Raw genomic sequence first — 115343 nt, forward strand, 5'->3', positions numbered from 1 at the left:
ACAACGGAGTCTTCGTACTAGTCTGAGATAGGGAAAACCTATCACGCTAACATCAGATAACGCATGTTAGGTCATAGCTGTGAAGCTAGGATGGCGAAGGAAGACAGTTAACCGAATCCAATATTATAAGAAGAAGGAGCGAGAGGCTCTGTGAGAAATCCTCAAGTGGTATTGGACAATCTAATGAGTAAGTCCAATGATGAAAGCTATAAGTATCAAAAGGTTTACAGAAACCTATATAATCCTGAGTTTTATCTTATGGCATACGGTGAAATCTACCCTAATCCTGGTAACATGACTAAAGGTTCAGATAAAAAAACAATCGATGGTATGAGTATGAAAAGAATCACTAATATTATTGATTCACTCAGGGATGAAACGTATCAACCGACTCCAGTAAGAAGAACCTATATTGACAAAAAGCGTGGTAATGGCAAAAGACCACTTGGTATTCCATCATTTGATGACAAATTGCTACAAACTATAGTTAAATACATTCTTGATAGTATTTACGAAAATTCGTTTAGCACCAGATCTCATGGCTATCGCCCAAATAAAAGCTGTCACACCGCCATCAAGCAAATCGCTGACACATTCAATGGAGTTAAATGGTTTATAGAAGGAGATATTCGTGGCTTCTTTGATAACATTGACCACCACATTTTAATAAATTTACTTCGTAAAAGAATTGAGGATGAGAAATTCTTAAGACTTATTTGGAAATTTCTTAAAGCAGGATATATAGAGGATTGGAAATACCACAATACATACAGCGGCACACCTCAAGGAGGTATCATCAGTCCTATTTTATCTAACATTTATCTAAATGAATTAGATAAATTCATCACAGAGCTCCAACATAAATTTAATAAGGGCAAGAAAAGAGCAGAAAACCCTGAATACAGTAGACTGCATCAAAAAAGCATGCGTCTTAAAAAGAAATTAAAAGATAAAAATGCTAAAGGAACTCTCAAAGAGAACGAACGTGAAGAAATTATTGGTCACATTAAAGAAGTTATCAATGGAAAAATGAAATTACCTTCAAAAGCCCCTATGGATCAGAACTACAGAAGATTGCAATATGTCAGATATGCAGATGACTTTTTAATAGGTATTATTGGCAGCAAAGAAGATGCTGTTATGATAAAAAAAGAACTAACTGATTTCATCAGTCATAAATTAAAACTAGAACTCTCACAGGAAAAAACACTTATCACAAATAGTAGTCGATTCGCTAGATTCCTTGGCTACGACATCGCTATTAATAGAAATCAACAACCTAAACCAACATCAATGCCAGCAGAACATCAACGGAAGGTTCTTTCACGTTCTCACTCAGGAAGAGTCTCTATCTATATGCCAAAAGAGGCGTGGGTCAATAAACTTATAGAATATAAAGCTATAAAAATGGATGGCTGTGACTGGAAGCCGATGCACCGTAGAGCACTAAGCAACAATGATGATTTGGAAATTATCACTCGTTATAACGCTGAAATAAGAGGTATGTATAACTACTACAGACTAGCCTCAAACGTAAGTGGACTTAATAAATTCAAATACTTTATGGAATACAGTCTATACAAAACTTTTGCCAATAAATACAAAACATCCATAAGAAAAATTAAAAACAAATACTGCATCAACGGAGTCTTTGCGGTTAGATACAAAACTAAGAAAGGTAACAAAACTCGATACTTTTATAATGATGGATTTAAAAGAAATAGCTCTATAAAAGCAGACCACACCAACATAGACCAACCTGTTAGTAAGTTTGATTTTGGGAAATCAAGTCTGATCTCAAGATTAGAGGCAGAACGCTGTGAATGGTGCAATACAGAAAACGTGGAATTAGAAATTCATCATATAAGAAAACTAAAGGACTTAAAAGGTAAAAAGCTTTGGGAGCAAGCAATGATAGCCAGAAACCGTAAGACAATGGCACTCTGTGCTCGTGGCGTCGGTAATGACTGTCATCGTAAACTCCATGCTGGATTGTTAGATTGAAGTAGGTTAATGGCGAGCCGTATACATGGAGACATGTACGTACGGTTCTGGGGGGGGATGCTTGGGAACCTACCATAGAAATATGGCAAGGCACCGGGTATCTACCCTACCATCTATATAATATCGTTCATGATATCCAGGATTGCTCACGAAACGAAACATATCATAACAAACATTTCAAAAACCGCGCTATAAAGAGCGGTTTTGAATACGAAGAAGACAAACCAGATCCTAAATATGGCTGGTCCTTCGCAAAACTTTCCCAACAAACAAAAGACATAATCTCTCAAATGGATATTGACCAATCTGCTTTTTCGATTGCTAGACGTCTCCCTAGATACCTGCAGCCGCTCGAAAGCAACAATAATCTGGCCAGTTTTAATCTCGGAATTGATTCTGGTACAAATACTGAATTTGATATGCCAGACTTACCAGCTGTAGCAAAGAAAACCACATGGAAATGGACTTGTCCTAAATGTAATGTCATCGTACGATCTACAAAACCACACGTTCATATTAAGTGCGGAGAGTGTAACCTGACATTGATCGGTGAAGATGAATAATTCTCTCCAAACCATAAAAGACTTTTTATTTAGGTAATTTTAACGTTACACTGTACAGACGTGAGATTCATAACACCCATCAAAAATTAATTAGTTCACAATCACAAATAAGATGGAGGGATAGAAAATGTCTGAGTATACAAGTATTTCTCGGATTGATTTAATAGAACGATTTGATTTTATTACAATTGATTTGGAAAATGAAATTTTTGTCATCCAAGTCGTAGATGTAAAAAACAATAATGTACTATTGAGAATAAATATAGATTTAAAGAACGGTACAACAAAGGTGGCTGGGAATGGACGTGTAAGAAAGTATACTACTGAAGAAATAGAACATCTACTAATAGGGTTAAAAATAACAGCACACGCTTGTATAGATAATAACTTGTATAATCCTTACAAACTAAAAAAATATATTGAAAGTTAAAGATAGTTTTAGAATAAATAACCCACTCAACGAAAATTGAATGGGTTATTTATTCTATTTAATTAAGTGATATTGAGATTATTTTAAAATTTCTAGGTTTAACATTTGTTACCGTATAAGTACCGCTGCAAGCTTTTAATACCCGTATACTGACTTTTTGGATATAGCACGTGAAATAGAAAAAATAATAGCTTCTCGATTGGTCACACTATGTTCCATAACTGTTTCACAATGTATTTCTATGGTATTTTTTTGTTTACGAAGAAACCCTGCATCCACCTTATCATCTATACAATCAGGAAGAGAAAACCAATCCCCGAAAAAATAAAATTTATCACAGAAGGGAAGATATTCTTTCCATTTCTTATCGCTTTGAAAATCTTGTTCAGATGCTTTGACCTCTACAAATACAATTTCATTCTTATCATTAAAGGCTGCGACATCCACTCGTTTCCCATTGAATAAGATTACTTCAAAAGCAACTACATAGCCTTTTGAATACAACCATTTCCCAACCTTATCTTGTAATTCACCATGCTTTTGAATTTCTTTAACTGATAACATATTAGAAATATTTACAGCTTCAAAGAATGAATTGACATTTGTTTTTCTTAGATCCTGAATTTCTTTTTCAATATCTTGCATTTGGTTTTCTGCTCTTTTTAACTCTGCTTTGGTTTGCTCAATTGTCTCAAGAAGGGGGTTATCAATTAATCGAATACCATTTTTATAATACGGTGTAAGTGATGAAAAATATCCCTTGTTTATTTCTCTTTTTTCCTCTTTTTCATACTCCCAAATAATTCCCCCACGATTCTTTTTTCGCTCTAAATACGCACTCACAAATTTGTCTAAATCATTAATTTCATGTACATATTTCAATTCGTTATATGTGATAATTCCCATAGTCTTTAATTTTTTTTGAAATAGCGAATCCAGTCGCTTTATTAGAATCCAATTATTTGTTTTCTGTATATTCTCTTCGCATATATGCCGATAGGTCCCAACATGTTCAAGTAAAAATCCCCTGGTCTCTTCATCATATTTTTGAAAGTCTACTGTTAATGCTGCAATTTCATCTTGAATAGATTTCAGTTTTTCTAAATTCACTTTGATTTCTTTTTTACTTTCATCTAAGCGCTTAATCTTAAAATTTATTTTTTTTGAACTTCCTGTAACCTATTTCTCTTTTCTTCTAACGCTAGGACCATTTGCTTTAGATGATCTCTAGTAGTATTCTCTGTCACAAGAGATAAAATTTCTTCAAGACCTTCCCAATCCTCATTTTTAAACAAGTCATTGATTGCGAGCACTTTTAATCCTAGCAATTGAATTTTCATGTTCGCTAATTCACTTAAATATTTATTGGCACTCAATGTGATTTTTAAATAACGGGATAATCGTTTAGCTTGATCCAATGAAACATCATATTTTTGAGGAATATCCTTAACTCTAATTTTTTTATCATTTAGTTTTTTTATAATCTCTAGACTTAATTCATCACGACCAGTAATCATCACTATACCCCCTTGCTTAAAAGTGTACCGCACACTTTTTAGTTTAACTAGCATTCCTAGCAAAATCTAGAAAATCAGCTTATAAAAAGTGGGATTCCCATCCCCACTGATTATCAGTTGAACCAATCGGATCTTTACGGGCAGCTGATCTCCCACCTAACTTCTTTGCTTTCGCTGAATTTTGAGGTGGGGGTCTTACTGCCCGTTAATGCGGGATAAAATCTAAAACACGAATAATGTTTCTTGGCCAAAATTCCGGAATGTATTAAATTACGAACTTTAACCTCCCCTGGTATCCAACTAAATGGGTGTTAAACCCGTACAATAAACTTGAATACTAGTTTTTAAGTCTTCATTTCAAAAAAACATTTTTAAATTCTCCTTATCCTATAATCGGCATGACTGTATGAAGGATGCTGTACTTTCTAGTATTTTCATACACTTTGATATTTCCAAAAGAAATCAGATTGAATTTTCAGTTTGATTTAATTATAATGAAAACGGGTTGAATTTTTAGTCTGTCATCTAATTCCTTACATACAAAAAGATTGGGATAACCCAATCTTTTTGTATGTAAACGAAGCCTTATACAATTAAACTCATTATTTAAAATCACATTCGTGTTATCCTTGCAATTCGATTTAAAACTATAATATTATAAAGAAGATTGAGTCTAGACCACTCAATTTCTGATAGTAATAGCTCATTTGCCGTCAGAATACCCTAGTGAAAGAATCCTGCTTTTTGTAGGGTTCTTTTATTGTTCCTTCAATATAAAATGTAATATAGTATAAGCCATTCTGCGTGATGAACATCCTCTTTTAAGCGCTAAACGGTGTAAGCGTTTCTCTTGGAATTTTGACAATTTAATTTCTACAAAGTGCTGAAAAGCCTGGTACTGGCGTACCGGAATGTCTTCCATGTAAATGTAATCCAACCCCTCTATCACCAACTCCGATGCGATATGATCCATTTTTTCATCGTAAAGAACCAATCCCTGTAGCTTTTCATACAAATCTGGCTCTAAGGAAATTAGTAACTTATTAGTATTCTTTCGGAGTACCTTTTTTTGCGCTTTCCAATAGGCTTGTTCTTGTAAATGTGCATGTATCATGTTAAATCCCTCACTTTATCAATTTATTTAACAATCTACTTCTCCCCTAGATTACCGATCTAATTTATCCTTTACTTCTCACTGTATCAATGGCCGCTAGACAGGCTGCAATACCAAGCCGGGCTTCACTATATATCTTTTTATTGACCGTTAAATACCAACATCCATTTTCTTTTATTGTAAACAAGTCATCATACTGTCTTCCTAACTTCTCCAAAATGGCCGTTGATTCTTCAACTGGATTGAAATATTTAATCGACATTCTTATAAACGGTGTATTATTCTTCCCCCAATATCCACCACATTTTTCTAAACCTAAAAACTCCCTTGCAATTACATGATCTAACTTTTCTGTTACGATTGATAAATCATGATATGGGATCCACCAATTAGACGAACTCATTGCTACAAACTCTTTTGTAATCCCGTTATATAAAATTTGGCATATACTAATCCCTTCGAAATCGTTTTGTGTTACAACAAAATCAGATTGTTTTAATGGATTTCCATGTTTATCTGTTGTTCCTATTTCAAACTCTTCACCTTTTAATAATTGAACCGACTTCATCATTTTGAATTCCCCTTTTTATAATTTTTATTTTTTAAAAACCGTACATAATTCCTGATAAAACATATGTGAAAAGGATCATAGAAATAGATACTCCAAAGAATCCATAGAACCAAATTTGATCCGAGAGATTTTCTTCAATACCAAAATAGATATTTAACTTTTTGTAATTTTCCAATAATAAAGAACGGATTTTTTTAAAGGATTTAGTTTTTTGGTGCGGTTGTGTTAAAATAGACTCACCAGACGTGATTTTAATAAAGGGTTGTTTCATGACAACCATCCTTTCTAAAATTATGTTTGCATACAAGAGGAAGGTGTTTTTCCAGGCTGCCAGGCGCGGAAACATCTTTCTCTTTTATTTTTACTTCTTATTTTTCGGTTCACCAAACCATTCATGCATTGCATCCATTGATACAAGCCATGTTTTCTGATCTCGTTTATATGTACGGTTTGGATCACGAGGTGGTTCAAAATACTTAATTAAACCACGCTTAATCATACTGTTAATCTGTTCTTCCTTTACTAAAGATGGTTTCACCTTATTCTTCACTGTTTCATAGGGGATTCCCCACCGTATAGCTGCTTCCTGAAGAAACATGTATTTATCAATTTCCTTCATGAACAATTCCCTTTCTAATGATGTAAATAATTTTTTCGTTGATGTTTAAGAATAAAAAAGTCTCTTACTTTATAGAATGTGCATTACTTTGTATTTTTCCCATGCTCGTGAGCTGCACTTACGATGCTCATGATATTGTTAATAGAGCTTTTCTCGAACCCTGACAACCATAAAGCTGTTCGCAATTCATTTTTCGTCAACTGACGACCAATGTGTTCTTGTAAGAATTCCACAAACGGCCTATATTGATTCAGTTGCCATTCTTCCATTACTTCCCCTAAATCCGATTCAACCCATTCGGCACGACCTTGGTTATTAATACCTTTATAGTTCAAATTCATTAACAAAACCTCCTTTCAATATAAATTTAACCTATATAGGTTAAAAATACAAGTGTTTCCCTTAATTTTATTTCGGATTTTTTCGACAAATCAAAAATTAACCTTCAATATCATTACTGCAGATAACCAAAATTTAATTATTAAGGATAATCCTTCAGTCGGACTAAGACCACTCACTATTATAATAACTAGCGTTGTTTTCCCAGCACCAATCGCACCAGCTATCCCCGTTCCAACAACAATCACTTACAATATTTTTTGAATTTCTTCCCATGCCCGGCCATACATTTTGGCATGTTTTACTGTTAATAGCGAATTATCAAAACGTTCTTTTCTTGGCGGTAACATATGGACCATAAATGCATGTAAAGGCTCCTTAGTATTTAGGATTGCAATCGAATAATGTTTAGGTGTCCGCAAAGCATCCTCTACTGTAAACGTGGGATGTAACCTCTCTTTTGCAAGATCAAAAGTTCCTTTATGATCGTTGGCGAATAAGAATTGATTCACACCACCAGCAATAAGATTATCACGTAAATAATCGGGCAATTTCCCCCAATGATGAAAAGCGAAAATTGAACCTAGACGCTCTTTCCTCCCTTCAGTAGCTATTCTACCCATTAATTTAGCAAGACCCTTAGATTCTACTTGCTCAGGTTCATTAAAAATCAGGAAACATCCATGTCTCTCTTTATCTTCTTCGCTCATTAGCATTCTAGTCATCAATACTTTTAAAGTAACCCAATGAGCCAATATATTACTAGCAGCCCCTAACCTACGCTTAGGCATTCGAATGATAATCACTTTTCCTTCTTTCATCCATTTCTCAAAATTCACCTCTTCTTTTGGTTGTTGCGCAAAGATGTCATGCAGCGTATCATCTCCAAAAAACATATTTAACCTGCTAAGTATAGCGTCACACTTGTTGCTTAATGCTTCATTGTCGCCCCACTGTAATAACTCTTTCACTAATCTTTCATATCCTTCTTCAAGTAATTCACTTATTCTATCAACCCGATAATCTTCATCTTCAATAATCTTTTTAATATTATAAAGTGAACCTTTACTTGCTTTTGCAGCTTCCATTAAATACTTTTCCGATCGCGCTAAACCTTCTAGATTCATAAAATCAATCATTTCCAAAGCAAACCTAGATCCACCTTTCCTACCCAACTTCCCGATAACTTCAGTTAAATCTAAAGGAATAATATACTCTTCATTTGCTAAATCTAAATCAATAATTTTTTCTGGTGGTAAAAGATCACGTATCCCATCAGCCATTCCTTTATGCCCTGGTTGACATATCCAATCCGGAATAACAAATGAAATATTATGTTTCATTGCACCTTCATAAACAAAATTTTGAATACTATTATCTTTACCGCTCCCCTGTTTTCCAATAAAAGTATAGCCGGTATAAAACTCCTCCTTTTGATCCGCTTGCAATCCTACTTTAATTTTCTTATCTTTATGCTCTGCGTATCCAATCAACAAGTTCTTTTCACTTTGCAGCACACTTGGAATATCCGTTTCTGCTCTTTTCTTTACATTCAATGCATCCTCATATCGTCTTTGAAGTTCCGCAGTGGGCATTTGCATTGCCAGTTTAGCCATTTCATCAGTTGAGACCAGATTCACATTACCGTTCATTTTCGTACGTTTAGATAAGCGTAGGGAATTTAATTCGTTAATAACTTCTTGCTTTCTTCCCTTAATATTGATTTTCACACCATGCAGTTCATTATTATCAGCTATTTCGCTAAAAGAGAGAGCTAAAGTTTCACTTATCGTTTCTCTTGTCAAACGATCTTGCGAGTGTGCCACAATACGGATGTGGCTTTTGAATACCGGATTATTTAACTTTTCCCGACTTGCTGTACTGACATACCGTGCATTTATTTCATCTTCTAAACTAAAAGGCTTAGTGATTATCTTTTCTTTGCTATATGATTTATAACTTTTAAAAAACGTGTTAGATAGAGCATTAAATAGATCTATTATCAGGAAATTCACTTCATTCACAAACCCACCAAGAGCCTTTTTAGAAGCCCCTAAAATCACTTTAGAGTTCATAACGGCTCTTTGTGGGACTTTCCCTTTAGACAATTTCTCATAAGCCCACTGAGCATTTTTAATCCATTTGCAGCGATTTTCCGCTTCATTACAAATACTTAATCTGGCAAAATCCCCATTATACTGTAATTCATCCAAAGTGTTCATAATCGCTGCAATTGGTGTTTTCTGTTCACTTATATTTGTATTCATGCTAAATATATCGTGTTTTAAATATTTTAACTCCTGAACAATCGTATTCCCTTCCGGAATTCTTATTTGTTCAATCGATGCCTCCTTAATCGTAACATTCATTTTATTTTCTAATTTCCGTTTTAATTTAACCGCTTGATATTCAGAAGTAGAAACATAAAATTCAATATTTTTCTGACCGTTTTTTTGCTTAAATATCACATCGAACCAAAATAAATCCTTTTCCCTATACACAAACCGTAAGCCATCGCGCTCTAATCGTGTACCTGGTGCTTCATACATTTCATACATCTTATAGATCGCTTTCCACAAACGCCTGGTGTTATTTGAAACATCGCTATGTGGAATGATACGATACACAACCATTTTGTTTTGCTCCGTTCTAAAAAAATCTGACCAGGATATCGTTTCCGCCCACTTCCACCACTTCTGTTTCTTCTTAGGTATTTCTGCTGGTACCCCACCGAGATAAAGCGCAGGATAGTAAAATTTTTGTTCTTGATCTGGCACTCTCTTTTCATCCACTTCAAACACCTCCAAGTATTGTAAGCGCAAGGATTAAAAGTGCTGTATACCAACTAATCGTTTTCATCATACTTCCCTTTCCTAGCATAGAAGAGATAATTATAAATGCACCTGCAGCTAACGTGGCATACCCCATCAAATCAGGAAGATTGATAACAAACCAATCCCATAGCAACACACCACATTCTTTAAAAAAGTGACCAATCGGTTTTAATATAAATTCAATTTCTGTGTGAACAATGCTATCGCTGAAGTGATTCAGAGTATCCATAAATGAGCCCTCTTTCGCTTTTTCACCGATGTAACCACCTGCATTAGCTAAAACCATTTTTCCACCATCTAAGATGAATTTCATAATTGTATCCTCCTTATATTCCTTTTAAGAAGTCCCGAATATCTATTGCGTGTCTCGCTAACACATAGCCGCAACAAACTCCGATAAGGATTTCTAAACTTTTAGTTCTGTGACCCAAAGCCCAACTTGCTCCACTAAAAATAATAACGAGTACTACTCCTGAATCGAAGGCGTTCATAATTGCTCCGTGAACATTTCCAAATGTGGTATTAACAGTAGCTGCAATTGCCACTTTTGGCAGAATCATAATGAGCGAACCGGAAGTAGCAGTAATAATTTTTTTAAACACGTTACTATTATCTTTCCCCTTATTTTTGTAGCTCTGATCCATGAAATCACGAAACGGTATTACTTCTGTTTTCGCCATGTTGTACACCTCTCACATATTATTTTTTTAAGTGGGCATGCTAAAGGTTAATTATCAATTAAAAATGGAGGGTTCTCTTATGCATGTAGCTATTGCCGTAACAGTTGGAGCAATCATTGGAGCACTTGTTAATGTTTTTGTGGGATAGAGGGAATGAATGGCAGTGAGCTTGGTGAAGCTTGCTGTTTTTTCGTTTTTTCTTGTAGTTCCTTGATTCGTTCGGACGCGGTTGGTTTATGTGATATTGGATTACTTTTGCTTCTTGGCTCTTGGATTACACCTTTCTTCATTATTTGATGTTGTTCAGATGAATCTACTTGGATCTTCCCTTCTTTTTTCATATCTTCCCAAATTAATTTCTTCGCATATCCACTAAAATTACGACGCTTGACATGCTTTAACATTAATCTATCCTTCTCATTTTTCTCGTTAAACGCGACCGGTTTACTAAATTTAGCCATTTAAAACACCCCTTTTAGTAGTAGCGGTAATATCGGTTATGATAGAAGATATTCTGTATGGATTGTCTACAATTCCTATTTTTCGGAAGTTTAAAAAATGAAACTATTGGCTAACCTTTTACTAAAGAGTTTTATAGGAGGGTTAAAGGTGAGATGGTTCAATTTAGGGAAAAGAAATCGTTCCAAATTAGCTGAATTTCTAGACCGTAACGATCTAACGCAACAAGATCTTGCGGATGAAAGTGGAGTAAGCAAGTCCACGATAAGCCGTGTATGCCAAGGAGACAAATTTTCACCTACAATGAGAAATGCACAAAAAATCATAAAAGCGTTAAAAAAACTAACAGGTAAAAAAGTCGATTACGATGACTTTTGGACTATGTAAAACGATGGTACCGATATTATCAAAATAGGCATAAAAAATAGCCCTACTTTGGCAGTGGACTTGTTGTTTAGCTATAAGCGCGCTATACGCTATTAGCTATATGCTGAAAATCTAGAATCGTTGCATGTACATAAAGATTTTTTTGAAATGTACCTGGTATTAACTACCTAGTTACGTTTTTCATCAACTAAACATCCACAACAAACGAATACATCATCATATATAATTCAGAAACAAAAAACAACCTAAGAATGGATACTTCCTTCCATCTCAGGTTGTTTTTTGATAAGCACTTTAAAATTATTACCCCTTCCCTACAAAATTTAGCAACCTCCATCACAGTAAACGAAAGGTCTTTCACACTTATTACAGATATAACTATACCTTAATGTTCCTACAATTTTATTTATAACTGTTTTATCAAACGCGTACCCCACAGATTCATAATCCCATTCCTGATAATATTCTTCGATACGTATGATATGACTGGCCACTTTTGTTAACACCACATCAATAAAGGTTGCAATAGGTGTTTTATCATGGTGCCTTCTGTCTGGATAATCTCTTACACAGGTAATAAAACTCCACTCTTCGCCCTGCAAATCTGTAAAATAACTTTTATCCTCTGCCCAACAACCTGGATCTACTTCTAAATATAATTCTCCATACATACTTGGACTAAGATTTGGATCAGTCAAAACAGTAATAGTATTTTTACTGAATGGTATAGTAGTACTCCCTTCAATTTTGTAAAATTCTTTTAAGAAAGGATATTTTGTAATCGCTTCTTCCCATTGCCCATTATTAATTAATTCCACTAGCTCTGTGTATTCTTTTTTAATGATTACCTTCCCACGAAAAGCAGTATACTTAATTGACATTTTTCTCTCTCCCTTATACACAAATCTTATATTTTATTAGTCACAGACTCCTTCATTAATAAAAGACCAATTCCACATCGCGTATTTAAAGAGATTTAACGATGGGTTATCCATAAAAGAAAAGATAATCGTCTTAAAATCATAATCTCGGAGACTTCATTTTATAAAATCTATATACTTTTCATCATCTAATGTCTTTCTTCAAAAGATAATACAATTCATTGCAACCAAGTCCTTATAAAAAAAATCACCTCGATTGAAGTGATTTTTTATGACTTAACAAAGTTTCGTCTTCTTTGCTGCATGTACTTTTTCTTTTCTCGTTCCAATTTCCAAAATCGTAATAACACAATCACAAATCCTATCGGGCCAAATATTGGTGTCATTACAAAGAACCACCCCAATACTGAAGCTTTCAAGAACAAGTAAATAAGCCATGCCTTATCCGTCATCATGAATACTGTATCCGAAAAGAAAAAACTTTTTATTTCATGTACAAATATCCTGGTGAAAGGAAAGAAAATCAAGTTAACCGTCATTAAAGTTATCATACCTGTTTCATAAGAAGGGATTACCCACCTAAAAAACAAATAAATCAAAATCCCCCACATATATGTCTTAACAAGATAACGCGTATTAATAGCCTGACACGCTCTAAACATCATAAACATATTCCCACCACCTCCTTTAATACAAATTACCTTTCACCTATCCTTGTACTCACATCTTTATCAAAACTTTTTCAGTTTCATACCCTAACTCTAATTGATAAAATTCTTCTAATGATTCTACAGCTCCTGCAAATTCTAAAATCTTAGGAATTTCTTTTCTTGATTGATAATAAATAGTTTTTGCCTGAGGTATTTTATGATCGGTTTGTACGCTCTTCATTCCAACATTTAACTCATTATGTAGCACACGAACAATATTATTTAATACATCAACAGAACCATGTATACGCAAACGAGGTCGGATATAAATTCCTTTTTTATATTTCCCTTTCATAGTGCTGACTTCATGTAATAAGCGAATATACACGCTAACAAATACCTTTTCACTAAATGCTCCTCTTGGAAACACTCGATTTCCTTTTGAAATCGGTGTCCATCCCATTTCTTTAATTATTTGTAAAAATGGATGATTAATGTTTATACCTACCTCCCAAAAACCACTTTTTTCTTCAGGTAATCTCTCATTATACCTTACTGTGTTACTTCTAATAATCAATTGGCGGAAGCGTTCAGGAATCCATTGTTGTTTATTTCTTATAGTAAAGCTATCCTTTCGTTTTGATCCGAATCTCCAAGCAATCGCTAATGCTTCTGCAAATCCATCTGTTTCAAGAAATTGATTAAATTGTTTTTCCTCTTCCTCAGTTAAACTGAATTTTTTACTCATAACAAATTCCCCTAGCATCAATTGAATTGTTGTTTTCCAGCACACATTATTTCAATTTATTCCTTAGAACTTCTTTTCTGAATCTTCCCTAAGCCAATAATCCCTATACGTATTGTCCCTACTATTACTAGTACAAAACCAATCCACCACAATAACATTTCCAATCCACTTATAACTTCTTCCCCTGATCTTCCAGATGCCCAAAAACTATACATAATTGAAAAAATAAATCCCATTAACAATATTAATGTATCAAAATTTATTTTCTTCATTTATTTTCCTTCCCTCATCATTTCCCTTTTCCTTTTTGTCTTTTAGCCCGTTGCAAGGTACTCACACTAATCCCTGTCATTTCTTCCACTTGCCTATAAGATTGCGTTTTCAATAAATCAAGTGCATGGTCGATTTGTTTCTTCGCAAACTTCTTTGGTCGTCCTTCTTTAAAATCTGGATTCAACTTTGCAATCGCCTTTCCTTCTTGTGTACGTTCTACAATCATGTCTCTTTCGAATTCGGCAAATGAACTCATAATATTAAACATCAACCTTCCGGTAGGTGTATCTTCCACTATCCCCATATTTAATATATGGACCTTAACTCCTTTTTCAAATAACAATCTAATCGTTTGAATAGCATTTTCAGCCGAACGTGCAAAACGATCTAATTTTGTTACAACAAGTGTATCGCCAGTTTCTAGCACTGAAAGCAGTTCTTGAAATTTTGGCCGATCAAATTTTGTACCTGTAAACTTTTCAGAGTAAACTTTCTCGCAACCTTCTTTTTTCAACATTTGAATTTGAGACTCCAAATCTTGGTTCAAGGTACTCACCCTAGCATATCCATATTTCACCAAAATCTCACCTTTTCCACAATTACTTTTGACTATAAGTTATGATTAAAGTCTATGCACTGATTTTACCATATCACACCTAATCGGTCAAAACTTTTAAGTTATGAACATGTTGGTGTGAAAATTATAAATCTTTTCAATAGACCAACGGATGGAATTTATTTTTCGAGAAAACAACTATAAAAAGAGGTTTTTTAATATTTTAATTGTATGATAATAAATATAAATATTTAGGAGGCAAAAATATGAAACAACCTTTCCTCATTGGAATAAGTTTTAGTGACTATAAATCAGGGATGAAATTATGCTTGCACGAAGACTATGAGTCTATTAAAAAAGATGCCATAGTTACGATTGAAGAAATGAGCGGATTTAATAAAGAAAGCAACGCATTTAAATATCCTTTTGGCTTGAAAGAATTGTTTTTTATTACTACAGATGGTGTGAAAATTATTTGGAATGAGGTTTCACTTTCATGTTATATCGAAAGGGACGAAACTATTTCATTCTTAGAAAAAATGTTTAATCATTACAAAGCAATGGCTGCTCTCAATTTACAAGATCCATCTTATGAGTGGAATCAAGAAGATTATAATCAATATTTAGAAAGGAAACATGAAACTTTAATTGAAACCACATTAGAATATGAATATGAGCGAATTAACAAGAAAAAGGTTACTTCATAATACTTCTATAATAGGGTATTAATTAAAGGTGCATGCTTTATTCCATAATAGGGCGCTTTAATGGAGCAATGAAAAAAGCCTAACTTCTCAAATTTAATGAGAAATTAGGCTTTTTTATATTTACTTATAGTGCAAAACAACTCTTAAATTGACAAGTTAATCCTGACTCCTTTTCAAATTCCTTCAAATAAAAAATCCTTTTGTCAGAATATTAATAGTGATACAATTTTTATAATCAAATATAGATAGGAGACACCCCCATGAACTCATACTTAATCACTTACGATTTAATCGGTCCAAACAGAGACTACGATAAAGTTTCCAAAAAAATCGAAACCTATCCAAACCACTCTCGTATATTAGAGTCCGTTTGGATTGTAAAAAGCGACACCAGTTCAAAAGAAATTAGAAACGACATCAAAACAGCCCTAGATGATAACGACAAATTATTCGTATCAGAATTAACTGGAGAATGCGCATGGCGTAAACTTGATGAAACAGCATCTCAATGGATACTGGACCATGCATAATATACATCGTGGTATTTAGTTTTGAATTTTCTTTCATTTAAAGTTATACTAAAACAAAGAGACAAGTCTCCTTCAGGCTATGTTCGTTACAAAAGCCCAATTCTCGTATATTAGAATTGGGCTTTTGTAATTAATTCACTATAACCATGCAACACGTTTGCGGTTTACTATCCCTAATCAAAATCTTTTTATGTTATACTTTTTACAGTGACAAGTCTCTTCTATGTATAAACACCTTGTCACTAATCTTCTATCGTTATCTTTTTCGCATCTTAAAAGAGCCATCCTCCCTAATGTTTGGGATGATGACTCTTTTTTTCTTTACTACCATAGATAAACTGCAGTTATCATTTAATATATCCCTCACTTCTCCCGAACACCCTTTATTCTCAAAACTAAATTCACATAAGATCATTGGCGGATACCCCCGCTGAAAAAACTCAATGGATACGAAATCATTTATAATAAAAATAACAAAAAGCACACGAGAAAAGATCAGCTAAGATACGTGCGCAAATGATCGTAACTTGTATTGATATTAGATCAAGAATACTACAAATGAATAATCCGTTATTTTTTTGCGCACTCTAATCCATATTATGCAATAGGTTTGGAGTCGATTTTATGTTTAAACAGAAACTGTTAATGACATTTTGTGGATTTATAATACTGGTTTTACTTACATCTCCAATAGAAGGAAAGGCAGAAAATATATCTAATAAAGATTTTTATGATTCTTATAATACTTTATTAGCTCCTTATGCAAGTAAAACTATCCGAAATGAACTTGGACCAAATCATCAGTATAGTTTAACAGATACAAAAATCTTAAAAATTGAGCGCCCTCAAAAATATACTTTCACCTTTACTGTAGTAGCTAAATATAAAACGTATACCAACGCTCATAATCCACCTAATCACGTTGTAACAATAACTTATAATGTTAGCCCAAGCGGGGTGAAAGTTATTGATTTCAAACAAGTAAAAGAAAGAAAGTGAGTTCACACCTCACTTTCTTTCTAAATCAATAAATAGAGTAGCTGATTGGTTGTTTACCGAAATTGACTGCATTATTATAATTACTAGTATTATCTACTCCAAAATAAATATCAAACCAATTGTATGTTACATTCCTTTTACAATTTACATCTCCCATATCTTCTACTACAAATGTGTTCTTTGCAGTACCATTAGGCATACCAAGGCTTTTATTTGTATTGATAATAGTCCCTTTTGGAAATCTAGTCCCAGAGTAAACATTGCCACATGTATATGGATGCACTGCAGCGGTAATATATTGTCTTGGTGTTGTACCATGATAAGTTTTATTACCTGAAGCAGCCACATATGCTGTTACAACCTCATTCGAATAATTAGCAAGTAGCTCCTTTCCTTCTATAGTTACGGTTTCATTACTTTCATTTAGATTAGTTTCTGCCAAGGAGCTAACTGGCAAGGCAAAGAGTGTTACAAGTGAAAAAAAGTAATAATAGATTTTTTCAATTTAATATCCCCCTTAAAAAAATTAATAAAACAACGTAATTTGTCACCTCCTTTAATTTGTCAATTAACCTGCGACCTCCCTAGGTAGTTACCTGTCACTCCATCTAAAAATACCTCTGCTTCTTTTTGATTTTTACTGCCTATAATTGATAAAAATATATTATTATCCTCTTTAAAAAGTCTAAAATGATATCCTTTAGAAATCACATTTTGTCCAGGTAGTAATGCGAAATCTTGTATTGCCTTCTCTACCGCCGTGTTACTGTCAATTTTAATTTCATCATTTTTAATAGTTGGTTCATTTAATTCTTCTATTACAGATGCCTTTTTTAATTTACTTTTCTCTATTGAGACAATTAATCGTTTTTTTTGATTTAATAAACCAAGAATCATGTTCCAATTTTCCTTCTTTCCATTTTGACCACTATTTTCCCCATCATCAACACTTCCGATATATATCAATTCACATGCATCATCTATTTTCTGAGCTTCCTTTATCCCTAATTGATAAGCTTGAAACATTGTAATTCCACCTTGTTTTTCTTGTTTTCCGTTATTATTTTTTGTTACTTTTGCAACGAACGGAATATCAGTATATTTATTATTAAAAAAAGAAAGAACAATAATAGAGGAGCCAATAGCAATAAATAGTAATAAAAACATTATTTTTTTCAAAGAATCACTTCCGTTTTTACAAATTTATTTCTACCAAAATTACCCATAATCCTTCTGTTTATCTCAAAAAAATACAAATAATTTTATATTAGTTTCCTAAAAGATACCGCACCTTTAAAAAACTCCCCTTAGAATAGAAAAAGCAGCTGATTTCACATCCAATTCACCTATCACATAACCTCATCAAAATACAGCCCCCCCTTTAAACATAGTGAACAAATAACCAAACATTTCTTGCAAAAAAAACAAATCAGCGTGTACACAGACCAGGAAGTAAAAAGAAACTGGAAACAACTATCTAACTGTAACCAATCATAAACTGCTAAATTGCAAAACATTTCCACACGGATGCTATCAAACTTCATTCACCTGTGTTTGCATATTCACCTCAAAACCACTTAATCATACACCAGAACAGAAAAACACTGATTGCTAACTGTGCGGTACATACCTATAAACTATCCGAAATTTCAGAAACAGACCAAAAACCATTCAAGACCGTTCGAAAACTATTAAAGACTGACTCACTAATATCTAACTGATTTACTAGATTGATTGCTGTTAGTAATCAATCTAAAACTGAAAGGAAAAGCAAACAAATGAAAACAAATACTTATTCAAACGAAACGAAGAACTCAAACATGCACTTGGTTAGCAAATACGCACACATACTCTTTGAAATAAAATGTGAAACAGATATCAACGATGAATTCTGTCACGAAATGGAGAATATTTTAGACGATAGCGACACTGTTTTTGCAGAAATTAAACGATTAACTTTAACCGTATTTGCAATGGAATACATACAAATTTCTAGAAGATTAAACCAAAATCCCAACAAACAACAACCTATCATTTTAAATGAGAATATTTATAGTAGGATTTTAGTAAACGATACCGATTTAAGGAAGTGTGAACACAAAATCAAGATAAGACGCAAAGAATTGGAGCGTTTCATTTTAGATTTTGGAAACATCTTAAAAAAACTAGCGTTATAATATATAAAAAGAATCCCTACATTTTATTGTAGGGATTCTTTTTATATCAGGTTCATAACCGTTACATAATTCACTAAAACATGAGTCATAATTGGAACAATAATTCGGTCCGTCTTGTAATACAAATAGGAAGTGACCAGCCCCATAATTATATAAATAGGTATATGGGTAAGTTCACCATGTACAATGGCAAAACACAAAGAACTTATAATAGAAGAAAACCAAAAACTAAATTCTCGAATAAGTGTACCAAACATAATTTTCCTAAATACAACTTCCTCTATGATCGGCCCAATTAAAACCGTAGCAACCAGAAAAAGCGGAACAGCATGTATCATATCCATAATAGCGTTTGTATTTTGTGAAACTGGATCAAATACAACAAATCTTGAAATAACCCATTCTACTGTGAATTCTCCTATCAGTACGACAACCAAACCACAAAAGGACCAGATAAACCATGAACAAAATGTATCGAACTGTTTACTTGTAATTTTCAAACGGTTTTTCCATTCATCCCTAGTTAGGAAGATAATAATACCTATTACAAAGAAATCTATAATTAAATTCACATACCCCCTCACCAATAACTTACCGTTTGTCATTGTTTCAAACATGTCTATTCTCATTAACCCTTTAACTATAAAAGCGCTACCCATCCATAAACTGAACCAGGCTAAACCAATCATCAAATACTCTCTTTTTATTGTCTTCACCACTGTGACCACCTTATCAATTTTCGTGCTCATCTACAAAATATTTAAAAATAAACGAAGAAAAGCGACTTTGATATAAGCCACTTCCCTTTACTTACTTCTTAATTTCCGCCCATTTAAAATTAAATTCCCCACCAAATTCAGTAGTCACAATACCCTTAACAGAAGAACGTTGTAAGTATGAGCGCCCCATTTGATAAAAAGGAGCCACAGCTGCATCTTGAAGCAAGATCTTCTCCGCTTGTTTCATTGCTTCCCAACGTTCTTTTTCATCACCGGCCAACTCATTTTTTGCTTTATGTATTAAATCGTCATATTCTTTATTTGAATATTTATCAAAATTATATGCGCTATCTGTCGTGAACAAATCTAAAAATGTAATTGGATCTGCAATGTCTGGCCCCCATGCATCTACACCCATATCATACTCACTATTTAACAGTAATTTTATTTGTTGCTTACGTGGCTGCGCTTTTACATTCACGGTTAACCCTTGCAAATTCTGTTCTAATTCACCTTTTAAGTATTCAGCATTCTTTTTCGCTACCGCATTGTCACTCGTTAGTAATTCCAGTGTTACTTGCTCTTTTCCAAGCTCTTGCTTTGCCTTCATCCAATTTTCTTTTGCTGTTTTCACATCATCTTTTATCAGACTTCCATTTTCTTTCCGGAAGTCCTTCCCATCTGGTCCCACTGCAAACTTATCAGGAATTAATCCTTCAGCTGAACGAGAACCATTATTCAATACAGTCTTTACAAACAATTCTTTATTCATCGCTTCACTAATCGCCAATCGCGCATGTTTGTTTCTTAACACTTCATTCTTTTGATTTAATCGTAAAAATTGAACCGTTACTTCTTCTCTTTCTTTAAAATCCGGATTCTTTTTATATTTATCGATAAATTCACCTGTCAATCCAACACGATCAATCTGGCCAGATTCATATAAATTTACTTCTGTAGCTTTATCTTTTACAACATCAAAATTGATTTCTTCTATTTTTACTGTCTTAGCATCCCAATAACTCGGATTCTTTTTTAGTTGAAAACTTTGCTCATGTTTCCAATTATTCAATGTAAATGCACCATTATAAATTAAGTGGTCCGTTTCAAGACCATATTGTTTCCCCTGCTCTTCAAAATACGTTTGATTAATTGGTAAATAGGTTGGAAATGCTGTTAAACTAACGAAATAAGGAACTGGATGTTCCAACTCAACTTCCAATGTTTTATCGTCAACTGTTCTTACTCCCAATTGATCTGCCGATAACTCTTTACCATTTATCTTTTTCGCATTTTTAATATCAAAGAATAAAAACGCATATTCCGCCGCTGTATCTGGATTAACAGCACGTTTCCAAGCAAACACAAAATCATCAGCTGTAACAGGTGTTCCATTTGACCATTTCGCGTCATCCCGAAGGTGGAATACATATTTCTTTTTATCTTCACTAACATCATAAGATTCTGCTACACCCGGAATTAGTTTATTTTTTTCACCAAGCGTATATAGCCCTTCAAATACGTTACGCATAACATTCATAGATTCACCATCAGTAGCTTTCGTAACATCCATTGTTGGAATTTCCGCAATATAAGGCAAGTTAATAGATTGTTTTTCCGAACCTTTCTCATTTGCCTTTGCTGAGTTTACTTTCTTTTCTTCTCCATTACAGGCCGTAAGTAATAAACTGACCCCTAAAACAGAAACCATAAGCGGTTTGGTTTTTTTCTGCATTTTTCTTTCCTCCTAAATTGTACATCAAACAATATTTGATTATCCAAATTTTAGATTGTATAGTCTATAGAAGTAGAGGAAATCTACTTTTCTACGTGTACCCAAACACTTCCGCTCTCATATACACCATATTCCAATTGATTTTGGATGATTTAACCAACTAAACGTTACCATTGTATAGAATATAGTGTCAATAACAAAAAGAGATAGCCCTATTTTATTAGGTCTATCTCCCCTACTTGAATCTTCATCCTATTCATTCACAATATAAAAGATTCATTGCTTGCTCATTCCTCTTCTATTCCAAAATATATCAGCTATTACCCACATAATCTTTGGCAGTAATGCTAGTCTGCTCCGATACGATTCCCACACTTGCTCTATATCCACAAAAGTATTAAATTCCACAAGCTTTGGACCATCATCTATATTAAATATCTCTCTAATTCGGTATTTATGATTCACTACAAAACGGTAACAATACGTATATGCATCCTGTTCTGTCCAATGAAGTTTTTTCAAACTTTCGTTATCAAGCAAATATTCTCCATAACCAGCATCATAGTCACTCATTACTATATCCCATCTTTCTCTAAAATAACACGCCTGTTCACAATGCCGTAATTCATGGATAAGTAAGTAAACAAACATCCAATAAAACTGCCCCTCGAAACATCTTTCTAAAATCCGATCTTCATAAACTACTACTAGCCCTGCATAATAAGCAGCGTCACACTGATTATTTAACATCTTTTCAAATTCAGATTTAACTTTCGGTGATAGATTGGGATTCCTGTCCAAAAACTCATACGATTTAGTTATACAGACATCTACCGGTAACTTTCGCATTTGTAACGGCATTAGCTCATAAAGTTGTAAAAGTTGCGTATTAGAGACATATTCCCCTTGATTATAGAACTCCAATTCCTCACACTTCCCCTATAATAGTGTTTGTACTCTTTTATTCTACAACAATTTTAAACTTTGCACCGTCAGGCAATTTCCCCGTCTTACTTCCTACATAAGAACCTGCACCACGGTTATCCGAAGGCTTTATATACCGAACACTCGCACCATTTCCGCCTTCAGCACACATCGCCATTGGATATTCATCGCGATCATATCCTTTTTTCGTTGGGACATTTGCTAAAGATTGTTTTCTTCTTTCTGAAGCTCCGTTACGATCTATAGTGCAAATATCTGTTTTCCCTTTTGCAATCGCATCTTTTATATGTGCTGCTGTTTCCGGAAATCTGTCGGAAGGAAGATATAAAACCTCTGCTACTTCACTTGTTCCCTTTCCATTTCCACTTGTACTTACACTATTTAAATCAAATACATCTAGTGAATACCCCACAATCACTGCTATAACAACTAACACACTACTAAGGATACTCTTTAACTTCATATCATCCCACCTATTCCCTGAATAAAATGTAATGTTTCGTTAATACTGTAAACGGAGGAATTTTTATATACCCATTAATTCCTTCCTTTCTTAAAAGACTGAGCAGTTAGCTTTTGCTGGCTGCTCTTTTCTTTGAATAATTACCATAATCTTGTACATATTAACTATAAGCAGCTTTTTAACAGTGATTGCTGCTCGGAACCTTTTAGTGGCTAGTTTTTCTAGCCACTTATATCTAAAAGGAGCATTCATGAAAATTTTAAGATACATAGCCCTTACAATTGGATGGATTACATTGCTATCACTTTGGTATGTAGTATTCTTCCATTAATTCCTATTAGATTTGTAATTTTTCTTTTCCTGGCCTGTTCACTTGCAACATACATATATTTATACAGACTATAAAAAATTCAAAATATAGTTTTTGGTCCAAGAGCACCGTTAGGGAAAATGGTGCTTTTTTCAATCCAAGTAACAAAGCCACTCCTTAACCCTTTTAAACATTTTAACCCCTCCGTTTTTGTACAAAATTCAAATTTAAAGAAATTCTACTATTTTAATTGATTATTTAGCATATGCCACATTTTTTGATATTCTTTATCTTTAGATAAGGCTTCTTCGTGTATTTTGTTACGCTCATTCATTTTGATGAAATTCTTTTCTAAATCACCAAGAATCTCCTTTTCTTCTTTTGGAGTTAACCCCTTTCTTTCACTTCTTTTATTACTGATTCAGGAATATTTTTCATTTTTATACACCTTTCATTTCTATAAAATTCAAATTCTATTACAATAATGCTTTTGTTAAGCCTTTATTCAACAACTGACTTTCCATCACGTTTCCTTTGAACTGTTACAAACTTTCCATTGTACCACCTGAAAATATAATCAAATTTTAATCTTCCTTGTTACCGTCCACTTCATATTCTATAAAAGGATCAATCGTAAAACTGTCATTAGGATCCACTTTATATTCTACAGAATCCCCTTCTTTCCCACTAATATATCCTGGTGTTTTTTCAACTGTATAATCCGCATACGGCTTATACTCGCTATCTTTATATAACCTTAAATAATCAATATAATTCTCAACCGTTCCTTTAGACCAATACGGAACACCTGAGATAATAACATCTTCCTCAACAAACTTTCCTCTTTTTCTATATGTCGCTACTTTAGATTGGGTATAATCCAACCCCGCATTGATTAATTCTCTTGCAAATTCACTTTGACTGAAATATTCCGTACTAGACAAAATCAACTTATGACTTGACCCATGAAGTAAATACGTATCATTCCGAAAGTAATGAGCTATTAAATCTAATGCGAACGCCAATTTTTCTCCAATTAAATGTTGATACAACAAATTTATATCAAAACTATTTTCTTTTGGACTTTTAAAGAACCAAAGCAACCTTAAAAACGTCCTCTCTTCTTCTGTTTCTAAAGCGCGAAGCGCTTCATCGTGCATAAACACATTTTCATAAGCATTCATTTTATCCTCTAAATAAGGATAGGTATTAAGAAGTAGCTCTATTGTCTTTGACATGGAAAATTCCTCCTTTGTGATAAGTTATAACAAAGATACCACACTTTGTTATACATTACGACAATATATGTTGTAATGTATAACAATAATTCTTTTTTTACAACCGTGGCAACGAAAAGAATCCCGCGAGGGATTCCGTTGACACTTCTTTTCAAAGGTGCGTAAGCCCTTTGAAAAGAACAATAAAAAGCCTGTGAGTACATTACATTTCGTAAGAGAAATGTAATGACGCTACAGGCGTATTGTTTGTATACGAAGTATATAAACAATCAATTTCCAAAGGGCTCGATGCCCTTGGAAATTGCATTCTTTAAAAAAGGAAAAGCGAAATGCTTTTCCTTTTTCATTCTATCGCTTGCGATAGAATGAACTCATTTAACAGGCTCGATGTCTGTTAAATGAGTATTCCAAAGAAAAAAGAGAAAGAGGAGATTAACTCCTCTTTCTCTTTCTATCGTAAGTACCCCTTCTCTCTCAAAGAATAGAATCGACCTGCATCGTTGACAATAAGACTGTCTAACACCTCAATCCCTATCAACTTACCTGCATCATACAAGCGTTTTGATACATCCTTGTCTGCATCAGAGGGAAGAACCATCCCTGAAGGATGCTAGTGGGCTACCACGATTGAAAAACTATTATTTAAGATAGCACTTTTAAACACATCGCGTGGGTGCACAACACTAGAATTTAATGAACCCACGTGACAACGATGTACTGCAACTACTTCATTTTGTGTGTTCAAACACATTACAAGGAAAATTTCACGGTCATCATCACCAATAAAATGTGTAGCAATTTCTGCCGCATCAGATGGACCAGTGATTTTCTTTTTCGGAACATTTACCTCTTCTCTTACTTGTCTAATTTTCACAATTTCATATGTAGTTTCCATAGCTTAACAGCTCCTTTCATCGTTCGGAACAGGAACAATTTTTGTGAAAAGAGTTGTAACTATGGCGCGAACAAAGTGAAGCGTACAACGTATCAAAAAAAGATTAGGGAATCTTATAAAGCTCAATGATTTAGGTGTTGTTGCGAATGTATTTTATGAGCTTACAACACTTTAACCTACTTAGCTTTATTAGTTTCCCTTTTCTTTTTGCAGACCATTTACCAACTCTCATGAACAAAAATTATAATGAGGAGAACAAAGGAAGGACGGATTCCACTATCCCATTACTTAATGCTTACCGTTCAAAAATTCCAACGGAATTAGGTAAGCTATTTAGAAAAGTGCGCAAGCCTTTTCTAAATAAAGAAAAGAGCTTGTATGCGTAGCATAGAAACAATCGGTTTATAGGTGGCTCGATGCCTCTTATAAACCGACTTCTCTTATTTGAAGCAGCAGCAGGAGAAACCCCTTTACATCATGGAAAGCGCATTTCTGATTCCTATTTCAACTTGCTCTTTACTCATATCAGACGAGAAGACCACTTTAACAAGACATTCATTATACTTATCCCGATTTGCTTCTACAGAGAACATGGGTGTTTTTGCCCATCCCCTCGAAAGGGGGGAATAAGAAAAAAGTAACCACCTTTCTATAAAGAGTAGCATTTTGAAAATGCTGATTTACAACAATAAGGATTTTGGGACAAATCATACGAGACACACGCAATCCTTATTGAAAACAAAATCAGTTAAATACCACTAGGGTTAATCCTGTACATAAATAGATATATTAGAAGTCTCGTCAATAAAACACGAAATGTTGATGCTACCTCTATAGGGTTTTTACCACATCAAAAAAACTGCATAAAAAAAGAGCCTGAATCCAGACTCCTTTTGTTTATTAATTTGGTCTAAATGAAGTTTCTACTCCTGGCATTACTTTATAATATTTCCAATCCATTGAATATGCTGTTCCTGTAAGAGTTGCATAACCACCATTATTTTTATTCATTGATACACTACCACTAAGTGTAGAACCTAACGCTCCCATACCACCTACAGTTGCATTTCTTTTATAACCAGAATGGTATTTTAATGCTACATTACCATTAAATTGATATGGCCATTTTGTAGCTGGCTTAACAGACCAATAAACAGATCTTCCACTATTACTTGCAACAATACTTGAACGCCCTCCAGGACCATTAACCGATGAATACATTATAGGATTATTTTTATCTATTATAGGGTTACTTCCGTCCATACTAACACTATCAGGATGATTCAAAATAGCATTAGAAATTTCTGTATCATTACCAAAACTTCTAACTGTAATTTCTTCATCTTGATAAATAATTTCTCCAGTTGCATTTAACATTTCCAACTTTTGATCGTCCAGTTCACTTGCAAATACTGGAGTAACTAATACCAAGGAAAATATAGCAAAAAATGTTGATAAAAAAACCTTTTTCATAAAAACATCCTCCATTTCTATAATTTGTATATCAATCTATGATATTATGGTAACATAAATTGATAATAAGAGGTGAGATTTTTTGAAAGAAAAAGATTTTTTAAGTGAAAAAGATTATTATAAAATTCTTTTAAAAGGGACATGTAAAATTAATAATATCCATCCTCAAAAACCAAGATTTGAATATTTTAGCGATATAGAAGAGCTTGTGCTTATTCATATAAAAAATCATTTGGAAGATGGAGTAGATATAGAATGTTTTAAAATTTTATATTATATTCATCAAACAGTGATACCTTTAGGGATCAAATATACTCAACAATTATATTTCTACCCAAATGGAAATAGATTAGACCGCATAACAGTTCAATTTAAAAAAGAAGACTATATATTATTAAACCAAAAAATAAAAACAGGGGATATAAGTAATTAACAACACTTAAAAGTGTTGTTTTTATTTTCCCTCCCCCTTATTTTGGGGTGTTAGCCCCTGAAATATGCGTAAATGCATATTGTAAATCCCCTTAATAATTCCTTAGCGTACGAAATTCGCGGAATCCCCATACAGGCTGTTTTTGCCCATCTCCTGAAAAAGGGGTGGACAAAAAGCGATATTCTTTTTCAAGAACGATTGCTTTTTTGTAAGTTACATTCGTATTCTTTGACTCTTCTATAAAATGTATTACTCTTCATCCCTACCTTTTGCATTGCTTCTACTGCAGTAATTTTATGATTTTTCCACGCTTGATAAGTTTCTATAAAATTATCATCGATTTCAATTTTTTTACGGCCAAATTTAATTCCCTTTTGAAGTGCAATTGCAATCCCCTCTTTTTGTCGTTCACGGATTCTTTTTCTTTCATCTTCAGCCATATAACTTAATAACTGCAAAATTAAATCTGAGATAAGGGTTTCAATTCCATTTAAATCTTTATATTTCATTGTATTAAGAAGCGGCATATCTAACACAACAATATCAACTTCTTTATCTTTAATTAATTCTTGCCATTCATCTAAAATCATTTGTTTATTTCTTCCCAAACGATCTAATGATTGGATGTATAAAACATCTCCATTTCTCAACATACGCTTCATAAGTTGATATTCAGGACGTTTGAAATCTTTTCCGCTCGCTCTTTCTATAAAGATATATTCTTCAGGAATACCTATTTCGGATGCAGTCACGAGTTGTCTTTCAATAGATTGATCTTTACTACTCACTCTAATATAAAAAAATTTCCTCATTATATATTCCTCTCTCATTTCAACATTTTTATACAAGCTATAATTATATTTTAGTGTCAAATTATATACAATTCAAATGACATATTTCAAAAATAATTATGTTATAATTATGAAACATTAAAACTTAATCAAACTCCCCATGTCAAAAAGTATACTTTTTGACATGGGGTAATCTATTATAACTATAATTTATAAGGAGATGTAGAAAACGATTGAACATGAATATTCAAAAAAGATTAACTATTTTAACTACAGATGAAATAAATCAACTTTATAGTAGACCTCTTTTTACAACTAAAGAGCGAGCACAGTATTTTTCTCTTTCTCAAATGGAAACTGAATTGTTATATACTTTACGTTCAATAAAATCTAAGATTTATTTTATTCTTCAACTTGGATACTTTAAGTCAAAGCATTTATTTTTTCAATTTAACCTATGTGAAGTGAAAGAAGATATTCAATATATTCTTAAAGTCCATTTCAATAATGCTGACTTCTCAGATTTTGGATCTATTGATAAAAAAACTAGGCTAAATCAACAACAACTTATTCTCAAACGATTTAACTATTGTCTTTGTGATTCACAATCTCGACTAGATTTAAAAGAACAAGCTCGTAGAGCTGCAGCTATAAGTGGGAAACCGATTTTTATTTTTCGAGAACTTATAAATTATTTAACTACTAAACGGATTATTATTCCTGGTTATAGCTTTATACAAGAGGTTATAGGAAATGCTATTACATATGAACAAAAACGCCTTATAAGGATTATACAAAAACAGCTATCCGAGGCGGATAAACAGCATTTAAAAGAATTATTATACAATCCTTCTGGTTTATATAAGATTACTCGAATCAAACATGAACCTAAAGACTTTAGTATGAATGAAATTAAACGGGAAATTGAATATGGGAAAGAAATGTATCCTCTTTTTCAACTGGCCAATTCAATTTTGCCACAACTAAAAATTTCTAATGAAAGTATTAAATATTACGCTTCTTTAGTAGAATATTATTCCGTATATAAATTAAAAAGGTTTAATGAATCCCTTATAAATCTTTATTTATTATGCTTTATTTTTCATCGATACCAAAGAATGAATGATAATTTGATCAATAGTTTTATTTATAAAATGAGAAAATACAACGATGATATCTTATCCTTTGCGAAAGACCAAGTATATAACTATTACACAGAAAACCAGGAGGATTTCAAGAAAGTTGGAGATGTTTTACAAGTTATAATAGATGAAAACATTTCCGAACATACAGTATTTAAAGACATACAAAGACGTGTATTTTCTATCCTAGACCGTCCTAAATTAGCTGAGCTAGCAAATCAAATCTTGAATACTTCGAAGATAGATGAAAAAGCGTTCCGTTGGGAACGTATTGATGCATTAGCTTTACAATTCAAAAGACAAATTCGTCCTATTTTTATGGCAATTGATTTTGTTACAACAGATATTGAAGATTCTCTTATGGATGCAATACATTTTTTAAAAGAAGTTTTGATGAAACGAAAAACTTTACTTAAATATGATATCGAAGATATTCCACAAACCTTTATACAAAATGGGACCAAACGTTATCTTTACACGAAAGATGATGCGCATTCAAAACGTTTACTAATAGATCGATATGAATTTTTAATTTATCATTCTTTATAGCATCGCTTACAATCAGGGGATATTTTTTGTAGAAATAGCATACAGTATAGAAGTTTTGAAGATGATTTAGTCGATGAAGATACCTGGGTACATAAAGAAAGTATGATTCAAGATTTCAATTTAACTAAGCTACAACAGCCCATCGAACAGCATTTAAAAGAACTTGAAACCAAATTGGAAGCTCGTATCATCTCTATTAATAAAAGGATTACCTCTGGAAAAAACAAACATGTTCAAGTGAAAAAACATAAAAATAATCATTCTTGGACACTTCCATATACTCGAGCTTCATCTCTTATTAATCATTCTTTTTTCGATGTATTACCACAAGTTGATATGAGAAGTATCCTGTATTTTGTAAATCAGCAATGCAATTTTCTAAATAACTTTGAACATATTTTGGGACGCTATGCTAATCAAAAAGCAAATGATTATACTCTCATTCCATGTTTAATAGCTTGGGGAACCAATATGGGGTTATATCGAATGGGAGAAGTCTCTGATATAGATTTTTCAAAATTAGCTACTACATCAGCTAATTTTATTCGATTAGAAACATTAAAAGATGCAAATGATTGTATCAGTAATGCCACAAGTCAGCTTCCTATTTTTCCGTATTTTAACATTGATGATTTCATCCATTCAAGTAGTGATGGCCAAAAATACGAAACACAGATTCATACACTACAGTCCCGTCACTCTTCTAAATATTTTGGAATGAATAAAGGAATCACTTCTTATACAATGGTGGCTAACCACATTCCAATTCAAGCAAGAATTATTGGTGCAAATGAGCATGAAAGCCATTATGTATTTGATATTTTATACAATAATACAACCAATATAAAACCTACTATCCATTCTACAGATACACATGGAACGAATGAAGTTAATTTTGCTATTTTAGATTTGTTTGGTTACCAATTTGCACCAAGGTATAAGGACATTCATGCAACTATATCTCGCAACTTATACGGTTTTCAACATCCAAATCAATATGAAGGATTACTTATCAAACCCTTACGGAAAATCAATACAGAACTAATTATGAAGGAATGGGACAATATTAAACGTATTATGGTATCTCTTGCTTTAAAGACTACAACTCAAAATGTTATTGTTCGAAAATTAAGTTCTTATGCACGAAAAAATCAAACCAAGCGAGCATTATGGGAGTATGATAACATCATTAAAAGCCTATATTTTTTAGATTATATTGATTCATTATCGTTACGTCAAAATGTTCAAAAATCACTAAATCGTGGAGAAAGTTATCATAAATTACGTCGATCAGTATCATATGCAAACTTTGGGAAACTCCGTTTCAAAACTGAACAAGATCAACACATTTGGAATGAATGTAGTAGGCTACTCAGCAACTGTATTGTTTATTACAATGCGAGTATATTATCTAATTTATTAATAAAATCCAAAGATACAGGGATTGAGATGAAAATATTACAGTATATTTCACCAATTGCATGGCAACATATCAATTTTTATGGTCGTTATGAATTTAGTAAATCCCCAACGGTAGTAAATATAGAGGAAATTCTTGAGAGTATCAATAAAGATGATATTCTAACCAGCTTAACACGAGAAGACTCCTTGGAAGAATAAAGTATTGCTGTCCTTATTCCCCCTTTTCGGGGGGATGGGCAAAAACACCCAATTTTAAAAACTCAGAAGGCTGAATTTGCCCAATTCCAGGGGAAATAAACCATCTTTTTGCTCCCAATCTTTCAGGGGTAAAGTTAGAAACTGGTAATCTATTTAATAATATTAGAGAAACAAAACCAATAATATAAAGTGGCCAAGATAACTTTTGTAATTGATCCACATCTAGGTATGCAACCAGTAATAATAGTGCAAAACCTATTATATAGTTCAAACCTTGTTTCATAGCAAAGTTAGACTCACCATATTGTCCAGTTTGCTGACTACTATATATAGCTGTTATGCTCGTGATACATAATATGCATAATATTAAAATCAATGTTACATCTAAACTCTTTAGAAAATCCAAACATCTCTTCATGATTTCCTTCCGTGATATTATTGGCAAAACAAAAGAGGATACAACTCTATCCTCTTTTGTTTATATTTTTTTGTATACAAGCTTTTTATCCGTTCCTTTCTTCATATGTTAGGGAAGCCTATTTTACTTATACTATCTTTTCATTAATCCGTTTATAAAGGTAATTATTTTGAATAAAACAAAATAAACATTTAACTGTTATTTACTAGATATAACTAGAAATTTTATTGTTTTTTAGGAAGTACAACTTCTTTATACAATTGAACTGTAATAAGATAATAGATTGTATAGATACTTATAAAAATAGAAATTGGTATCCACATGTGAAAATAAGGGTTAACAACAAAAGCAGAAAAAATATTCATCCCAACAAATACATGTATAATACCGACAATTGCAGGGAATACAAAAATAAAGAATAATTCTTTGTAGATTGAATTTGTTAATAATTCACGGCGGACTCCAATTTTACGAAGCATTTGATAACGTGCCACATCACTCGAAGCACCTGATAATACTTTAAACATGAGACAACTCGCCATCATTGTAAGGAAAGCAATCCCTAGGAAAAACGCCATAAACAATATTCCGTTTACAAAACCTGAATATATTGTGTAATAATGGTATTTTGTTGATCCTAATAATACTGATTTTACATTCTTTACTTCCTTTTCTAGCTCAGTAATTAAATCTTTATACTTCACTAGTTGTAAATGATTAATTTCTTTCCATTCCTTCACATATTTCATGTAATCATCTGATTTTCCAACAAATGTTATATTCTCTGATTTTGCTATGTTCTCATACATTTTTTTGCTAACAATTTTAATAGGATGCTTCAAATGAATAGCAACATAATCCGGCACGATTACCCCAAAGGCCATTTTCCATTTTTGAGACATTTCTATCATAGCGTCTCCATATTTTATATCCTCCCCTAATACAGAGTTTAAAGGTAGTTCTTCTGTATTACGTATTAGCTTTTTTTGTCCATTTGTATCATTTTCTACTAATAAAGGATCCTTTTCTAAATCTTCCTTAATGAAATAAACAAACTTCTCATCCACTTTATAGCGATATTCTTTTGTTTCTGTAAATTTAATATCACTTAAAATTTTCTTCTCCTCAACTGTTGGATTATGAATATTGACATCATAATAGGTAAACTTATCTAATTGAAATGGAATATTATTTTTAAAAGCCATCCCTCCAGATATTGCTCCAGCACCTAATGCTACTAGCATTGTAATCGTAGCTAAAACTTTTGTTAGATTACTAATTCGATAATTTAATTGAGCAAATGTAAAAGCATTAATTCCCTTTTCATTAAACTTCTTATTAGATTTAATCATTTTTACGATAAGCGGTAATACAGCTCCAAATAACATATACGTTCCTGATGTTACAGTGATTAAAGATACGACTATCCCGCTAACCTGTAACTTCCACATATTAATCATTGCAAAATACCCAACTGCTAATAAAATCAAGGCAAATACTGCAAGTACTGCCTTTTTTATTCCTCCTACCTTGACTTGATCCATTTTTGCATTTCCATGCACTAGTTGTAATACCGAAGTATTTAATAATTTAAAGCTATTGATAACTGCATTGATAAAAAAGATGGTTAAGAAAAATCTACAAGTTGCTTTTAATGCTGGTAGATGCAACGCATTATATCCAACTGCATCAAATGCGAGTTGTGTCATTAGCAACTTACCTGTCGTATGTGAGAGAACGATTCCAACTAACCCTCCAATTACAAGAGATACAACTCCTAATGCCATCGTCTCCATAAACATAAGGGTTACAACTTTATCTCGTTTCGCCCCTAACATCATGTACATTCCAAATTCCCTTTGACGTAGAGAAAATAGAAATGAATTAGCATATAGAATATAGAAAAATGTCACAGTCCCAACTAAAAATGAGCCTGCTTTAAATATAAATAAAATCGCACCGATTGAATTATTTTCTTTCAAAAACACTTCATTAGTTCCTAATGTTTGGAACATATAAAAAATAGAAATGGCTATAATTAATCCCGTCAGCAAGATGCCATAATCTTTCTTCTTGCTTTGGATAGCCCCAATAGCTAATTTGAATAACATCATTGAACTTCCTCTCTTATATTTGTTTCGTATCCATGTTTGCCATAACATTTAAAATTTCTTTATAAAATGTTTCACGATCACTCGTACAATGTAATTCTTTATATAACCCTCCGTCTTTAATAAATAAAATCCGTTCACAATAGCTCGCACTATAAGGATCATGAGTAACCATCATAATAGATACATTTTGCTTTCTATTTAGGTTTTTCATCGCCTTAAGTAAACTTTTCGCATTTTTGGAATCGAGTGCTCCTGTTGGCTCATCCCCTAAAATAATTGCTGGCTCGTGTACAAGCGCACGTGCTGCAGCAGTACGCTGTTTTTGTCCTCCTGAAACTTCCGCAGGATATTTTGGAAGAATTGATGAAATATCTAACATTTCCGCTACTTTCTCTACCTTTGGTTTGATATTTCGTGATGGAACACCTTGAAGTGATAAGGGAAGAGCAATATTCTCATACACAGATAAGTTCTCCAACAGATTAAAATCTTGGAATATAAATCCTAATTTTTGAGAACGAAAATCAGAAAGCTCATCCTGCTTCATTTTTGTAATATCCGTACCTGCAATTTCAATTACACCATCTGTCGCCTTATCTAATGTCGAAATTACATTTAGCAAAGTTGTTTTCCCCGAACCAGACGGACCCATAATTCCAATAAACTCACCTTCTCTTACCGAGAATGAAACATTCTTTAAAGCATGGGATTGATTTTCATCTTTTTTTCCATACGTTTTTTTCACATTTTCAACTTTTACAACTGTTCTATTCACTTAAACCCCTCCAGGTATTTAATTTCATCAAAATACTCTACTAATTTTAAAATGATTATGCTTTTCTCTTTCCATATGTCATAGTTCGCCACATTTTCTCTAGTGGACCCATTTTAAAGAATTTAAACCAAATCGAAGTATATATAATTTGGATCGTAAAAATAAGTAACGCTATCCAAACTGTTTGTGTAGGTGTTACAAATTCAATATTTGCAAATGAAAATATTACTTTGGCAATGATGCTTTGTGCTACATAATTTGTAAGGGCCATTCTTCCTACAGAAGCAACCGGTGTAAACAACGTAGCAACTGTTTTATTTTCTAATAATAAAAACATCGTACTTAAATATAAAACAACCGTTGGGATACTACTTAGTTTAATAATCAGGGATAATTGATCACTGTTTGCACTAGATGCTAGCCAAATCCAGACAGCACCACCAATGACTAACGGTAACATCGCCAATTGAATTCTCATAATTTGTTTTTTAAATTCCCAAATTCTTCGTATCCACCCTGCTTTAGATACCCCAAAGCCAGCTAAGAACATCAAGAAAATTAAAGTCGAATCTGTTGTCATAGATGTTGCGATTGAAGTAACCATTTCATTTTTAATATTTACAAGTTGTATCACGATACAAAATAAATAAGCACTAGCAATCCCGCCTAGCCACTTAGCTATCGTAGATAAACTCGCATGATAAAATGGAATTAATAATAAACCGATACATGCATATGCAGATAAAATACTCCCAAAAAATATAAACATATGGACAAGACTTATAATGAAAAGTGATCCTAAACGTCTAGCAAATCTCCGTTTAGGATTATCTCCACGCTTCTCAACATTTGAAGCAAAAATATAAAATCCTACTCCAAATAAAAATGAGAAAATTGAAAAGAACTTCTTCGTAATTATTACATCAATTAATATACGGATTGTTTCATCTATACCACCATAATTCGTGGGTGCCGAAGATCCCTCGATTACTATTTGAAATGCTGGTATGTTAATAAATAAAATACCTAACAATGCAAACCCACGAATAATATCAAGTGATACGATTCTATTTTTTGAATATATTATTGAATTCATGTTTTCCTCCTCCAATCAACTATATGGGTGACCTAACCGGACGGTTCGGTCTGTTTTTGTTAAAATTTTTATAACATCTTCTCACTAGCTTATAACATTTTATACTCTTTACTACATACTATAAAACAGCATTCAATTTTTCTAAGATCGCTTTATCAATCTTGGTTTTATCAACTTTTTCTTTCTTAGAAATAATACCTCTCCTATCTTCCCAATGTATAATGTAATATTGATTTTTTTCAAAAACATCATTTGACACAATTCGAAGCTTTCTTTCTTTTCCTTCTTTATCGTACCCTGTCACGTTATAGACATTGTTTTTGCTCATTTCACCATTATTTAACCTTTTGCTTTCAACTGTAGGGTTAGCTATCATTTTCACGTAATATTCTTTCGTTGAATAATATCCATTGCTAGAGGTAAGATAATAAAAAGCACCCCCACAAATTACTACTAAAACCATAAAAGCTCTAAAAAACCATTTCATAAAAACACTTCTCCTTTTGTATTGATTAAACATCCATCATTAAGCTAGCTTCTTAAGTATGACTTAAAACTATATAGCTTACCATCCAACTTTCTTACATTAACATTACAAACCTGTAATGTTCCGCTCAATCTTTTTTCGAAATATATGCTGTGAATTTTAATCTACGTATTATCAGTAAACCCAATATAATGAACAATGCAACAATATATGTTAGCGAACATGAAAGACCCATTTCGGGTATTATGATGTCCGTTAATGCTTGTTGCGTCATCCTATTCCATTGCTACACAAAATCCGAATGTATATAGATTTTATAAAAGGAAGTCTCCGAGATTACGATTTTAAGACGATTATCTTTTTTTATGGATCCCCCTATCGTTAAATCTCTTTAAATACGCGATGTGGATATTCAGTTCGTAAGAAATGTAATTTATGTACATGCAATGATTCTAGATTCTTAGCATACTAATAGCGTATAGCGCGCTTATAGCTAACCAACAAGTCCACTGCGAAAGTAGGGCTGTTTTTTATGCCTATTTTGATAATACCGGTACCATCGTTTTACATAGTCCAAAAGTCATCATAATCGACTTTTTTACCTGTTAGTTTTTTTAACGCTTTTATGATTTTTTGTGCATTCCTCATTGTAGGTGAAAATTTGTCGCCTTGGCATACACGACTTATTGTGGACTTGCTCACTCCACTTTCATTGGCAAGATCATGTTGAGTTAGATCATTACGGTCTAGAAACTCAGCTAATTTGGAACGATTTCTTTTTCCTAAATTGAACCATTTCACTTTTAACCCTCCTATAAAATTCTTTAGTAAAAGGTTAGCCAACAATTTTATTTTTAAACTTCCGAAAAATAGGTTCAATTAGATCTATCTGAACAACATCAAATAATGAAGAAAGATGTACACCAAGAGCCAAGAGAAAAAAGTAATCCAATACAACAAAAACCAACCGCATCTGAACGAATCAAGAAACTTAAAGAGAAAACAAAAAACAGCAAGCTTCACCAAGCTCGCTGCCCTTTATTCCTTCTGTCCAACAAAAACATCAACAAGTGATTCAATGATTGCCCCAACTGCTACAGCAATAGCTACATAGGGTAGCACCACACTTCCATCAACATAAGGATTTAGACTATTCTTGAAGTTGAAAACACGTTACTATTCTCTTATGTTAATAAGAAAGGGTGTCGTGCTTTTTATAAATGTGTATCAAAAACAAGAGTTGTCTTTATTTGCTGAAGAGTTATATCATAAAATTCTAAAAAACAACAGACCGGACCGTCCGGTCTGTTGTTTAGTTTATTAACCAAAGACAACATTAATTTCTAAGTTAATACGAGTAATTCATATCTACACATTACTTAAATCCACTTTATCTAATACTACTAGATTGAACTTTGGTTTCGCACTTAAAAAATTTAATAAATAGATATTGAACAAAAGGTCCCATAATTAATAGTTGGACTGGGAAAGCAAAAATAAAGTTTTTGAAAACTATTGAGTAGTAAAGCTCAATTAATGACTTTTCACCTAAACCATTAGAAAAATGAGCATTTGCTACCCCATAAATAGACATAAAGAGAACCATTCCAACTACCATAAAGAATGAAATAGATAAATTTACTAATTTCTCCTTAGATTTATCGTAAGGTAACAAAAATGCAAATTTCTTTGCGATTGGACCAACTATAAATAAATCTAATAACAAAGAAATTATAAAACCTAATGTTAGTTGAATAAGTACTCCTTTAAAGGATACTATTCCAATTAAACCATTTATAAATAAATTATAAAAAGTCATAACTATGCCCATCCAAAAGCATGTTAGCATCTCAAAGTAAAAATTTTCTTTTTTAGTTATTGGCAACTTATCATCCCTTCTTTACTTATAAGCAGTATAATTTTATAGTGATATCATGAAATTTCACACCACAATAAAGAAATGTAATATGCTATCTCCTATAGAAAAAACAATAGTTCTTTATTAACAGCTTGGCGTAAAGTTAGACATAATTGTAAATCACCAGAAATTAATCTTATTCTTAATTAAAGTCTTCACTTTCTCTTAACAAGCTTATAAGTTTGGGTTTTGTTTTTCCATTTCTTTTAGTTCCATGCTTAATTGTTCTAATAAATGGGCTGGTGCTTTTTTCGGCGAACCAGCATCAAATGGTGGTTGTGGATCATATTCTAAAACTAATTGTGCAGCTTTGGCAGTATCTTCTCCATATTCCCAAGCAACTAACTGTAAAGCCATATCAATACCAGCTGAGACTCCTGCTGCCGTTATAATGCTTCCCTTATGAACAACCCTTTCTTCAGTTGGTATGGCACCGAGAGAACGTAAGATATCATAAGAGCCCCAATGACTGGTTGCTTCAATCCCGTTCAATAAACCTGTAGCACCTAAAATTAATGAACCATTACAAACTGTTGTAGTGTACTTAGTAGTTTTATGAATCCTACGTATCCAATCCAATGTTTCTTTATCATTCATAGGAACCTTAAAGTTTGGTGGACGACTTCCAGGAATTACAAGGATATCAGCTGAAGTAATTTCGGAAAAACTATAGTCAGCATGTAAAAATCCCATTTTTGTATCTAGCTGGATTAATCCTTTATTTTTAGCAACAAACTTTAATTTACTATTTGTTCCGGCAGCGAATACTTCATAAGGTCCAATCGCATCTAATGCTGTGATTCCATTGTAAAGCATAATAACAATTTCCATTATAATCTCTCCTTAATACAGAATAGTATATTTGTTATTCATTAAATTAAATACTGTTTTAAAGCCTTAACACTTATACAAATTATGTATACACACTAAAACCTCCTTGTATTTTGATTCGATAATAGACCGAACCGTCCGGTCTATTATCTTAATAATACTACATCGCTATTAATATTGCAAATTTCATTCTTAAATTAAACAACGTTAATGATTAATTGAGAGTTGAAAATTTATTTACTGCCAATATCCCTCTTAAAAATAATATATTTGACTACCTAAAACGATTATTTTTAATCTAAAGAAAAAGAACCAAATAGATTAAAATGCTTAAATTTGGTTCTTTTCTAAATGATTTTGTAATAATATTTTTACTTGTTCGATACTATAAATTATATGTTCATTATTTAAAGACAAACGACTCGCCATAATTGCACCTTCTATAGTCGAAAGTAAAAATGATGCTAAGCCATAAGAATCTAAACCTTGTTTAAATTCTTTAGACTTAATCCCTTCTTCAATAATAGCTTGTATAAAAAACAAAGTCCGATTATATTCTTCAACAACCTTTTCACGAAGCGCTGGAAGTCCATAATCAGCTTCTATTGCTGTATTAAGTAAAGGACATCCTCCATCCACAGGTGGGTTATGAGCCGCATCTTGATAAACTTCAAACATTGCTATTAATTTATCGAGTGCTGTATTTTTAGATTTTGTTGATTCGGAAAAATGTTTCCAAATAATATCCCCAGAATATGCAAACGCAGCAATAGCAATTTCATTCTTATTTTCAAACCGTCTATATATCGCACCTTTAGGAAGTCCTGTAGCTTCCATAATATCCTGGATAGAAGTTTGACCGTATCCCTTTTTATTAAATAATATTAAAGCATTTTGAATAATAACATCACGTATGGTATCTACCTGATTCATTTATACCTGCCTCCACCTAAATACTATATCCTGTTTTTTAACCTATCCTACCATATTTAATGTAGTATATTATTCCCCCTTTATCAACCAAAACACACAAGTACATAAAATAAATTTCATTCCCGCATCTTTCTTCATTACCTTCGCTGTAAAGGTTACTTTTGCTTCTCCTACACCATTGATTTTTGGTACCACTACTTTCAAGTAGTTGCCTTTTACTTCGGCTTCTACCTTTTTACCATCCAACAGGATACTAGCTGCGTCTAGCTCAAGTCCTCCTGGTAATGTATCTTCAATTACCACATCTTTTACTGTTGTTTTATCTAATACGTTTTTCGCAACAATTGAATATGTTACGGTATCTCCCGCTTTTACTACTTTCTTATCCGCTAATTTCTCAGCTTCTATTTTACCAGGTATACATTTTATTGCATTTGAATTAGCTAGTGCTTTTGAAGTTGGAATTTCAAACTTTGTATCACTTGACATGAAAAATCAACTAGCAACATCAAACCCATTTACATCGGGTTTTGTTTCTGTCACCTTATAAAAAAGGTTATACTCGCCTTCGGGTACACGCATATCCCGAGCTTCTAAATCATTATAAAATCTAAAACCATTTTATCTTTTTCATTTTTAGTAACCTTTGAAACTGTTTCAATTAAACGTTTAGAAAAATTATTAATATCATTTGAAAGAACAAACCATTCTGGTTTAGTCGCCATACTTTCAAGTGATTTTCGAGATTCTGGTCCAACTTCATTTTCATACTTATCATAATAATTATTCGGAGCTGATAGCGCCTGTTTATTTTCCAAAAAGGCAGTTACTAATTTATAATTTTTACTTTTTATTAGATTTTCTATATTAGTAACTTTCTACCATTATCCACTATGGCGTAAAAATTTCAAGTCAATTGCAGTGAATCAATAAATCTAAGACATACTTATACTCTAAAAAGGACATGTTCAGTGCGGGAAAGCTCCTCTTCAAAAAGCTTTGCGTTCTCTTTTCATGTTTCAAAACCTAATGTTATAACATTCCATAAGAATCAATTCTACCCTAGATCATTGATGAGTTAAAGAAAGAGAAAAAGATGCCTGTAGGCATCCAAAGAAGGCTGATGCAATATCCAAATAACATTGCAGAACTAAATCGCCGTTATGTTAAAAAGAGGTTTCGTTCAATGTTTGGATTAAAATTTTTTCGCACATCTAAATTTATTCATTAATCCTTTGGAATAAGGACATAAAAACAGATTCCAATAATAATGTATATACCTTTTTTAAATAAATTGAATTTTTGTGTCAGAATCGGATTTAGTGTTAAAGATAGTATTGTTTTATGTTTTGAATCATTGATATAAATTATCAACAAAATCTTTAAGGTCATCCCAGCTATCTTTAACTGTATCTAGTCTTGCTTTTATATAGTGTGTCTCAAAATCGATGTTTTCAATATTTTGTAATACTTCCTCATATTGTGAAATTATTTTATGCCATTGGTTAATTATATCCTGGATAGAATCAATAGTGATATCAATTTTCGACAACATATTAGTAGCATTATCTTGTGTGTCAGTTAAAATATCCACACCCCTTACAATAGGGCGACTTCTTTTCTCTATTTCTCTTATCTCTTGATTCCGATCGTTAATGTTTTCATTTAGCTTTTTAATTTCTTGTTCTGCAATAGTAATCTTTTTTTGATTTTCCGAAAATATAATACTACAACCGATTGCAGCAGATGGTTGATGACAAGGTACCTTTTTAAGACTCTCAATATTATCGTTCCACGTCTTTATTGAATTGTTATAGCTATTAATTTTTTGTTGAAGAACAGAAATATATTGAGTCTCACTATCTAAGATAGATTTTAATTTTTTTGTGTCTTTTTCTATGTTTCTTCTATCGCCCAACATATCATCACGGAATGATGTTAATTCGTCCAACAATAATTGTGTTTTGTCTTTATTCTCTATTATATTTAATTGCATTGTTCTAAGCCCTATTTTTAACCTTTTTTTATCTTTTTGTTTTACAGCAATTAATAAACCCTCATAATCTTTTTGAAATGTATCATTATAATCCATAATAGTTTGTTTTGTTTTGTTAATATCATTTTTAAGACTATTCAACCAATGCGAAGCATTTTTTTTCCTTATTTGCTGATTATTTAGTAGAATTCTTTTAAATCCATTCTTTATTAAGCTTATGTTGTGAAAATTAATTTCACTTTGATTAAGTATTGCTTCGGCATAATAATCTACATCTGCTATATCAGATGCAACCGTTAAAGTTACATTTTGAAAATGTTGAGATGAGTCATTATGGATTCCTTTTTGGGATATAGTCGTATTTCCTTTTTTCTCTATTGCAAAAGTATGAAGTGGTACAATATTAATGGCAATTATTCCAGCAGTCATCATTAAAAAATTTTTTTGTACAATTTAGTATTCATATTATCCACCTTTTCATAACTCTTATCCAATAGATCTACTTCTAAAATTAAACAAGATATCTATTGGATAAGAAAACTGTTTAATTTATAAATAGAAAGCCTTTCTATTTATAAATTATATCTAACTGGAATTATAATAATATACTAGTTTTCAAGTCTACTGCTTTACTACTTTAATCTCAGACTTATACATCTCTTCAGCAGATTTTCTAACATCAGCCCAGCTATCTTTAGCAGTATTTAGCTTCGGTTTAATGAAATGAACATTTTCGGCGGTCATCTTTTCAACATTTTCACATACGGATTTATATTCAGCATCTATTATCTGCCACTTTGTTGAAATTTTTTCGAGTGAATCAATGGCCATATCAATTGTTTTTGCTAATTCACTGGTTTGCTTTACCATAATTTTTAAATTAGCTGAACTCATTTTAGCTTGAGAAATTTCCAATGTTAGATTCTTTATTTCATTTTCAGAATTGTCCATCTCTTTCTTCGCATTACCAAGTGCAATTCCACCTCCAATTGTTGTTCCTGCACCAGTAGCAACTATCGTTGTCCCAATTACACTTCCGGCGCCAGTAGCAATTAAAACTATGCCACCTGTCAAAATAATTGGACCTACAGCTGTTGCAACAGCTGTGCCAATCACAATATCGTTATATTTTTTTACAGCTTCCATATAGCTGTCTAATTCTTCTTGTAAGACAGTTATACCAGCGTCTTTACTCTCTAAAATACTTTGTATATGATTCGCATCTTTTTTGAAATTATTTGTATCTTCTGATACTTTATCCCGAAAGCTAGATAGTGATTTTACCAAGTTGTCTACTTTCTCTTTGTTACTAGTAATTTCTTTTGATAATTCATTGATTCCCTCTGCAAAAGTTTTTTTATCTTTTTGGTCCAAAACTTCAATCAACTCATCATAATAATTTTGGAAGGTCCTATCGTAATTAATAATGCCTTCATTCACAGAAATAAGTTCTGGTTTAAGTTGATCCAACCATTTTTTTGCATTTTCTTTTGCTACTTTTTGATGTCCCATAACATCATTTTCTAAATTGTCTTTGATGCCTGTTATACCACTAAAATCAGCATTAGCTTGTTTTAAAATTGTTAAAGCATATAAATCCATTACTAGAGCATTTGAACCTGTTTTTTTCAGTGCCTCTTCAAGTCCTTTTGGACCTAAATCATAATCAGGATAATTAGGATACTTATTAGTAGAAACTGCAGCAGCATACATCAGATTTGAAGATGAATTATTTTCTGCTGCAAAAGTATCTGTTGGCACTGTAGTGCTTACTGCCAATGTGATTGCCAATGCAGTTAATCCAATTATTTTATTTGTCATTTTTAATCTCCCCTTATTTCATTAAATATGTATTTAGTTTATTATCAAAATGATTTTATTTGTACATTTGTAATGATGTCTTTAAACTGATCTGTTTGTTTATAAATCTCATCGCTTGTTTTTTTTACTTCAATTAATTTCTTTTGTATTGTTTCACCATTCGTCATTCCTTTATTTATATCGTTTTTTAGTTGAACCATGCTATCATTCAACATTTTCCAATCACTTAATACATATTCTAAAGCCGTGATTTGCTTCTCTATCTGCTGAGTGAAGCCTTTCACTTGGTTTTCAATAAGATTAATCTCCGTTACTTGGATTTGCGCCTCTGATAAACCCTTAACTAAAGTTATCAATTCTTTTTGTTTCTGCTGAATGTTATGAGAGGCTACTGTTACTTGACTGTCAGAAAGATTTATAAGCTCATCATTAATCGATTGAATAGCTGAAATATTAAACTGTTTTTTTTGGCCTGCTGTATCCACAATTGTAGCAACTTGTTTTCCAATATTAATAGATCCTTTCATAATTTCATTTGGTCTATTTAAAATTTTTGCAAGTTCTGTTTGTATTGCTTGCTGAATATTATTAACCTCATTTTTTATTTTTAGAATATTACCCTCTGAACCCTCAAGTGCTTTATATGCTACTTTGGCATCCTCTGATAAATTTTTACTATCTTTATTTAATAAAGTATTAAATCGGTTTATTTCTAATCGGTTTTTTTCTATGCTATTTTGGGTAGTTTGTATTTGATCTTGTACTTCATTGATACCATATATAACTTCTTCTTTCGTCTCCTGATTTCCATCCATATCTTTTGCTAAATCATATAAATCAGTGTAATAATTGTTAAAAATAATACTGAATTGTCTCATATCTTGGTTTAAATCAATTAACTTAGGTTTATATTCATCTAACCAATTACGAGCTTTTTCCTTTACAGATTGTTGATGTAATGTTAAATTATTCGTTTGCAATTGAATATCTGGCTGTTTTAAAATCAACAATCCATACGTTTGTATAAGCGGAGTTTGTACCCCTAATACTCTAATAGAATTATTGAACATATTTCCAACGGTTATACTTTGTGAAGAAGTGATCATTAACTTAGATTTTCCGCCTTCTGCATAAGCACTTACACTGCCTAACGAGCTCATTGATACAGATGTTAATAATAAGCTCGCAATTATAGTTTTTTTCATACTAATTCCTCCTACGTATTATAATTTTAAAGTGAAAAATAACTTGTTACGTTTTTCACAATGTTAATTGTAACACTTGATGAAAGTGTTACAATTTCCTATTTTTACTTTCTCGTGAATTTTTTTGAATAAGTGATGAAAATGTAATATTTACCTTTTTAATTTTTTTAAAAGGTAAACATCAGGATATATTAACGTCACCTTATAGAATTTAGTAAGGTATTCTCCGCCATTTGCATGTGCTTTACATTAAAATGAGTAAGAGGGAGGGGATAATGATTTTAATGGGCTTAAAAATATTGAAGTTGCGTTAGGGGATCCACCAAAGTAGAAGTTGCTATTTTATATAACGTAAATCCAAACATAGAACGCATGCGTTTCTTGATAAAACGATGATCTTGTCCCATTTGATTATTAAGATGTCTAACTTTTCACAGTTGCATGTTTTCGGGCATATGGATCCAATCCTTGTATCAAATACAGGATAGACAGAGGGCCTATCTACTGTTATCACACGGGGGTTAGAAATCGAAGAAAAAGTCAAGGTATTATGAAAAGAGAGCTTAGCTACCTGCAGTGACCCATATCGAGTAATCATCATGCTTTTCAGAAAATGAAATCGTTAATCGTTTATCTTTGGTACCGTTAACAAATTAATATCAGACTGATAAATACCTTTTCCATACCAATCACAAAACCTTTCTAGAGCAATAGTATCAGTATTTCCAAGATTTATAGATTCATTGTAATTATCTTGAAGTTTTTAGGACAAAACGGTTAAAAATATATTTCGTAAAAATACTAATTAGTAACATTAGATGTATAATTTAAATTATATTTAAAATACCCTTTACTTAAGTATATAGGGTAAAGGGTATTTTAATATTAACTTTATACAGTCTCCATTCAATCTAAGTTGAAATCTCTATAGATTCCAATTTCATGTGACATTGAAGATAAATCAGGGGTTCTAAATTCGATAACTTCCTCTTCTTCTAATACTACAATTGTATCAGAGTTAATAAAAGACGTAAGTTGATTTGAAATTACAATCCGATTATATTTTAGGATAGGGAGCTTATAAACTCTGTGGGGGAAACCTTCCATTTACTTATTTATTTGGTCTTGGATAATCACCCTTATCCAATTTGCAATTTATCACCTATTTGATCTTCAATCATTCATAAAAATATAAAGCCCCCTTTTCAAAATGCTTTTTTAACTAAATTAATTGCCACTCAATATACTGTCCCTTAGCTGATTCCATCAAATTAAACTCTTGGATTATTTACCATCCGTCTTTCTGGAGGTATAAGTGATTGTAAAAACAACATATCCCTGTTATTTAATGAGTTTTAGCACTCTTCGGTCACTGATTCTTCTTTCTACAATCTTCGTTAATTTTTATGATTAATATTGTTAAAGTATCTTTGTATGTCTACATCTACAATCCAGTGAGCCATTCGGCTCCCTCTCCCTACCTTCGATATCGCTTTGTGCGCATTCTGTTTTACCCTTCCCCATCTCCATGCTTCGTCCAGAATGCCTGGACGATAAATCTTATCATACAATGCATAAACCTTCCGCTTGAATTTTCATTGGAACAAAAATATAAATTTTTCCAAGTTTCTCGAGCTTTTACATCGGTTTAGTCAACTAGTTTTCCAACATCTCGCATATGTTTATGAGTTGCCCCTCTCCTTTCCGAAATAAAGTGCAAAGAAGGATTTCATAGCTCCAGACACTACTTTCTGAACATACCTGTGATTCTTTGATGTCGTATCTCCGAGCCCTTTATCCCTTCCATATTCTCCAGGCTCAACTTCCCTTTGTCCTATTACTAGGTTGTTTTTAACGAGGCGGGAGGTTCACTTTATGTTACAATCTGCTAATTCGCTCGTATTTCTATTAGAAGTTACTTTTTCATCTTAGGATTTCTCCACTAATTCCTTGTCAGCTACTAGGCGACTTGGCTCTTATCTAGATAAAGTTTTTCACCAATACAATACCCCGATTAGCTAGGGACACACAATAAAAAGCTGATTTCCTTTACAGTAAAGAAATCAGCTTTTTATTGTTTATCGATATAAAATCCATTTCATTTATTAATCTTGTATAATATACAAGACTTACTCACAATTTACGCTATTCTCCCCCTCCTAAAATTTATTATTAAGAGTATTCTGTTAGAAAGAGATGATACATTATCAATATATGTTATCTTTCCTGTTCATTGTAATTACTGTTCACTATATTGGAACAATTTTTTTATATAGAATGAACGAATTAATAAGAAAAACAAACACTCAATACCACCAAATATCATAAGAACTACTGTAACCTCAGAAAGCAATGACAATTTAATAATTCCCTGTAACATTTTCGCACCCATTATTGTATTGATTGAAGCCAAGATATAAGGAGAAAAGAATAAAATTACAAGTTGAATGGTAGCCGATTTTTTCATTTCTATCTCACTTAAACCGATTTTTTTATTATTATATATTTTTCTTGTTCACTAGTTAAATCTGTATACATACGAAAGTACAAGACACTCCCAGCACCAATAAAAAAAATTCCGCCAAGGAATATACCGATAAGAAGGATAGTAGTATGATTCAAGGTTGATTGATAAAGGGATTGACTGGCTACAAAACTAACGAATACTTCATTTTTAGATTGAATGCTCTCGCGATCATTCTGTAGCTTGTTCTCGAATTCTGATGCGATAAGATAAGTATTTTCCCAATTTTGAACTTGAAAATTATAAAGCGTTACATGTTTTAGTTTTTCATTTAAACTTTGCATCGTACTATCAGATACAACCAATACTTTAGAAGCAATCCCAGTTGGTACAACATTTACCTCTTCAAACCCTAACACTTGTAATTTTTTATTCGCCTCAGAAATTGTAACAGTTTTTCGTTTAACATCCCTGAATTCACCAAAAATATTTTGAAATCCATTTCCGGGAAGTATGTAAACTTCATTCTCTGTAACAGATAACGGTTTAATATTTAGAGCAGAGGAAAGTTTACTATAATCGCTCTCTTTTAATATATACGTATCACTTCTGTTTTCAACATCCTCCCTTCTCAAAGTTGCTTCATATAAATCAACCTCAATCTTTTTATACGAAAATTTCTTATTTTTCAATTGTTCTTCCAACCAATTTATATGTTGTAATGCGTATGGATTATTATCATGTGAAAAATAAGAAAACGAGAATGGTTGAAGTCTGTTAACTTCCGATTTTGCAAATTTCCCGAAGCCACATATTATTGTAATCATTGAAAATGTAAGAGTCGAGATTATAGTTACAAGAAAAAGCATATTCCTATTTTTCCGAATACGATTTGCTAAATCAGAAATCCAAAGTATATTAATCCGTTTCATATAAAAATGTCTTCTCGTTTTTAAAATCTGTATAATCCAAGAATAAAATTCAGAAAAAAAGTAATAAGTTCCACAAATCAGCAGTATAGGAATTGCGAAAATACTAAAGAAAACGTATTGAACGCCTATATTGGCCCCTTGTTCAAAAAAACAATTTTGGGTAGCTGCAAGGAGATAACCAAATAATAAACATCCAATTCCAAATAAAGATTTGAATGTTGAAATTTTCCCTTCCTCTTGATACGTAGAAACTACATTAAAAAAATGCATAGCTTTTTTAGTAGATATTAACGGCGACGTACAAATTACGACTAAACTAAAAAAACTAAAAAAATACCAATTGTTAATAATATGGCATAATTTGGCCAATACAAATCCAATACTGAGGAATGTGTTACTTTTGCTATAATTAACAAGAAAAATTGCGAAAATACAAGTCCAAGTTGAATGCCCGCAATAATAGAAATTGTGCCAATTGACATATTTTCTATAAAAATAAGACTTTTCATTTGTCTTTTTGATATACCTAAAATATCTAAAATCTCAAACTGTTTTATTCGTACCCTCAAAAAAGTACTAATTGAATAAAATGACAAACAGAATGAGAATAGTAAAATAATAACTTTAGAAATGACCATTAGCACCACAATTAATAAATTTGAACTAACATTTAATTTAGGATGAAATAAATACACAGCAAATGAAAAGAAAATAGCAATAGAAAGTGTGCTACTTGCAAAGTAAGCAAAATAAGCTTTTGAGTTACGAATAACATTTTTAAATGCAAACTGCCACAAAGTCATATTCTATATCTCCAAATAAAAAATATAGGGTTTGGCTTATTACTAGTAGTATAGAAGGATAAAATTGTAGGTATTTTGTCGAAATACTTTATGTTCATTTGTCTTTTCCCTTTCTAAATTTATTTAATTAATCTATATTTAGATTTACTTTTATAAAAGAACTCCCCCACTCCCCTTTACTATTTATGTTTCTTACGGGGACTAAACGGTATGTGCTGATGTAAGACCGAAATTGAAATAACCAGAAAATCACCAATTGATTCACTACACACTAAGCTAACAAAGGCTGACCAACATACCCTTTAAATTGTCTGTATTAAGGTACTAAGATATTGCATCACAACTTGTAAAAATATAGGTAGTAGTGCTTTATTTGATTTTTAAATTAAATGAAGCACTGCTTTTTTACTACTATTATTTAATAGTGTTTCGTATATTACATAGTATTAAGAAATTCAATTTATCCATACTTGTTCACACGTAATTCTATGTTTTTTATTCGTTCGTTAATGATACTAAAGTCCTCTAAAATGGTTTTTCTGTTTTCTCAAAACCCCTTAACACTAAAAAGAAATATTTTATTACGCTTTGCTGCTCTTGTAGAGGCTTATCAGCCACTTTCATTTTGCATTTTATAATTGTAACTCTTTCTTCAAAAAGAAAAAATCTCATAAAGTGACATCAATATTACAATTTTGTAAGAAAGCATATACCTTAAGATGAAAAGGAATCCACATTTCTCATATAATAATTTGCCAGATACTAAAAAAGTTTAGCTCGTATGTATCATGAATCAGGTAATTTTATACACACAGCGCGTATAAAATTTCAATTAGAATATGGTTTATATGGTGTTCAGTTTTTTAATATTCCAATTGAACCATGATACAAAAATTATGATAACATCGCTTTCTTATTTTAATTTAGTATTTTGATTAATTATGCTTACATTTGAAAGAAGATAAAAAAGAAGGACACTGTATTCACAAATATAATGTAAAAAAAAGAAATTAAATCATATTTAATACTTGGGAATTTATGTGTAACGGGACTAGTCTGTCCAAAACCAGAAAAAATTTATCCACCAATTGTTCGGACTTGTAGTATAAAATATGATTCCATTAGGAATATATGGGTTCTATCCTCTTTTGTTATATTTTTTGCACCAAAAGCATTTATTTTAATAAACGTTTTTTAGTTTGATAGCTCCACATCACCTTCAAACTAAAAAAATACGTTATCTCCAAACAAGAAAAATACACATTTTTTTCGTCCTGGGTGTATTATAAGATCTTAAGCTGATAGGAATAGCCTGTATGACAAACCATCAAACCACTTATACCTGTAATCTCATCTACTTTTGTATTAATATTTACAACAATTCCATCAACCGGGCTAGTTACAGATAAAGCATTCTCTTATTCTTTACTTGATTTTATCATTACATCGCTTTTTCTACTTCAAATTTCTTCATTTCAATCTGAGATCCTATCTGTTGAATCTCAATTTCTGATGCTCTCAATTCTTCCTTAGAAAAACCTGTATTTTTCTCTTTTTGTAATTTTTGTTTGGCTACACCAATTTGCTTTTGTAGTAAATTTAGTTCCTTTTCAGCTAGTTTCTTTTGTAACTCCACTCCCCTTACGGCTAATTTTGTAGAAGCGTCACTATATTTAAAGAGAAGTTGCCCTTTTTCACAGCTAATTCATATGTACTCTTTGTAAGATCAAAAGAAATCATTTCCATACCACTTGGGATAACTTTCCCACTATATTTCTGTGTATTTTCACTTTGTTTTTCTGTTACCTTATATCCACTATATTCCATTTCAAATCGGACTGACCACTAAAAGAAAAATAATTCCCAGCTACAACTCCAATTGTTATTACACTTGCAATCAACACTTTATTTTTCATTTAAGTATCCTCCAGTTCATTTTCTTACAATAAGCATAAAGAAAAGTATAGAGAGAAAACATCGTTCTACCTTATATGCAGATTACATTTATGTAATCTGTGTATTATGTTAGATGAATGCATTACAATAATCGCATAAGCGGTAAATCATTATAAAGAAAATTGCAAGCTAATTTACATTACAAAATTGTAATTCTAATGTCATCTATTTCGATCGTCCCAAAATTAGTTTTGTAATATACTAATAAAACTAATTTTTATATAGCCTAACTAACTTTTTTAGAAAACACATACAAAGGAGCGGTTCATAATGACAAAAGATTTCCATTTCCCAAAGGATAGTATAAAAATTTGCAAAATGTTAAGTAATCCAAATCGTTTCCGCATCATAATATTGTTGTATCCGGATAATAAGTTAAACGTGACAGAGATAATAAACACATTAAATCTACCACCTTCTTATGTATCACAACAATTAAGCAAAATGAGAGGGAATATGCTGGAATTTGAACGAAAAGGCCACGAAATTTATTACTATATAGAAAAGCTAAAAGTCAAAGCGGTGATAGAAATACTATTAAACTGATAAATATAAAGTGTTAATAAAGTTCTTATATTTTATTGTAGTAAGGCTCTTTAAAGTTGTTTCTGAAGTGCTTAAAGAAATGACTGTACCATTGCTATTAGTGTTTAGATCTTTAATTTATAACTGTAAAATAAATAATACTGAATAAGGAGCACTAATTTACCTCTTAATTAAACGTGAGTTCTTTGTAGAAACTTTGAAAGTTGTTTTGGGACATTGGTTTATAAGTCTTTTCAAATACGATAAACAAAACAAACCTATAGTGGCGTCCGTGGTGCACGTAAAGTACTTTATCAGCTGTCTATGATGTTAGAGGGAACCAACTGTCTTCAAAGCATATTTTGATTGTAAAGTTGATGAAGGCATGATAAAGAAAAAGGCAATTTGCCACCTTTGCGATAAAATCAAAAAATAATCTATACCTTTTCGAAAAACAACCAAGAATACAATCCTAAAATACATGCGGCATCTTGTAGAATAGAGTGGAATGAAGTATATAAATTAGAAGAAAAACAAGACCCCTTATTATTTCGTCAACTAAACTATATAGTTTAGTTGACGAAATAGGATTGATAAAATGTTTGAAGACTAATACTTAATAAATTTATAATTCATAATATAATGATTTTTAAATAGAGAGAAGTTGACCTAAATAATTTTGAACAATTTATTAGGTTAATTAATTCAATTCAAAAAACAATCGATCTTGTTAATTGGAATAGGTGGTTGTGTGAGTACAGGAAAAAATACATTCACAAATAAATTAAAGGATGATTGTTCTAATATAACTGTTTTACATATGTATGATTTTTATTTACTCTCCTCACAACTTATAACAAAACATCCAAGGAAAAAGACTATTGGTTCTCATTTTGATTGGAGGTCTGTCTTAATTCAAGTTCTTGAACCTATCAGTCAAAACAAAGAGGGACGTTATCAGCGATATGATTGAGAGACAGATGGTTCAGCAGAATAGCATACTGTTCCAGTTGGGGGAATTGTCATCATAGAAGGTGTCTATTCTATTCGTGAGGGATTATCAAATAAATACGATTTTACAATATGAGATTATTGTCCACGAGAAACCAAATTTTTACCAGGGCTTGAAAGGGCCGAAGAAAAGACTCATGGCAAGACCTTCTTGAAAAAGCGCATTGCAGCCTTTTGATTTCTTGTTTTGCTTAGGCGAAAATCAATTGTATTTCCTTTCGGATCAACAGCACGATATAGGTGCATCCATTGCCCTTTTGTTTCGGTATATGTTTCATCGACTTTCGAAGAGTCATTTGTTTGTCCAATACAGGGGCATACTGATGAGCACAACGCATATTGAGAAATAGATAAGCCTCTTTCCTTCATCATTTCCATCAAATCACGAAAACTAAGGTTGTACCGTTAATAAAATAATATCAGGCTGATAATACTTTCATTTTAATACATTCTCCTTATCCATTTCAATCACACATCCTTTCTAGAGTAATAGTATCAGTATGTCCAAGATTTATAGATTCATTGTAATTGTCCTAAAGTTTTTGCACCAGAACCATATTTTATATCATTTAACAACAGGATCTAAACGTATAGGTGATTTGAAACGTTTAGTAACTGGCATTACTTATCCAAAAAATACCTACAGCACAATTGAGGGAACAAAAAAACGGACTATTTCTTCTAATAATCCGTTCAAATAATCAAATCATTCTAATTATGTCTTCTTTTGTTTATTATCCGTATCAATAAACAAAAGACAAGCAATATTCCCCCTGTATATGGTGCATATGACATATACCCACCCGTTCGTGGTAACTTTTTCTTCACCACTTCTGGTTTCGGTTGTTCTTCTATCTCTTCAGTTGTTTCCCACTTCTCTTGTGTTTCTTTTTCTTCACCTTTTCCTTCTACCTTCGGTTTCTCTTCTGTTTTTGGCTCTTTTAAGTGATTCTCTTCTTCTGTTACCTTTGGTTTTTCTGGTTTCGGTTGTTCTTCTATCTCTTCAGTTGTTTCCCACTTCTCTTGTGTTTCTTTTTCCTCACCTTTTCCTTCTACCTTCGGTTTCTCTTCTGTTTTTGGCTCTTTTAAGTGATTCTCTTCTTCTGTTACCTTTGGTTTTTCTGGTTTCGGTTGTTCTTCTATCTCTTCAGTTGTTTCCCACTTCTCTTGTGTTTCTTTTTCTTCACCTTTTCCTTCTACCTTCGGTTTCTCTTCTGTTTTTGGCTCTTTTAAGTGATTCTCTTCTTCTGTTACCTTTGGTTTTTCTGGTTTCGGTTGTTCTTCTATCTCTTCAGTTGTTTCCCACTTCTCTTGTGTTTCTTTTTCTTCACCTTTTCCTTCTACCTTCGGTTTCTCTTCTGTTTTTGGCTCTTTTAAGTGATTCTCTTCTTCTGTTACCTTTGGTTTTTCTGGTTTCGGTTGTTCTTCTATCTCTTCAGTTGTTTCCCACTTCTCTTGTGTTTCTTTTTCCTCACCTTTTCCTTCTACCTTCGGTTTCTCTTCTGTTTTTGGCTCTTTTAAGTGATTCTCTTCTTCTGTTACCTTTGGTTTTTCTGGTTTCGGTTGTTCTTCTATCTCTTCAGTTGTTTCCCACTTCTCTTGTGTTTCTTTTTCCTCACCTTTTCCTTCTACCTTCGGTTTCTCTTCTGTTTTTGGCTCTTTTAAGTGATTCTCTTCTTCTGTTACCTTTGGTTTTTCTGGTTTCGGTTGTTCTTCTATCTCTTCAGTTGTTTCCCACTTCTCTTGTGTTTCTTTTTCCTCACCTTTTCCTTCTACCTTCGGTTTCTCTTCTGTTTTTGGCTCTTTTAAGTGATTCTCTTCTTCTGTTACCTTTGGTTTTTCTGGTTTCGGTTGTTCTTCTATCTCTTCAGTTGTTTCCCACTTCTCTTGTGTTTCTTTTTCCTCACCTTTTTCATGGCGATCCCCTTCAGCACCACCATCTGTTGTAATATTTTCGACTTGTGCAACCTGTGAATCCAATATAGGTTTACCATTTCCTACCTGATACTCAATAATATATTCATTTTTTAGATACTGAAATTTCTTACCATCTTCTTTTATATTAGCCGTATAAGTTATAGTAAATCTATTACCACTAGCCCTCTCTTTATTCAATATAACTTTAAAGGTAGCTTCATTAATAAATTGTATTGTCCCATATCCCTTATTTTCAAATTCTGACAAAGTAAGATACGGACGATTCCCATCAGTATCGACCATTATATAAAAACTATCTATATTAAAGCTTTGACCTCCTTGTAAACTATCAGACAACTTTATATCTTTATTTAAAATTTCTTTATTATAATTGACAGTTAGGTACCAACGTACTTCATCTGTTTTATCTGGTTGAATTTCACCAATTTTATAGGAAAATGGTCCTTTCGGTTCTGTACCCTTTCTTTCAGCACTACTTGGCCCAGTAATAGTAACAGTTTGCATTTCTAGATTTGTTCCTAAATTTGTGCGAATTCTTTTCTTTTGATTAGTTTCTGCATTTGTGGCTTGAACATTAATCGTAAAATATCCTCTAATATTCTTATGAGTACTTACATTCTCATTAAATGTACATTTCGCAGTACCTAATGATACCTCACAAACACCATAACCATCTAATGGAATGGTTCCATTAAAACTTTTTAATTCTGGGGGTAGTGTTATCGTTAACACATCTCCTGGTTGTAACTTATAAGTCTCTTTCTCACTAAAATTAACGATAATTTTAGTTCTTTCTCCATAATATAAATCTTGTTTCTCAATTTTAAAACTATCTACAAATCCCATTGGGTTCAACTCTTTTGCCTTTACAATTACAGGTATTAAACTTTGCGTCATAATAACAGCAAAAATCAAAAAAAGTGAAAGCCATTTCCTCGAAGTAATATTCATGTTTCCTCCTATTATTATTTATAAATTTCTATTCTTTGTTACAACATTCTAACAACCCCACTCTTACCTCCTTTAAATGCCGTAACAAGAATTTTGAGATGAATTTCTTTTAGACATAAAGATATGGAAGATTCCAACATCATACATATATACATCTTGTTGTATATACATCTTGTTGTATATATGTATTTGAAAAAGTGATAACAAATTCCATATAATCACTAACGTAAAAAATTATTATAACAAGATAAAGCCCCTCCAATATTTTTAAGATTTAACTTACTGTTAGCAAAATCAGAAATTTATCAAATATGACTAATTTCATCTACAAAGTAAAATAACATAGATATTCATATATTAATACACTTGAATTGACAATATAATTCTGCTACACGCAATTATAAAGTTATAAAATTCTTATCCTTCCAATCGATAATACTGATTATTATTTCACCTAATGCTGAACAAAAAAAGACGATGGTGCTTTAACAACTAAATAACATTACACTTAATGAGATATTATTTGTGGGTACTGTAAGAAAATTCATGCAATTAACTTCGCACGCTAAATCCCTTCAAATTTTCCTTTTACTTTGGCGGAAAGTTTATCTTTCTTCAACTCTTCCCACTCTTTTACGCCTTTTTCCTTGGAATAGTATAGACATAAAAATGCGACTTTACGAAGATTTTTTAAAGCTGTAACCTCCATTTCTTTCTCATTACCCTCTTTATCAAATCCAAGGATTTTGTATTGGTAGGTCGTATCACCATTAACATTTTTCTCTTTTAATTGTTTACCATCCGTAGTAATTTGCACATAATATACATCTGTACCAAACCGGTTCAAGTTACAACCTGTTAAAAATGCCATAAAGAAAAGAAAACAAAAACACTACACATAATCATAATTCGTTTCATATATTCACCTCATATTTCTTTTCACAAAATTATATCCTAATTTTCTCAATACCAAAATTCATTAACATGACACTAAAATTACATTTTCGTAAGATAACAAATATAATTTAATTGAACTCTAATGCGGTTCATAACAACTTGGACTTAAATTCACCCAAAAAGAGCTAGTAAACATGCAAGCCTTTTAAAAGTTATGATCATCTTAAATAAAACAATAAGATGAATAGAAAAGGAGGGACTTGTGAAAAAATTGAGGAATTTCCGGCTCTGTCGCAAAGTTTCTTAACATCAAATAAGATGAGGAATTTTGCCCCTAACTATTATTCAACGATAAATAAATTTTGTAATTCACTGCTCTTTTTACGGAGGTTAGGGACTATCCAGCGAGAAAGTTTCGAGGCGTTACCCCTTCATTCCTTTCTTCATCAATAAAGTTCTCCTATATCTTTGGTTTGCACCTTTCGATTAGTGCGTCTCTTCCCGCTAGCTTATTAGGCTAACTTTTGAGACGAACGTCTCGCACTTTTAAATTCATCTGCATAGCGGACAATATACATTTCTTTCAGCACTGTTGTTCTCCTGAGTTTTTTATATCGATTATATTTGTCTACATGCCCTTCTTTTTTGACGATGACCTTTAGTTCTTAATAGAAACGCCCTTCCCATTTATTGGTTATACACCAATAAAATTCATTTAGATTGATGTTAGCAAGTAGAGGACTTAATTTGGCCAATACAATTTCAATAATGAAGAATGTGTTATTTTGGCTATGACTAATAAGAAAAATTGTAAAAATACAAGTCCAAATTGAATACCAAAAATGATAGAAATTATACCAATTGACATATTTTCAATTAAAATAAGCTTTTTATTTGCCTTTCTGATATACTTAAAATATCCACGACCTCAAAATGTTTTATTCTTTCTTTTAAAAAAGTACCAATAGAATAAAATGATAAAAAGAATGAAAATACCAAAATGATTATTTTTGAAATGATCATTAGTGCTACGAATAATAGATTTGAGGAAGCATCTAATTCAAGATGAAATAAATATATAGCAAATAAAAAAATATAGATATAGAAACCGTGTTATTTACAAAATAAGGTTTTAAATTACGATTAACATTTTTAAATGCAGACTGCCAAAAGTCATACTATTTGCCTCCAAACACAAGCTATGGACTCTGTCTTAACGATAGTAGAGTAGTCCATAAAGGTAATTTTCGAAACACTTTATGCTCACTTTGCTTCTCCTTTCTAAATTTATTTAATTTATTAAACCATCAACACTCCCTCCTCTATTGTTCACATTCCTAACACAAATTGAAACCAAACGGTGTGTTGAATACCAAACCATATCCTTATGATAACCAAGAAGCAAACAACTGTAATATTGATTGGCTTATGTGCTATACATGAAGATAAGCATGCTTGAATTACTTATCATTTAGATTACTGGTAGTAAGGTACTAAATTATTATTACATCTTGTTAAAACGAACATAGTAGTTCTTCGTTTGAGTTTTTGAAACCCATGAAGAACTACTATTTTATCATTGTTATCTATTTTTGTATTTTTCAATATACACTTTAAAGTATTAAGAAATTTCCTTTATCCATATTTGTTTATCTCAAATATATCTAGACTACGATCCGTCAAATATTATTTTAACTAAAACTTATCATAATGTGAATTTGCTTTTATTATTCCTTCATTCTCCAATATTATTTCTTTAAAAGCTTGCTGTTTATATTGAATACGTTCTGAAACTTTCATAATTATAGGCATAATCTTTTCTATTACTTCTTGTTTTTTCTCTTCCTCCAAAGATATAAGCCAGTGATTGAATTTATCTTGTTTCTTTTGAAACATTTCTTCTGATAATTTTAAGTCACCAAGTTCATAAATAGAACTTACAAACTCTTCATAGACTTTCTCATTCATTTTTAATCACTCCCTCATAACAAAACCTAATATTATTATATATTTATATAATAGTTAAAATTATAAATTAGATAAATTCTCTTCTTTATCTAATCATTGATCTCATCATATTCATCTGATTATTAAGCAATAAAGATGCAGTTTCTAATCTTTGATATTTATCAACATTTTCATCCTGTTTTTCTTTATTATAAAAATCAATATAGCTAATTTTTTTATCTAAATCATTTACGCGAGAATTTATATTTTTGATTCGATTACTAATAATACTATCATCACCAAATATTTCCTCAAATGACTTTCCTATCGTTTTACCTAATCCCTCGGAACTAAAGAAGAATTGTTTTGCAGCCCCTGAATGCTCTTCCAAAGCCTTTGTTAGTTTCGTATCATTTACTCTCATTATTCCATCATCTGTAAGTTGAATACCAAATGTAGATAAGTAATTACCACCTTGTGAAAATCTAACTATATTATTCATCTCACGATAGATATCTGCCATTATTGCGTTACCTTGTAAACTTACCATCGGCCTAACAAACTCCTCATAGGACGAAGCAATATTATTATAATCTGCAACCATCTTTTTTATTAGTTTAGTTGCATCTGACACACCAGAATTACTTACTGTAAATTTTATTTCTTTCCCTTTCGCGTTTATATTTTCTGTATTTATTTCTGTCTCTTTTAGTAATTCAATCTCTACACCAGGGAGTGGTTTTACTGTGTTACTTGTACTTGATCCTTCAATATCATTAAGGATATATTTTGCATCTTTCGCTGTGTTAATGGTATTAAGTACAAAATTTGGTGCGTTCTTATCAGATTCATCTATATGACTACGTTTCACTGGGATATAAAACATCTTTTTAAACAAATCTGATGTACCGTCTTTTAATTCAATTTTATTTGATTCACCAACTTTTTTAGCATGCATAAAAATTTTCTCGCCCTGTGTGTAAGCAGATACTCCATAATCCCCATCATTAATTAGATTAATTAAATCCTTATACGTCATATCACTGGTTACTTTTAATTCTTTATCCCCAATTTTCAATACATCATTTATATTCAATTTTTCATCAACATTAATGGTATTTGAAACAATTTGATGATGCTCTGCAAGTTGTGTAACCATCATATTGAATGTTCCCTCAATTGCATCACGGTTTGCTTTCACTTTAATATATCCATCCTGTGATGTTGTTACTTTTTTCTCTTCTCCTTTAAAAGAGGCCATTTCATTAAGGGTTTGTGAAAAAGAGTTGAATTCTGATTTTAAATTTATATATACTTGTCTATCTTTTAAAAGTTCATCTTTTTCATTTGTGTAAGTTTTATTTTTGATTTCAAACTCGCCTTTTTCTGTACTCCCCATTTTAGAGGCTCCCATTACATCACTAGAGACATTCCAAACACGTGGTCTACCCATAAAACTTGTAAATTTTGTTCCTAACATTTTCAATTCATTCCTTTTTTATGTTTTTTTAGAAATATCTTTACTCGGGGAAATTTCCAATGTCACTAAATATCATATATGAAAAGCCTGTGTATTTAAATAGATTATATATTTGTCGGTAGTTGTTTTTTGATATGCAAACCCACAAACCGGACAGTTCTTTCTAATTCGACTAAATATTATTTAACATTAAAATATTATTATATTACGTATTATATAGTTTATCAATATCAAAGGGTGTATTGAAGTTTTCTTAAATTTAAAAAGAATATTCTGGCATAAATGGATGATATTGTTGATAATGTCATCCATTTATGTTCTTTAAGAGCATTAGAGAAGATGAAAAGAGTTTGTGATTTGTGAAAGGCGGAGCTATTTAAATAGATATATATAATTATTAATTATTTCTAGAAGATGTTCTGTTACATTATTTGAAGGAGGGTAAGCTATGAGAAAACGTTTAACAATTTTTATGATATTGTGCTTATTAATCCAGTTGGTATCCCCAGGGATGACTACATTTGCTGAAACAGTAAAGGCTATAGATCATACACTAGTAACAAATGAAACAGACAATATGTGTTATAGAGAGCATGAAGGGAAATTGAAGTTTCAATGGCCATTACATAAAAAGAAAATAGATTTTGTAATTATACAGGATGTAAGTGTTAGTTTTAAAGACTCTATAGGTAGTGTTAAAAAGGCATTAAAATAAACTGTGGGGCAGTTGGATCCTAAAAACAGACAGAGTAATGATTACTAGCTATCAAGATTATAAAGGATATAAAGCAATGGATGGTCGTATCCTAGATAATAGAGGATCTGGTGTAAAAACGAATTTACACTCTGGTTTAAATAGTGGTTTAGAATCAGCAAAACAAGGAATTGATAAAATTAATCCAAATAGTGGTACGCCGACGGCAAGTGGTCTTCAATTTGCGTTGCAACAATATGAGCAACAAAAAGTTACAATCATCGTGGAAATTAGATGAAACTTATATAAAAGTGAAAGGAAAATGGTGTTATTTATATCGTGTGATCGATAAGGATGGATATATATTGGATATTCAACTTCCAAAAACAAGAGATCATCAGGCGGCATATGCCTTCATGAAAAGATTGGTGAAGGCTTTTGGAGAACCAACAGTTCTCATGACAGACAAGGCCCAGCGCTACTTTGTGCATTTAACAAATTAAAAGAGCACGGCTTTTATAAACGTACAACTCATTGTACCATCAAACATTTGAACAATCTTATAGAACAAGACCATAAGTATGTCAAACGACGTTTTTCCAAATCCGCATGATTTCAAAATCTTCGTCATGCTTCACGTACCTTGAAGGGAATTGAAACTATTCATGCTTTATATAAAAGAAACCACAGTTTACATCCAAACTGCGGTTTTTCAACGTACAAAGAATTACATAAATTATTAGTCACAGCCTAAATTGTGTTCCTCATTTATCAGTATCTGTTTCTATTTTTAAACTTTGCAGCGGAACCCTTAATAGTTTTCGGTTCAAAACAACTGCTATTTATCATAAATGTCATTTCGATTCATGGTAGGTATAAGCCCGTTTACAGAGCTATATTTTTTAGATACCTTATCTGGAGTAACAGTAAACGTTACGATTTTATTGCTTTGTTGCTTAAAATAGCGCATCCACTTTTGACTCCATTCATCTTTCACAATAACTTGCTTATTAAAGTCTTCCCACAATACGCCATGTATAAAATTCAAAGATGTACTTTTGATTGTTTCAAATCCCCAATTTTGTATAAGGAACAGGTTTGAATCAAGACTTTTAATTTCTTTTAATAAATTTACATATGCTAGCTGAATTTGCTCCTGTATTGCTGGCTGATCATAAAAATAATCGTCAATATCACCAACTGTATCTAAAAACACTCCATCTATAACCTTTCCGAGGATTTGCTGTTTTACTTTATTTACAACAATACCCTGGTAATGTTCGTCAGCTAAATTCATAATATATGTATCCCACTGCTCAATCTTCATTTTCTTACCATCTCTATAATAATAGTCTTTTTCAACTATTTGCGGTTTATGCCACGCTTCTAATTCTAAAACACTTACATATCCAAGAACCACCGTTCCTGATTTTTTCAACTGCTGAATTTGCTCCTTCGTAAATGCATATGGCTCTATAATAACCATGTCATACTTTGAGAGTCTCTCAATTACTTGCTCGTTTGCTTCACCATAGTAAATTTTATAGCTTTGTACATTCTTTAAAACCGGATTCACCACATTTGCTTGTGCGGATGTGCTTGAGGCAAAAATAAAAGAAAATATAGCCAAAAAGCACATGGGACGTTTCAAAATCATTATAATATTACCTCCTATACAGCCATAACTTTCCACTAATTTTAACACCTTCAAATTTCAATAAAAATATAGTAACCATCTAATATTTTACAGTTTTGCGAACTTAATAAATATATAATAACAATAGAAATACGTTACATTTACAAAAATCAGAATTTATTTTCCTTGAATTTACTATATTTCTATTGATAAAATAATTTGGACCTTACGTATTATATATATCAAAATAGTTCTTTTAAATTATGCATTTTACTTCAATGTAATGTTCCTCAAAATTAAATTTACAAATGAAAGAAGGAATTTATTTATGTACTATAAGCAATACAGTTTATTTCCAAAAATGATTGAACCTACAATTCTCTTTATTGCACTTTTTTTACTCTCAATGCTAACTGATTTTCTAACACCTATGTATGAATATTTCATAATCCTATTTATTACATTAATCATTTCTAGCCGTTATGGTATATCTATTGCACTTTTCGTCTTCCTCGAAGCATTGGTTTATATTTTTATAAATGGTATATATAAAGGGCATGATATATTATTGTATTTCTATTCATCAGATTATTGGATGAGTTGGATTTTTTTACTCATTATTAGTTTATATTGTGGACTTATGAGTACTTCACAAAAGGAACGTTATGAAGATATACATATGATAAATAATGAGCTGAAAGCTGAAAATAAAGAATTAAAGTATGTTATGAAACAATTGGATGAAACACGTATTACATTACGTTCTCGTGTACTTGAATCAAATAATCACTTATCTAAAATGTATCACATGTTTAAAGCCTTAAATCATACACATCCTGAAATTGTATTGGATGAGGGAATGAATGTATTAAAAATGTATTTCGGTGCAGAAAAAATTGGTATTTACCATGTTGATAATAATAAACAATCACTGCGTATTAAATTAAGATCAGAAACTGGTAAAAATACATTACCTCAATCTATTTTTGTTAAAGATGCTTCTTTAGTCATCAAAAATGCTATAACGCATAATCGACCTTTTTTCCGTACAGATGAGGATTCTCAGGATGCCCCACTTCTAGTCGGTCCTGTCCTATTCCAAGATAATGCACAATATATCATTATCTTAGATGAAATTGAGTTTTCAAAAGTAACTTCTGAGCAGTTCGAACTTTTCACATGGTATTTACGCTGGATGAGTGATCGCTTACAAAACGCCTCGAATCTTTGGTTATCAAGTCAAGAAGATCGTACATTCCCTAAAACAAGTATTTACTACGAAAATGAATTTGAACATTTACTAAAAATTGAAAAGAAACGTTACAAAACATTATCTCAACCATACTCCTATTTTGAGGTCAATGCTCCACAAGATTCTTTAGAAATAATAAATTCTATTTTACAAGAAAATTTACGTGACATTGATTTATTAGGTTATAATGTTTCTGAGCAAAAGATTATGATTTTATTACCTGGCACAGAAGAAAAGTTTTTACAACAAGTTCAAACTCGTATACAAAATGCTCTTTCTTCTAAAGGAGTGATGGCCTAATGATTTTACTCCTTTTTTATGTTATTTATGCTATTTTAGTTTTTCTCTTGTTTCGATTTACAAAGGGGTTCATTACAGAAGATAAAAAAGGGGTTATTGAATTTTGTTTGGTCCTTTCTCTTTTTTTACCGCTCATCGGACTTATCGTATCGGCAATCATGTTGTTACTTAATATGAGAAAGTCCAAAACAGAGTGGTTACAGCAATACTCTGATTATATTTCTTTTCAAGTTGATAATTATGAGGATATTTTAGAATCAGCTAAACAAGATATGGATTTAATTTCGTTTTCATCTGGACTAGAACTAGATAAACCTGAACTTCATAAACAACTTATTGTTCAGTTAAGCTCCTCCTCTATTTCTAACGAAGGGGGCTTGTTGAAAGAGGCAATCCACCATAAAGATCCTGAAACTGTACATTATGCCGCAACTACTATTAATTTGCTGAATGAACGGTACGAAAAACAGATTGAATACTTACATAAGCAATTTTTACAAAGTCCAGAAAATGATGTTGCAAAAGAACTAGTTTCTAATTATTTAAGATATATAGATAGTGGCCTCCTTTCTAACCAACAAAAAGAAAAAACAGTCGATAAATTTATGTATTTTATTACACTAGGTGTAGAAATGTTCCCTAACGAATCTCTTTACTCTTTCCAACTAGGAAACCTATTTCTGCACAAAAAACAATATGCAAAATCTGAAGAGCGATTTTTAAATCTTATTCATTTCCATCCTGAATCGTTTTATGGTTATGTTGGATTGCTTGAAATATATTATGAACAAAAATTATGGGACAAACTTTATGAATTAATCAATAATCTAGCAGATACAGAGAGAATTCATATACTACCGTGCAAATATCAATTATTCGTAAGGCAGTTTGGAGGCGTACACATTGAAAAAGGGAATTAACATATATATTGGGATTATTAGTATCATTTTATTTCTCTTAATTATATCCATTCTCATATATCGAACAGAGAATTTCCATCAAAAATTCTCTGTTCCTAAACCTAAAGAAACAAATACTGTTAAGGCACTCACAGCAAAAAACACACCACAAAATGGACAGAAAATGCAATTATATGTTTTAAAAACAGATGATAAATTAGGTCAACAAATTGAATTTAATACAAAGAAAGCAATGGATTATGCCCATCTACATTATAAGGATATTGCAGTTAATGAAATTAAGGATCTTGTCCCTTCCCCCTATACAGGGATTATTATTATGGGGGAAGTAATGAATCAGCTTCCACAAGCCGACCTTCAAAACTTTGCACAAATGGGCGGAAGAATTATTATTACAAACCGACTTGATTCAAATCCTTCCTGGAACGCTCTATTTGGTATTACTACAAAGGTGGGCTTCAAAGATGTAAAGGGATTAACTTTTGAAGAAGTTTTATTCCCTGGTTATCCGGATTTACCAAGTTCTTCTCCATTGTTTAGTCATAGCTCAATGAATATTACGTTAGATGAAAACACAACCACTCCCTGGATTACAGCAGAAGATACACCTATCCTCTGGACCAATGACTACGGTGAGGGAAAAGTCTTATATTGGAATACAACCGCATTGAACGATAAATTAGGTAGAGGAATGTTCGTTCAATCACTGGGGACTATTTTCCCTATCTTTGCTACAGCACAGCTTGGTGCAGAGATCATGTACATCGATGACTTCCCCTCTCCGATTCCAAGCGGGAAATTAAAAAGCTTAACGACAGAAAAAATCTCTGTTGAGGACTTTTACAAAAAACATTGGTGGAAAAATATGAAAGATATCTCTAATGAATTGCATATTAAATATACGGGTGTTGCAATTGGTACATACCAAAATGAGGTAAATCCACCTTTTGAAGACTTTGCAGATAAAAATAGAAATAATTATTTATTATTCGGTAGGGAATTATTAGCTCATGGTGGGGAAATCGGAATTCACGGCTATAACCATCAACCTTTATTATTACCACCAGATCCAGTAGACAAATCACTCGAATATGTCCCTTGGAATTCAAAAGAAGATATGGAGGGTTCATTAGATACTCTACAAAAACTTGTATATAACTTCTTTCCAAATGAAAAATTAAAGACCTATGTACCGCCATCCAATATTATAAATACAACCGGATTAAGTGCATTAAATGACGCTGTTCCAACTCTAGAAACAGTTTCCTCCCTATATGTAGGAAGTAACAGTAACGGTAGTTTAATCCAAGAGTTCGGGCCAGATATACAGAACCAAAACATTTATCACTTCCCACGTATTACAAGTGGCTATGCTGTCATGGATGAGGAACAATTTATCTTAACTGATGTTACCGCGAATTTAGGCGTTATCTCACATTTCGTCCATCCTGATGATATCCTTGATGAAAAACGCTCCGGTAACTTAACATGGGAAGAGTTATTTAAATCCTATAAAAACACAATTAAAGAAATACGAAAAAGATACCCTTATATAAAAAGTATGACCCAAAGTGAAGCAACTGCTTCTATGAAAATATATCAAACTGGTGACTTAAATGTTTCTTATGAGGATAAAGCTGTTCATATTGCATATAAGGGGTTACCAAGCCATACCTCAACAATTATACGTGTACAGGAAGGAAAGAAGCTACAAACTGGTACTTTCTCTTACGGTACAGTTAAAAAGCTCGATTCCCAAATTTATAGTGTTACGTTAACGAAACCTAGCGCTACAATCCCAATTAAAGGAGCATAACAGATGAGAATAGGTTTGGTCGTTGAAGGCAGCTATCCCTTTGTAAGTGGAGGGGTGGCAAGCTGGGTACAAATGATTATCCAGCAGTTTAAAGAACATGAATTTACGATTTTCGCGATAGTCCCTCAAGTAAAAACCGAAGATGAATATCAATACGAAATTCCAAACAACGTAAAAGATATCATTATGATTCCTTTACAATCAGAAAATGAAACAAAACATATAAAAACTAATTTAACTGAACAAGAAGTACAGACGCTTCAAAAGTGGTTTACATTTCAAGCTAACGATACGGCTGCATTACAAATATTAGGGAACAAACAAAAACTAGGAACATTATACTCCTTCTTTGAAAGTCGGGAGTTTTATGAAATTGTAAAAGAAAGTTATTTGTATGAAGAAAGTAGTGGATCCTTCTTAAATTACTTTTGGATGTGGAGATCTATGTTCACACCAATCATTCAGATTTTACAAATTGATTTTCCTGAATTAGATCTTATTCATTCTGTATCTACAGGATATGGTGGGCTGCTTGGTGCTGCAATTAGTGCCAAGTCTGACATACCATTTATTCTAACTGAGCATGGTATTTATTCTCGAGAACGTGAGGAAGAAATACTTCAATCAACTTGGATACCAATTGAATACAAAAAAAGATGGGTTTCTTTCTTCCACCATTTGTCCCATCAAGCATATGAACAAGCGCATGACGTAATTACTTTATTCGGCCGAAATAGTGCCTATCAAAAAGAATTAGGTGCTCCATCCCATAAACTAAAAATAATTCCAAATGGAGTTACTCTATCTGATTATAAAGGGCTTCGTAAATTAAATTACAACTCGGAGAAACTTATTATTTCTGCCATTATACGTGTTGTGCCCATTAAAGATGTAAAAACGATGATTTATGCAGCTAAGCTATTATTAGAGAAAGACGTTCCTTTTATATTTTACTTGCTAGGACCTGATACCGAAGAGCCGGAATATGCTCAAGAATGTCGAGATCTAATTCAGCAATTAGGATTAAAAAATTATGTCATAATGACTGGCAGAGTGAATATTAAAGATTACTTAAAGCAAACAGATATCCTTGTATTAACAAGTATATCTGAAGGACAGCCCCTAGCTATGTTAGAGGGTATGGCAGCCGGATTACCGTGGGTTGTTACGGATGTTGGCTCTTGTAAAGAATTAATTTATGGGCAAGATGGTGATTTATATGGACAATGTGGATTTGTTGTACCACCTGTATCTCCTGAACAAGTTGCTACTTATTTAGAATGGTATTACCGTCACCCTGAATGCATTCAGCAGTTTGGAGACAATGGACGCAATCGTATTGAAGCGTACTATCAACTGTCAGGTGTAGTTGATAGTTATCGTAAACTTTACTTAGAAAGAAGTGAAAAAGTGTGGCAGGCATAGGATTTCGATTACAAAAATTATTTCAAGAAGACTACTATTCTTCAAGGGTAAAAGCTTATGGATTTTCGTTATTTGTTACAGCTGGTCCTTGGTTAGTCGTTATTTTATCAGTAACAGTTATTCGATATATTTTAAGTTTGTTCCATTCGATTTCAATCGAAGAACAGCGCCTTTTCACTATTTCAATTTCATATTGCTTTATCTTTTCTCAAATTATATACGGAGCATTGCAGCTCATCGTAACTAGATATGTAGCTGACCTTTTATACGAACAAAAGGCTGACAAAGTATTTTCGTCATTTCTAGGAATGACGAAAATCACATCTTTTTTAGCTATTATTTTATGGCTTTTGTTTGCATTTTTCACACCATTAGCCTTGTATTATAAAATCGTGATGTTATTTTTATTTTTAGCTTTAAATATTATTTGGATTCAGTCTATTTATCTAACAGCGGCTAAAGATTATCAATCAATCGCTCTTGCATTTTTAATTGGTTCCATTTTTTCCTTATCTGGAATTGCACTTATAGCTTACTGGCATCCTACACTTGGATTAGAACATGGCTCTGCCCTATTGCTATTAATTGCTTTTACACTCGGTACTTTCATTACATTAGTATGGCTAAGTATCGTTATTGTACGAATGTTTCCAAATAGTGATGCCACTGAACAATTTACCTTTCTTTCTTATTTAGATAAATATCCAGAACTATTTTGGTCGAGCCTATTTTACAACATTGGTATTTGGGTATGTAACTTTGTTATTTGGTTTGGAGAAGGACGAGGAAATATTGAAGATACATTTATTTATCATCAAATTTATGATACTTCTGTTTTCTGGGCGTATTTAAGTATTATTCCGACCTATATTTTCTTTGTAGTATCCATTGAAACAAGGTTTTATGAAAGATATAAAAAGTTCTTTGGTTCTGTAAACAATGGCGGAACATTAAATACGCTTTTACAATTAAAAGATTCCATGAACTTTGTCTTAAAACAAGAAATAGAACGCATACTTCGTAATCAAGGTATTTTTTCTTTACTCATTATTTTTATAATATGGATGTTTAGTTCACAATCTGGAAATGGAACACTTAACTACTCTATCCTGCAACTAACTATAGTTGGTGCTTATGCAAATGGCATGGTGCTTGTTACTACGTTATTACTCTTATACTTCGAGGATCGTAAAGGGGCCTTTCGAACATCAGCCGTTTTCTTTTTTGCAAACCTGTCATTAAGTCTCCTGTTGCTTCCGTTTGGATTTAATGGTTATGGCATTAGTTTTGCAATTGGATCCTCCATTGCATTCCTATATGCTATTTCTAGGCTTTTTACTTATGTGAAAGATATTGATTACTATACGTTTTGCCAGTCAAATGTTCCTATAAAACAGCGAACATTCTTTTCTAAATTAGCTAATAAACTTAATGGAAAATGAATAAAAAAAATGACCTATCGCTTTTATGCAAAGGTCATTTTTTTATTCATCATTAAACTTCTAAATAGCCATTTTTATTATTTGATTGCCATTTCCAAGAATCTGCACACATTTCTTCTAATCCACGTGTTGCCTCCCAGCCTAATTCACGCTTTGCTTTCGATGCATCAGCAAAACATACTGCCACATCACCTGGGCGACGCCCTGTGATTTTATAAGGGACTTTCTTGCCCGAAACTTTTTCAAATGCTTCAACCATCTCTAGTACACTATAACCCATGCCTGTGCCCAGGTTATAAGCATCTACTCCTGTTGTACTCAGCACTTTCTCAAGCGCCTTTACGTGACCATTTGCTAAGTCCACAACATGAATGTAATCACGGACTCCCGTTCCATCTTTCGTTGGATAGTCATTTCCGAATACACTTAATTCTTTTAACTTACCTACTGCTACTTGCGTTACATATGGCATTAAGTTATTTGGAATTCCATTTGGATCTTCTCCGATACGCCCACTCTCGTGTGCACCAAATGGATTGAAATAGCGAAGTAATGCAATACTCCATTCTGCAGCTGCAAATGCGACATCACGCATAATTTGCTCAATCATTAATTTCGTTTGACCGTATGGATTTGTTGCACTGAGTGGAAACTCTTCCGTAATCGGTGATGTTTCCGGAATACCATATACCGTAGCAGATGAACTGAAGATCATCTTTTTCACATTATGCTTCTGCATGACTTCACATAGCACTAATGTACTTGTAATGTTGTTATGATAGTACGTTAATGGAATCGCTACTGACTCCCCTACAGCCTTGAAGCCTGCGAAGTGAATAACAGCTTCAATTGTATTTTCTGTAAAAATCATATCAAGTGCTTCTTGATTTAAAACGTCTTCTTTATAAAATTTAAATGGTTTTCCTGTTATCTCTTTCACTCGATTTATAGATTCTACCGAGCTATTTGAAAGATTATCCACTACTATAATTTCATAACCGTTATTTAGTAATTCTACACATGTATGACTACCAATATATCCTGCTCCACCTGTTACAAGTATTGCCATAATTATAGTCCTCCATATTTCATTCATTATAAACTTCTCAAAGTATATCACATATTTCTTATCCTATGTTTAATATACGAACACAGAAACTTACCTTTTATCCCATGATGATTTTATACCATATATGATCCCAATCAAATAATAAAAAAACGCCACATAACAAAAATTCTAAATTTAATATATATTTTCTATGTTTGCTCGTCATTATGATTAATAGGGGTTACATTACATCACTATCAAGCTAAGCTTATACAACAACAAGTATAGTAAAGATTTTTTCTTTTTTTAAAAGCCAGACTTAGAGAATTTAAAGGTTTGCATGCGAAATAAACCCTATCTGGTTTCATTTTTTGAATTAGGCCGCTTGATTATCAGAAATAGTATAATTGTAAACGACACCCAATATATCAAAGACTGTTTTTTTCTCGTATAGATGAGATTTTCGCCCATTTTGCTGTAGGGGATTGAACAGGCGGAGTAACACCTTTGATAGCTCTTGGGTGTTTTTTTGAATAGTTTGGAATAGAAGAAGAAAATAGTCTTTAATCATATATATGGTTTTATACTCACTAAGTTCTCGTTTTTTCTTCATGAGGAGCAATTGTCGCATTTGAAACATGATAGGGGAACAGAGTAGAATGGCAATCAATTGACCATATAAATGGCACTCCAATCCCTAGCGGATGCCCTTTGCTCAATACTGCCGTTGAAAGTAGAGGTCTATTCCCAAAGTTACAAAGCGCTGCTAAAACAGGATTTGATGATACGGTAATATTGCTGGAATCTGTTTTAAAAGAAGGAATTGAAAAACAAGAATTCACAGACGAAATGGACACTTTATCACTTGCTTCTTTTCTTTCATCGTCAATGGAGGGAGCCATTATGGCTAATCAAGTATGTAATGATAATATTCATCACCATTATTTTCTGCTTACTTCTTATTCTAAATAATGCTTTTACCTCATCCTAAACATTGCTCAAAAAAGTCGCCAATCTTCGAAGAAAGACAAAATTTCGCCTTTCCAACTAAAAAAATTACCCCGCCCATTTGGAGGCCAATCTTTTTTTATCATTCATTTCGAACTGGTTTTGGCGTTACACCTAAATGCTGATTCAATTTATTTGAAATCTCTTTCACATTTTCTTCATTTGGAATGTAATAATAAATACCATCAATACGTTTATCCGTACCTTCTACTTGCATTTTTTCCATTTCCAAATTAGATCTTGCCATATTTTTCGTAATAGCAAGCATATCGCCAAATGTTAAGTTCGTTTTCATATTTTTATCAACTGCATCAAGTAAAGATCCCATTTTGCTAATTGATTGAACAGACATTGCTTTTTTCGCAATTGCTTCAATTACAAGTTGTTGTCTTTGACCGCGCATTGCATCACTGTCAATTTTACGCGTTCTTGCAAGTGCAAGTGCTTGTTCTCCATTTAAATGTTGGTAACCTTTTTCTAAATGAATCATACCTGCTTGGTCTTTACTATCTTGCTCTGTGAAAGCAACTGGAACATCAACATCAATACCACCAAGTGAATCGACAATTTGAACAAATGATTCAAAGTTAAACTTCACATAATAATCAACTGGAACATTTAAAAATCTTTCCACTGTATCTCTTGTACTTTCAACACCACCGAATACGTGCGCATGGGTAATTTTATCTAATTTATTTCTAGATGGGATATAAACACGTGAATCACGCGGAATACTTACTAACTTAACAGACTTATCATCTTTATTAATTGTCGCTAATAAAAGTGCATCTGTTCTGACCGCATCACCGTATTGACTCTCTCTCATTTCACTTCCGTCTACACCCATAATTAAAATTGAGATGTTATCTTTTAAGGGGTCAACTTCTTTATCACGTATTGATGATTTATCAATTTCTGCATATGCATCACTTATTACTGCTTTTGCTTTGTTATATATTAACGCTCCATATCCTACTCCTCCAAAAATAAATAGGAAAAATGGAATTATAATGAACCATTTTATTGATTTTCTTCTAGAACGCTTTTTATTACTTATCGTATTTTGTTCTAATTCAGAGTTCATACCCATTCACCTCTCTTTCTCTTTTCCTAGTATAATGTAAGTCTATAAATCTTCATATGGAAATTTCTTTCAATTATCTTACGATTTTGTAAGGTTACTTTATGGGTCTAATATGGGTGTTTTTGGGGTTCTGGTGCAAAAATAAAAGGGAATAAAGAGCATATACCCCTAACGGAATCTTATCTTATGCTGCAAGTCCAAACAATTGATGGATGAATTTTTTCTGATTTTGGACAGACTGGTCCCGTAAATCAAGCTGTTCTTTTTTTATCATATGCATAGCTTCTACTCCAGAAAGAATGGATGTAGCTGTGTCAACACATTTGAACCCTAGCATAGAACGGATTCGCTTCTTTATAAAGCGGATGATCTTGTTCTACTATGTTATTCAAGTACTTTTGTTGTCTAAGTTGCATACCATCAGGTATGCTTTTTTCTTTTTTCAACTGTTCAATTGCTATAGGATAAGCTGAGTTCTTATCGACAGTTATAACACGTGGCTTTGAAACATGAAAAGACCACAAAGCTTTCTTGAAAGAGCGCTTTGCAGCCTTCGGGTCTCTTGTTTTGTTTAGGAAAAAATCAATTGTGTTTCCTTTCGAATCAACAGCACGATCCAAATACATCCATTGACTTTTTACTTTGATATATGTTTCATCGACTCTCCAAGAGTCATTTGTTTGTTTGAGGTGACGACGGATTCGTTTGTCCAATTCAGGACCATACTGATGAACCCAACGCATAATCGTTGTATGAGAAATGGATAAACCCCGTTCTTCTAGTATTTCCACCAAATCACGAAAACTGAGGTTGTACCGTAGGTACCATCTTACTTACCTTTAACAAAATAATATCAGACTGATAATGCTTCCATTTGAATACATTTTCCTTTTCTATGCCAATCACGCACCCTTTCTACAGTAATAGTATGTCCAAGTTTTATTGATTCATTGCAATTGTCCTTAAGTTTTTGCACCAGAACCAATATTATTAAAACACAAAATAACGATTTGGATTTGTTGTTTAAAAAAGTGCAAAAAAAATATAGTAATTCTTTATTCCTCGAATTACTATATTTTCTTTTACTTATTACAACCTATATTCAGACACATTATTTCCTTTCCATTCATAATAATCTAAAATCCCTTCATAAATAGCTTCTGCTGCAATCTCTCTGCCGTTTTCCGTAGATAGTTTGCTGTAATCGATACCATTATCTATAAAAGCCAGCTCTGTTAACACAGCTGGCATATCATTTTCTCTTATAACGTGAAGATCTCCATGTTTAACGCCCCTATCACGTGTTTGAAGAGCATCCACTAAACGTTTTTGAATTTTTTCCGCTAAAACATGACTTTCTTCCACATGAGGATTTGTTTTTTCGGATTCAGAAGATTCATAGTAGTATGTTTCTGTTCCTTTTGCATTACCTAAAAGCATTTGCATGAATGCTGATAAAGATATCACCCTGATTTTGCTTAGCAAATTTAACACGTTCCTGTAAAGAGCTTTTTTGGTCATGTCCAGGTCTAGTATCAGATTGACGAGTTAGTAAAACTGTAAATGGTGTATGCTTTTCAAGTAATTGTTGTAGACGTAAAGAAGTGTCTAATACAATCTTACTTTCAGGTAATCCCTTTGTAGCTTTCCCAGGATCTTCGCCACCATGTCCAGGATCAATAATGATTGTTTTATTTTCTAAAGGGTTATTTGGACTATATTGAAGCATGTCTGTTTTTGCGGTTAGTTGTGCAGCTTCAGCTCGTGTTATGAATCTATTTGGTTGCCAACCGTTATCTGTACCAACGGAAATTTTTAAATTAATTAAAGTATTTGCGAACTTTTCACCCCAATGTCCTTTTAAATCTTCAAATTTACTTTGTCCATTGCTAGTGTTTTTATTTTGTAGTTTATATGCATTCACTAGCATGGTAGCCATAGCAGCACGAGTAACTTTTCCAGAAGGATTAAATATTCCATTTCCTTCACCTTTAATGATTCCTGCTTTTTCAGCTGCGGCAATATATGGCGTTCCCCAGTGGTTTTGTGAATCTGTAAAAGATGGTTTTGCATTAAAGTCAATGTGTATACCAAGGGCTTTTGTCATAATTGTTGCTGCAGAAGCTCTATCTAATGTATCGCTTGAACCAAAAGTTCCATCTGGATAACCATTCAATACTTTTTTATCAACTAAATAATTAACGGATTTATCAGCCCATGCAGGAACATCTGGGAATTTATGAGTATCTGCAAGTATACTAGATGAGTAGGATAGTAGACTTCCAGTAAGAATTCCTGTAGCAATTAATTTGTATTTCAAAATGTAACACCTCTAAAAAATTATTACAAATTAGTAAATATATCATTTATAGTTAAGCTTATAAGTAATACGAGTTAGTTTAAAGAATAGATTAAGTTGTTATTATCACTATATTACAGATAAATATTTTTTAATTACATTAAACTATTATTTCGAAAAAAATCCACAGACATATACTTTTTGTAAGGAACCATTCGAGATATATTCACAAACGTTGCGTAACTAGTATAGTTACTTATATGTACGAGTGTCAATTAAAAGAATCTTACACTTTTATAAGATAACCTTGTTAATAATACAGTAAGTAATTATTAAATAAAGTAAATAATTATTTACCATAATAAATACAAGAGTTGATTAAAATGTTTCTAAGCCCGTGAAGTGGAAGGGTTCTTTAGGTTAATTAAAAGAATATTTCTGTTTTATGTTAAGCTATTTTAATACCAGACCTTATTTTTCGCACTAGCTACAATTGGTAACATTAGCAAAAGTTAAACGAATAAATATACAATAAAAAAGTAATTCCTTCTTTAGGTTCATCATGTTCCATCCTAAAATAAAAAAGACACACCTTCCCTTTAGATAGGTACAGGTGTGTCCTTTATATAATATACTTGAGTTATATTTTGATTTTATAGTAAACCTTATATTATAAAACAATAACAATTACTTCAATAAATTCTTCAATATTCTGGCTCAATATTTGTCCAAGCATTGTATATTCATCTTTGTAGTAGATTATTATTTTCTTATCAAATATTTTTCTCTTTTTTCTATGGATAAGATTTTCCTATATTTGAATTCTTCAATTAATTAATTTTTGAAATGCATGAATGCTTGCAACTAATAAAAGATAATTCTTTTATTAGTTGCAAGCATTCTCCCTGGACGTGGAGTATTATTCGTAACAATGTAACCAGTTACTGAACATGTTAAAGTAGCTAAAATACTCTCCTGATCATCTAATAATTTTTTCGCTTCTTCTAGAGTTTTGTTCATATTACATTATCCTTTTTATTTTTCATTAAAAATATCTCTATATTTTCTTTCAATATGTTTAAATGATGGTTTAATTCATTATTAATGTTTTTATCTTCAATTGCGGAAAATAAACGAAAAGCTTTTTGATAATTATCTATTTGGAAATATATCATCCCTAATATTCGATATACATAATCCCCCTTAGCATTAATCGTGGAATATGGAAATTCTATAGATTTTATATAATTCAAACAATCTTCTACAAAATAATATCTTTGTGATAAGTTGCTACTCTTCTCATTTAATAACCTATAATACCAACCATCTAGACAATATGGATATAAAGAGATTAGTTTATTTATCATTTTAGCCAAGAAAATTCCTTCCTCAAGGAACGTGGAGGGCCACAGCCCAGTGAGTAGGTGGGAGGTGAATTGGCTTTGAACAAGGGATGGCATGAAGCCATCTTAATTGTTCGACATATGTAAAGTGTTACTGGACAATTTGTTATGATCACTTCACTATCTATCGAATGTATGTTCGGTATATAATAGTTTTATACCGAAATGGAGGTGAATGAAATGATGATCAATAAAGCATATAAATTTCGTATATATCCAAATCAAGCACAAGTAACTCTAATCAATAAAACGATTGGTTGTTCTCGTTTTGTATTCAATCATTTCCTATCTCTATGGGATAACGCATACAAAGAAACAGGTAAAGGTTTAACATATGGTACATGCTCTGCCAAACTTCCCGCCATGAAGAAAAAGTTAGTTTGGTTAAAAGAAGTAGATAGTATTGCTATTCAGTCGTCTGTTCGCAACCTTGCGGATGCTTATACACGTTTTTTTAAAAAGCAAAACAGTGCCCCGCGTTTTAAATCTAAGAAGAACATTGTACAATCTTACACCACAAAACAAACAAATGAAAACATTGCCGTTGTAGGAAACAAAATGAAATTGCCGAAACTAGGTCTTGTTCGATTTGCCAAAAGTCGAGAAGTAAAGGGACGTATTTTAAATGCTACAGTTAGACGGAACCCTTCTGGTAGATACTTTGTTTCGTTATTAGTTGAAACAGAAGTGCAAGAACTTCCGAAAACACAAACTTACATTGGAATGGATGTAGGACTAAAAGATTTCGCCATTTTGTCAGATGGAACAACCTATAAAAATCCGAAGTTTTTTCGATCATTAGAAGAGAAATTGGCGAAAGCACAGCGTGTTCTTTCTAGAAGAATGAAAGGATCTTCTCGCTGGAATAAACAACGAGTAAAGGTAGCTAGAATTCATGAATACATGACAAATTCTAGAAAAGACTACTTGGACAAAATCTCGACTGAAATCATCAAAAACCACGATGTTATCGGTATAGAGGATTTGCAAGTATCGAATATGTTAAAGAATCATAAGTTAGCAAAAGCAATTAGTGAGGTATCATGGTCACAGTTTCGAACCATGTTGGAATATAAAGCAAAATGGTACGGCAAACAAGTCATTGTCGTATCGAAAACATTTGCTTCCAGCCAATTATGTTCTTGTTGTGGATATCAAAACAAAGACGTTAAAAACCTAAACCTACGTAAATGGGACTGCCCTTCTTGTCGTACACATCATGATAGGGATATTAACGCAAGTATCAATCTAAAGAATGAAGCGATAAGGCTTCTAACCGCAGGGACTGTGGAGCTAGCCTAATAAATTAGAGTTCGATAGAACTCTTTACTTAGGAATCCCCCACTTCTAAACGAAGTGAAAGTGGGGGTAGTTCAACGAAATTGTTATTTTCACTATACATTTGGGCAAGTGAAAGTAAGGAATATAAATGGTATTGCTCTGGATTGTTACCATAATTATGATACTTCATTCCATTATTAATTATATCAATAACTTCTTTATCTCCGTAACCACCAAATTTTTTCACGTGCTAAAAAATAAGGCTCTGGTGCAAAAACTTAAGGACAATTGCAATGAATCAATAAAACTTGGCCATACTGTTACTATTACTTTAGAAAGGGTGCGTGATTGGCATAAAAAAGGAAAATGTATTCAAATGGAAGCATTATCAATCTGATATTATTTTGTTAACGGTAAGATAGTACCTACGGTACAACCACAGTTTTCGTGATTTGGTGGAAATGCTAGAAGAACGGGGTTTATCCATTTCTCATACAACAATTATTCGTTGGGTTCATCAGTATGGTCCTGAATCGGACAAACGAATCCGTCGTTACCTCAAACAAACAAATGACTCTTGGAAAGTCAATGAAACATATATCAAAGTAAAAGGTCAATGGATGTATTTGTATCGTGCTGTTGATTCGAAAGGAAACACAATTGATTTTTTCCTAAACAAAACAAGAGACCCGAAGGCTGCAAAGCGCTTTTTCAAGAAAGATTTGCGGTCTTTTCATGTTTCAAAGCCACGTGTTATAACTGTCGATAAGAACTCAGCTTATCCTATAGCAATTGAACAGTTGAAAAAAGAAAAAATCACCCGTTTTGGATGCTCAAAGTATACTAATATTAATATTGAATAGATTTATTAATAATCTTTCTAGAACAATAAATATACTAGCTGAAACCGATCTATATCCGATATTCTTTCCTGTAACATTAATAGTAATCTCCACTAAATGAGTTTTCATATCATCTTTTTCAAAAAATTTATCTTCAACCTTTTCAATTATTGCTTCACTATCCACTTCTTTAAAAGTTTTCAGCAATTTTGTTTCTAATAAAGTAAAATCAAAATTTTCATCTTTAACTACATCAAATTTAATCTTCATTTTTCTTTCCCCATTTTTAACTAGTTATTATATTGACATTAATATAAATGCATATATTTTTATTAAGTAATTCAAAAGTTATGTTTTACAAAACTCCCCATAGTTCACATATCTAATGGAGAGAAATAAAAAAACAAATCGTAAAAGTTCCTCTTCCAAGGTCAAGGGTAATTGTGCAGCTACTACTGTGCATTTACCGTGAAGCTCTTTCACTGTCCATTGAGTTTTTTCTAAAATATTATTAATATCTTCTTGCGTTACTGTATTCTTCATTATTCAACAACCTCCCAATTTTCAGCGAATAACTCAATATTCGTTTCTTTCCATAGAATTCTTCCAAATCGACTCTCAGCATATAAGTAAGGAGCAGTCATTTTACTATGTTCATCAGGGAATTGATCACGAATTACTACGTCAGGACTCCATTATGGTAATCTCATATCTTTATCCTTTTTCACTTCTTGAACAGCTTACAAATTCTCCTTCCATTGTTTCAACAAATCCTTTTCACGTCGCATCGAATTTATACCTCTTAGAGTAAAATGTGAACACAATAATTAGATTTTCTTATTTATATATTCATTTAAATTATATAAACTCTACTTAATAAGTTAACATTTTTTATAATTAAGTTCAGGTTGTATTTTTTCCTTTGATAAAGGTATTTTTAATTGTTTGTTTGATAAACATTTGTTAAAAACCCTATGGAACTTACAATAAATGTCCATTCTGTTCAAATTCACGTTTAATGTGTAATTTCTATATAACAAAAAAAGCACCCGTTATGGATGCTATTGACCATTATAGATACGTTTCAAAATGATATTTAGTTCTTTTTCTGGTTCTTCGTTTTTTGGATGTCGATAATACTCCACTTTATACTTCTTTACATCATAATTAAAGAGACCTATTTTAATACTTTTAGTTTCTCTCAAGACAGCCATTAAACTAGCAACATCCTCATTTTTCGAATCAAGAATCAGTTCTCCAGATTCACTCCTAAAAACACTCTCATACACTCATCCCCTTTCCCACTATCTATTCGGCAGAACAGAATAAAATCCTACAAAACAAAAAGCCATCACCGAAGTGACAGCTCTAAAGGGGATGTGAGAAACGTTCACGAAAGGGGAATTTCGCAATCATTTCAAGGCTGAGTACTCTCAACCTTCTCCAACCCACCGCATCATGTAATTTTCAGCTCTTATTAGCTACGCGCTTTACGTTCGGTGACTAGGAGAAGACTAAGAATCTTCCCGTTTATACACCGCAGAGTCGGCCAATACTTCAGCTTTCCCGTGCCTTTACTGACCAATTTCGTTTGAATAACATAATTATATCCAGAGGGATTATGTTTCTTCCGTCCCCCTGTTTGAACCAATATACAAGGAGGACAGAGGGGCTCTGCCTATATTGACTCAAACAAAGAGCGGAAGCTCTCTGCTCGTTTTGTTATTTAAAGAAGAACAACCTGACTTATACTAGTGATCGTTGAGAGTAATTACTTTATAATTAAGATTTTTTCTTCTTTACAGGAGACGCGGTTCATTCAATCGAACAAACCCCATCTCCCATTTGGAAAACGATCTAGTTTTAACATAGGAATCAAGAATCCACATGACAGATGTGTTTTTACTACCTGTGAGCCCACAAACGAAAGGCGGAACGCTTATACACTCATTGAGAAGTAAAACAGCATGACGAATGCGAGTTATCTCACATCCGCCACACTGGAATATGTCATTGTAAGTAATTTCATTGGTCTTTTCGTCTTAATGCGGGTCTTACCGTCTTGCCCGCCCTACTTGCGGTATACGTTATCGTGACATTCTCGCATCAGAACGTTTCACTTATAGGTGTACTAATCCTCTTCGATATGCGATTGTCAAAGGGCTGTTCAAAGCTCGTTAATGAGCTTGTCAGATAATGATAATTTGAGGTACGCATTTGCTTATCCGCTCCTTTATCGTTAATTTATCCGTGTTTTTTATTACAAATTCTTATAAATTAAGAACACTACAATCTGCAGAATGTGTATTGACTGATCTATTAACAATCCTGATTCTAATGAATCTAATTTCTTATAGAACCCTACAGGTTTTGCCTTCATGTAATCCGCTATAGCATGGACAACAAACATCCAAGCTACATCGAAATAAGTAATGTTATAACCTAAGAAATGTGCTGCTATTAAAACTACGCCTGTCCAAATCCCAGCGTGTGTAGATAGTACGATATGATTCTTACCCTTCATATTTGCTAAGAAGTCTCCTTGTAACGGGTAATCCGCTAATAAGTGTGCAAATAACAATACTAGAAAATCCATATATCATTCTCCTTTTTATATAATTCGCAGTACTGTAGCAATTTCCATAATCGCATTTTTCTTCTGAGCATAGTACCAATTGTTTTCTAAAAACATTTGTGCTTTTACATTCTTGTCGCTCACCATTCCGTTTTTTAAATACTTACGCTCAATGATTTCTCTTTGCTCTAGATCTAACGCATGCTCTATCGCTCGTTTAATTTGAGTGTATTTGTAATCATTGATTTTCTTAGTATCACGTAATTCAGGAAACAAAGAGATATTTTGATTTGTACATTCACCCTGATTTTGCATACGAACCTTTAAAACTCTGTAACTAAATAACTCTTTTGCTACTTCTTTTTGTATCTGTTTGTACTCCTCATTTGTGATTTCTGAAAAGATTGCTAATTGCGCCATCTGTAATCCCCTAATTCGAATTTATGTTTTTAACATCATATTAGGTACGTGAAATTTTACTATCTCATTGTTGAATAAGGGAAACATGCATAGCGAGTAGCCCCCACCATCCACTCTGCATGGTTCCGTTATCCATTAAACCTTTAATAACTTACATGTCTTGTTGGCCATCTTCTCTTTTTCTGCTTCAATGTTATTCGCTATCTTTTTATGGTCCTGATAAAATTGAATCACACCATCAAACATAACTGGAGCTACTGCCTCATCAACGTATTGTAAGTAATCCACTGGCGCTCGTTCCGTCTGATCTACTAAGTACCCATAAATATCAAAGTCTGCTCTTGGTATCGACTTCTTACCCTTTGGTTGCTGCGACATCCTTACGTAAGATTGAATGACTGATAGTGGTACCGCAAATACTAACTTGTCCCTGCTAAGCTCAATAAGGAAGAAACAAATCGCTCCCATCTTCTCTGCTTTCTCTAAGTAATCTAATTGATGCTGCGCGATATTCTTTAAATCAAATCGATTTATCTCATTTGTGGACTTCGCTTCAAACGCTATAGCTCGTCCTTTATATACACCGTCATAATCTACTGTATTTTTAGGTTCGTAATAACCATCTTTCACACGGCCATAAACCATTTTTAATACCTTCACAGGAGTCGGACGCTTGTTTATAAGTGCCACTCCCTCTCTTTGACACATTTCATTCGATAAATTGATAAGTTTTTCAAATGCCATTCCACGGTCTCCTTGTTCCATTGTTATTCCTCACTCTCTATTAGTTGCGATAGGTAAGACTTTGAAGTTATCTCCATCTTTTCCCCCGCTTAGCACTGTACGTGCGACTTTCATCGCATACAGCGCCCCATCTTATCCTTTTATACTAAAGTAACTAGATTACAAGCTTTACGGAGTTTGTTTATTTTCTTCAATTGTTTATCGTTCAATTGAAGAATTCTCATATATGTTCTAATCGTCTCGTCATTTGTAGCGTGAATCAATCTGTGGACAAATTCATGTACAATAATCAGGTTATTAAACTCGTCAGTTCCTCCCATACCTTTCGGTATTTTATGGTGACAGTGCACATCTTCAGCTATTAAGAAGATTCCGATGACAGCGCATTTACCATTTTGCATGGAATACCTGGATATTCTGTTATCTGTATACTCCATGCTTTGTCCTTTATTGGAGGATAGCAACATCTTTTGCATTTCATTGGCAATGTTACCTTTTAGGATTTTGATGAGTTTTTGTCTTCCTTGCTTAGTATAATTGCATATGTCTTGACTAAAACTTTGAGGGAATCGTGTTTGTATGTCCGCTAGTGGATATACATGATTGCCTGCTATTTCAAAGGTTCTATAATTGTTCCTATGAGTTCTTTTGTATAATGCATTCGCATTGGTAGGAATCTTATATTTCCCTATTGATTTTAGACGATTAAACAAAGTTTTCGAGAGACGAAAGGCTATTTCAGCAAAGTCTATAGTTACATGTGTTGCAATTTTGTAATAATTTTTTATACCAAGCACATAAGAGTTATAGTCCTGTACTGTTTTCCCTGATGGGCTTTTTTGAATTGCTTTAATCCTTGTCTTTGCTTTTTCAAGGATATCCTTTTTCTTTTTCTCGCTTACATGTGTGTTTGCCACATATCTTTCGCGCTTTTTAACAGATTTGATAGAGAACCCCAGAAAATCGGAAGATTTTCTTTTTAGGTTAGTTATAGTCGATTTTTCATTAGATATATTAAGGTTTAATTGATTTTTAAGATACCCTTCTACTGCATGGAATATTTTGATTGCAGATTGATGATTGTTAGTAAATATTTTAAAATCATCTGCGTATCTAACGATATGCATTTTCTTCAATTTTGTTTTTATCAGCAATGGATTTTTGGTTGCTGTTGTGTATGGTCTTCTTGTTTTAATATTCTCCCATTGCCTAGATATCCACCAATCCAAATCGTTTAATACAACATTACTAAGTAATGGGCTTAGGATTCCTCCTTGCGGAGTTCCTTTTGTAGGAATACCTTTTCCTTTGATTGGCGCTTTTAACATTTTAGAGATAATTGTTAGCACCCTTTTATCAGTTATGCCTATGTTGTATAGTTGTTTTAATAACTTGGAATGGTTCACGTTGTCAAAGAAACCTTGTATATCAATGTCTACTACGTGACTAAATCTTCCTCTGTTTATCAGATATTGACACCTAGCCATTGCATGGTGTGTTGACCTGTTAGGTCTGAATCCATATGAATGCTTGTGGAATTTTGCCTCGCATATTGGTTCTAGAACCTGTTTGAACATTTGTTGAATCAATCTATCTCTCATTGTAGGGATTCCTAATGGGCGTTTCTTCCCATTAGGTTTAGGTATTTCTACCCTACGTACCGTATTTGGTTTGTAATTTGTGAGAGTTTTTCTAATATCGTCAACGAAGGAATTTACATCTTCCATTTTATAATGGTCGATTGTGATACCATCTGTTCCTTCAGTTTTAGAACCACTGTTAGCCTTTATACTTCTATATGCCAATAGAATATTTTCTTTTGATATGATGTATTTATATAGATTTACACCTTTAGTAGCGTTATTTTCACTACGTTGGTATAAATCATCGAACACTTTTTGTATATCGTAATATTCTGCATGTCGTAATGTTGTACTCACCGATGTATTATTTCCCCTTTCTTACGAAAAGTCCCATCATCTTACTCGATCCTGTGAGTTACATCTAGTTAATTTAGTTTTCAAATAACAAGACTAGGGACTATCCCTCCACATTCGTTACATGCTTCGTCGGTACTTTGTCCCCACCTTCACAAGAATCAAGCAATTTCGGTTCGTTAGAACCTTATATGCATCTGTCCGCTAGTAGGCGTTGGTGACAGTTTCTTGCTTACCACGTTCCGATTGACTTAGCTATACATATATCCTTAGGTGCTTGCTTTAAGCCTGTTATCTTTACACCCTCATCGTTAGATGTTCCGAATTTCGTATCCTTTACTCTTACTTTTCGGTAGATAACGTCATCATTGACGACATACAAATTTCTATTGTATTAATAATTTAGACCCGTACATTCGCAAGTTCGCCAGTCCGTTATTTTAGACATTCTCACCATAGATATTTTGTAGCATCCCGACCTATCCATTACCATATGATTTCTCACTTAGGTTTTGTTCAGCCGACTTCACCTAGCTTCATACAATTTGTGACTACTATCACGCCTTGCATGTAGGAGTATTAGATAAGTAGTTTCAGCTCAACCTGACGGCTTTCATTCCTACTTTCAGTCAAACAGTTGTTGTTATCAAATTAATAACCCTCCTACTTCGTGTTTGCACACTTATGAGGAAACGTGTCGCACAAAGGATTATTTTGTTTAAAAATTGATATATAATAACATTTATCACGCATTAGGAGTGTCACAGATGTTATATATAATACAACTGGTCTTTTTAATATTTATTGCAAGTTATTTAATCTTTTTCTTAGTGATGGAGCTTAAAAAACCACATAAAATCAACATATTCTGGATTTCAATTGATGTCTTATCTCTCACGGCAATACTATTATTCATACGAAGAATTTTAATAAAAATTATATAACTCGAATTTCTCCCTCCCCGGATAAAACTCAATATTCCGTCAATAATATAGACAACCCATTTTTGAACCACATTCCATGATTGGGGCAGTTAGCTTTTGCTAGCTGCTCTTATTGTAGTACAGGTACATATTTATTAGCAGGTGAATAAACTATGTTGAACCTTACTTGTCGTATCATTCACTTGTTCATGACTCACAAACATAACAGTAATGAATGACATAAGTTTTTAAAAGCGAGCATTCTGGCACAAGTGCTCGTTTTATTTTGGCGTTCTTCTACAAAATGAATTTTTTATTAAGTTGTTCCCACATAGCATTTTAAGTTTTGTGCATACTGTAACTGTAACTTACAGTTACATATCCGAGCTTGTAGGGCCTAATTTCTTTTGTACAACAAGTAGTTAGTTTATTGAGCTAGCTGCTTTGTTGTGCCAAACGTATTATTTATTAAATATTTGCACTTCCATAATTAATCCCCATATATTATCATGTGTGCCACACTACTCCCCGAGGGACCTTGTCTAATAAGACCACTGCTTAAAGGTGCTCTTTTTAATTTTTTCTGAATAAATCTTCAAATTATGTCCATACTTTAAATACGCCAATTTGTAACAATTGATTTCTCCTTTAAAACGGAGCAGTTAGCTTTTGCTAGCTGCTCTTTTTATAAATATTAATTAATTAATTAATTTACCCAAGCACATTTCAAAAAAGCTGCGTATGATATGGTGTATTCCTTTCTTTGAGAAAACGAAACTCATCATGAGAGCACTTTTACGAAGTGCTCTTTTGGTGTTTTAAATTTATACAAAATGAAATTTTTGTTACATATATCTACAGAAAATAACACTAATACTACATTGGATAACTTTACTCTTTACTTTGTAATAAGATATTAAAATATTGACGATTATATAGCACTGCCGGATGATCAGATATATAGTTTGCTGCCAATTCATTATAATGATATGCTTTTTCATAGTCCCCTAAATGACTATAGCACAAGGATAATTGGAAATATGGAATCCAAGTATAGCTTGCGGGATTACAAAGTAACGACTCAGTAGGACAATTGATTCTTGTAGCCCCTAAATACCAACGAATTGCTTCCTTATATTTTTGTTGCGCCATCATGGCATACCCTATACCTACGCACATTTCTCCTCTTGGAGTTCCACATTGAAATGTTCTCATGTATGCCTCTATTGCTTTATCCCATTTTTGAAGTTCTGCATGACAACACCCTAAATTTCCATATACATAAATATACTCCTCCCCCCCACCCCAACTCATAAACCCTACGATATAAAGTTTGATAATTAATTCCGTTTTCCTTAGCAATTGCGCGCTCTTCATCAGTTAACCAACGATTCGCAGCCATTTTCTCCCTCCTAAATTACTTTTAAATTTTTAAAAGCTTCTTCCATAGCGAAAAATTATCGAGGTTTGTATGTCCGTTTGTTTTAAGATTCTCTTATTTCACGTACTTTCTTTAAACATTGTTTTATTTCTTTAGCTATATTTGGATACTTAGAACTTAAAGTTTTTACTGGTTGAGTTAATTCCATATAATCCTTCGCAAAACTTCTTTGTTTACGAATCGCAACCAAATCATTCATTCACTTCATTAAATCTGTTTCTTTTCCATCGAAGAATTCTAAAGCATGCAATATGTCTTCTTGCATACCCTGCATCTTTTTTAGATTATCATTAGCAATGTCGTATAATTTGGGATGATTACAAAAGAATTTCATTGTGTTAACAACGCCTCTTTCAGTGTATTTTGCTGAATATGATTGCGATAAACCCATTTCGACCGCTTTATCTCTATCTTCGTTTCTTTTTAGTACCTCATTCATCATATTTATTACTGATTGAATATCTTCTTTTGCTTTTACAGACATTCTTCCTGATTCCAAAACGCCTTGTAATGTATTTCTAGCATTTTTAAGATCCATTCCCTCTCCCCCTCCTAATCTAGTACTAAAAATTCAGCCCTTGTACGATTCGAATATTTTATCTCAATCTTCTGAATACCATTGCCATGTTCTTCTATCGCTGCAATCCAAACTTTGCTTTCAGTGTCAGTATCAAAACAATCCATCTTTTTCCTTTTGTCTTGATCGTAGAAGTGAACCTCGTATGACGTTATGACGCTAGGTTTTGCTAGGAATTGCTCGGCCGTGCTCTTTGCTTTGTAATCGAAAGTTCCTACTAAATGGGGTAGCACCACATTGCTATCAAGCTAAGATTTTAAAGTACCCTCTAAACGATAATTTTGTTTTTTTTACAGCACCGAAGTTCATTTTTATCGTTTTCGGGCAACCTTTTCTGTTAGATTGATAAACATGGGGTGGGCCCCCTAGAAAGAAGTAGGGACTAAGAAGTTTAGATGTCAAATGGCTATTAAATATTACATTATAAATTAATAGATATTCTTTTTCATAATTAAAAAATTTATAAAGGAGAATTTTTTTGTTTACAATTTGTGACAGTTAAGGTGCAAATTGTTGTTTCATCTTTTGTAAAAGCAATGGTACAGTGGAGGTAATTATTAGATAAAGGAGTAAAGTGTAGAATGGATTTTCAGACTATCAAAAAGTATTTTTCCGTAGAAAGTATGGATCATATTGTTGAGATTTATAAAGAGTTCGGACCGCTTCTCGGTATTGGTTTACCAATGATAGAGGCGTTTATCCCGCCATTACCAATCCTTGTGTTTGTGTTTGCGAATGCTATTGCATTTGGCTTTTGGTTCGGTTTTCTTTATTCATGGATTGGAGTGGTAATTGGTGCAATGCTTGTATTTCTCATTATTCGTAGCTTTGGAAGAAGTCGTTTCTTTTCTTTTGTAAATAAGCATGAGCGAGTGCGAAAAACGATGGGATGGATTGAAAGAAAAGGGTTCGTACCACTGTTTGTAATATTTTGTTTTCCAGTTGGGCCGTCTGCACTTATAAACGTTGTAGCTGGTTTATCTCGCATTAGCGTAAAACAGTTTGGACTAGCATTAGCATTCGGAAAATTTGTTAAGCTCTTTATTTTAACTTATATCGGTTATGATTTAATGTCGTTAATTCATAAGCCAGTGAAATGGGTTATTGTTGGTGCTATTATTTCTGCTTTGTGGTATATCGGTAAAAAAATTGAAGTGAAGTTAGAACTACATTAGAGGTACCGCTACACATCCATCAACTTAAGAAATTAATTATTCTCCAAAACGAAGAAAACGAGCCGAAACCTCATAAATAACTGTGAAGAAGTAAACTTTTCGGTTTTGGAGGTATTTGTATTTCTTAGCTTAATGGGCATGGGGTAGCACCACATCGCTATCAAGCTAATAAAAAGAAATGCCCCCTAAAATGAAAAAATACGCTATTCTTTCTGTAGAATCATAGGAAAGGATGGCGTTTTTTATGTCTGTTTCTGTGTCTAACGAATTACAACTATTTGCTCAAGAGATTCAAAGTGCCCTATCTCCAAATGCCTTACGAGATCTTGCTAGAGATGTTGGCTTTGTACAACGAACCAGTAAGTACCAAGCAAAAGATTTAGTAGCTTTATGTGTATGGGTGAGCCAAAGTGTAGCTATGACTTCTTTAACTCAGTTATCTAGCTGTTTAGAAGCATCAACAGAAGTACTCATCAGTCCTGAGGGACTGAATCAACGGTTTAATAAGGCGGCCGTCCAACTTTTACAACACCTACTAGCCGAACTACTAAGCAAAAAATTGGCCGCATCTATGCCGATTTCTTCTCCATACACTTCTGTTTTCAAGCGTATTCGTATTTTAGATTCAACTGCATTTCAACTCCCGGATATATTTTCATCGGTTTATCCTGGTGCGGGAGGATGCAGCCATACAGCGGGAGTAAAGATACAGCTTGAGTATGATTTATTAAGTGGACAATTCCTTCATATTCATACAGGTCCAGGTAAACAACATGATCGAACCTACGGTTCCCTGTGTGCCCCAACTGTAACAGCGAATGATTTATGTATCCGAGATTTAGGTTATTTTCATTTGAAAGATCTTCAACATATACAAGATAAAAAGGCTTATTATATCTCACGTATTAAATCGAATACACGTATTTATCAAAAAAATCCAAACCCTGATTATTTTCAAGATGGCAGAATTAAGAAGGGTACAGAGTATATCCAAATAGATATGGAGGTTTTAATGAACTCTCTTCAGCCAGGACAAACATATGAAATATCCAACGCTTATGTAGGAATGACTGATAAAGTACCAACTCGTGTGATTGTTCATCGACTAACAAAAGAACAACAACAAAAACGATTACACGATCAAACGGTAAGAGAAAAAAAGAAAGGAATGAAGTATTCTGCTCGTAGTAAACGACTTAGCGGTATCAATGTATATATGACAAATACCCCTATAGATATTGTCCCAATGGGACAAGTACATGATTGGTATTCTTTACGTTGGCAAATCGAAATTTTATTTAAAACATGGAAATCATTCTTTCATATTCATCATTGTAAAAAGATAAAACGAGAACGATTGGAATGCCATTTGTATGGGCAACTGATTGCCATTCTACTTTGTTCTTCTACCATGTTTCAAATGCGGCAATTACTTCTTATGAAAAAGAAACGAGAACTGAGTGAATATAAGGCCATATATATGATTAAAGACTATTTCCTTCTTCTATTCCAAACTATACAAAAAAACACCCAAGAGCTATCAAAGGTATTACTTCGCCTGTTCAATCTCCTACAGCAAAACGGGCGAAAATTCCATAGGTATGAGAAGAAAACAGTTTTTGATATATTAGGTGTCGTTTATAATTGTACTATGTCGGACAATCAAGCCGCTTAATTCAAAAAAGTGAAACCCGTTAGGGTTTATTTCGTATGCAAATCTTTCAATCACCTACACTTGCCCTTTAGAAAAAGGAACAATCTCGCCTAAAATTGACTTTGTATAAGCTTAGCTTGATAGCGATGGGGTATCGCCACACATCCATCAACTTAAGGATTTAGGCTATTCTTATAATTATAAGCAAGTTAATATTCTCTTATATTAATGAGAATATTAACTTGCTTTTTGAATATGCATCAAAAACAATAATTGTTTTTATTTGCAAAAGAGTTATATCGATATATGTTTTTCGTTATACATAATCAATTACCTATAGAAGTAGATAGTTGGAAATAATTCCAAAAACAAACGAAATTATGTATAATTAATATATTTAAATGTCATTAAAAGGAGATGGGTTTTTGGAATTAGATAAATCAAGAGATAATATAGCTATAAGAGGTAAACGGGGATTACATTTTATTCTTGCTTCAATAATTATTTGGAGTTCTATTTTAACGAATTCCTCGAAAGAATTTTCCTTCCTCAAGCGCGTGAAGGGCTTAGCCCAGCGGTAGGTTGGAGATGAATTTCGGTTTGGCGTAGCCAAAAGGCTTTGCTTTTTATTTCGCCTCTGATATAATCAGTCTTATAAAGTACAAAGGTTGGTATATCAATGAAATTAGACAGCAATAATCATTCAGTGTTCTTGTTGTATTATCATCTTGTGTTGGTCGTAAAATACAGAAGAAATGTGTTTGATGATGATATGTCAGATTATGCAAAAGACATGTTTGTCAGGTTATCTGAGAATTACAACATAACACTGGTAGAGTGGAATCATGATGTAGACCATGTTCAAATTTTGTTCAAGGCACATCCGAATACAGAAATGACAAAATTCATCAATGCTTATAAGAGTGCAAGTTCTCGACTAATCAAGAGAGACTTTCCACAAGTGAAAAAGAAACTTTGGAAAGAGATGTTTTGGTCAAGAAGTTTTTGCTTACTAACTACTGGTGGTTCTCCAATAGATGTAGTAAAGAAATATATTGAAAACCAAGGTGAAAAGTGAGGTGAAATGATATGACAAAGCATAATAAAGCATATAAATTCCGTTTGTATCCAACAGAAGAACAAGCATATCTTATGCGTAAAACCTTCGGTTGTGTACGTTTCGTGTATAACAGAATGTTAGCTGAACGGAAAGAAGCGTACGAAAAATACAAAGATGATAAGGAACAACTAAAGAAACAAAAGCTTCCAACTCCTGCGAAATATAAAGCAGAATTTGAGTGGTTAAAAGAAGTGGATTCATTAGCTTTGGCAAATGCTCAACTAAACTTGCAAACTGCCTATAAGAATTTCTTTAGTGGTCAAAATGACTTCCCAACATTCAAAAGTAAAAAAGACAGAAAGTCTTATACAACGAATGTAGTAAACGAAAATATTATGTTGCTTAATGGTCATATCAAATTGCCAAAACTGAAAATGGTACGTATCAAACAGCATAGAGAGATACCACAAGATTATATGATCAAGTCATGTACGATTTCTATGACACCTACTGGTAAATACTATGTGTCCATCTTGACTGAATACGAAAAAGAGATTGTACAAAAAGAAGTGGAAACAGTTGTTGGATTAGACTTTGTGATGGATGGATTATACGTTAGTTCTGAGGATGAGAAAGCCAATTATCCTAAGTTCTATCGTAACATGTTAGACCAATTAGCAAAGGCACAACGAGTATTATCAAGACGAAATAAAGGTTCTGAGCGTTGGAAAAGAGACTCCGCCTTTGTTTATATAGGGCATGAATGGTCTCGATACCTTTTATCGTACGTGAAGCATGACGAAGATGTTGAAATCCTGCGGATTTGGCAAAACGTCTCTTTACATGCCTATGATCCTGTTCAATAAGATTGTTTAAATGTTTGATTGTACAATGGATTGTAGTTTGATAAAATCTTTATTTTCTTAATTTGTTAAATGCGCAAAGTAATGCTGGCGCTTTGTCTGTAGTGAGAACCGTTGGTTCTCCAAAATGCTTTACTAATCTTTTCATGAAGGCATAGGCAGCCTGATGATTCTATTTTTTACGAAGATGAATATCCAATGTATATCCATCTTTATCAATTGCACGATAGAGATAACACCATTCTCCCTTAACTTTGATATAAGTCTCATCCAAATGCCAAGATAAGTGTGCAGATTTATTTTTCACTTTCCAAATTTGATAGATGAGGCTTCCATATTCATGAACCAATCGCATGATGGTTGTTGGGTGAACTGAAATACCACGTTCTTTCAGGATTTCAGATACATCGCGATAACTTAAAGAAAAACGGCAGTAGTAGCCGACAGCTACTAAAATAATATCTTTCTTGAATTGTTTTCCTTTAAAATATCTCATGTCTGATTCTCCTAGATCCTGTATTCTAGAGTGTAGCTTTATATAGAAAACTTTGCAACAGAACCCCATTTCAAAAGATATAGAAATACATTTTAGAAACAATTTATAAATAAGCCAGCCTTTTGATTCACTTTTTGTTACACAATAAGGTTTATCAAACGTGAACTACTCGCCACTTAGCAAAGCTTGAAGTGGGAGCTTCTCAGTTCCACGACGAAAGTAACCTTTCGTCTCCCTGAGCGTTACTTCGGGGTGTTCCACCCCTAGATGTCCAACGCTTGGACGCTCTCTGGGTACGGTTGATATTTTACGCAGGAACCGAATGGTTTGGTTTTCGCACTCTATTTTCTTCCTGCAACCTCATATATCAAGTTATCAAAGAACTTCATATAGCTAGTTTATCAAAAGTTTTTGACTATGCCAAACCGAAATTCATCTCCCACCTACCGTTGGGCTATCGCCCTTCACACGCTTGAGGAAGGAGGATTCTTTCGGTAAATTCGTTAAAAATTCATCTTCATTTACAGGTTTACTGTAGTAATAGCCCTGAATTAGATAGCATGTATTATGTTGTAATACCGTTAATTGTTCCTTCGTTTCTACCCCTTCTGCTATCACTTTCATGTTTAAAGTATGAGCCAGTGAAATAATGGTATGAATAATTTCATTACCATCAGTAGAATTTCCAAGTCTATTAACAAATTCTCTTGGAATTTTCAAGGTATCAATTGGATACAAAGGAAGATATGCTAATGAAGAATATCCTGTACCAAAATCATCAATTGATAAATGTACACCATATGATTTTAATACTTTTAACTTCGATAACGTTTCTTTTTCAACTACCATTGCTATCCTCTCCGTTAATTCTAAATCAATAGAACTTGCAGGTACTCCTACTTCTTCTATCGTATTTATAATCGTTTGAACAAATTCTTTCTGTTCAAACTCTATAGCTGATAAATTTATCCCCATTTTTAAATTTGAATATCCCTCAGAATGCCACTTTTTCAATTGTCGACACGCTTCCTGTAACGTCCATTTTCCAATTGGAATAATTTGCGAAGTTTCTTCCGCAATGGGTATGAACTCAAAAGGTGAAATAAGCCCCAGCTCTGGATGTTGCCAACGTATTAAAGCTTCTGCACCAATAACCTTATCTGCTTTACTATCAATTTGTGGTTGATACAATAAAAACAACTCATTATTTTCAATTGCATTTGGTAAGTCCTGTTCTAATCGTAATCGTCTTGTCATTTTTTGAGATAATGTCTCGTCATACAAACAAACAGCATTATTACCTTTTTCCTTTGCGCTATACATAGCAATATCAGCATGTTGTAAAAGTGTAGTGACTTTTGTTCCTCCAAATGGATAAACTGCTATTCCTATACTCAGAGATAAGTAAAAACTGTGTTGATTTACTACAAATGGTTCTTCAGTTATACGAAATAGAGTTTCGCTCAAATCCAATAGCTGTTGCTCTGTGTGGCTATGGACTATGATTGCAAACTCATCTCCCCCTATTCTCGCTAGGGGAATAGCCGGTGACAGACATGCCCTAAAACGTTTGGCAACTTCTTTTAATACACTGTCACCAATTGAATGTCCAAGTGTATCATTAATCGTCTTAAAACGATTTAAGTCTATATACAAGAGTCCAAATTCATCCTGATTTTTATGTGCACGCTCAATGGATTTTTCTAATTCTTGTTGGAAGAATATTCGATTTCCAATCTCCGTCACTGTATCATGAAATGCTAGATAGTTTATCTCATCCTGTTGTTGCTTCATCCTCGTTATGTCTTTTACCATTACATAACTCCCGAAAGCTTTTCCTTCTATCATAATAGGAACAATGGTAACATGCCAAAAATGTATGTCTTTCTCATTATTATTTTTCACACGTAACTGTAGCGAAGCCGAACTACATCGTTTACCTTGCTTTAGAGCTTCTTCCAATTCTGATCTATCTTCCTCTATAAAAAGAGAGAAGCACTCTTTCCCTATTAATGCAGCACTGTCTTTTCCTAATAGCATACTTCCAGCCTGGTTTATATTTAATAAAGTACCATTTGAATCAATTGTTAAAATAGGATCTGGATGATACTCATATAAAGACTTAAATCTCTCTTGATTTTTTACCAAATCATTAGATTTGTTTATCAAATCCGCTGTTCTTTGAGACACTTTTTGTTCTAATTGATTATTTAACACTTTTAATGTTTCGGTTAAATCTTTGTTTTGCATTCGTCCAATTGTATGACGAATAAGTACAAATACAAATGCGATACAATTTCCAGTAATCAGTGTAGATGAAGAGGTTTGCTCTTTAAAAGTAAAACCAATTAAGACTGCAACTGCAAGATAAGGAAATAGTACAAGAAGTTTCTTTCCGAATGTGGGATTGATAATGAAATAATTCCTTCTAGAAGATGCATTCTTTGGTATAGTAGCAGCGATGGCGATTAATAGAAGGAAAACTCTATACAAACACCTTAATAATATGACTGAACGATCTGACAAATCATCTTGCAAGTAAAAATACAAATAATCCGTAATAGACAATCCAGTTAATACCAAGATGAAAATAAATAATTTACTTTTCGCATTAAAAATTGCTGGTCGAAAGATTAGGCTAACTCCTAGCAAAAGAAGCAATAAATCTATAATCGGAAAAATAAATGAAAGAAAAACATCTCCAATTGATAAGAATAAGATATTTGCAGAAGGTTTATTAAATAGGTACCACTCTAATGTAAAAATAGCAGTAACAACAATACATAAATCACAAAGTAAATACGCTTTTTCCCACTTGTTACATTCCATAATGATTTTATAAAAGAATGCAAAAAGAAAGAAGAATAAGAAAAATAACAAAAATACATCAGAGATATTAAAATTTTGTATTGGTAACTCTACATTAAGTACTTGAAAAGCGGATATAAAATTCCCTATCAAGAAACAACCTATAGCAATAGTAATGCAAACCCAGAATACCCCTAACTTAATTTTTCTGGATAATATAGAATAAAGTAATGAGATAAATACAGTAGTTTCAACAACTAAGGATGATAGTCGGATATTAAAATCTGATACAAAATAATGATTCGGAAAAACAAATAAAAATATAAAGCAAAAGCTTGTATAAGCTATTAAAGCCAATATCAATACATAAAATTGCACATATACATGTTTACGCAATGGACTCACCTTCTTGAGTTTTTTCGGTTCTGGTGCAAAATAAAAGAGAATAAAGCGCATATATCCCTAACGGAATCTTATCTTATGCTGCAAGTCCAAACAATTGATGGATGAATTTTTTCTGATTTTGGACAGACTGACCCCGTAAATCAAGCTATTCTTTTTTAATCATATGCATAGCTTCTACTCCAGAAAGAATGGATGTAGCTGTGTCAAAACATTTGAACCCTAGCATAGAACGGATTCGCTTCTTTATAAAGCGGATGATCTTGTTCTACTATGTTATTCAAGTACTTTTGTTGACTAAGTTGCATACCATCAGGTATGCTTTTTTCTTTTTTCAACTGTTCAATTGCTATAGGATAAGCTGAGTTCTTATCGACAGTTATAACACGTGGCTTTGAAACCTGAAAAGACCGCAAAGCTTTCTTGAAAGAGCGCTTTGCAGCCTTCGGGTCTCTTGTTTTGTTTAGGAAAAAATCAACTGTGCTTCCTTTCGAATCAACAGCACGATACAAATACATCTATTGACCTTTTACTTTGATATATGTTTCATCGACTCTCCATGAGTCATTTGTTTGTTTGAGGTGACGACAGATTCGTTTGTCCAATTCAGGACCATACTGATGAACCCAACGCATAATCGTTGTATGAGAAATGGATAAACCCCGTTCTTCTAGCATTTCCACCAAATCACGAAAACTGATGTTGTACCGTAGGTACCATCTTACTTACCTTTAACAAAATAATATCAGACTGATAATGATTCCATTTGAATACATTTTCCTTTTCCATGCCAATCATGCACCCTTTCTAAAGTAATAGTAACAGTATGTCCAAGTTTTATTGATTCATTGTAATTGTCCTTAAGTTTTTGCACCAGAACCTGTCTGCTCTACTCTCATGTAACAATTCTTTCGCTCTTTCCTTTCATAAATAAATCAATAGAATTTTCAATCTCTAAAAGGTCTTTATTTGAAATTTTATTCCAAATTAAAATAATTGGGATCTTTTTTATAGGAAATGATAAATGTGTATCTGTTATAATTAAATCAATATTTTTGAACAGTGGATCTGTTTTAGATAGTTCTCCAATGCATTTCTTTTTAAAATTGGCTTTCCCATCGAAATGTCTCTTCAAGTAATTCAAAGTATAATCACCGATAATTTGAGATCGAGATGTAATAAATAAAACATTCGGTTGCTGTTTTTTATCTGCAGTAATATAATCCAACATCAATAAACTAAAAGACATAATACTACCTTTATTGAAAATAAAATCATTTTCCCCTTCCCAAATTTTACAAATCCGATTTATTTCTTTATAAAACACTGGATATTGATGAGCCCATTTATTTAATATGGATTCTTTTGATAAATATTGAATCATTGAGAGAACACTTCTTAATTTTACAACACAATACAGACTAAAAGCTTTAAGGATAAAAGGTTTATCATTAAAGAAATCATAGTCTAAATGTGCTTTAAGAAAATGTATAAATTTAAGAAACTCTATATACTCATTTCCAGGAACATATAGATGTTTTAAAGTCTTATCTGTAGTAACCATTTCTAACGCCTTTACAATGTCCATTCTTGAATACTTTGTAAGAGCTACTTCGAGGGATGGTATATAATCAAATTCCGAATATGTTAGTGCTAAATAAATATACGGTCTCTCTTCAACTTCTATTTTATATTCTGAAAGTTCTTCTAATAATATGAAAAAACCATTAAATTCTTTGAAATACCCTTGGTCTATTAGTCTTTCGCTAATATCAAAAGGTAACTTCTCTGCACTATATCCCTTCTTGGTTCGTGAAATACAGATATTTAAAAACTCAATAAATGTATGCATTCCAAAATGGGTAAGAGTTATTCCATGTGCTTCCTCTAAATACCTTTTAACCTTCATACATTTTTTTTGATGTTTTTTTACTGATTGAAAATAAGAATAGCCTTTTTGTAAATACAAAATTTCAAACAATAAGAAGCGAATGCCCCCTTCGTTACCCTCAATACGATAAGGTCGACTTTTTAAAGTTAAAAAAATGGTTTGATTATATGTCGCACTTGTTTGAGTAGTTGAACAGTCGTGTTACGGTTTATGTATAACAACTCTCCAATTTCTTCTATAGCATAGCCATCTTTATTTACTAATAAATTTATAAGTTGAAAAATTAACTCCTTACTGTCATGAACAAATATGTTAGCAACGGTTTCATCCGAGGGGTGAAGCAACCGTACTCCATATCCTTTTTTCGAAAGTAATGTCCAATTTTCAGGAAGTAAATTTTTGATAGTTCTAATCTCATTTTGAATGGTTTTATAAGAGCATCCGATATATGTTCCTATCTCCTCAGAGCTAATCCATCCAGCTGTTTCATCCAAATGCATCAATATATTAAACTGTCTATGTGTTATAATTTCTTTCTTCATTCCATTTCACACCTCAATACATTATAATAAACGTTTACTCATTAATATGAAACATTCCACATTCCGTTCTCATTCTAAGCCGTTTCACATCTTCATGGACAATTGAAATGATTCAGTTATCCTCCAATTTAAGACAGACTAGCTATACAACAATTTAATGTAAAATACAGTCTTATTATATTTATTTTCATCTACTATATACAGATAAAAAAGAAGCAAATAATAATTTATTGCTTCTTTTTCTTTTATACAGCTATGCCACTACCTTCAATCATTCATCGGTATATCTTGAAGTGTCCAATGAATAGATCCCTCATACGCGTCACTTTTCGCAGTTCCTGCTTTCACTTCTAGATATAGCCCGTCGCCATCTTTACTCCATGTATCTGAGATATTAAATACTTCACTATTCTCTGTTTTCTTTGTAAATACTTCTACTGAAGCACCTTCCGAAAGGATAGAATCATTATCTCCATAACGATAATGTAAACCGTGTAAAATAGATCCTGTTTTCTTTCCTTTTAATGGTTGATCTAGTTTTGCTGTCATCACCCAAGAAGAATTTTCAGATAACGCTCGTCTATCCTGCACCGCTAAAGGTTGATCTAACTGAACTGGATGATATGTTTGATGTTGTGGTGAAATTTTTAATTTGCTACCAAAATCAATTACACTAGGCGCAGATACAAATTTTAGTTCCCCCGTTACGACTTGCTTCGCTGGATCACTTTCCTTGTCTATTCCCTGTTTCTTCGCTGTAGCTGTGATCTCATCTCCTGTGTTTAACTTTGTTCCTTCTGGTACTTCTACTTTCCAATTTCCTTCTTTATCTACCGTTGTTTTTCCAATCTCTTTTCCTTTTGGATCTCGAACAATAATTTCATCTCCAGGTGTTCCTTTACCTATTATTTCTTTATCCGCTTCTTTAATCGGATTTATTTCTGGTTTCTCAGCAGGTAAATCATCAACAATTTTAATTTGTAATTTACCACCTTGTTTTTCTCCCCATTTTTCAGCTGAAATATCGACTTCAAATTCATCTGAAGTTACATTAACAACCTTTTTCGAATCAGGAATATTCGTGATTTCTGTTAGTACTGGGTTATTGTTATTGTTATTATCTACGCTTGCATCCTTCAATAATTTATCAATCTCCTTATTATACATATCCACAATTTGTTTTCTATTTTTTCCGTTTACATCAGAAAGTTTGACTTCTAGGATTGAATCATTGACAGCAATCTTAGGAGTATTAGGAATTAATTTCACATAAATTAGTCGTGCAAATAGATCTTTCTTATCCTCCCTATAATCTGCATATGTATAAAATGTAACATTTTTCTCTTGTGGAGAAATCTGATAATCTTTTACTTTATTCGTAGATGTAAACGTCATCGTTTTCTTCACATAGAAATCTTCACGAACTCTATCCTGTTTTTCTCCACCTTGAACTGCATTACCTTTTATTCCATACCTAGAAGGCTCTACATTACTATGTTCACTAGCATTACCATTTCTTTGAAAGGACTCTACAGTATAATTGGTATTACTATATACTGGGGCGCTAAGTTCTATTCCACTGTAGCTCGCACCACCATATGCTTTAAATAACTGCATAGCTTTACCACTAGGAGCATTTGTGTCAGCTAGCAAAGTCAGTTGAGCACCACCATATACGTCATGAGTATAGCTTGAATCTACCTGTTTTCCATAAAATATTCCGCCAGTATCATTCTTCACAAGATTGATTACTGGTAAAACATCAGGATTGTTAGGAGTCTCAGCTGCGTACACATTAATATTACTAAAATTAGAAAACGCCATTAAAAACATTACTAATACTAATGTAACTATCTTTACTACTTTCTTCATATTTCCACCGACTTTCCTACGTATAAAATAGTGTCATTTCGTTATTTTCCATAAAAACACAGAAAATACAATACAAAGTAAAACATAAACACCCAAGATTATCGTATACCAACACCTTTGCGATCTCTCTCGTTTGTTTACATCCTCTTTCTCTTTTTCATATTTTTTCACAATGGATCCATGTTGATCTTTTATTGACTCACTTTGTTCCAAAAATCCTGTCGCAATAAAACGCTTGTCTGTCAGCGTCGCTTTATCACAAGTAATCAACGTTAACCGATGATCCCCTTTGTCCTCCATCACAGAAACTTGGGATTGATGCACAATCTCGGTCTTGTCTATTCGATACTTATATACTTTATTTTCGTCCCTTAAATAGACAATATCATCCTTTTTCAGCTTCATAATCGGTGAGAAGAGGAGAGATTCATCTTTCATATGATGGCCTAATAAAACGTAATTTCCTTGTCCTATTTTCTGATTAGGCGAAATCGTCGTCGCACCAGAAAGTAAATTGGACTGATTTGCTCCAGGGAAAACCGGTACATGTAGGCCAATTCGACTGGAAATAATTTCACCCACAGCTCCTTGAGTAGGACCAGATGCCGAAAGAACATCTGTTAAACTTGGCGGTTGAATCGTATCATACTGAAAATCACTTTTATGTCCTTTTGATGCTTGAAAATTTGATTGTATATTTTCTTGTTGGTGAAAGAGTTTATACTGAATCAATGTATTTTTCAAAAATGGATAGGTGAGAAAGAAGTAACCGATAAAAAAACAAGAGATAATCCCAAGTTTCCAATATAGATGTGTATGTTTCATCTTTTATTCATTCATTTCTTGTTCTTTTTTATTTTTCTTCCTTTTCCAAAATAGAAACCATAGTAATCCCGCTAGTAGAATAAATAACAATCCTACGATATACCATAGGTAATTCGGCTCTTCAATGGATACATCTTTTTCATTGAATTGTTTTGCTTCCTCGTCTTTAATTGTAAAATCTTTTTTGAATTCCCATGCTTCCTCGGAAGACTTAGCCTTTACATGTACTGTATACGTCCCAGGCTCCAATTTTTCACCATTTAGTGCAATAGGAAAATCAAAGTTAGAATTTGGTGCTATTTGCATGTTTTGTTTTTTAGATGTATATAACTCTTCTGTTTTCCCTTTTTTCGTAATGACCGCATCTACTTCAAATTTGTTTATATAGGTTGATGTTGGATTATGCAGTGTAGCATTAATCACATTTCGTGCATTCACTTGTCCAGCTTTTACATCAGGTAATTTCAAATCTTGTTTCACTTTTTCATCATTCTCTTGTAAAGTAATCCCTACTACATACGCATATTTATTTTCAATGCTTAAACCTTCTTTTGTGTCTTGTTTATTTTTTTCATCTGCTTTTTTTTCTTCTAATGTAATACCACCCGCTAGAATCCCTTTAAATTCCTGTTCAGGCATCGTTACTTGTAATTGTAAATCTTTGCTCCCCTTAGCCGGAACCGTAACTTCCTTATCTGTTTGAATTAATTCTCCTAATTCATAAGGTAATGTAGAATCACGTTTAATTTTAGTAGGACCATACTCTATAACACCATTCAGATTAGTGGTAGCTGAATGGATTTTCGGCTCAATGACAACATCCTTTTCCGTATCATTTTTTAATTGAATTGTTAAGGTTTGTTTTTGATTGGGCTCCATTTTTAAATTGAAATACGTTTTTTGTTTATCGATTTGGTTATCTGGAATCACGGTATATACACCAAAATTAAATTTAGATGCTGAAGCGAATGGCGTAAACCATACCAGGCTTACCATCAATATTCCAAATAAGGTCCACAAAGTATATTTTTTCATTATTTTTTACCTCCTCATTATTGAGAGAGACACTGCAGAATGCCGCAGTGTCTCCTCATGTGTTATTATTCTTGTCCAGGTACGTCTGTTAGTGTCCATATTAATGATGTAGAATATTTTTCTGCATATTTTGTTGTTTTACCGGGTACAGAAAGTTCGATACTATCTGCCGCTGTGTTGTCATCACCAAATGCTAAAACGTAAGTCCCCGCACCTTCTCCTGCTTTCGCAGACATAATATTTTGAGCTACACCCGTTCCTTCTGGTGTTAGATTAAATGAAGATTTCACAATAGATGGCTTTTTAGATTCAGAAGCTGTATTTACCACACTATTATTAAACGTAATTTCCGCACCTGTTAATTCCTTACCAGAATCACTCTTGAATTGCCCATTTTGTTTTACTTGTAATGACCAACCTTTTTCTGTTCCACGATTATCTGTTACTTGAACATAGTTTGGGCCTTCGCCACGCTCACCATTAAACTTTTGCGCTGCTGCTTTGTAAACTTGATCTGTAGAAGTGATTTTTTGTTTACCAAAATCTAAACTAGATGCATAGTCAATACTTAATGGACCGTTCGTCCCAGGATTAGGGCCTTCTGGATCTGTTGGATCTACTGGACCAACTGGTATTTCTGGGTCTGTTGGGTCAACTGGTGGCGTGATCTCTGTAGATGGTTCAAACTCAATAATTGCATTCGAGTTATATTCGCCACCATCTGCTGCAAATGCAGATACGCCTCCCGTTAACATAAGACCTGTTGCCATAGTTGCTGTAACACCTAAAGTTTTTAAATTGTTTTTCATTTTTTTACCATCCCTTATAATTATTTGTTACCTGGTACATCAGATAAATTCCAAGTTAATTTCGTACTATATTTCACTGCATCTTTTGCTGTTTTGCCTGGAATATTCAAAGAAATTGCTTTTGTTTTTTGAACTTTTTCTCCTCGGTCACCCGTAATCTCTTCTACTGTTCCCCAGCGGTCTACCCAAAGCCCAGCACCTGCTGATTGTTTTGCAGACATGACAAGTGACTCAGCACCGTTTGGGTCTAATGTAATTACATCAGCTGGTGTTGGTGGCGTCACTTCTGTGTTACTCGCAACAGTTGGATCAACAAATTGGATTTGTGAACCCGTTAATTCTTTATTTTGCGTTGTTTCATTAAACAACTGACCTTCTTGTTTAACTGTCAATGTCCATCCCGCATTTGTTCCACGGTTGTCTGAGATTTGTACGTAGTTTGGTACGTATGTACTTGTCGCATTAGAACGAAGTTCTTGTGCTTTCGCATAGTAAGTCATATCTTTATTTGTGATTTTGTTCACACCGAAATCTAGACTTGATGCATAGTCGATACTTAATGGACCATTTGTCCCTGGTTCCGGTTTACCATCTGGTGTTGTTGGATCTACTGGATTTACTGGCTTCTCTGGATCTGGATTATTAGGATCTACTGGATCTGTTGGATCTGTATTTGGAATAAACTCCACCACTCCATTTGATTCATAAATTGCACCTGTTTCATCCGCTGAAGCAGATAAAGGTGCCAAGGCTACTGTACCTAGTACCGCTGCAATCGCTGCAGCTTGCTTTGTCTTTTTCTTCATACACTTTCACTCCATTGTACTTTTTTATATTTACGAACTAGATAAAATGCTGATACGGTAAATACGAATCCAATCATTGTGATACCCCAGTCGGATGTATCCCCAGTTTGTGGAATCTTCTTCAAAGGATGATTAGTTTCCACTTTAGAATTTGAACTATCCTGCGAGGTGTTTTTTTCTGATTCGTTAGAACCTATAGAATCTGTTGAATCATTCGAATCAGATTCTATATACTTCCCAAAAAAGGTAACTTCCCCCTCACTTTGGTAATCCTGTGATTCATCAGCATTTGAAGCAATCGGGAAACTTAAACATAGTAATACCATCCCTAGTAATAAACATAATTTGTTTTTCCTCATATTTACTCCCCTCCTTAGTTGGATAGTCGTTAGTTACCAATGATAAAACTGACTCCATTTCCATATTTATTTTAATCGCCAATTAACTCTAACAATATTTAAAGCCTTTGACATTCATATCTTTTTCCTTTGATAGAGTATAAAAATGTTTTTTTTGTATATACAGTAATTAAAACTTAATTATAAAGTTAATAAACCGGGTATTCTCTAAAATAAAAAAATGAGATGAATTATTATAAATACTTGTGGAGAATTTACTTTTTTACTTTTCGGTTAATTCTTATTATTAGTTTGATGGAGAAAAGAGGAATATTCTTAGCCCATACAACAATTATGCGATGGGTCCATCAATATGGGCCGGAGTTAGATAAACGAATTCGACGTCACCTCAAACAAACAAATGACTCCTGGATAGTAGATGCAACATACATAAAAGTAAAAGGGCAATGGATGTATCTGTATCGTGCCGTTGATTCTGAAGGAAATACAATTGATTTTTATCTCAGTAAATCTAGAAATCATAAAGCTGCAAAGCGATTCTTCAAGAAAGCTTTGCGGTCTTTTCATACTTCAAAACCTCGTGTAATTACAGTTGATAAAAATCTTGCTTATCCAATTGCTATCGCAGGGTTGAAGAAAGAAAAAAAGATGCCGTTAGTCATTCAAATCAGGCAAATAAAATGCCTAAACAACATCGTGGAGCAAGACCATCGTTTCATTAAAAAACGCATACGATCTATGCTAGGATTTAAGTCTTTTCGTACAGCTATATCTATTCTTGCAGGAGTAGAAGCCATGCATATGATAAAAAAAGAACAGGTTGATTTACAGAATCAGTCTGTTCAAAATCAAAAACAATTCATTCATCAATTATTTGGATTAACAGCATAAAAAGGATTCCACTAGGAATCCCCATTGTTATTTGGAACGTATCTTTTATTTGCACCAAAACCTTATATTGGTTGGTGTTGAGGACATGCATACCATCGTATCTTTGCAACAGAACAGATTAAAGCATTATAAGTCCCGATATCTAAAAAATAAAAAGGACAGTGTTGAAACTGTCCTTTTTACCATCAATATATTATTCTACTTTTAGTAATCTCAGTGATGCAGATGGGCTGCCAAGTCCAGCTGCTGCTGCATTTGTGAGTGACACAGGTGAAGGGCTTGCTGAAATTAAACCAATTGAAACAATATCTCCTGCTGCAAGATTAAGAATATTACTTTGAACAACATAATGAGATGCGGTATCACCTGCAGTTGTAATGTTGGAGAAGGCATTTAAAAATGGAACTGCAGTACCACCACCATTTACTTGAACACCGAAACTTGCAGCATTTCCAGGTGCAAGATTTACTCTAGCATCTGCAAAATAAATACCAGCTATATTTACTGTAATGGAACCATCTGGATTAACAGTGAAGGCGCCAGGTGTATTGAATGGAGGGGGATCCGCAAGCTGTGTTGGAATGACAGTACCAGTTGTTGTTACACCTGATGGTACGAATGGTCCTGTATTAAAAGTAAAGAAAACACCGTGAACTGGTAGAAGTGGACCTGTTGCTCCTGTTGCTCCTGTTGCTCCTGTTGCTCCTGTCGGTCCTGTTGCTCCTGTTGCTCCTGTTGCTCCTGTCGGCCCCGTCGGTCCTGTTGCTCCTGTTGCTCCTGTTGCTCCTGTCGGTCCTGTTGCTCCTGTTGCTCCTGTTGCTCCTGTCGGTCCTGTTGCTCCTGTTGCTCCTGTTGCTCCTGTCGGCCCCGTCGGTCCTGTTGCTCCTGTTGCTCCTGTTGCTCCTGTCGGTCCTGTTGCTCCTGTCGATCCTGTCGGTCCTGTCAATCCTGTCGATCCTGTCGGTCCTGTCAATCCTGTCGATCCTGTCGGTCCTGTCAATCCTGTCGATCCTGTCAATCCTGTCGATCCTGTCGGTCCTGTCGGTCCTGTCGGTCCTGTCGGTCCTGTCGGTCCTGTCGGTCCTGTCGGTCCAATTTGAGGAAAAGGTACAGGAGGAAGAAAACACTCACATGGAATCTCAAATCTCTTGTTAAATTTACTCATTTTTACACCAACCTTATCTTTTACCCACTTACACTTACACCTTATAATTTATGCATTTGTAAACGTACAGTATAAGAAAAAAACCTATAAAAATAAAAAAATATCAAAAACAAGTCCTTATGTCACAAATATAAACTCATTTAATAATATATAAAGAGCATGGATTCACTCCAAATAGCTCTCAATATATATAAAATGGATCCCGCCTCATGAAAATTAACATTTGCATTAGATATAGCGGTCTAAATTAATCTAAGCAAAACAGTTAATGATCCAAATACTAGATTTATTGCCGTTCCTGTTGGACCTGTTGGTATGTAGGATTTCTTATATGACTGGCACATTATATAAGAAATCCTAAAAGAAAAAAGTTAGGATTTTCTATCATTTATTTAGACGTTATTTCAACGATTTTTCACTGATAGTAGGCATTGCTGGTATCTACGAAGTTATGTGCATTGGAACCGGAAGCAGTAGTTAGTAATTTTTTTACAAAGAAAATCAGGGATTCAAGGTTGTCTCTTATTTTAGCTACTATTGAAGGACATTAAGCACTACAATTTAATATGAAAATCATTCTTTCAAATTCATCAGTGTAAAAGGGGGCACAGCACCCATGCCCATCAACTTAAGGAACGCATTCCCCCAAAAAAACAAAAAGTATATTAAATTCCCACAGACAACTATAAAGAGATAAATTCTTCGTTTTGGGATTACTTTAAAATCTTAGCTTGATAGCGATGCGTGTTGAACCTTATTATAAAAAAGATTGTAGAAATAAATATGATCATTACTAAATCTAAATAAATTATTTAAAGTTCTAATTTATTATAAAAAAAACCACAGCAGTTGCTGTGGTTTTTTTTATGACCAAGACTATGTTGTAAATGCTTATAGCATTATATGTTAGATCTTAAAAAATTGTTAAAATGTAAATTTTTAAATAGATATTTTACTTTAAGGTTTATTATGAAAAAGATAAATAAATTAAACAAAAAGTTTAGTCACTAATAAACTTTTTGTCTGAAAAAGAACCCATTTAAAACCTACTGGTGAACCCAGCACATGATGGTTGTATGAGCAATAGATAATCCGCGTTCTTCCATCATTTCGACTAAATCGCGAAAACTGAGGTTGTATCGTAGGTACCATCTTGCGGTTAATACAATAATATCAGGTTGATAATGTTTCCACATGAATAGATTTTGCTTTTCCATACTGATCACGTCCTTTTTTAGAGTACTAGTATCAGTATGGAAAAGTTTGGGAGATTACTTGCAGATATTTTGAAGTTTTTGCACCAGAACCGAAAAAATTGTTAATTATCATTTTAAAAGTAATAGTAGGCTATGAAACACCCCCTTGTCTTATTAGAAGCATATAATATTCTAGTCTTTGATTACAAGGAGGTATAAAAATGTGCTGTAATTGTGATTGTTCACATTGCCAAAAGCATAAATGCTGCAACCGAAAGCATGAGTGCTGCAACCGAAAGCACGAGTGCTGCAACCGAAAGCATGAGTGCTGCAACCGAAAGCATGAGTGCTGCAACCGAAAGCATGAGTGCTGCAACCGAAAGCATGAGTGCTGCAACCAAAAACGAAAATGTAAAGAATTTTGCTGTAAATGTTGTCTGATTTGTTGTTGTAAACGAGAAAACTGGTCGTAATATTAGTACATTGAAATAATTCTACTAATACCTAATGAACCCGAAAACTGTATACACACCCAACAACTTAAAAATAAAAATCAAGGAAACTGTCATTCTAATAATCTAAAACACTCTTAAATTATTAAAAAATTAAACATATTAGACAACCCTGGGTATGTGCCCTTTTTTAGTTCTTTTTTGTTATCTATATTCATTATAAGTTATAAACAATAATCATAATATAAATCATCATTTTACTTCTTATCAATAAGGATTTTATCCATTTTGGGTTATAAAATAAAAAGATGAAAATATTTGTTGTTTCTTGATTATTTGGTTCTATATAAATAATGTTAGATGCTTTCCATTTTCCACTTTTAAAATAAGTAAAAGAAATTATAGATTAAAAAATAATTCTTTTGTTACAAGATTTGAAAGCAGCATAAATAGATTAATAAATAAGAAGGCATGTTTAAAAATTAGTTAGAAATTTTCCCAGTTCATTGTACAACGAAAGGGCAAAGTCTGTTTGAAGACTTTGCCCTTGTTTATTTAAGAAATGGATGGTCTCAGTACCTTTTATTGTACGTTTGGCACTCCCACAACAGACCAGATAGGTTCGTGGGCTACGGTACTGTGACCATACCGTACAGATTGTTGGTTCTCAAATGTTTTTACGTCTTTTGCATGACTATAAATAAAGTATACCATGTTTTGCTATACAAAACGCTGCTTTCATCCCACGTCTAAAGACGGACTAAAGTCCTACGTGGGCTTTCGCGCATCGTAAATTCTGTAAGGAGAAAAATCCATGCACTTTTCCCATAATCTTTGAAAAAACCATCATAAATTGTAATCTTTTTCACCATTATAATATTTTTTATGGAGGAAATAGTGATGGACAATGAAAATATAATTTGACACTTACTTACGGATTTAAAAACAGAACATCAAGAATTAAGAGAACAGATAAAAGAAATTCAAACTACATTAACGACTATAACTACTATTGACAAAAAGTGAATATAAATATGCTAGAGTACGGACAACTATATAATTTAGTAGCAATAAGGTGACCGAATGAATTCTTATTATAAGATGCTGTAAAAGTCTCCCGAACAGTATTTGTAACTGTTTATGTACAATGATCTTGCCCACAAATTAAGTAATAATTGTAAAAGAACCACCTATAATGAAGTGCCCCCAATTGTTAGACACAATTAACAATTGGATAGGCACTATTTTATGACCCTGTGAATATGAATATGAATACAAATAACAATGATAATAATAAGACTTGATATAATTAATTACAATTTTATGCAAGACAAAGTATCGATTTATTTGATACAATGACTCTCATTTTAAACTGTAATTATGGGAGTGGTGTTATACTGACTAAATCTAATACATTTTCTAATTTGAATTGTAAAAGCATTTCTTGCTTAATAACCGTTTGTAATGTTTGTTTAACACTATTATTTAATGTTAGCAAACCTGATACCGTCACTGGTGGAGGAGTAACGCTTGAATTTAATGTTCCTAATAAAAATTGAATTTTCTCTGCTTCACTATTAATAATATGAGCTAATGCTAATTCTTCGAGGGCAATAGAAGCCAAGATTAAAGACACAGATTGACCCGCAGTAATGGATATCGTCGGAGTTATATTAGGGATATTCGCTTGAGACATACTCATCTTCCTTTCATTTTTAAAGTCCATACATTATACGAGCTTTTGAAGAAATTCGAGCATGTCCAATAAGCCTGTATTTTTTTCGGGCTTTAGTTCCTCTTTCTTAAAGCTTTGAGACTCCCACGACTGAAGTCGCAAGCCCTAATCCTTACGGATTAACGTGTGGGATTCTTGAATGACTAAGCGTTCGCAGTCCATTTCTGTTTTGAACAGCCTTCAAGATGAGGGCATCTCATCGCCCCTCCTAAACCAGACCATATAGGTGCTTAGGCTGATTGACTGTTACCATCAATCACAGTTGCGTAGCGAATATTCATCGCCCCAACGATATCACGATGTTTCTCAAACCCACATTTACAATTGTATTTTCTGTCTTGTGCCTGGTTCTTTTCAGAACATTTTGGACAGGTTTGACTTGTATAAGCAGGGTTCACATATTCGATCTTAATACCAACTAATGTCGCTTTGTACTCGATGAATTGTGCTAAACGATAAAATGACCAAGTATGTAGATTTTTTTCGTTTTTACGGCTTGTTCTTGCCGTCTGTCTAATATTCGTTAGTTGTTCCAATCGAATGACAGAAATATTATTATATATTGCAAAATCAATAATTTTACGACTTATTTTGTGATCTTCGTTTTTCATCCATCTTTGTTCTTTATTATTATATTGGCGAATAGCATTCAATTGCTTACCTTCTCCTAACTGCTTGCGGACACTACGAAACTTACGTTTCATATATTTATTTTGTCTTCCGTTTCCGAAGAAACGAACCCTGTCACTGTCTGTTACTGCAACAGCGGGAACTTTTAGCCCTAAATCGACACCCATTATCTTTGTTCCTGTCTTTTCAGTTGTAGGAATTGTAACAGATATTTGGGCAATCCATTTGTGAGATTTTTTTGTGATGCGGAGTGTACCTAACTTGTGTTTTAACAAATTATAGTTACGATTATTCTTATCTACTAATAAAGCACGTATTTTCAAACGAGTTGATTTTCCGTTCACCATAAATGGAATCGAGATGTGTGTGAAGTTAAATGAATAATTTTGGTTATTCCATACGCAAACGGGTTTCTTTAAAATCGGAACGATTTTGTATTTACTTTTTTTCACCTTTGTTGAAAACACACTTTTCGTATCTTTAATCGCTTGGTTCTTAACCGCACTTGGTAGGTTGGCGAGAACATCTTTTGTACTTTTCTTAGTGCTTTTCTTTAACCCAATCATTTCAGATACAAGTTCATTAATGACTCTGATATATTCGTGGCTACTTTGTTCCAATAAACAGATCTGTTCTTTTGTTGGAGGCAATTTAACTTGAACTGTTAGGGTTTGCGACATAAGTTTCACCCCCTTGTTTTTTGACTTTCAACATAATGTTGTATTGTCTCACTTGATACATTTCCAGCAGTAGAAACAAAATAGGAACGTGTCCATAAACTTGGCAAGTGCATAAGGTGAGGAAATTCTTCCCTCAAACGCTTTGATGTCACCCCTTTAATTTTTGCCATTGTATCGGCGGGACTAAGTGTTGGTATTGTATTTAAAAACAAGTGAACGTGGTCTGTATCACATTCCATTGCGATAATAACAATATCCAGTACGTTACATATTTCTTGAACCAACATTTTGAAACGTTCTTCTACTTTTGTGTTTAGAAAAATCTTTCTTCTGTATCGTGGACAAAACACAAAATGATAGTTAATGAATGATACGGTTGTTTTAGTTCTTCTATAATCATTTATCATGGTTATACCGTATCAGTTCTATTATCAAACTGCAACAAAAAGGATAAAAAACAAAAGATACCAACACTTTGGATACTTAAAGTACCACAAACCTTTCGATCTTTAATGGTACTCCGTATCCAATCTCACTATCATCCCATACCTAAAGGCGATGGGCTTTCTCGTTCGGAAATGGCTGTAATAATCAACATGGTATAGCCTAGGTTTGTTCATAGTTACACCCTTAAAACAAAAAGTGAAACCAGATATCCCTTCTGTTTCTCCTATTACTCTCTATTCCTTCTGTCTCCATTGTTTCTTCTATTTCCTCTGTTCCTTCTTCCTCCATCGTTTCTTCTATTTCCTCTGTTCCTTCTTCCTCCATCGTTTCTTCTATTTCCTCTGTTTCTTCTGTTCCTTCTTCCTCCATTGTTTCCTCTATTTCCTCTGTTCCTTCTTCCTCCATTGTTTCCTCTATTTCCTCTGTTCCTTCTTCCTCCATTGTTTCCTCTATTTCCTCTGTTCCTTCTTCCTCCATTGTTTCTTCTATTTCCTCTGTTCCTTCTTCCTCCATTATTTCTTCTATTTCCTCTGTTCCTTCTTCCTCCATCGTTTCTTCTATTTCCTCTGTTCCTTCTTCCCCCATCGTTTCTTCTATTTCCTCTGTTCCTTCTTCCTCCATTGTTTCCTCTATTTCCTCTGTTCCTTCTTCCTCCATTGTTTCTTCTATTTCCTCTGTTCCTTCTTCCTCCATTATTTTTTCTATTTCCTCTGTTCCTTCTTCCCCCCTTGTTTCTTCTATTTTCTCTGCTTCTCCTGTCTCCATTGTGCCCTCTATCCCCTCTGTTCCTTCTTCCTCCATTGTTCCCTCTATCCCCTCTGTTCCTTCTTCCCCCATTGTTTCCTCTATTTCCTCTGTTCCTTCTTCTCCCATTGTTTCCTCTATTTCCTCTGTTCCTTCTTCCTCCATTGTTTCTTCTATTTTCTCTGCTTCTCCTGTCTCCATTGTGCCCTCTATTCCCTCTGTTTCTTTTGTTTCTTCTATTTCCACGTGTTCCTCAGCTTCTCCTGTTGGACATATCGGGCATTCAATACGTGTAGAACCATTTTGAATTATTGTGAATTCTATTTTTCTAAGCAATTCAATTACTTCTTCTAATGTACAAGAATTCACTTTAAAAGATTTTACTACACATAATAGAAATAATAATAACTGTTGTAATTCGCTAAAAATCAAATAACACGGATACAATGGATCACTTAAAAGTTCTAATAAATTATGAATCAACACCTTCAAAGACTTCCTCTGTTCTTTTGACAAGTCCAAAAACCCCAAGAATTTCCGGAATACTTGAAGCTTATTTTTTAAATTCTTAATATGAAAAATAGAAGGGGCTGAAAATACTCGTTTTATATCTTTTCTCAAATGTTTTAAAAGACTAATAAAATTTTTTAATTGAAACTCAGAAATTTTTATCGGCTTTGAATTTGGTATATAACATCCATACTCACCAAAGAATATTCCCCCGTGCTTTGAATCCCGATTATCCATATACTCCCCTCTTCCTTGTACGCTTCTTCTTATGATGTACCACGCGGATAGATTAGCCAAAGTACCGGAAAAATACTTAATCAAAAAAGTCATCATCACATTTATTAAATGAACACCTTAAAAATAAACTATAAGTTTAAAATCATATTATATGACGGCCCTACCATATAAAAAATTATTAAACTGTTTTATCTCCAGTATGCTGTTCCATTCTTAGATGCATTATCCATTAAAATTAACTCGTTCTATAGTTCCTTAATGTATTTTCAAATTAGCTAGATACGTTCTTTGGCATAACTACATTCAGAGTTAATACATTTATGAACATAAAATCACGCTACTAAAATATGAAGATACATATTTATGATTATAAGTATTTTAACGAATTTACCGAAAGAATTCTCCTCCCTCAAGCGTGTGCAGGGCGATAGCCCAACGGTAAGTGGGCGATGAATTTCGGTTTGGCATAGCCAAAAACTTTTGATAAATTAGCTATATGAAGTTCTTTGATAACTTGATATATGAGGTTGCAGGAAGAAAATAGAGTGCGAAAACCAAGCCATTCGGTTCCTGCGTAAAATATCAACCGTACCAAGAGAGCGTCCAAGCGTTGGACATCTAGGGGTGGAACACCCCGAAGTAACGCTCAGGGAGACGAAAGGTTACTTTCATCGTGGAACTGAGAAGCTCCCACTTCAAGCTTTGCTAAGTGGCGAGTAGTTCACAAACTATTCTTTGAAGAAATTACGAAAATACTCCCTATTATGTATGACACTAGAATGATTAGGTATAAATTTTGCAGCTTCTTCATTATGATAATATGCCTTTTTATACTCTTGTATTCGATCATAACAAAGGCATAATTGAATATGAGGCAGCCATGTATAGCAATCTTCCCGAATAAATGGAGAAGATTCTGGCCGTTCTCCTTCTAATGCTAAATTGTACCAATATATAGATTTTTGATATTCGTTTTTTTGGAAAAATAAATATCCCAAATGACAGCAAATTTCTCCTCTGGGCATATCGTATATAAATGACTGTAAACAAGACTTAATGGATTCTTCCACGTTACCTAATTCCAAATAGCACTCAGCTCTTTTTAAGCAAGCTTGGATATTATCTTCAAACCACCCTTGCCCCTCATCTAAAAACTTTGAATACCCCTTAACAGCTACATCATATAATTTATGATCCTTACATTCATTTGCATAATAATATACATCTCGCGGGCTAAATTCCCCCCAGCTGCAAGGTGCTTTTCATATATTTTTAAATTACGATCATTAGAGGATTTTTCTTTTTGATGAATTATTCCTATATCACTGTATATTAAATTCCCATAAACCTCCAAATATTCATGAACAAATCCTTTCCAGTTAAAATTTCTATTCCTTTTAACTAATCGATATCTTCTTAAAGAATGTGTTGGGTTCCCGTCTACATCAAAGGTTAAATAATATTTCATTGACACTGCATCAACATTAGTATCTAATGTTCTTTTTAGGTTTATAAAGCTTTTTTTATCTTTCTCACTGATTATGTCATCTGCATCCAACCAAAATATATATTTTTTGGTAGCTTTAGAAAAGGCAAAATTTCGAGCAACTGAAAAGTTATCAATCCATTTAAATTCATAAACTTTAGAAGTGTATTTTTTACAATCTCTTTTGTCATATCCTTTGATCCCGTATCTACAATAATAATCTCATCAACAATATCCTTAACAGAATCTAAACATCGTGCTATTGTTTGTTCTTCATTTTTTATAATCATACATAAACTAATAGTTATTGGACTTTTCATAAAAATCCCTCCTATCCTTTAACATTTATATGTATAATAATAGGTTATGTGCCCTTCATTTTGAATAAATCGAATTATATAATAACTTTTTTTGTAATATCTCCTCTCCCTTTTATTATCACAATTATAAAAGCATTTATGTAAGTTAGGTTTATTCTTCATAGAAAAATCATTTACTCAAAAATCAAATACTATACAATAAGAAAATTCGAATAAAACTACCGCATTCGTTAACAAGATAATATCTCAATGCATACTCCAAGTCCTCATAAGCTTTAGCATTCATTATAAAAATATCTATTAACTAAAAAGAATTTTTAAATAATACATGATAAAAACTTTGAAGAAAATTAAAAGTTATACAGTATCATGTTGATTATTTCATTCATATTCTAAATCTAGATGTATTCATTAATATTTTCAATAAAAAGAATAATCGTTTATTAAAAATTAATTTAATTCTAAAAATTCATCATCCAGGTAAGAAGGGGGGATTGTATGTCAGTAGAAATATCAACGCTTTTAACAAGGTACTATGTAAAACTTGGAATGACAGCTGAAGAATACATCATCTTAAATTCTTATTTAAATCAATCTAACATTAATTATGGAAAACAAAATCTAACTGCAATAGCTGAAATGACAGATAAAAGTCAGGATGAAGTGGAAACTATTTTCCACTCATTATTTCATAAAAAAATTATTAGTAAAGATCCAATTCATAATACAATAGATATATGGAAATTACATCACAAACTAATAAATATTCAAAATGACATAGTAACTATAAATTCATTAATAACTCAAAGTATTGAAAATTACTACAATCCTTCATCTAATTCTAGTACTCAACATTTCGGGCAAGTTACTCTTCTCCCACTTAATGAGGGAGGAATTACTATAACTCAAGGAACTCAAAGTATGCATGGTGGGCTAATGTGGAGTAAACAAAATATAGAAAAGCTCGCTAAGGAATTACTACAATTTGTAGAGAGGATAGATCAAGATTGGATTAATCAATATAATGAAAAAATAAAAAAAACTAAACATATTTATAATAATTTATCTATCATCAAGAATGAGAACAAACAAATCTAAAGCTGATTTTCAAATCATATATACCTATTTAAAACCTAATATCCAAATAACAACCTAATAAAATAGGGTTTTGGTGCAAAGATTGCATTTATTGAAAGAGATATATAGATTCCTAATGGAATCTGTTCTTATGCAGCAATTCCAAATAATTGATGAATAAACTTCACTTGATTTTGGACAGACTTGTCCCGTAAAACAAGTTGTCCTTTTTTAATGATATGCACCGCTTCTATTCCCGA

General features: G+C 32.9%; 94 protein-coding genes and 22 pseudogenes (1 of these 116 only partly in view). 30 read left to right on the top strand and 86 right to left on the bottom strand.

Translation table 11 applies throughout. The features are described from left to right. Positions 1 to 150 precede the first annotated feature (150 nt). Both JFU02_RS02035 and dhp61 read left to right on the top strand, forming a co-directional pair. Positions 151 to 2004: a reverse transcriptase domain-containing protein gene (locus JFU02_RS02035; protein WP_201069540.1), complete on the top strand. Its 1854-nt coding sequence runs from the start codon at positions 151 to 153 to the stop codon at positions 2002 to 2004. A 690-nt stretch (positions 2005 to 2694) separates the two neighbouring features. Beyond that, a complete protein-coding gene (gene dhp61 / locus JFU02_RS02040) occupies positions 2695 to 2997 on the top strand; it encodes a protein Dhp61 (protein WP_201069541.1) in 303 nt (100 codons plus the stop codon). A 135-nt stretch (positions 2998 to 3132) separates the two neighbouring features. Here the strand turns inward: dhp61 and JFU02_RS32540 are convergent, their stop codons facing one another. From JFU02_RS32540 to JFU02_RS02090, 11 genes are all read right to left on the bottom strand, one after another. Further along, entirely contained in the window at positions 3133 to 4107 is a 975-nt protein-coding gene (locus JFU02_RS32540; RefSeq protein ID WP_346656151.1) for an MmcB family DNA repair protein, read from the bottom strand. A gap of 44 nt (positions 4108 to 4151) precedes the next feature. Continuing rightward, the gene (locus tag JFU02_RS31905) at positions 4152 to 4514 is read right to left on the bottom strand and encodes a hypothetical protein (RefSeq protein WP_242488018.1); all 363 of its coding nucleotides are present in this window, start codon (positions 4512 to 4514) and stop codon (positions 4152 to 4154) included. A gap of 757 nt (positions 4515 to 5271) precedes the next feature. Further along, the gene (locus tag JFU02_RS02050) at positions 5272 to 5628 is read right to left on the bottom strand and encodes a hypothetical protein (RefSeq protein ID WP_201069542.1); all 357 of its coding nucleotides are present in this window, start codon (positions 5626 to 5628) and stop codon (positions 5272 to 5274) included. A gap of 64 nt (positions 5629 to 5692) precedes the next feature. After that, positions 5693 to 6196, bottom strand: a complete 504-nt coding sequence (locus JFU02_RS02055; RefSeq protein ID WP_201069817.1) for a hypothetical protein — start codon at positions 6194 to 6196, stop codon at positions 5693 to 5695. A 34-nt stretch (positions 6197 to 6230) separates the two neighbouring features. After that, complete coding sequence (locus JFU02_RS02060) at positions 6231 to 6470, bottom strand: DUF3961 domain-containing protein (RefSeq protein WP_201069543.1); 240 nt, start codon at positions 6468 to 6470, stop codon at positions 6231 to 6233. 90 nt (positions 6471 to 6560) lie between these two features. Then, on the bottom strand, positions 6561 to 6818 hold the full coding sequence (locus JFU02_RS02065; protein ID WP_201069544.1) for a helix-turn-helix domain-containing protein: 258 nt from the start codon (positions 6816 to 6818) through the stop codon (positions 6561 to 6563). Between the two features lie 83 nt (positions 6819 to 6901). Continuing rightward, the gene (locus tag JFU02_RS02070) at positions 6902 to 7159 is read right to left on the bottom strand and encodes a hypothetical protein (RefSeq protein ID WP_201069545.1); all 258 of its coding nucleotides are present in this window, start codon (positions 7157 to 7159) and stop codon (positions 6902 to 6904) included. 246 nt (positions 7160 to 7405) lie between these two features. Then, on the bottom strand, positions 7406 to 9949 hold the full coding sequence (locus JFU02_RS02075) for an ATP-binding protein (RefSeq protein ID WP_201069546.1): 2544 nt from the start codon (positions 9947 to 9949) through the stop codon (positions 7406 to 7408). A gap of 1 nt (position 9950) precedes the next feature. After that, positions 9951 to 10304, bottom strand: a complete 354-nt coding sequence (locus JFU02_RS02080; protein WP_201069547.1) for a hypothetical protein — start codon at positions 10302 to 10304, stop codon at positions 9951 to 9953. 13 nt (positions 10305 to 10317) lie between these two features. Then, complete coding sequence (locus JFU02_RS02085) at positions 10318 to 10671, bottom strand: glycosyltransferase (RefSeq protein WP_201069548.1); 354 nt, start codon at positions 10669 to 10671, stop codon at positions 10318 to 10320. Positions 10672 to 10799: 128 nt separating this feature from the next. After that, positions 10800 to 11132 (bottom strand): hypothetical protein, encoded by a 333-nt coding sequence (locus tag JFU02_RS02090; RefSeq protein ID WP_201069549.1) that lies wholly within the window; start codon positions 11130 to 11132, stop codon positions 10800 to 10802. Positions 11133 to 11280: 148 nt separating this feature from the next. Between JFU02_RS02090 and JFU02_RS02095 the strand changes: the two genes are divergently transcribed. Further along, a complete protein-coding gene (locus JFU02_RS02095; RefSeq protein ID WP_201069550.1) occupies positions 11281 to 11517 on the top strand; it encodes a helix-turn-helix domain-containing protein in 237 nt (78 codons plus the stop codon). Positions 11518 to 11840: 323 nt separating this feature from the next. Here JFU02_RS02095 and JFU02_RS02100 read toward each other — a convergent pair whose 3' ends face one another. The 5 genes from JFU02_RS02100 to JFU02_RS02120 form a co-directional block, all read right to left on the bottom strand. Then, positions 11841 to 12398 carry a hypothetical protein gene (locus JFU02_RS02100; protein ID WP_201069551.1) on the bottom strand — a complete coding sequence of 186 codons (558 nt, stop codon included), beginning with the start codon at positions 12396 to 12398 and terminating at the stop codon, positions 11841 to 11843. A gap of 269 nt (positions 12399 to 12667) precedes the next feature. Beyond that, complete coding sequence (locus tag JFU02_RS02105) at positions 12668 to 13069, bottom strand: hypothetical protein (protein WP_201069552.1); 402 nt, start codon at positions 13067 to 13069, stop codon at positions 12668 to 12670. Positions 13070 to 13118: 49 nt separating this feature from the next. Continuing rightward, entirely contained in the window at positions 13119 to 13796 is a 678-nt protein-coding gene (locus tag JFU02_RS02110) for a hypothetical protein (RefSeq protein WP_201069553.1), read from the bottom strand. 56 nt (positions 13797 to 13852) lie between these two features. After that, positions 13853 to 14068 (bottom strand): hypothetical protein, encoded by a 216-nt coding sequence (locus JFU02_RS02115; RefSeq protein WP_201069554.1) that lies wholly within the window; start codon positions 14066 to 14068, stop codon positions 13853 to 13855. A 17-nt stretch (positions 14069 to 14085) separates the two neighbouring features. Continuing rightward, entirely contained in the window at positions 14086 to 14646 is a 561-nt protein-coding gene (locus JFU02_RS02120; RefSeq protein WP_201069555.1) for a recombinase family protein, read from the bottom strand. A 245-nt stretch (positions 14647 to 14891) separates the two neighbouring features. On the opposite strand from JFU02_RS02120, the gene JFU02_RS02125 reads away from it, so the two are divergent. The 3 genes from JFU02_RS02125 to JFU02_RS02135 all read left to right on the top strand — a co-directional run bounded on the left by JFU02_RS02125 (position 14892) and on the right by JFU02_RS02135 (position 16861). After that, entirely contained in the window at positions 14892 to 15332 is a 441-nt protein-coding gene (locus tag JFU02_RS02125) for a hypothetical protein (protein WP_201069556.1), read from the top strand. A gap of 260 nt (positions 15333 to 15592) precedes the next feature. Further along, a complete protein-coding gene (locus JFU02_RS02130; protein WP_201069557.1) occupies positions 15593 to 15862 on the top strand; it encodes a CRISPR-associated protein Cas2 in 270 nt (89 codons plus the stop codon). 624 nt (positions 15863 to 16486) lie between these two features. Further along, positions 16487 to 16861: a DUF3888 domain-containing protein gene (locus tag JFU02_RS02135; protein WP_201069558.1), complete on the top strand. Its 375-nt coding sequence runs from the start codon at positions 16487 to 16489 to the stop codon at positions 16859 to 16861. 25 nt (positions 16862 to 16886) lie between these two features. Here the strand turns inward: JFU02_RS02135 and JFU02_RS02140 are convergent, their stop codons facing one another. Then, positions 16887 to 17303, bottom strand: coding sequence for a hypothetical protein (locus JFU02_RS02140; RefSeq protein ID WP_201069559.1), 417 nt, complete (start codon positions 17301 to 17303; stop codon positions 16887 to 16889). 122 nt (positions 17304 to 17425) lie between these two features. Beyond that, a complete protein-coding gene (locus tag JFU02_RS02145; protein ID WP_201069865.1) occupies positions 17426 to 18040 on the bottom strand; it encodes a hypothetical protein in 615 nt (204 codons plus the stop codon). Between the two features lie 599 nt (positions 18041 to 18639). Here JFU02_RS02145 and JFU02_RS02150 point away from each other — a divergent pair. Next, complete coding sequence (locus tag JFU02_RS02150; protein WP_201069560.1) at positions 18640 to 19038, top strand: hypothetical protein; 399 nt, start codon at positions 18640 to 18642, stop codon at positions 19036 to 19038. A 41-nt stretch (positions 19039 to 19079) separates the two neighbouring features. Here the strand turns inward: JFU02_RS02150 and JFU02_RS02155 are convergent, their stop codons facing one another. The 7 genes and pseudogenes from JFU02_RS02155 to JFU02_RS02185 form a co-directional block, all read right to left on the bottom strand. Continuing rightward, on the bottom strand, positions 19080 to 19754 hold the full coding sequence (locus tag JFU02_RS02155) for a CPBP family glutamic-type intramembrane protease (RefSeq protein WP_201069561.1): 675 nt from the start codon (positions 19752 to 19754) through the stop codon (positions 19080 to 19082). A gap of 94 nt (positions 19755 to 19848) precedes the next feature. After that, positions 19849 to 21492, bottom strand: coding sequence for a peptide ABC transporter substrate-binding protein (locus tag JFU02_RS02160; protein WP_201069562.1), 1644 nt, complete (start codon positions 21490 to 21492; stop codon positions 19849 to 19851). Positions 21493 to 21768: 276 nt separating this feature from the next. Further along, positions 21769 to 22416 carry a hypothetical protein gene (locus tag JFU02_RS02165; RefSeq protein ID WP_201069563.1) on the bottom strand — a complete coding sequence of 216 codons (648 nt, stop codon included), beginning with the start codon at positions 22414 to 22416 and terminating at the stop codon, positions 21769 to 21771. A 37-nt stretch (positions 22417 to 22453) separates the two neighbouring features. Further along, on the bottom strand, positions 22454 to 22900 hold the full coding sequence (locus JFU02_RS02170; RefSeq protein WP_201069564.1) for a NucA/NucB deoxyribonuclease domain-containing protein: 447 nt from the start codon (positions 22898 to 22900) through the stop codon (positions 22454 to 22456). An 894-nt stretch (positions 22901 to 23794) separates the two neighbouring features. Then, complete coding sequence (locus tag JFU02_RS02175) at positions 23795 to 24448, bottom strand: hypothetical protein (RefSeq protein ID WP_201069565.1); 654 nt, start codon at positions 24446 to 24448, stop codon at positions 23795 to 23797. Positions 24449 to 24899: 451 nt separating this feature from the next. Beyond that, a pseudogene (locus JFU02_RS02180) lies at positions 24900 to 25343 on the bottom strand (JAB domain-containing protein). A gap of 900 nt (positions 25344 to 26243) precedes the next feature. Next, positions 26244 to 26816, bottom strand: a complete 573-nt coding sequence (locus JFU02_RS02185) for a hypothetical protein (RefSeq protein WP_201069566.1) — start codon at positions 26814 to 26816, stop codon at positions 26244 to 26246. Between the two features lie 82 nt (positions 26817 to 26898). Between JFU02_RS02185 and JFU02_RS02190 the strand changes: the two genes are divergently transcribed. Then, positions 26899 to 27249 (top strand): hypothetical protein, encoded by a 351-nt coding sequence (locus tag JFU02_RS02190; protein WP_201069567.1) that lies wholly within the window; start codon positions 26899 to 26901, stop codon positions 27247 to 27249. Between the two features lie 188 nt (positions 27250 to 27437). Here JFU02_RS02190 and JFU02_RS02195 read toward each other — a convergent pair whose 3' ends face one another. Then, the gene (locus tag JFU02_RS02195; RefSeq protein WP_201069568.1) at positions 27438 to 28061 is read right to left on the bottom strand and encodes a recombinase family protein; all 624 of its coding nucleotides are present in this window, start codon (positions 28059 to 28061) and stop codon (positions 27438 to 27440) included. Between the two features lie 218 nt (positions 28062 to 28279). Here JFU02_RS02195 and JFU02_RS02200 point away from each other — a divergent pair. After that, positions 28280 to 31351: pseudogene (locus tag JFU02_RS02200) on the top strand (Tn3 family transposase). Positions 31352 to 31394: 43 nt separating this feature from the next. Here the strand turns inward: JFU02_RS02200 and JFU02_RS02205 are convergent. From JFU02_RS02205 to JFU02_RS02255, 11 genes and pseudogenes are all read right to left on the bottom strand, one after another. Further along, positions 31395 to 31769, bottom strand: a pseudogene (locus JFU02_RS02205) (FtsW/RodA/SpoVE family cell cycle protein); the annotation flags it as partial. Positions 31770 to 31993: 224 nt separating this feature from the next. After that, the gene (locus tag JFU02_RS02210; RefSeq protein WP_201069819.1) at positions 31994 to 33880 is read right to left on the bottom strand and encodes an ABC transporter permease; all 1887 of its coding nucleotides are present in this window, start codon (positions 33878 to 33880) and stop codon (positions 31994 to 31996) included. A 16-nt stretch (positions 33881 to 33896) separates the two neighbouring features. Next, complete coding sequence (locus JFU02_RS02215; protein WP_137052674.1) at positions 33897 to 34658, bottom strand: ABC transporter ATP-binding protein; 762 nt, start codon at positions 34656 to 34658, stop codon at positions 33897 to 33899. A 55-nt stretch (positions 34659 to 34713) separates the two neighbouring features. After that, on the bottom strand, positions 34714 to 35754 hold the full coding sequence (locus JFU02_RS02220; protein ID WP_201069569.1) for a DUF418 domain-containing protein: 1041 nt from the start codon (positions 35752 to 35754) through the stop codon (positions 34714 to 34716). A 118-nt stretch (positions 35755 to 35872) separates the two neighbouring features. Beyond that, a complete protein-coding gene (locus JFU02_RS02225) occupies positions 35873 to 36241 on the bottom strand; it encodes a YxeA family protein (RefSeq protein WP_201069570.1) in 369 nt (122 codons plus the stop codon). Between the two features lie 564 nt (positions 36242 to 36805). Beyond that, positions 36806 to 37042, bottom strand: a complete 237-nt coding sequence (locus tag JFU02_RS02230; RefSeq protein WP_201069571.1) for a helix-turn-helix domain-containing protein — start codon at positions 37040 to 37042, stop codon at positions 36806 to 36808. A gap of 589 nt (positions 37043 to 37631) precedes the next feature. Further along, positions 37632 to 38126 carry a DUF2798 domain-containing protein gene (locus tag JFU02_RS02235; protein WP_201069572.1) on the bottom strand — a complete coding sequence of 165 codons (495 nt, stop codon included), beginning with the start codon at positions 38124 to 38126 and terminating at the stop codon, positions 37632 to 37634. 207 nt (positions 38127 to 38333) lie between these two features. After that, positions 38334 to 38990 (bottom strand): DJ-1/PfpI family protein, encoded by a 657-nt coding sequence (locus JFU02_RS02240; protein ID WP_201069573.1) that lies wholly within the window; start codon positions 38988 to 38990, stop codon positions 38334 to 38336. Between the two features lie 330 nt (positions 38991 to 39320). Further along, the gene (locus JFU02_RS02245) at positions 39321 to 39923 is read right to left on the bottom strand and encodes a TetR/AcrR family transcriptional regulator (protein ID WP_201069574.1); all 603 of its coding nucleotides are present in this window, start codon (positions 39921 to 39923) and stop codon (positions 39321 to 39323) included. 69 nt (positions 39924 to 39992) lie between these two features. Further along, complete coding sequence (locus JFU02_RS02250) at positions 39993 to 40412, bottom strand: isopeptide-forming domain-containing fimbrial protein (protein ID WP_201069575.1); 420 nt, start codon at positions 40410 to 40412, stop codon at positions 39993 to 39995. A gap of 104 nt (positions 40413 to 40516) precedes the next feature. Continuing rightward, complete coding sequence (locus JFU02_RS02255; RefSeq protein ID WP_201069576.1) at positions 40517 to 40741, bottom strand: hypothetical protein; 225 nt, start codon at positions 40739 to 40741, stop codon at positions 40517 to 40519. Positions 40742 to 40930: 189 nt separating this feature from the next. Here JFU02_RS02255 and JFU02_RS31910 point away from each other — a divergent pair. Continuing rightward, a pseudogene (locus JFU02_RS31910) lies at positions 40931 to 41148 on the top strand (DDE-type integrase/transposase/recombinase); the annotation flags it as partial. A gap of 129 nt (positions 41149 to 41277) precedes the next feature. Here the strand turns inward: JFU02_RS31910 and JFU02_RS02260 are convergent. The 5 genes and pseudogenes from JFU02_RS02260 to JFU02_RS31915 form a co-directional block, all read right to left on the bottom strand. Then, positions 41278 to 42351: an HBL/NHE enterotoxin family protein gene (locus tag JFU02_RS02260; RefSeq protein ID WP_201069577.1), complete on the bottom strand. Its 1074-nt coding sequence runs from the start codon at positions 42349 to 42351 to the stop codon at positions 41278 to 41280. A gap of 189 nt (positions 42352 to 42540) precedes the next feature. Further along, positions 42541 to 43740: a ClyA family alpha-helical pore-forming toxin gene (locus JFU02_RS02265; RefSeq protein WP_201069578.1), complete on the bottom strand. Its 1200-nt coding sequence runs from the start codon at positions 43738 to 43740 to the stop codon at positions 42541 to 42543. A 44-nt stretch (positions 43741 to 43784) separates the two neighbouring features. After that, on the bottom strand, positions 43785 to 44945 hold the full coding sequence (locus JFU02_RS02270; RefSeq protein ID WP_201069579.1) for an HBL/NHE enterotoxin family protein: 1161 nt from the start codon (positions 44943 to 44945) through the stop codon (positions 43785 to 43787). A 2239-nt stretch (positions 44946 to 47184) separates the two neighbouring features. Next, positions 47185 to 49144: pseudogene (locus JFU02_RS02275) on the bottom strand (FtsX-like permease family protein). A gap of 1310 nt (positions 49145 to 50454) precedes the next feature. Further along, positions 50455 to 51060, bottom strand: a pseudogene (locus JFU02_RS31915) (efflux RND transporter periplasmic adaptor subunit); the annotation flags it as partial. Positions 51061 to 51370: 310 nt separating this feature from the next. On the opposite strand from JFU02_RS31915, the gene JFU02_RS02285 reads away from it, so the two are divergent. Further along, complete coding sequence (locus tag JFU02_RS02285) at positions 51371 to 51646, top strand: ArsR/SmtB family transcription factor (RefSeq protein WP_201069581.1); 276 nt, start codon at positions 51371 to 51373, stop codon at positions 51644 to 51646. A gap of 730 nt (positions 51647 to 52376) precedes the next feature. Beyond that, complete coding sequence (locus JFU02_RS02290) at positions 52377 to 52598, top strand: hypothetical protein (protein ID WP_201069582.1); 222 nt, start codon at positions 52377 to 52379, stop codon at positions 52596 to 52598. A gap of 179 nt (positions 52599 to 52777) precedes the next feature. Here JFU02_RS02290 and JFU02_RS02295 read toward each other — a convergent pair. The 5 genes and pseudogenes from JFU02_RS02295 to JFU02_RS02315 all read right to left on the bottom strand — a co-directional run. Next, a pseudogene (locus JFU02_RS02295) lies at positions 52778 to 53054 on the bottom strand (DDE-type integrase/transposase/recombinase); the annotation flags it as partial. Between the two features lie 293 nt (positions 53055 to 53347). Further along, positions 53348 to 55525: a collagen binding domain-containing protein gene (locus JFU02_RS02300; RefSeq protein ID WP_201069583.1), complete on the bottom strand. Its 2178-nt coding sequence runs from the start codon at positions 55523 to 55525 to the stop codon at positions 53348 to 53350. Between the two features lie 565 nt (positions 55526 to 56090). After that, the gene (locus JFU02_RS02305; RefSeq protein ID WP_481748747.1) at positions 56091 to 56372 is read right to left on the bottom strand and encodes a YxeA family protein; all 282 of its coding nucleotides are present in this window, start codon (positions 56370 to 56372) and stop codon (positions 56091 to 56093) included. A gap of 1745 nt (positions 56373 to 58117) precedes the next feature. Then, entirely contained in the window at positions 58118 to 58390 is a 273-nt protein-coding gene (locus tag JFU02_RS02310; RefSeq protein WP_201069506.1) for a flagellar biosynthesis protein FlgG, read from the bottom strand. An 85-nt stretch (positions 58391 to 58475) separates the two neighbouring features. Continuing rightward, positions 58476 to 59849 (bottom strand): flagellar hook-associated protein 2, encoded by a 1374-nt coding sequence (locus JFU02_RS02315; RefSeq protein WP_201069505.1) that lies wholly within the window; start codon positions 59847 to 59849, stop codon positions 58476 to 58478. Between the two features lie 448 nt (positions 59850 to 60297). Between JFU02_RS02315 and JFU02_RS02320 the strand changes: the two genes are divergently transcribed. From JFU02_RS02320 to JFU02_RS02330, 3 genes and pseudogenes are all read left to right on the top strand, one after another. Further along, the gene (locus JFU02_RS02320) at positions 60298 to 60564 is read left to right on the top strand and encodes a hypothetical protein (protein ID WP_201069584.1); all 267 of its coding nucleotides are present in this window, start codon (positions 60298 to 60300) and stop codon (positions 60562 to 60564) included. Positions 60565 to 60601: 37 nt separating this feature from the next. Then, entirely contained in the window at positions 60602 to 60841 is a 240-nt protein-coding gene (locus JFU02_RS02325; RefSeq protein ID WP_201069585.1) for a hypothetical protein, read from the top strand. Beyond that, positions 60807 to 61297: pseudogene (locus JFU02_RS02330) on the top strand (IS6 family transposase); the annotation flags it as partial. The gene JFU02_RS02325 and the pseudogene JFU02_RS02330, both read left to right, overlap by 35 nt. Positions 61298 to 61381: 84 nt before the next feature. Here JFU02_RS02330 and JFU02_RS02335 read toward each other — a convergent pair. Further along, complete coding sequence (locus JFU02_RS02335) at positions 61382 to 62200, bottom strand: endo alpha-1,4 polygalactosaminidase (protein WP_201069586.1); 819 nt, start codon at positions 62198 to 62200, stop codon at positions 61382 to 61384. Between the two features lie 307 nt (positions 62201 to 62507). Here JFU02_RS02335 and JFU02_RS02340 point away from each other — a divergent pair, with 307 nt between their 5' ends. Genes JFU02_RS02340 through pelG form a run of 5 tightly spaced genes read left to right on the top strand, consistent with a single transcriptional unit; the run spans position 62508 to position 69334 of the window. Continuing rightward, the gene (locus JFU02_RS02340) at positions 62508 to 63731 is read left to right on the top strand and encodes a nucleoside-diphosphate sugar epimerase (RefSeq protein ID WP_201069587.1); all 1224 of its coding nucleotides are present in this window, start codon (positions 62508 to 62510) and stop codon (positions 63729 to 63731) included. Further along, positions 63731 to 64651: a tetratricopeptide repeat protein gene (locus JFU02_RS02345; RefSeq protein WP_201069588.1), complete on the top strand. Its 921-nt coding sequence runs from the start codon at positions 63731 to 63733 to the stop codon at positions 64649 to 64651. The genes JFU02_RS02340 and JFU02_RS02345 overlap by 1 nt, the downstream gene beginning before the upstream one ends. Next, positions 64635 to 66467, top strand: a complete 1833-nt coding sequence (locus tag JFU02_RS02350; protein ID WP_201069589.1) for a DUF2194 domain-containing protein — start codon at positions 64635 to 64637, stop codon at positions 66465 to 66467. Before JFU02_RS02345 ends, JFU02_RS02350 begins: the two co-directional genes overlap by 17 nt. Before the next feature lie 3 nt (positions 66468 to 66470). After that, the gene (pelF, locus tag JFU02_RS02355; protein ID WP_201069590.1) at positions 66471 to 67892 is read left to right on the top strand and encodes a GT4 family glycosyltransferase PelF; all 1422 of its coding nucleotides are present in this window, start codon (positions 66471 to 66473) and stop codon (positions 67890 to 67892) included. After that, positions 67880 to 69334 carry an exopolysaccharide Pel transporter PelG gene (gene pelG / locus JFU02_RS02360; RefSeq protein WP_201069591.1) on the top strand — a complete coding sequence of 485 codons (1455 nt, stop codon included), beginning with the start codon at positions 67880 to 67882 and terminating at the stop codon, positions 69332 to 69334. Before pelF ends, pelG begins: the two co-directional genes overlap by 13 nt. Positions 69335 to 69386: 52 nt before the next feature. Here the strand turns inward: pelG and galE are convergent, their stop codons facing one another. Next, on the bottom strand, positions 69387 to 70403 hold the full coding sequence (galE, locus tag JFU02_RS02365; protein WP_201069592.1) for a UDP-glucose 4-epimerase GalE: 1017 nt from the start codon (positions 70401 to 70403) through the stop codon (positions 69387 to 69389). Between the two features lie 355 nt (positions 70404 to 70758). Then, positions 70759 to 71076 (bottom strand): annotated as a pseudogene (locus JFU02_RS02370) (IS4 family transposase); the annotation flags it as partial. Between JFU02_RS02370 and JFU02_RS02375 the strand changes: the two are divergent. Next, a pseudogene (locus tag JFU02_RS02375) lies at positions 71055 to 71354 on the top strand (TetR family transcriptional regulator C-terminal domain-containing protein); the annotation flags it as partial. The pseudogenes JFU02_RS02370 and JFU02_RS02375 sit on opposite strands and share 22 nt — an antisense overlap. Before the next feature lie 118 nt (positions 71355 to 71472). On the opposite strand, the gene JFU02_RS02380 reads toward JFU02_RS02375, so the two are convergent. From JFU02_RS02380 to JFU02_RS02400, 5 genes and pseudogenes are all read right to left on the bottom strand, one after another. Continuing rightward, complete coding sequence (locus JFU02_RS02380) at positions 71473 to 72474, bottom strand: LCP family protein (RefSeq protein WP_481748748.1); 1002 nt, start codon at positions 72472 to 72474, stop codon at positions 71473 to 71475. A 184-nt stretch (positions 72475 to 72658) separates the two neighbouring features. Then, positions 72659 to 73371: pseudogene (locus tag JFU02_RS02385) on the bottom strand (IS6 family transposase). Positions 73372 to 73563: 192 nt separating this feature from the next. After that, positions 73564 to 74794, bottom strand: a pseudogene (locus JFU02_RS02390) (N-acetylmuramoyl-L-alanine amidase). Positions 74795 to 75443: 649 nt separating this feature from the next. Then, a pseudogene (locus JFU02_RS02395) lies at positions 75444 to 75793 on the bottom strand (PH domain-containing protein). Then, complete coding sequence (locus tag JFU02_RS02400) at positions 75790 to 76149, bottom strand: hypothetical protein (RefSeq protein WP_201069595.1); 360 nt, start codon at positions 76147 to 76149, stop codon at positions 75790 to 75792. The pseudogene JFU02_RS02395 and the gene JFU02_RS02400 overlap by 4 nt, the downstream one beginning before the upstream one ends. Before the next feature lie 207 nt (positions 76150 to 76356). Between JFU02_RS02400 and tnpB the strand changes: the two genes are divergently transcribed. Further along, positions 76357 to 77478, top strand: coding sequence for an IS200/IS605 family element RNA-guided endonuclease TnpB (gene tnpB, locus JFU02_RS02405; RefSeq protein WP_201069596.1), 1122 nt, complete (start codon positions 76357 to 76359; stop codon positions 77476 to 77478). A gap of 332 nt (positions 77479 to 77810) precedes the next feature. Then, positions 77811 to 78317 (top strand): annotated as a pseudogene (locus JFU02_RS02410) (IS6 family transposase); the annotation flags it as partial. Here JFU02_RS02410 and JFU02_RS02415 read toward each other — a convergent pair. The 12 genes and pseudogenes from JFU02_RS02415 to JFU02_RS31930 form a co-directional block, all read right to left on the bottom strand. Next, positions 78291 to 78569, bottom strand: a complete 279-nt coding sequence (locus JFU02_RS02415; RefSeq protein WP_201069597.1) for a hypothetical protein — start codon at positions 78567 to 78569, stop codon at positions 78291 to 78293. The pseudogene JFU02_RS02410 and the gene JFU02_RS02415 sit on opposite strands and share 27 nt — an antisense overlap. A 165-nt stretch (positions 78570 to 78734) precedes the next feature. Then, positions 78735 to 78842: pseudogene (locus JFU02_RS32700) on the bottom strand (Gp49 family protein); the annotation flags it as partial. After that, positions 78842 to 79009 (bottom strand): annotated as a pseudogene (locus JFU02_RS32705) (Thoeris anti-defense Tad2 family protein). The pseudogenes JFU02_RS32700 and JFU02_RS32705, both read right to left, overlap by 1 nt. A 351-nt stretch (positions 79010 to 79360) precedes the next feature. Beyond that, positions 79361 to 79588, bottom strand: coding sequence for a hypothetical protein (locus tag JFU02_RS02425; RefSeq protein WP_201069599.1), 228 nt, complete (start codon positions 79586 to 79588; stop codon positions 79361 to 79363). A 971-nt stretch (positions 79589 to 80559) separates the two neighbouring features. Further along, positions 80560 to 80895 (bottom strand): DUF3307 domain-containing protein, encoded by a 336-nt coding sequence (locus JFU02_RS02430; protein WP_201069600.1) that lies wholly within the window; start codon positions 80893 to 80895, stop codon positions 80560 to 80562. A gap of 15 nt (positions 80896 to 80910) precedes the next feature. After that, a complete protein-coding gene (locus JFU02_RS02435; protein ID WP_201069601.1) occupies positions 80911 to 81294 on the bottom strand; it encodes an ArpU family phage packaging/lysis transcriptional regulator in 384 nt (127 codons plus the stop codon). 135 nt (positions 81295 to 81429) lie between these two features. Then, the gene (locus tag JFU02_RS02440) at positions 81430 to 82059 is read right to left on the bottom strand and encodes a Holliday junction resolvase RecU (RefSeq protein ID WP_201069602.1); all 630 of its coding nucleotides are present in this window, start codon (positions 82057 to 82059) and stop codon (positions 81430 to 81432) included. A gap of 119 nt (positions 82060 to 82178) precedes the next feature. Beyond that, positions 82179 to 83978: a group II intron reverse transcriptase/maturase gene (ltrA, locus tag JFU02_RS02445; RefSeq protein WP_201052093.1), complete on the bottom strand. Its 1800-nt coding sequence runs from the start codon at positions 83976 to 83978 to the stop codon at positions 82179 to 82181. A 1811-nt stretch (positions 83979 to 85789) separates the two neighbouring features. After that, a complete protein-coding gene (locus tag JFU02_RS02450; protein ID WP_201069868.1) occupies positions 85790 to 86113 on the bottom strand; it encodes an acyl-CoA synthetase family protein in 324 nt (107 codons plus the stop codon). 16 nt (positions 86114 to 86129) lie between these two features. Continuing rightward, positions 86130 to 86300 carry a hypothetical protein gene (locus tag JFU02_RS31920; protein WP_242488020.1) on the bottom strand — a complete coding sequence of 57 codons (171 nt, stop codon included), beginning with the start codon at positions 86298 to 86300 and terminating at the stop codon, positions 86130 to 86132. 238 nt (positions 86301 to 86538) lie between these two features. Beyond that, a complete protein-coding gene (locus JFU02_RS31925) occupies positions 86539 to 86877 on the bottom strand; it encodes a hypothetical protein (RefSeq protein ID WP_242488021.1) in 339 nt (112 codons plus the stop codon). 14 nt (positions 86878 to 86891) lie between these two features. Then, positions 86892 to 87152, bottom strand: a complete 261-nt coding sequence (locus tag JFU02_RS31930) for a hypothetical protein (protein ID WP_346656152.1) — start codon at positions 87150 to 87152, stop codon at positions 86892 to 86894. 345 nt (positions 87153 to 87497) lie between these two features. Here JFU02_RS31930 and JFU02_RS02465 point away from each other — a divergent pair, with 345 nt between their 5' ends. The 4 genes and pseudogenes from JFU02_RS02465 to JFU02_RS02480 form a co-directional block, all read left to right on the top strand. Continuing rightward, complete coding sequence (locus JFU02_RS02465) at positions 87498 to 88091, top strand: TVP38/TMEM64 family protein (protein ID WP_201069603.1); 594 nt, start codon at positions 87498 to 87500, stop codon at positions 88089 to 88091. 244 nt (positions 88092 to 88335) lie between these two features. Next, entirely contained in the window at positions 88336 to 89766 is a 1431-nt protein-coding gene (locus JFU02_RS02470) for an IS4 family transposase (protein ID WP_201069604.1), read from the top strand. Positions 89767 to 90424: 658 nt separating this feature from the next. Continuing rightward, positions 90425 to 90823 carry an IS200/IS605 family transposase gene (tnpA, locus tag JFU02_RS02475; RefSeq protein WP_201069605.1) on the top strand — a complete coding sequence of 133 codons (399 nt, stop codon included), beginning with the start codon at positions 90425 to 90427 and terminating at the stop codon, positions 90821 to 90823. 11 nt (positions 90824 to 90834) lie between these two features. Continuing rightward, positions 90835 to 91569, top strand: a pseudogene (locus JFU02_RS02480) (RNA-guided endonuclease TnpB family protein); the annotation flags it as partial. Here the strand turns inward: JFU02_RS02480 and JFU02_RS02485 are convergent. The 11 genes and pseudogenes from JFU02_RS02485 to JFU02_RS02530 form a co-directional block, all read right to left on the bottom strand. Further along, positions 91451 to 92164 (bottom strand): annotated as a pseudogene (locus tag JFU02_RS02485) (IS6 family transposase). The pseudogenes JFU02_RS02480 and JFU02_RS02485 sit on opposite strands and share 119 nt — an antisense overlap. A 432-nt stretch (positions 92165 to 92596) precedes the next feature. Then, complete coding sequence (locus tag JFU02_RS02490; protein ID WP_242488022.1) at positions 92597 to 95368, bottom strand: sensor domain-containing protein; 2772 nt, start codon at positions 95366 to 95368, stop codon at positions 92597 to 92599. 82 nt (positions 95369 to 95450) lie between these two features. Beyond that, positions 95451 to 96163: pseudogene (locus tag JFU02_RS02495) on the bottom strand (IS6 family transposase). Between the two features lie 106 nt (positions 96164 to 96269). Further along, entirely contained in the window at positions 96270 to 97355 is a 1086-nt protein-coding gene (locus JFU02_RS02500) for a hypothetical protein (RefSeq protein WP_242488023.1), read from the bottom strand. Between the two features lie 56 nt (positions 97356 to 97411). Continuing rightward, positions 97412 to 97807 carry a helix-turn-helix domain-containing protein gene (locus JFU02_RS31935; protein WP_242488024.1) on the bottom strand — a complete coding sequence of 132 codons (396 nt, stop codon included), beginning with the start codon at positions 97805 to 97807 and terminating at the stop codon, positions 97412 to 97414. Positions 97808 to 98074: 267 nt separating this feature from the next. Continuing rightward, a complete protein-coding gene (locus tag JFU02_RS02505) occupies positions 98075 to 99679 on the bottom strand; it encodes an Ig-like domain-containing protein (RefSeq protein WP_201069606.1) in 1605 nt (534 codons plus the stop codon). 33 nt (positions 99680 to 99712) lie between these two features. Beyond that, positions 99713 to 100504: a class A sortase gene (locus JFU02_RS02510; protein ID WP_201069607.1), complete on the bottom strand. Its 792-nt coding sequence runs from the start codon at positions 100502 to 100504 to the stop codon at positions 99713 to 99715. A 3-nt stretch (positions 100505 to 100507) separates the two neighbouring features. Beyond that, positions 100508 to 101539, bottom strand: coding sequence for a WxLIP family cell surface protein (locus JFU02_RS02515; protein ID WP_201069608.1), 1032 nt, complete (start codon positions 101537 to 101539; stop codon positions 100508 to 100510). Positions 101540 to 101604: 65 nt separating this feature from the next. After that, positions 101605 to 102348, bottom strand: a complete 744-nt coding sequence (locus tag JFU02_RS02520; protein WP_201069609.1) for a WxL domain-containing protein — start codon at positions 102346 to 102348, stop codon at positions 101605 to 101607. A gap of 20 nt (positions 102349 to 102368) precedes the next feature. Next, the gene (locus tag JFU02_RS02525; RefSeq protein WP_201069610.1) at positions 102369 to 103154 is read right to left on the bottom strand and encodes a WxL domain-containing protein; all 786 of its coding nucleotides are present in this window, start codon (positions 103152 to 103154) and stop codon (positions 102369 to 102371) included. Beyond that, positions 103151 to 103513: an LPXTG cell wall anchor domain-containing protein gene (locus tag JFU02_RS02530; protein WP_201069611.1), complete on the bottom strand. Its 363-nt coding sequence runs from the start codon at positions 103511 to 103513 to the stop codon at positions 103151 to 103153. The genes JFU02_RS02525 and JFU02_RS02530 overlap by 4 nt, the downstream gene beginning before the upstream one ends. A 225-nt stretch (positions 103514 to 103738) precedes the next feature. Between JFU02_RS02530 and JFU02_RS02535 the strand changes: the two genes are divergently transcribed. Further along, complete coding sequence (locus JFU02_RS02535; RefSeq protein ID WP_481748749.1) at positions 103739 to 104404, top strand: IS6 family transposase; 666 nt, start codon at positions 103739 to 103741, stop codon at positions 104402 to 104404. 193 nt (positions 104405 to 104597) lie between these two features. Here the strand turns inward: JFU02_RS02535 and JFU02_RS02540 are convergent, their stop codons facing one another. Continuing rightward, entirely contained in the window at positions 104598 to 105569 is a 972-nt protein-coding gene (locus tag JFU02_RS02540; RefSeq protein ID WP_242488025.1) for a hypothetical protein, read from the bottom strand. Between the two features lie 1049 nt (positions 105570 to 106618). Further along, positions 106619 to 106786, bottom strand: a pseudogene (locus tag JFU02_RS02545) (IS6 family transposase); the annotation flags it as partial. Positions 106787 to 106999: 213 nt separating this feature from the next. On the opposite strand from JFU02_RS02545, the gene JFU02_RS02550 reads away from it, so the two are divergent. Further along, positions 107000 to 107206 carry a hypothetical protein gene (locus JFU02_RS02550; RefSeq protein ID WP_201069612.1) on the top strand — a complete coding sequence of 69 codons (207 nt, stop codon included), beginning with the start codon at positions 107000 to 107002 and terminating at the stop codon, positions 107204 to 107206. A 1389-nt stretch (positions 107207 to 108595) separates the two neighbouring features. On the opposite strand, the gene JFU02_RS02555 is transcribed toward JFU02_RS02550, so the two are convergent. The 5 genes and pseudogenes from JFU02_RS02555 to JFU02_RS02575 form a co-directional block, all read right to left on the bottom strand. Further along, complete coding sequence (locus JFU02_RS02555; protein ID WP_201069613.1) at positions 108596 to 108913, bottom strand: alpha-helical endospore appendage domain-containing protein; 318 nt, start codon at positions 108911 to 108913, stop codon at positions 108596 to 108598. A 269-nt stretch (positions 108914 to 109182) separates the two neighbouring features. Further along, a complete protein-coding gene (locus JFU02_RS02560; protein WP_201069614.1) occupies positions 109183 to 110262 on the bottom strand; it encodes an RNA-guided endonuclease InsQ/TnpB family protein in 1080 nt (359 codons plus the stop codon). A gap of 5 nt (positions 110263 to 110267) precedes the next feature. Then, a complete protein-coding gene (tnpA, locus tag JFU02_RS02565; protein WP_201069615.1) occupies positions 110268 to 110669 on the bottom strand; it encodes an IS200/IS605 family transposase in 402 nt (133 codons plus the stop codon). A 223-nt stretch (positions 110670 to 110892) separates the two neighbouring features. Continuing rightward, a complete protein-coding gene (locus tag JFU02_RS02570) occupies positions 110893 to 112296 on the bottom strand; it encodes a collagen-like repeat preface domain-containing protein (protein ID WP_346656154.1) in 1404 nt (467 codons plus the stop codon). A gap of 632 nt (positions 112297 to 112928) precedes the next feature. Next, positions 112929 to 114006, bottom strand: a pseudogene (locus tag JFU02_RS02575) (glycosyltransferase). A gap of 498 nt (positions 114007 to 114504) precedes the next feature. Between JFU02_RS02575 and JFU02_RS02580 the strand changes: the two are divergent. Next, complete coding sequence (locus JFU02_RS02580) at positions 114505 to 115104, top strand: hypothetical protein (protein WP_201069617.1); 600 nt, start codon at positions 114505 to 114507, stop codon at positions 115102 to 115104. 128 nt (positions 115105 to 115232) lie between these two features. Here JFU02_RS02580 and JFU02_RS02585 read toward each other — a convergent pair. Then, positions 115233 to 115343 (bottom strand): annotated as a pseudogene (locus tag JFU02_RS02585) (IS6 family transposase); it runs 585 nt beyond the window's last position.

It is taken from the genome of Bacillus sp. TH13, assembly GCF_016651175.1.
GTDB classification, from domain to species: Bacteria; Bacillota; Bacilli; order Bacillales; family Bacillaceae_G; genus Bacillus_A; species Bacillus_A thuringiensis_S.

Bases quoted from the DNA above. Each gene is read 5' to 3' on its own strand.
- JFU02_RS02175 (WP_201069565.1), bottom strand. From the start codon at position 24,448: ATGTCAAAGACAATAGAGCTACTTCTTAATACCTATCCTTATTTAGAG.
- JFU02_RS31920 (WP_242488020.1), bottom strand. From the start codon at position 86,300: ATGGCTGCGAATCGTTGGTTAACTGATGAAGAGCGCGCAATTGCTAAG.
- JFU02_RS02090 (WP_201069549.1), bottom strand. From the start codon at position 11,132: ATGGCTAAATTTAGTAAACCGGTCGCGTTTAACGAGAAAAATGAGAAG.
- JFU02_RS02335 (WP_201069586.1), bottom strand. From the start codon at position 62,200: ATGATTTTGAAACGTCCCATGTGCTTTTTGGCTATATTTTCTTTTATT.
- JFU02_RS02265 (WP_201069578.1), bottom strand. From the start codon at position 43,740: ATGACAAATAAAATAATTGGATTAACTGCATTGGCAATCACATTGGCA.
- JFU02_RS02560 (WP_201069614.1), bottom strand. From the start codon at position 110,262: ATGTCGCAAACCCTAACAGTTCAAGTTAAATTGCCTCCAACAAAAGAA.
- JFU02_RS02085 (WP_201069548.1), bottom strand. From the start codon at position 10,671: ATGGCGAAAACAGAAGTAATACCGTTTCGTGATTTCATGGATCAGAGC.
- JFU02_RS31905 (WP_242488018.1), bottom strand. From the start codon at position 4,514: ATGATTACTGGTCGTGATGAATTAAGTCTAGAGATTATAAAAAAACTA.
- JFU02_RS02135 (WP_201069558.1), top strand. From the start codon at position 16,487: ATGTTTAAACAGAAACTGTTAATGACATTTTGTGGATTTATAATACTG.
- dhp61 (WP_201069541.1), top strand. From the start codon at position 2,695: ATGTCTGAGTATACAAGTATTTCTCGGATTGATTTAATAGAACGATTT.
- JFU02_RS02050 (WP_201069542.1), bottom strand. From the start codon at position 5,628: ATGATACATGCACATTTACAAGAACAAGCCTATTGGAAAGCGCAAAAA.
- JFU02_RS02380 (WP_481748748.1), bottom strand. From the start codon at position 72,474: ATGAACTCTGAATTAGAACAAAATACGATAAGTAATAAAAAGCGTTCT.
- JFU02_RS02065 (WP_201069544.1), bottom strand. From the start codon at position 6,818: ATGAAGGAAATTGATAAATACATGTTTCTTCAGGAAGCAGCTATACGG.
- JFU02_RS02300 (WP_201069583.1), bottom strand. From the start codon at position 55,525: ATGAATATTACTTCGAGGAAATGGCTTTCACTTTTTTTGATTTTTGCT.
- JFU02_RS02060 (WP_201069543.1), bottom strand. From the start codon at position 6,470: ATGAAACAACCCTTTATTAAAATCACGTCTGGTGAGTCTATTTTAACA.
- JFU02_RS02525 (WP_201069610.1), bottom strand. From the start codon at position 103,154: ATGAAGAAAAAGACAAAGCAAGCTGCAGCGATTGCAGCGGTACTAGGT.
- JFU02_RS02130 (WP_201069557.1), top strand. From the start codon at position 15,593: ATGAACTCATACTTAATCACTTACGATTTAATCGGTCCAAACAGAGAC.
- JFU02_RS02240 (WP_201069573.1), bottom strand. From the start codon at position 38,990: ATGGAAATTGTTATTATGCTTTACAATGGAATCACAGCATTAGATGCG.
- JFU02_RS02430 (WP_201069600.1), bottom strand. From the start codon at position 80,895: ATGGATTTTCTAGTATTGTTATTTGCACACTTATTAGCGGATTACCCG.
- JFU02_RS02535 (WP_481748749.1), top strand. From the start codon at position 103,739: ATGAATTATTATAAATACTTGTGGAGAATTTACTTTTTTACTTTTCGG.
- JFU02_RS02470 (WP_201069604.1), top strand. From the start codon at position 88,336: ATGTCTGTTTCTGTGTCTAACGAATTACAACTATTTGCTCAAGAGATT.
- JFU02_RS02520 (WP_201069609.1), bottom strand. From the start codon at position 102,348: ATGAAAAACAATTTAAAAACTTTAGGTGTTACAGCAACTATGGCAACA.
- JFU02_RS02185 (WP_201069566.1), bottom strand. From the start codon at position 26,816: ATGAAAAAGGTTTTTTTATCAACATTTTTTGCTATATTTTCCTTGGTA.
- JFU02_RS02450 (WP_201069868.1), bottom strand. From the start codon at position 86,113: ATGAGAACATTTCAATGTGGAACTCCAAGAGGAGAAATGTGCGTAGGT.
- JFU02_RS02515 (WP_201069608.1), bottom strand. From the start codon at position 101,539: ATGAAAAAATATACTTTGTGGACCTTATTTGGAATATTGATGGTAAGC.
- JFU02_RS02315 (WP_201069505.1), bottom strand. From the start codon at position 59,849: ATGTTAGGAACAAAATTTACAAGTTTTATGGGTAGACCACGTGTTTGG.
- JFU02_RS02340 (WP_201069587.1), top strand. From the start codon at position 62,508: ATGTACTATAAGCAATACAGTTTATTTCCAAAAATGATTGAACCTACA.
- JFU02_RS02345 (WP_201069588.1), top strand. From the start codon at position 63,731: ATGATTTTACTCCTTTTTTATGTTATTTATGCTATTTTAGTTTTTCTC.
- JFU02_RS31935 (WP_242488024.1), bottom strand. From the start codon at position 97,807: ATGAAGAAAGAAATTATAACACATAGACAGTTTAATATATTGATGCAT.
- JFU02_RS02080 (WP_201069547.1), bottom strand. From the start codon at position 10,304: ATGAAATTCATCTTAGATGGTGGAAAAATGGTTTTAGCTAATGCAGGT.
- JFU02_RS02465 (WP_201069603.1), top strand. From the start codon at position 87,498: ATGGATTTTCAGACTATCAAAAAGTATTTTTCCGTAGAAAGTATGGAT.
- JFU02_RS02100 (WP_201069551.1), bottom strand. From the start codon at position 12,398: ATGTCAATTAAGTATACTGCTTTTCGTGGGAAGGTAATCATTAAAAAA.
- JFU02_RS02570 (WP_346656154.1), bottom strand. From the start codon at position 112,296: ATGATGACTTTTTTGATTAAGTATTTTTCCGGTACTTTGGCTAATCTA.
- JFU02_RS02285 (WP_201069581.1), top strand. From the start codon at position 51,371: ATGACAAAAGATTTCCATTTCCCAAAGGATAGTATAAAAATTTGCAAA.
- pelF (WP_201069590.1), top strand. From the start codon at position 66,471: ATGAGAATAGGTTTGGTCGTTGAAGGCAGCTATCCCTTTGTAAGTGGA.
- JFU02_RS02195 (WP_201069568.1), bottom strand. From the start codon at position 28,061: ATGAGGAAATTTTTTTATATTAGAGTGAGTAGTAAAGATCAATCTATT.
- JFU02_RS02530 (WP_201069611.1), bottom strand. From the start codon at position 103,513: ATGAGGAAAAACAAATTATGTTTATTACTAGGGATGGTATTACTATGT.
- JFU02_RS02110 (WP_201069553.1), bottom strand. From the start codon at position 13,796: ATGAGTAAAAAATTCAGTTTAACTGAGGAAGAGGAAAAACAATTTAAT.
- JFU02_RS02055 (WP_201069817.1), bottom strand. From the start codon at position 6,196: ATGAAGTCGGTTCAATTATTAAAAGGTGAAGAGTTTGAAATAGGAACA.
- JFU02_RS02440 (WP_201069602.1), bottom strand. From the start codon at position 82,059: ATGGAACAAGGAGACCGTGGAATGGCATTTGAAAAACTTATCAATTTA.
- JFU02_RS02320 (WP_201069584.1), top strand. From the start codon at position 60,298: ATGAGAAAACGTTTAACAATTTTTATGATATTGTGCTTATTAATCCAG.
- JFU02_RS02245 (WP_201069574.1), bottom strand. From the start codon at position 39,923: ATGAATCAGGTAGATACCATACGTGATGTTATTATTCAAAATGCTTTA.
- JFU02_RS02555 (WP_201069613.1), bottom strand. From the start codon at position 108,913: ATGTCTCAAGCGAATATCCCTAATATAACTCCGACGATATCCATTACT.
- JFU02_RS02505 (WP_201069606.1), bottom strand. From the start codon at position 99,679: ATGAAGAAAGTAGTAAAGATAGTTACATTAGTATTAGTAATGTTTTTA.
- JFU02_RS02225 (WP_201069570.1), bottom strand. From the start codon at position 36,241: ATGAAATGGTTTTTTAGAGCTTTTATGGTTTTAGTAGTAATTTGTGGG.
- tnpA (WP_201069615.1), bottom strand. From the start codon at position 110,669: ATGATAAATGATTATAGAAGAACTAAAACAACCGTATCATTCATTAAC.
- JFU02_RS31925 (WP_242488021.1), bottom strand. From the start codon at position 86,877: ATGGATCTTAAAAATGCTAGAAATACATTACAAGGCGTTTTGGAATCA.
- JFU02_RS02270 (WP_201069579.1), bottom strand. From the start codon at position 44,945: ATGAAAAAAACTATAATTGCGAGCTTATTATTAACATCTGTATCAATG.
- JFU02_RS02540 (WP_242488025.1), bottom strand. From the start codon at position 105,569: ATGAGTAAATTTAACAAGAGATTTGAGATTCCATGTGAGTGTTTTCTT.
- JFU02_RS02250 (WP_201069575.1), bottom strand. From the start codon at position 40,412: ATGTCAAGTGATACAAAGTTTGAAATTCCAACTTCAAAAGCACTAGCT.
- tnpB (WP_201069596.1), top strand. From the start codon at position 76,357: ATGATGATCAATAAAGCATATAAATTTCGTATATATCCAAATCAAGCA.
- JFU02_RS02160 (WP_201069562.1), bottom strand. From the start codon at position 21,492: ATGCAGAAAAAAACCAAACCGCTTATGGTTTCTGTTTTAGGGGTCAGT.
- tnpA (WP_201069605.1), top strand. From the start codon at position 90,425: ATGAAATTAGACAGCAATAATCATTCAGTGTTCTTGTTGTATTATCAT.
- JFU02_RS02510 (WP_201069607.1), bottom strand. From the start codon at position 100,504: ATGAAACATACACATCTATATTGGAAACTTGGGATTATCTCTTGTTTT.
- JFU02_RS02310 (WP_201069506.1), bottom strand. From the start codon at position 58,390: ATGAATGAGAAAGTCTATGAAGAGTTTGTAAGTTCTATTTATGAACTT.
- galE (WP_201069592.1), bottom strand. From the start codon at position 70,403: ATGGCAATACTTGTAACAGGTGGAGCAGGATATATTGGTAGTCATACA.
- JFU02_RS02415 (WP_201069597.1), bottom strand. From the start codon at position 78,569: ATGAAGATTAAATTTGATGTAGTTAAAGATGAAAATTTTGATTTTACT.
- JFU02_RS02580 (WP_201069617.1), top strand. From the start codon at position 114,505: ATGTCAGTAGAAATATCAACGCTTTTAACAAGGTACTATGTAAAACTT.
- JFU02_RS02210 (WP_201069819.1), bottom strand. From the start codon at position 33,880: ATGTTATTCAAATTAGCTATTGGGGCTATCCAAAGCAAGAAGAAAGAT.
- JFU02_RS02105 (WP_201069552.1), bottom strand. From the start codon at position 13,069: ATGTTTATGATGTTTAGAGCGTGTCAGGCTATTAATACGCGTTATCTT.
- JFU02_RS02220 (WP_201069569.1), bottom strand. From the start codon at position 35,754: ATGAATTCAATAATATATTCAAAAAATAGAATCGTATCACTTGATATT.
- JFU02_RS02260 (WP_201069577.1), bottom strand. From the start codon at position 42,351: ATGATGACTGCTGGAATAATTGCCATTAATATTGTACCACTTCATACT.
- JFU02_RS02325 (WP_201069585.1), top strand. From the start codon at position 60,602: ATGATTACTAGCTATCAAGATTATAAAGGATATAAAGCAATGGATGGT.
- JFU02_RS02115 (WP_201069554.1), bottom strand. From the start codon at position 14,068: ATGAAGAAAATAAATTTTGATACATTAATATTGTTAATGGGATTTATT.
- JFU02_RS02170 (WP_201069564.1), bottom strand. From the start codon at position 22,900: ATGAAGTTAAAGAGTATCCTTAGTAGTGTGTTAGTTGTTATAGCAGTG.
- JFU02_RS02150 (WP_201069560.1), top strand. From the start codon at position 18,640: ATGAAAACAAATACTTATTCAAACGAAACGAAGAACTCAAACATGCAC.
- JFU02_RS02125 (WP_201069556.1), top strand. From the start codon at position 14,892: ATGAAACAACCTTTCCTCATTGGAATAAGTTTTAGTGACTATAAATCA.
- JFU02_RS02070 (WP_201069545.1), bottom strand. From the start codon at position 7,159: ATGAATTTGAACTATAAAGGTATTAATAACCAAGGTCGTGCCGAATGG.
- JFU02_RS02435 (WP_201069601.1), bottom strand. From the start codon at position 81,294: ATGGCGCAATTAGCAATCTTTTCAGAAATCACAAATGAGGAGTACAAA.